Source organism: Trichocoleus sp. DQ-A3, from assembly GCF_039961975.1.
In the GTDB taxonomy this organism is placed as follows: Bacteria; Cyanobacteriota; Cyanobacteriia; order Cyanobacteriales; family FACHB-T130; genus FACHB-T130.
Window position 1 is genome coordinate 57,672 of sequence record NZ_JAMPKC010000008.1, and the last position, 115,343, is coordinate 173,014.

A 115,343-nucleotide genomic window follows, 5' to 3' on the forward strand; every position below is an offset into this window, starting at 1 on the left:
AATACAGCGGGGTTTTTCATAATCATTTGAGAAGCTTCGGCTAACTTAATTGAAGCTTCCTGTTCTGCCGCTGCTTTAATGAGCCTGGCTCGTTTTTCTCGAATAGCTTCCGCTTCTTTTGCCATTGCCCGTTGCATCGCTAGGGGAATTTCCACGTCTTTCATTTCCACCCGTTCAATCACAATCCCCCAAGGTTCTGTGATTTCATCGACTATTTCTTGGACTTTGGTGTTAATCTTATCGCGGCTTTGTAAGACATCATCCAGGATATTTTGACCAACCACATTCCGTAAAGTCGTCAAGGCGATTTGGTAAACCGCCATATTGTAATCTTCAACCCGATTGATAGCCTTTGACGGGTCAAGAATTCGGTAATAAAGAACAGCATTTACTTTAATCGTCACGCTGTCCGCCGTAACAGTTTCTTGGGGTTCAATATTTACCGTTTTGGTACGGACATCGATCTGCATTTTTTGATCGATCCAGGGAATAATCCAATACATCCCTGGCCCCATAACGCCCTTTGTTCTACCCAGTCGAAAGATGACGCCGCGTTCGTATTCTCGATCTAGTTTAAGTCCAGAAGCTGCTAGAACGAAAAAGAAAACTAAAAGTGTGCCTAGAGTGGTGCCCATATTTGGCAAAAGGAAATCGTTACTAAGCCCATTCTAGACTCGCTGACAGAGTTATAGCAGGATACTGATTACCAGCCGGATCTGGCAAACCAAAGCAGCAGTATGGATGCCACGCACAAAGTAATAAATTGCAAAACAATTATTTGAACTAACCACCGAATTGTTAAGATAATTTTCATAGCCTTCCCCTCACTTATAACTGGCTGAAAAATCGCGGATGTCTTCAATATTAGCGATTGATTAATGGAGATTTGTGATGAAAGGGTTGCCCAAATGTGACAACTTTTGTCCAGGTTTGTGATAAGTGTCACTTCCGCCTCGTCTTAGACGCTGAATTTGGCTGTGTCGAAAACTGGAATAACCAAAAACATAATCATTGTGGCATACCGTTTCATGCGAACAGCCCTTCCGTACACTATCGCTGAATCATAACAATACTCTTTTTTAACACGATGCTGGAGGTTTCCCCTAACCCCCCAATCATCCCGGATTTATGAGGAATTTTAAGTATAATAAAGCCCGATGAACCGGATTCATCTTGCCTGATGGCAGCCAAAGTATTACCAATTCGTCAACTTTCTTAGTATAGATTGCGAGTTTTCCGAGAGAATTCCATACTTTTTTAAGGAATAGACTCACTGTACAGACTTATGCAATCAACACTCGCGATTAGAAAGCCTCCAGTCCGCCGCCACCGCTGGTTTGAGAGATTGATGGCAATCATTGCCACGATCAACTTTGTTTTAGTGTTGTTTGACCTAAGTTACATCCCCTGGCGTGATTTCTACCTTCGGGAAATTCCCAGTCTGATTCAGGTGTACGATCCAATTAAAGGAATTGAACCGCATCGAGAAACACAGGCTTATCTCAATCGGGTGAACGAACTGGAACAGCAAGTGATGCAGACTGGGCTAGAGTCAGCAGAGGTAGAAAGCTTGCTACAGGACTTGCGTAGCCGCAGTAATGAAATGATTGAGGATAATCCATTTGCGCTGGCGAAGAAAAGCGGTGCTTTAGAAAAAATTAAGAATCAAGTGCGCGATCGCGTGGGGAAAGAATCTGCCCATCAAGCCTTTAATCAATTTTGGAGTCAAGCTTATCTTTCCCAAGCCGGTTGGCAGCAAGAACTCAACTTCTTTAATACAGAAACTCGCCCTCTGATTCAGACTAACTACTATCGCAGTTTGGGAATCAATGGAAAATTTTTTGATGAATTTTGGTTGCTTGACTTACCGTTTACAATTTTATTCGCTCTAGAATTTTTGGTTCGCACTTTCTATATCAGACGCCAATATCCTAACTTTAGCTGGCTACAGGGAATGCTGCGGCGATGGTATGACCTGTTTTTGCTGCTACCCTTGTGGCGGTGGCTGCGAGTTATTCCGGTAACGGTTCGCCTCTATCAATCTGAATTACTAAATTTTGAACCTGTCCGGCAGCAAATTAACCATGATTTTGTAGCTAACTTCGCTGAAGAATTGACTGAAATTATGGGGATACAGGTAATTAACCAAATGCAAGGAGCGATTCAACGCGGCGATCTCGCACGCAGGCTGTTTCATCCGGGGAATAGCCGCCCCTATATTAATATCAATAACACTAATGAGGTGCAAGCGATCGCAACCCGCCTGATTAACCTCAGTGTCCATAATGTTCTCCCCAAAATTCAGCCTGATTTAGAAGCTTTAGTACATCACAGTCTAGAAAGTAGTCTCAATCAATTTCCGGTTTTTCAGCAATTCCAAAATATTCCGGGTTTGAGCCGTTTACCTAGCCAGATTAGTGAAAATCTCGCTAAAAATTTATCTCAAACTGCTTACAGCAACGCCCTGAAAGCAGTTGAAGATCCAGTCGGGACAGAATTAACGACTCGGTTAATTGATAACTTTGGAAAAGCTTTAGAGGTGGAATTACAGAAAAAAGACAACTTTAAGGAAATCGAATCTTTACTGGTAGATATGTTAGAAGAAATCAAAATTAACTACGTTAAAGGCATTGCCGAAGCCGGAATGGATAAAATCTTAGATGAAGTGGAACAATTGCACCAAATTGTTCGGCGATAGATTAAGAATTTACCAGTTTTTTTCAAACTTAGCCTGGAATGAGCTAGGGATACGGTATTGCCGTGTCCCGGAGAGTGGCATCTACGCAACTCAGATGTTGCTATATTTCTTATCTTCTCTCCGGAAAACGAGGGAATAGAGAGATAAGGGAAGGGAGAAATCCTATTTGCGATGCTTAAAGAGAGGATAGAACCCCTTCTATGTAAATTTTTACAATTGAAATGCTCCCAAATAGTAGAACTTTGGCTGTCTTTGCTGTTACTCGAAAAAATATGCGCTAACACTATCTATATCCACTCGTGAAGTGCATCGCTTAAGCTTAATCTTCCAGTCATCTCAAAATTAGCGAGGCCGCTATGAAATCAATCGTGAGTAGTGTTAGCTTGTTGCTAGCAGTACTACACCTGGTGGGAATCAGCACAGAACGGGTACAGGCACAAGCAATCATTCCAGCACCCAATACTACTGCCACCGTATCTGGTGCGGAAGGGAAGATTCTTCTGGCACAAGCTGCTACCCCCACCAAATTAGACAATGCTTTCGACCAAGAAAATTTAACGGATATAGTGCCGCAAATTGAGCAAACTTGGGAAAAACAATATGAAGATTACTTTCGGCTCAATTTCTCCGACGAGTCAATTACAGCAAAGGATGTCGCCGATACTCTAGGCAAAATCGCGGTTCAAACGGGTCAAAAGCCTGCTCTAATTTATGTAGTGCCTAGAGCAAAACAACTAGAACTGGTGTTGATTACTCCGGGGAATCAACCGATTCACAAGCGCATCCCACAAGCGAAGAGTGAAATCCTGCTCAAAGAAGCGGCAAAGTTTAGAGAAAATATCGTAGATCCCAGACATCGGAATAGTACCCGCTATCTGCCAGCAGCGCAGCAGTTATATCAGTGGATTATTGCGCCACTGGAGGCAGATTTAAAAACAAATAAGATAGACACGCTAATCTTTTGTGTGGGTGCTGGTCTGCGGACGATACCGCTGGCAGCTTTCCATGATGGGCAAAAGTTTCTGGTGGAAAAGTATAATATTGGGCGCATTCCTGCCTTCAAATTGACAGATACCCTCTATGTCTCTCTAAAGAATTCGCAAGTTCTGGCGATGGGTGCGTCAAAATTCAAGGAGCAAACTCCCTTGCCTGCGGTGCCAGTGGAGTTATCTGCGATCGCGCAAAAGCTATGGCAGGGTAAATTCTTCTTAAACCAACAATTCACCCTGGCGAATCTGCAATCGCAACGCGCCTCAGAACCTTATAAAATTATTCACTTGGCGACTCATGCTTTCTTCGAGCCGGGAGACCCGAGCAACTCCTACGTTCAGTTATGGGACGCGAAACTAACACTGGATAAGATGCGGCAATTACGGTGGAACTCTCCACCCGTGGAACTGTTAGTCCTGAGTGCTTGTAGAACTGCTCTCGGCGATAAACAAGCAGAATTAGGCTTTGCGGGGTTAGCCGTTAACTCTGGAGCGAAGTCTGCTGTCGCCAGTTTGTGGTCTGTTAGCGATGAAGGAACCTTAGCGCTGATGACAGAGTTTTATCGGCAACTGAAAGCTGCGCCGATTAAAGCAGAGGCGCTCAGGCAAGCTCAGATAGGGATGTTGCAAGGGAAAGTACGCTGGCAAGATGGTCAGTTGCACAGTTCTAGAGGGGAGATATCCCTGCCGCCAGAACTGGCAGGAATTCAGAACGTGAATCTATCGCACCCCTACTATTGGGCTGCCTTTACCTTAGTCGGCAGCCCCTGGTAATTTTTGATGAATTAGAGAGGTCGATAGACGCGATAGTTGATTTCGGGGAAGATGTTGTCTATTTCCTCGACTTTTTCTAGCCAACCGCTGTCGATTTTGCCATCTTTGATTTCGTCGTAGAGCTTGTGGAAGCGCATCAAGTGCGATCGCGTTCTTCTCACCGCATAAGGCACCATCGTTCCGGTTCGCATAATAAACGCCCAGTCAGAAGATTGTGCTAGCAGCACTTCCCGCGCCGCTTGATTAAGCGCTTTCCACTCCAGCTCATCCGCTGGTTCCCGCCGCGCCAGCTCGATCATCCGCTCTGCTGCCTTATGCAAGTGCGGGTAAATCCATGCGTTCGTTTCATTCAGCCAATACTCGTGGAAGCCTTTATAACCCCAACTCGACTGAGAAGGACGGCAGACTTGCTGCGTAGGATTCTCTTGTAAATAATCAGCCAAATGCGTCATCCGATACGTGCCTTGGTCATACCAAGACTTGCGGAACAGATAATCGATAAACCAAGGACCTTCGTACCACCAGTGACCAAACAATTCCGCATCGTAAGGCGAAACAATGATTGGCGGACGCTGCATAATGTGGTGCAAATGCTCAACTTGCCGCTCTCGGTTATAGGTAAAGTTAGCAGCGTGTTCAGCAGCCTTTTCCCGCGCCCAATAAGGGTCATAAAGTTGCTTATCGCCCAACCCTAAACCGCGCCCAGTAATCTTGTGATATTTGATGCCCGTATTCTTCCGCTGACCGTTGGGCATGATGTAGGGCTTAATGTATTCGTATTCCGCTTCCCAGCCCAAATCTTTGTAAAATTCCCGATATTCCGCCGCACCGGGATAGCCGACTTCCGAAGACCACACCTGTTGCGAAGACTCGTGATCTCGACCAAAGGCAGCAACTCCGGTTTCTGTAAAGATAGGCGCATAAGAGCCAAAGCGGGGACGGGGACGGGCGTAGAGAATACCATGTCCATCCGTCAGGAAGTAGCGCAATCCCGCATCAGCGAGCATCCGCTCTAACCCTTCATAATAGGCGCATTCCGGCAACCAAATCCCTTTAGGAGGACGCCCAAAGTTTTGCTCGTAGTGTTCTACTGCGACCTGAATTTGTGCCCAGACTGCCTGAGGATACATCTTCATCAGAGGCAGGTAGCCGTGCGTTGCGCCGCAGGTGATGATCTCCAGGTTATTACTATCTAAAAATTGCTTAAACGCCGTTACCAAGTCGCCGTCATAGCGTTCCCAGGTTTGACGAATCTCGCTAAATTCATGAACGTAATGTTCGGCAAGATAGCGAATATGACCGTTATTCGCATTATGCTCAACTTCTAGTTCAACGAGTTCTTCCAGTTTCGCTAAGTGGTCATCGTAGCGCTCTTGCAGTAGCGGATCGCGCAGCATCGACACCAAAGGCGGTGTCATGCTCATGGTGATCTTGAAGTCAATGCCGTCCCGCTTTAAGCCTTCAAATACGTGCAGCAGAGGAATGTAGGTTTCGGTGATGGCTTCAAACAGCCACTCTTCTTCCAGAACGTAGTCACTTTCAGGATGCCGCACGAAGGGCAGGTGGGCATGGAGAACAAGAGCAAGATAGCCGATGGGCATAGTAATTCTGGGGTCTTAGATGGACATGAAATTGAAGCAGGCTGGGCAAAATTGAATTTATTTTAAGATTTTACGGCGAAAGCGAGTCAGCATTCGGCGGGTATCCCCAATAAGTTCCGGTGGTGGTTCGCCTATCCTGGTAATTGACGATCGATTTGCCTGCTCTGTTTTGAAATCAGCGTAAAGTTCAACCTGTGCTAAAAAAAGTAACTTTGACACTTAGCCTGTTAACCGGCGCTCTTTGCGTTGGTGGCTCTTTTCAATCTACGTTCGCCACTCCCCTTATTGTTGCCCAAGAAGCACCTGTCCAAACACCCGCCCCAGAACCAAAAGTCGCTCCATCCGCACCAGCTTCAGAAGCCTCCCCGGCAGCCTCCCCAGCACCGACCACTCAACCAGCGTCGTCTGAGGTAAAGCTGACTTTAGAAGATTTGCCTGCTGGGTTTCAGGAACTCCCACCGGATGTAGCCGTTGAGATTGCCTCCAAATTGGATGTTCTCAGACAACAACTAACGCAAGCGAACATGAAGCCGGAGAACTTCTTTGCTTTCGTTAATCCGGAGAACTACCAAATCGTTTTGGGCTTCACTGGAAATATGCCAAATCAGCCCGAACAAGCTAATTTTGATGCGGGTCTGCAAGAAATGCAGAACCCTCAGAAGCAACAACAGATGTTGAGCCTACTGCGGGAGAGACTCAAAGCATACCAGGGACTAGAAGTTGTAGAATACAAACCCCTGCCGGAACTGAATAACTTGGGGAATGCTTCTAGTGGGATGACGCTGGCTCTGAAGATACAACAGCAACCTGTGCGGATGGATATCGCTGCTTTTCGCCGAAATTCGACAGGAGCGTTAACAGCGGTGATGTACGTCAATGGGAAAAAGCCTGCGGTGCAGGTAGGAGATGTGGTTCGCAAGCTAGATAGCCGGATTTTGCAGGTGTCTCCTGCTGCCAATCTGCCTCGCGCCCGCTAAAGATCGATAGAAGGTGATCGCGCTGAGCTTTCTCTCTTCTGCCATAGAGGGGGATTGAAGGCGATCGCGTTGCCCAACCAGATTTAAATCCCTTTCGGGGACTTAAATCTGGTTGAAAGTTCGCGGTTTTTCTTTCCCCCGATACAGGCGGAATCGAATATGAGAGAGATATGCTCGCAGATAAACCCACCGGGCAATAGGAATTAAACGATGGATGACAAGCCGGGAATCGTGTCTGAAGAGACAGAAGCAAACTCCTCAACTTCTGTCTCAAAAACAGACCATGCGGAATCTTTAACGCAATCCACGGATGTCAAGAAGCCATCGTTCTTCGATTCAGTTGCGACTGCTGGGCAAGCAGTGGCGAAAACAGTAGCCGGAGTCGGCATGGCAGTTGGTAACACTGCCTTCCAGACAGGGAAAGCTGTGGCGACAACGACGACTGGGGTAGCCCAAGCGGCGGGAAAACAAGCGCAAAAATTGCTCGAACAAACCACACAAGGCGCAGGGCGTGCAGTGACTTTTGTGGGCGACAACTCATTTTTGCGGCACGTCACGAAGGCGTTACCCACGAATTGGTTGCTGGGAATTATCAATCAAGTTGATGTCGTAAAAGCTGAAGCGGATGTTCAAAAGCTACAGCAAAAGTATCCCGACGAAAAACCGAATCAGATTGCCCATCGTCTGATGATGGAGAAAGCGGTTTATGGAGGCGGGATGGGACTGGCGACTAGCTTGTTGCCGGGAGCAGCATTGGCGTTGCTGACGGTTGATTTGGCAGCAACGACGCTATTGCAGTCGGAGATGGTTTATCAGATTGCGGCGGCTTATGGATTAGATTTGAAAGATCCCGCGCGTAAGGGTGAAGTGCTGGGAATCTTTGGTTTGTCTTTGGGCGGTTCTCGTGCAATTAAGGCGGGTTTGGGTTTGTTAAAAGCGACGCCAGTAGCAGGTGCGGCAATCGGTGCTAGCGCGAATGCGACGATGATCTATGCGCTGGGGTATGCGGCTTGTCGCTTTTATGAGGTACAGTTGCATTCTGAGGCATCGACGGAAAAGCTGGTAGAGTCTCAGGCAGCAAGCGAGAAGTATTTAGAAACTGCGATCGCGCAACAAGCGATTATGGATCGGATTCTGGTTCATATCATCGTGGCGAGTCATCCAGGCAAATCTTGGGAAGATATCTTACCGTCGTTACAAGCTGCCAAACTTAGCCCTGCTTCTCTAGAAGCGATCGCCAATAACATCAATCAACAACAGCCTTTAGATACGCTTCTAGATCAACTCAATCGGGACTATGCGTTGCCGCTGTTAGCTCAGTGCCATACAATCTCCCAACTAGATAGCGCAGTGACACCAGCAGAATCCCAAGTCATTGAAAAAATTACCCAAAAATTTGATGTTGACGTAGAAGCAATTAAAAAAATTGCCAGTTCGATACAAGGCTGACAGACTCTACTAACGCTTGTGCGCGATCGCTCTCATCGCCCCAGTCTGCTTCAAAAAGCGAAGATTGGGGAACGAATCTCGTGCGTTTTTGTCTGTTGAGTGTTAGTCAGGCTTTTGATCTGGGAATCCTAGGAAGGAGACGATACTAAATTTCTCTCCTGCGATCGCTGCTAGCCATGACGAAACAGTGGAATTTTCGAGAACAAACCAGCGCCGGGGAAGAAGCACGCACTAGCGTTGCAGCTTTGATGAACAACAAGGCGTGCAACCAGGGGTACGACTTCTCTGCTCGGACTGGATTCTGTAGCGCTACGTCAGCATCAATAAGTTTAAGTTTGATTGCCTCATCTCTTGCATCTGAAAAACTCACCCCTCAGCTTCTTTCCCTTGTAATCAAAGCAGAGAATTACTTCTCTTTCCTGGCAGGATAAACATTGCAGGAAACGCTTCCTGGTACAAGAGATGAGATTTAGGAACTCCAAGTAACTAAATAGGCAGGTAAAAATAAATTTAAAAAATTAATTCTCAACTCAACTTAAGAAGTGTTCGGTTGTTTGAATTTCTTGATGATTAGGTTTGTATACTTACTGATATTTTTTTTGGTTATGACTGAACAAATCTCTCAAATAGCGGCGATGTTTGAACTTGGAGAATCAGAAAGTATTCTTGATAAACTCCCTCCAGAAGCAAAAAAATGGGCGGAAAGCTTGCCTTGGAGCCAGCGCCGTTATGTGCTGTCATTGTGTCATCTAATGTGTGCGGCTACTCCAGAAATGCAAGCCGAATTTCTGGATGATTATACGGCTACTGGCTTAGTTGCCAAAAGACTTCAAGACAAAAATACTCAGCAACGAGTCCAAGACTATTTAACACAATTTCACCTTAAGTTAGACTTAAATGAATCAGTTTTAAGAATTTATATTAGACAGTTTTATATTCATTCAGCTCAAGATGTAAGTAGGCAGCCCGAATTGTACTTAGAATCAGCTCTGCGGCTGGTTCTAAGTTCAGAAGAACGCAACAACGTATTTAACTACATCTTGGGGTTTGAACTAATTAAAATGATGTTTAAAATGAGCTGGTTGCAGCATGAAAGACTCTACCAGCTACAAATTAATCAAGAAGAGTTTTTAAATACTTATATAAAACCAATTCAACATGCTCATCGAATTAATGCAATCGTCGTTCCTAGTCCTAATAATCGGTTTTTTGACAAACGTAATTATTTTGTACAAAAACCTGTAATTACGGAGAGGAAGTTAATACAGCTAGTTATCGCTACTTTTAATACGGATTTAGTTACTCATTTTGGTTTTACAATTATTCGACATCTCAACTCTTTAGTTTTTGACTATGAATATATCTTTGAGGATGAACAAGAAGGTGTATTTAAATAATCCTAATTTGCTTTGGGCTTAAAACTTTATTAGGTTGATCGCGTTAGCCAAGCACAGGGTATGCAATGCTATAGCCTGGGATGACTGAAACCTCCCTACTCCATAAAGTTGCAAAGGTAGAGGAGGCTTGCAAGTACGTTATTTTTGAGCGCAAAAAAAGACAGGCAAAATGCCTGTCTCATAATGATTCAGTACAACGCCAAACTTAGAAATTCATCTCAGCAGCTTGCACTCTTTCAACTTGCTTCTTCTTCAAGACTAGCAAGACTTGACACAACATGATTGCAGCAATAAATGCCATCAACCACTTGATCCGGGTGGGGCTTTGCAAAACGATTTCGGCGTCCATTTGACCAAATCCACCGACGTTCGGATTGGAGGTCAGCGCTTCGCCAGCTTTGACTTCCTGCCCTTCGGAGACAACTAGCTCTGGACCGGCGGGAATTGTATCAACAACTGCATTGCCTTCTGCTGGTTGAATGGTGACTTCAGAGCCACCTTCTTCAGCTTGGGTAATGGAAGTGATGCGACCCGCTACGGAAGCGCTATAGACGGAATTGTTGCTCTTTTCACCTGTGGGGTAAACCTGACCGCGACCCCGGTTGCCACCCACGTGAATCGCGTATTTACCGAAGAAAACTTTCTTATCGGTCTGTGGATTGGGAGACAGAACGGGGAAGATAATTTCCTGATATTGATCGCCTGGAATGGGACCAACAATGACAATATTTTCTTTGTCTTCGCTGTAGGGTTGGTAGTAGAGTTCCCCAATTTTTTCCTTCATTTCTTCAGGAATTCTATCTTCGGGGGCAATTTTGAAGCCTTCTGGCAACATTAACACAGCACCCACGTTCAAGGGACCTTTGCTACCATCCGCTTGCACTTGCTGCGTGTTGGTGTCGTAAGGAACTTTTACGACGGCTTCAAAGACGGTGTCTGGGAGAACCGATTGAGGAACTTCGATTTGTGTGGGTTTGGCACCGAGGTGACAGTTAGCACACACAATCCGCCCCGTTGCTTCGCGAGGGGTTTCAGGATAGGTTTGCTGTGCCCAGAAGGGATAGGCACTGGCTGATTGGGGAAGGACTAGATCGCTGGCGAGGAATATTGACACGGTGGCGATCGCAACCAGGACGGTTTTGCAAATCGCCTGTTTGCCTATTTTGGATATCGCCGATAAAGAAACTTTTCTCATCTCTCAAGAAGGGATTCTGGGTCGAATTTCAAACAATATCTATCAGTTCTTTGTCCTTAGGTTTCGTTCTTAGTTTTTTGTCCTTTTCATCCTTCGTTTTTGGTCGGTTACAAATAACCGATGACCCATGACGACTAACTGATGACTGATAACTAAGCACCGATGACTAATGACCTTATGTCCACCAAGGATTTTCGCCGGTACGGAAGTCGGTTTCCGTCCAAGGCGTTAATGTAACCTTGTCCTCCGCCACGGTAGCGTGAACCAGTGCCAGAGACAGCGGTGCTGGTCCCCGTACCACCTTGCCGGTGCTGTCATACTGGGAACCGTGGCAGGGACACATAAACTTGTTCTCACCAGAATTCCAAGGAACAACGCAACCCAAGTGGGTGCAGACGGCGTTTAAGCCGTAATTGTCAATGGTTTTCTCCTCGGTCACGACAATGTAGGTGGGGTCGCCTCTGAAGCCTTGAACCAAGGTGCGATCGCCTGGATTATGATTAGCTAAAAAATCACTCACAATGACATCGTTGCCGATGGCATCTTTGGCAGTTAGACCACCACCCGTTCCACCACTCGAAGGGGGGACAAAATACTTAATAACGGGATACAGTGCCCCCAGAGCTGTTCCTGTAATGGTCCCAAAAGTGAGCAAATTCATAAATTGACGACGCCCCATATCGGGAACGTCTGACGAGCTAGAAAGTTGAGCCATGAGTAACGTCTGAGTGTATAGCTATGTGAACAACCCTGGGCTAAGTCCCAGATTTTGTTAAAACTTGCCCAATAAATATATACCAAGCAAGTCGCAAGCCTGTTCGCCACAAACCCTTTTGTAGAAAGGTTTACAGCCTTGCTAAGGGTATTATTACATTCTTTTGCACCGTATCATTAATTTAAGAAGCGCTCCATTTATGACGAAATGTAAAGAAAAGTAATTGCGATAAAACTATGACAGGACAAGACCTTCGCCAACTCCTGATCGACAAGTGGGGACGCTCATACGATATCCAGATCAGGCGGACTCAGGGCAAAATTTTCCTCCAGGTAATGTGGAAATACTTAGAACAGGCGTCTTTCCCGCTGTCGGAGGCAGACTACATAGCGCACTTGGAGACTGTCGCCGAGTATCTTCATGCTTGGGGTGGAGCTGACCAAGTACAACATTATATTGAACAAACGCGCGATCGCCCTCGACTCGGTAAAGCAGTCAGCATCCCCCTAGACCTAGGCGAGCGAGCCTCGGAGTGGATGCTCGAACAGTTTTAGGAGCCGTGCGTGCGATTCTCACTCAATAGAACGACAGCTTCCTGTTGGCACTATTGTCGCATTCACTGCATACCTAAACTATCTTTTGATTCGCAATAACGACACCTGTTGTCAAGTGCTTTGTCAATTATTTTTTAAAAGATTTTGATGTATGAGGGTTTTTGGGTTGGGAAGCTCCTACTTCTCAAATCAACGTTGACGAACTCATTGCAGAATGGGTAAATTTCTGAATGGAAATTTACCGCAGCACCACAATTATCCAAGGGCAAGGTGTAAGACGAACCCTCTTGCAAGCTCGCTTCAGCCAAGACAAGGCAAAGCCAAGGGTTTCAATTCGCCCTCGGCTTTGTAAGGTATTTTCATCTGAAAAGGTTTCTGAAGACAAGATTGAAAATGTTCAGCTCAGCCATTTCACCCTTGAGGTTCGTCGAGTGCAGCTATTCAGGGCGATTCCCAATACAGCAGCACTCCAGAGAGCCGAAGATGAGGCAGTTCAAAAATTAACTCGTCCAGGTTGCATCGTATTTTGCCGATCTCAGCGCCCTACCAGCTTAACTAAGCCAATCCCGCTGTAGTAGAGTCCCAAGACGGCACCCGCGAGGAGGCTTTGGGTGAGGGGGTCGGTGGAAGGCGTCAGGATGGCACCCAAAATTGCTGCTCCCAGGATCACAAACCGCCAGCCAGATAGCATTTGCCCAGAAGAGACAATTCCCAAAAAGCCGAGTAGCAGCTGAACGATCGGAATTTGAAATGCCAATCCGGTGCTAAACATCAGCAGCAACACGAATTCAAAATATCGGTCAATTGACCACAGCTGCTCGACGACATCTGCCCCGTAACTGATGAAGAAATTCAGAGCGGCTGGAATTAATGCTACATAGGCAAATGCCAGTCCCCCCACAAACAAGACACCCGACCCTAAAACAACGGGTCCCACTAAGCGGCGTTCGCGGCGAGTGAGTCCTGGGAGAACAAACAGGATGAGCTGGTACAGGATAAAGGGGCTGGCTACGAGCAAGCCACTGTAACCGGCAACTTTAATGGAGACAAAGAAGTATTCTCCTGGTGCCAGCTGGAGGAACTTGACGCCCTGCGCCGGTACTTCCAGCAGTTGGACAATTGGCTTGACAAACAGGAAGCAGCCAATAACACCTAAGGCAACTGCAATCAGCGCATAGAAAATCCGCCGCCGCAACTCCTCCAGATGGTCGAATAGAGACATCTCGATCTCAGCGGGCAGCTCATCAAGGTATTCATCTTCTAGATTGCGGTTCGCTGATTCCGGCTCCAGGCCTGGATTTAGCTGGGATGCGGTATCGACTTCTGAAGGAAGCGTCATCGGTCAAGTTTGATTTGAAGATTTCTTGACTATTGTATCCGGGTCATCCGTACCGTGCGATCGCGCATGGCTCACCGACCCTTAAAAATTGAACAAAGCACAGAAATGGAAATCAACGCCACTCTTAAAAGCTGGTAATGGGGAATCGGTCATCGAAAATGGGTTTTTACCAATTTCCAATTCCCGATTCCCTAAAGAGCGATCTTTAATCGCGCCTAAGTGCAAATTCCAATTTTTAATTTTTGAATGCGGTTGGCTGACCTTCGGAGTATTTTGCTACCTGCTGGGAGATTTTCGGATTGTACAGGCGTAAGTAATTCCAGTAGTTGCCAAACACATTTTTGACATAACCCTGCGTTTCATCAAAGGGAATGGCTTCGACGAATTCATCTGGATCGCTGACTTTTTTGCCTTGGAGCCACTTTGACAGATTACCAGAACCGGCATTGTAACTTGCGATCGCTAACATGGAGTTATTTTTGTAGCGATCGTGAATTTCATCCAGATACCAGGTGCCTAATTTAACGTTGTCGTTAGGATTTTCCAGGCTATATTTCTTGAGGCCAATGTTTTCGGCAACCCATTTACTGGTTTCCGGCATCACCTGCATTAAGCCAACCGCACCGGCAGTGGAACGGATTTTTGGCTCAAAGCGGGATTCCTGTCGGATGACAGAGATCACGAGCAAGGGATTGAGTTGACGTTGTTGAGACCAGTTTTCAATCGCTTCGACATAAAGCGTCGGATACAAAGCCTGCCAGTAAGCAATTTGTTGTGTTAGAGCTTTGTACTGTGCTTGCTCCTCCGGGTTCTCACGGTCTTCTAAGCTGGAGATTTTAGCAATTCCTTGCAAGTGGTCTCCCATATTGAGCCGAAGCAAACCATCGGTAAATTGTTCTGCCACCGTTGGGTTGACCCGGTTTTCAAACTCCGCTTGCCAGAGCCTCCAGGCATCTTTGCCTTGACCCATTTGGTAAAGTTCTTGTAAAGCAGCAGAACCCACGGGCAATGACGGTCGCTTGGCAGGCCATTCTACTTTCGGATCTCGCTGACGCAGGCTGTTAAAGTCTCCCACATCCCAGCCCAGCATGACGGCAGACCGCCAAGCATAGTAAGACTGGGGATACTTCGCCACGACGTTCTCAAAAGCTGCTTTCGCCTCCTGCTTGCGTCCCAGCTTGTTTGACCATTTACCCACCCAAAAAGCCGCCCGACGAGCTAATTCGCTATCAGGATTCTGAGTGGCGATCGGCTTGGCGATTTGCAGCGCCTCTTGGTAATTTCCACCACGCGCTTTCGATTGAGCCAATTTCCACCGATATTCTGCCGCGGCATCGGTATTGCCATATTTGGTGAGTAATGATTGACGCGCAGCAGCTGCGGATTCGGAACTTTTGAGACTATCGAGAATTTTCGCTTCTAATAGGATGGCTTCGCCAGCTCGGTCGGGGAATTGACTGATAACTTGGTCGAGATAAGGAACCGCCTCGATAGCGGGACCGATTTTGGCGATCTGGATAAGCGCGGTTGCACTTTCGTCAGCATTTGGGAAGTCTTGCACCACCTCTTTATAAGCGCGGAGGGCTTTTACTTTCTTTTCAGCGAGATCGAGTCCCCTAGCGACCCGGTAGGCGTTGTGGGGGGTGCGGGGGGCTTTGGCATAAGCAGTACTGGCTTGACCGTATTTCCGGTTTCCCCAGTAGCCTAAAGCGATCGCTTCCCATACTTCTGGCTTGAGTTGCTCTGCTGGCAAACCTATCAACTTATCTAGCACTGAAGTAATTCCTGGAGTGTCAAAGGCATACTTTGCCAGCGACACCATCAATTTTGCTTGGTTGGGATTGTCTTTGAGTAAGGCGTGGGCGATTTCCAGACTACGGGGATGACTGGGAAATTTCTCAACGGCTTCTTCCCAATATTTCGGTTCCGTCTTCCCCAACACATATAAAGCTTCGACTGACACGGGATCTTGAGAATGGTGTTTTAACAAACCTTCCCAAGCTGCCTTGGCTTTTCGGGTGTTGCCGGTGAGTTCGTAAGCTTGCGCTCTCCGAAGAGCAATGTGTCCGTCTAGGACGCGATATTCAAACTCTAATCCTTTTAACCATTCCAGTGCTTTTTCTCCCTGTTTGGAGGCAATCAGATCGCTTGCTAGGAGATAACGGGCGCGGCTGCGGTCGAGGGATCTTGGCCCTGTCGCGATCGCTTCTAGTTGTGATGCCCGCTTTTGTGGGGGTAGCGAGATTAAAGACACAATCGCAGAGTTGTCGATCTGATTTCCCGACATCAAGAAACTGCCGTACCCATGCATCGGCACCCAGCCAACTACTTTTTCCAGCCAGACGCCATACTTAGTTGGCAAAAAGGTTGCTCCCAAAAGGATTGCGCTTAGTCCCACACCCGCAGCGATCGCGACTTTGTTTCTCCGTCTAGATTGATAGGGGCGAGAAAAACTAAACTGTGACTTTCTCCGAGCAAAAATCGAGCGTGACTTCCTCATGTAACCTCCTGGCGGCGGACATTGCTCCCTCCATCTGGCATTTCAGTAACGTCGATTTCGTTATTTGCTTTTTCCAGATGGAAGACCAAACTGGTCGTATTATTGACAAGCCATCCTTCTAGTAACTGGCGGCTCGTTGACTCTTTATCGCTAATAGGTAAAAATCCTTTAGAGAAAAAAGAATGGAAGGAAAGCGTGACTGACACGCCGCGTTTGCACTTGAGGGAGATCCCCTGACATTTGGATGATTTAAGGAAGCGATGGAATTGACCAGCATTCTAAATTTGAGCGATGAGAAGCTCGCGAGTATTTTGCAGCCCCTGATTTGAGAGCCTAATTTTAAAGTTGGTAGCCGTGCCATCATGCGCGTGGGTTCCGGTAGCCTGATTCGCGGTCATCATGCTTATGGAACTAAACAATAAACGTTGAAGTTAGACAGCTCTTACAAAGCAGTCGCTGCTGGTGCCCGATTAATGAATGAAGCACAAGCGCAAAACTCTTTGAATTCGCTGGTTATTGGGTGATACAAGCTCCCTCGCTGACTGCTTCACTCAGCAGCCATTGACATGGAACTCTATCTAAACCAGGATAATCGATTTAAGCGAACAGCCGAAGATTAGTGATCCCCGTCAGTGGGCGTGAGGAAATTTTAGGCAGCAAGCGATCGCTTCTATGAGAACAACAGTGTTCAAAATTGATTAACACAAATTCATGAAAAATTTATATTATCCCCTCACATCTGGGAGAAAATCCCCCAACAGAGAGTAGACACGCAGATGTTTCAGCAATCACTGGATAGCCGCAGATATTACCTGCTAGAAGCTGCCCAGAAATGCTTAAAAATTCTTCAAGTTTTCAGGATATATGAAACTTCTTGCAAAAATGACAAAGCCAGACGAGAGCAGGCTAAATAAAATTGTGCTTTTACACGATTTAAAAGATTTTTGCAAGAAGTCTTTGATTAATTTTTGAGTGCAGTTGGCTGACCATCCGAATATTTGGCGACCAACTGGGCAACCTGTGGATTGTACAATCTAAGGTAATTCCAGTAGTTCCCAAACACCTGTCTAACGTAGCCTTTAGTTTCCTCAAAGGGAATTTCTTCGACAAATTCATCAGGATCGATAGATGGCCCTTTCTCTTTTAGCCATTTCGATACATTACCGGGACCCGCATTGTAACTGGCAACCGCTAACAAGGAATTATTGTTGTATTCCTTGTGGGTAAAATCTAAAAACCAGGTACCCAGCTTCACGTTATCGTTGGGATTTTCGGTGTTAAATTGCTTGACGCCAATTTTATCCGCCACCCATTTGCCGGTTCCGGGCATGACCTGCATTAAGCCAACTGCACCCGCAACCGAACGAATTTTTGGCTCAAATCGGGACTCTTGCCGAATCAGGGCGGTGACAAGCAGGGGATTGAGCTGGCGCTGTTGCGACCAGTTTTCGATAATTTCCAAGAACGGGAACGGATACAAGGTGTGCCAGTAAACTGGTTGTTTGCGGATTGCTTTGTATTCAGCTTGCTCTTCGGGTGTTTCTCGGTCTTCTAGAGTCGAGACCAGGTTCATTCCTTTCAGGTGGTTGCCCAATCCCACCTGTATGATGCCGTTAGTAAATTGTTCAGCAACGGTTGGCTGCATCCGGTTCTGAAATTCTGCCTGCCAGAGCGTCCAAGCATCCCATTTTTGACCGAGCTGGTACAATTCCTTCAACGTTTCAGATCCGGCGGGGAGGATGGGATGCTCGGTGGGTCGCACTACTTGCGGGGACAATTGACGCACGGTGGTAAAGTCACCAACGTCCCAGCCCAACAAGACGGCAGATCGCCATGCATAGTAAGACTGGGGGTATTTCGCTAGGACGTGTTCGTAAGCGGCTTTTGCATCCTGCTGACGCCCTAGTTTGGCGGCCCATTTACCCACCCAAAAGCCAGCTCTGGGAGCCAAAATATGATCGGGGTTTTGGTTGGCGATTGGCTGCGCCCATTGCCAAGCCCCTAAGAAATCCCCTAGCGTCGCCTTGGCTTGGGCGACTTTCCAGCGGTATTCTGCGGCGACATCGGAACTGCCATATTTAGTCAGGAGCAATTGACGAGCTTCCGCAGCTGATTTGTCGCTGTTGAGACGATCGAGGATTTCGGCTTTGGCGAGGAGTGCCTCACCGGCTTCGTCGGGAAATTTGCGGATAACGATGTCGAGATAGGCGATCGCTTCCGGTGGCTGGGATGATAAAGAAGCCAGCCGCCTCAAAGCGAGTCCGGTTTCTTTGGCATCGGGAAATTGCTGAATCATCTGTTGATAAGCAATTTTCGCTTCGGTTCGTTTCTCGCCGAGATGGAGTCCGCGCCCAATGCGGTAGGCGTGGAGGGAGGTGCGGGGGGCTTTGGCGTAGGCTTGTCCGGCTTTGCGGTACTGACCGTTTTCCCAATAGCTATAAGCGATCGCTTGCCAATCTTCTGGCTTGAGTAGCCCTGTACCTTGCTGTTTGAGCGCCACTTCCTGCAAAGTCACCAGCCGATCCAGAATCGGGAGAATGCCAGGGTCGCTTGGAGCATTTTTGGCTAAATGTAAGAGTAATCTGGGTTGATTGGGATTCTTACTCAGGGAAGAACGCACAATTTCCAGGGTGCGCGGATGGCTTTTGAACTGAGCGATCGCTTGTTCTCGATACTTCGGATTCGTTTGCCCCAGCACAAACAACGCTTCTGCGGCGACGGGATTATCGGGATAACTTTCGAGTAAATTCTGCCAAGCTGCGGTAGCTTTTGCTTTGTCCCCGGCAAGTTGGTAAGCTTGGGCGCGTTTCAGGGCGATGTAAGGGGCAAGAACCGGATAGTCTGCCTCCAATCCTTCCAAAGACGCGATCGCTTTTTTAGGCTGCTGTTGTTGGAGCGAATCGTTCGCCAACAGATAGCGGGCGCGATTGCGTTCTGGGGATGGGGTGCCATTGGCGATCGCTTCTAATTGTGCGACCCGCTGTGCTGCCGGTAGCGACGCCAATGGCAAAACAGAATTCTTGGATTGGCTCCCCGGATTCAAAAGGGTTTTATCGGGGGACTGACCGTTCGGGGTTAATTTCTCCAGCCAACTGGTTAATTGCGGGACTGACAGCGTTGCTCCAGCGACTAGCGCTAGTAGTCCGGCTCCAACACTTAGCAAAATTTTATTTTTCTGTGCAAGCTTTAGCATCGATCCTTATCCTTACCAACCCAAAAAGGGCAACAACCTTGTATTCCGTTAGTACCGTCTACAGAGAATCCAACGCAGCTCCATCGGAGGGGTTTCTTGGATGGGAAACACGTCACGTCCGCTCGTCCAGGATACAAACCAATTAGTTGGGGGCCATGCCTCTTGCGGAAGGTGAGCGCGCTCATAATCAAGCACAGACTCATCTGACAGCATTTCCAGAGGTAAGTCCTCCATCGCTCGCTTCAGCTCCGATCGCGTCATGATATACGATGCCGCTACCTGTGACATTTCCCGCACCCGATCGTTTGGCTCATATCCATCCACAGCTAAGAAGAGGTTGAACAGCAACAGACCGCTACCTTGGATAACATCGCACATTTTCGCCAAGAGTAAGCGGACTTGATCGTTATCCCGGAAGTGAGACACCACTTCCGCCACAATTGCGAATTTGTAATAAGCGGGTCGCATTCTCACCAAGGGGTCGAGGATATCACCCTGGATGACTCGAATCGGTAAATTTTCCGCCACTGCCGCATTTAACACTTGTTCCGCCAAACCAGGAGTCAATTCTAAAGCATCAACCGGATGGCCTTTTCGCGCCAAGGGAAGGCTATTGCGACCTGTTCCTGCTCCCACATCAAGAATTGGGTTCCGACCCGGATCTCTAAATTGGGCAGCCGTTGCCATGACTTTCGCGTCTGGGTGACTACCAAATAGGGGCGGCTCTCGGTTCTGAATCCACTGCTGGTACTCCTGGGCAACCGATAAAATCCTGGTTGAGACGTTACAGGTGAGGCTATTTAAGGAAGTAGGATCGGGTTGGTACTGAATGACTAATCGAGCATGAGGAGAAGCCAGAAAACCTTCTTGAATATTAGATGCAATCAAATCGCGCAATTTTTGCAGTTCTTCAGGAGAGAGTTGGCGACCAATCGCCTCAAACAGCCGCACTAGCCGATTGAGTGCATAATCTAGCATTGATGGCACGCAGGGCATCGTCAGTTCACCGCGGGCAGAGGAATGATGATTAAACTGTCTCTGGAGATCTTGCTGTAGCACGCTCGGATCGGGGCGGGCTACCGACTGGTTGCTAGGAACTGGCGCATTGGATGGCGACGAAAGAGGTTGGGGTTCTCCCCTAGCTTTTGAAACCATCAATCCGCTCCTAAGTCCAATCGGAAAAAGTGTATTCCTATAAAGTGTATCTACAGGGGACAAGTTACGCGGGTGGGCAGACGAGTCTTGTTGATGATTTTTGAGCAATACTGTTACAGGTAGTGCTTTAAGGTAAGAGCCGGGGATGGATATTCGAGCGATTGATACGCCGCGTTTGGACTGGGCTGGGGACGCTCTCGCCCTTGGTTTTTTTGAGGATGCGGTAGAGGTGACAGACGATTTAGCGGTGCTGGATGAGAAGTTTGCCGGTACGCTGAACGAACTGATTGCAGAAACAGAATTTAAGGGAAAAGAAGGGAGTAGTGCCGTCACCCGCGTGGGTGCGGGTAGCCCGGTTCGGAAAATTATTCTGGTAGGACTGGGGAAAGCAGAGGCTTTTCAACCGGATACTCTGCGGCGAATTGGTGCGGCGATCGCGCGGTTAGCGAAGAAGGAAAAGAGTAAAATCCTGGGGATTAGCCTGCCGGTGTGGAATCAGGCACCCGATGCAACGGCTGGCGCGATCGCTGAAGGGATACTGCTAGCTCTTCATAAGGATAATCGCTTTAAATCAGAACCGGAGGATAAGGAGCCGCAGCTAGAGCGGGTGGATTTACTCGGATTGGCAGGTCAGGAAGAAGCCATTAATCGCGCTCAATTCCTATCTTCGGGGGTGATTCTGGCGCGGGAACTGGTTGCTGCACCGCCGAATGAATGCACTCCCATAACGATGGCTCAAACCGCACAAGCGATCGCTTCTCATCACAACCTCCAGTTGGAAATTCTGGAACAAGAAGAGTGCGAAAAATTGGGCATGGGGGCGTTCCTCGGTGTTGCCAAAGCTTCCGATATGCCCCCTAAATTCATCCATCTCACTTACAAGCCAGAAGGAACACCCCGCCGGAAAGTGGCTATCATCGGCAAGGGTCTCACCTTCGATTCGGGTGGTCTAAACATTAAGGGCGCGGGTAGCGGCATCGAAACCATGAAAATGGACATGGGAGGTGCTGCGGCTACCCTCGGCGCGGCGAAGGCGATTGGTCAACTCAAACCAGATGTTGAAGTTCACTTTATCTCAGCCGTCACTGAGAATATGATCAGCGGTCACGCCATGCACCCAGGCGACATCCTCAAGGCATCCAATGGCAAAACGATTGAAGTGAACAACACGGATGCGGAAGGTCGATTGACTTTAGCCGATGCGCTGGTATTTGCGGAAAAGCTCGGCGTTGATGCCATTGTCGATTTAGCCACCCTGACGGGTGCTTGCGTCATTGCACTAGGCGATGATATTGCTGGGTTGTTTACCCCCGATGACACTGTTGCTCAAGAGTTGCTGCAAGCATCAGAAAAGGCAGGTGAAAAGCTGTGGCGGATGCCGATGGAAGAGAAATACTTTGAAGGCATCAAGTCGCCGATTGCCGATCTGAAAAATACTGGCCCTCGTCCGGGTGGTTCGATTACGGCTGCCTTATTCCTAAAGCAGTTCGTCCAAGAGACACCTTGGGCGCACCTCGACATTGCCGGTCCCGTCTGGGCGGATAAAGAGAACGGTGTCAACAATTCCGGTGCTACGGGTTACGGTGTCCGCACTCTCGTTAACTGGGTCCTGAGCCACTGATATCTCAGAGACATCCCGATTATCCAAGGCTTGGTAATCGGGAATGGTGAGTTGTCGTAGGGACACAGGCAATGCCTGTGTCCCTACTTTTCCTCAATCACTCATTCGTTCCCGTCTTTTGTTTTTTGCTTTTCACCCTCAACAGCTTGTTGAACAGCAGGGCTATCGAGAATCTCTTTTGCCATATTCATGAATTTCAGACTGTCTGGATGAACGGTGCGCTTGAGCTGCGGCACTGGTTCTGGCTGCGACGGAGATTGTTCCGGTGTAAATTTGCGGTTTTCTGAATTCATCAAATACTTGCGCGACCTACACCCCAGTTTGTTCGGGATTGAGAACTGAGCCAAGCAAGAGAATGCTCAATACTCAGCACATTTTGAGGGGAGAAGCCGCACCCTCCAACTCAAAGACATTAAAGATTTACTTTTCTAAATATTTTAACGGAACGAGCCTAATTAGGTCGTGTCTCCCGCCAGGGTGAAGTAGACGGCTTGCCGTGTCCCACGTCCAGGGATTCGCTAATTTCTGCTGTACCCTTGGAGTCGATCACTGCTGAACCCAGACTCACTGCCAGAGGATGCCTGCGGGCTACCCCCAACACCACGAGAATTTAGGCAATTTATCTGCTCGCTCGCCACTGTGAAGTATACGGGTATACCCAAAGGCTCGATTGCCGAATCCCATTTATGTCTTATTACAGATGATATTACGTGCGCATCTCTTTAAGATATGGACTGACGATAAAAGTCGTTTTTGGCGATCCTTTTAATCTAACTTTATCTAAACTTCACAAGAACCCCTACAAAACCCGGAAATTTAAAGCTTGAGTAAAGATACTTAACCCATGTATAGATGAGTTCGTAAGTATTGGGTAAAATCTTATGAAGCTTTAATAAATTTTTCCGTAAAAATCCCGATCCAATGGTGTAGATTTAACCAAGATAACTGAGGTTGACTGCAACGAGAGAGCGATCGCTTAACCCAGCAACCGCTCCGCTGTCAGTCTACTTAAGTATTATCGCGGGGAAGATTTAGTAGGCCTCCTACAAAGCTTGACGTACCCCACGCCATTCAGGGGACAGTGCAAGAGCAGTAGGTACTACTAATCTGCATCGTTTTGAAGTTGGTGTTCTCACCCAAGCTCTACTAACACAACATCGGCATCTATCTACTCAAAAAACCGGTCAAAACTTATGGTTGACGTTACAGTAGCCATTCCCACCTTTAATAGTGAAAAGCGTTTACCCGAAGTTCTCGATCGACTCAGAGAGCAGATCAACACCGAACACTTTTCGTGGGAAATTATTGTTGTTGATAACAACAGCACCGACAAAACCGCAAAAATTGTTCAAGAATATCAAGCCAACTGGTCAGAAGTTGCTCCGCTACACTACACGTTGGAAGTTGAGCAAGGAGCTGCATTTGCTCGCCAACGGGCTGTTGAAGAAGCCAGAGGCACTTTAATTGGCTTTTTAGATGATGACAATCTGCCTGACTCTAACTGGGTTGCTGCTGCTTATGCCTTCGGTCAAGCGCATCCAGAAGCGGGTGCCTACGGTAGCCAAATCCAAGGAAATTTTGAAATCGAGCCACCTGAAAATTTTAAAAAAATCGCTTGTTTCTTGGCATTAGTGGATCGAGGTGCGGAAGCCAGCCTTTACGAACCACGCAAGAAGATCTTGCCTCCAGGGGCAGGATTAGTGGTTCGCAAGCAAGCTTGGCTTGCGAACGTGCCTAAGCGCCTCGTCCTCAATCACAAGGGGAGAGAAGCTAAGTTAGCCAGCGAAGATTTGGAAGCCACATTGCATATTCAGCGCGCGGGTTGGGAAATCTGGTACAATCCCGAAATGCGTGTTTACCATCAAATTCCCCGCTGGCGATTGGAAAAAGATTACCTAATTTCTCTCATCCGTTGCGTGGGTTTAAGTCGGTATCACATACGGATGCTCGGTCTGAAGAACTGGCAAAGACCTGTAGCTTTTCCAGCTTACCTGCTCAACGATCTCCGCAGACTAATGCTCCATCTGATTAAATATCGAGGAGATCAAAGAGATTTGATTGCGGCTTGCGAGCGGGAACTACTGTTATCTAGCTTGATTAGTCCCTTTTTCCTTTTCAAAAATAAATACTTAGAACTTGGACAAGCTAAAATATTTGGCTTGAGAGAAGACATTAATTCTTTACCGGGACTGGTAGATCGCAAAGTATCTACTGCCCCATAAGAAAGGTTGGTTAAATTTAAAATTGGACTGGAGACAACAATTAGCCGTGGGGGTTGACGCTAGCTCAATCCACGGCTACTCTGAAGGCAACTTCTGAACCCCAATCAGGGCTGGGCTTGTAGATATGTCTAAGGTAGACTTTACTGTAGCAATTCGCACTTACAACGGGGAAAAGCTTCTACCAGCCGTTTTGGAGCGATTGCGATCGCAGGTAGGCACCGAGCAGATTTCTTGGGAAGTGGTTGTCGTCGATAACAATAGCACTGACAACACCGCCAAAATCATTCAAGAATATCAATCTAACTGGCCTCAAGCATATCCGCTCATGTATTACTTTGAGCCACAGCAAGGCGCAGTGTTTGCAAGACTACGCGCCATTAAGGAAGCAAGAGGTACTTTTATTGGTTTTTTGGATGATGATAATTTTCCGAACCCAAATTGGGTAGCAGCAGCCTACTCCTTCGGGAAATCTCATCCAAAAGCAGGTGCTTTTGGAGGTCAGATAAAAGGCGAATTTGAAGTTTATCCGCCAGAAAACTTTGAAAGAATTCAATCTTTTTTGGCACTGAAAGAAAGAGGTTCAAAACCTAATCTATACGACCCGGAGAATTTAAGCCTTCCTCCAGGAGCCGGATTAGTTGTCCAAAAGCAAGTGTGGCTAGACAACGTTCCCGCTCAACTTGTTCTTCAGGGACCAGTTGGGTCATCCTTGGCAGCCAAAGGAGAAGATTTTGAAGCGCTACTCTACATCGGACGCGCTGGTTGGGAAATTTGGTACAACCCCGAAATGTGTATTTATCATCAAATTCCCAAGTGGCGGTTAGAGAAAGATTACTTAATAACCCTGATTCGAGGGGTAGGCTTAAGTATTTGTCAGCTACGCATGATTAATGCTAATAATTGGCAAAAGCCAATTATTATTACCAGAATCCTTTTAGGAAACCTGCGTAGAGCCATTCTTCAACTAATTAAATATAGAGGTAAGTTGAAAACTGACCTGGTTGCTGCTTGCGAAATGGAATTTTTCTTGAGCAGTTTAGTGAGTCCATTTTATTTTTTGAAAAAAAGTATGCAAATAAAATTTCTAACGGGGAAAAATTAGTAGAAATACAAGAATTACAACTAAGTAGTTCGAGGAATTTTGTTAATTGATTTTATTAAGCTCATAACCGTTGACTTTTAATAAGGTTCAATTAATCAAACGAACGTCTATTGAACTAAACTTGACATAGACGTGCTAAGTTTCGCCTGGTTGAACTGGTTTTTCAAAGGGTAGCTGCATCAACCATGTCAATTTTCAAGAAAAAAATCAAGGTTTTGCTCTATGGAAATGTACATGGAGCTTATCGTTGCGAAAATTTGCTCAAGTTTTTGTTGGATTCTGGATACTATGTTTCCTTCGTCTATCCAGATTTTTACCTCCGAGGAAGAGGAAGACAAACCTTTTTTACTCAATTTATTCGCAAAGTTTTCTCTAAATTTTATCTTATAGAGCTTTTTGTAAAAGCTGCTTTGGCAGACGTAATCTACGTATTGCCAATGAGCGCTAATTTTATTCAAAGTGCTTTGTGGGTGTCAAAAATCTTTAAAAATAAAGTGGTCATAGAACCATACATATCGATGTATGACACTTATGTAAGAAATAAAGATGACATTCAAGAAGGAAGTAAAGCAGCCAAAGAAATATTGAAGAAAGATATCCTAGCGTTTACAAAAACAGATTATATCATTCACCTGTCCGCTTATGAACTTGCTTACTGGGCAAAAGTTTTAGACGTTGAACTCGATCAAAATAAAGTTTTTATTGCTCCTTTATTTACCGAATCTAGACTAAGCCTTAAAAGACAATTTATGGGGGATGATATCCTAAATATCTGCTGGTGGGGAACAATTCTTCCTCTACACGGAGTAGATAATATATTACAAGCCATGAAAATTTTAAAGGAAAAAGAGATACCGTTTACTTGCAATTTATTTGGTGCTTATGGATCTGGATATGCAGAACGGTTTCATGCCTACGAAAAGAAAATCAAGCAAGAGGAACTAAGCGATCGCGTTTTTCTTAGAAAAGATTTAAAGTTTTCTGATGGCTCTCTACCTAAATATTTAGTAGAAAATTGCGACCTAGCCTTAGGTGTATTTGGTAATAACGAAAGGGCGCGTAATAGTGCAACCCCCAATAAATTAGTCGAATCCCTTGCAATGGGAATACCAACCTTGAATATGAACTTTCCTGGTTTAAAAGAATTCTTCGACCCAGAAGTAGACTTTTGGACTTGCGAACCGACAGGTGAATCAATCGCTCAAACAATTCTTACGATCGTCAATGGTACAGCCCCTCCTGTGGACTGGGAACAGACTCGCCTGAAAGCGTTGAATACTTTTAGCCTAACTCGATATCAGGAGGTTGTGACTAAAGTCTTAGATAAAGTTGAAGATGACTTGCAAAGAGAATAGGTGTCAAATATATTAAGTAGCCAGTACATAAAATTACTTAATATAGATACGGGTGCGAAGCGGAAGATTGATTTATGAAGTTAAGTATTATTATTCCCTGTTTTAATGCAGCAGATACCCTTGCAATTCAACTTGAAGCATTGGCAAACCAAGACTACTTTGACTCATGGGAATTAATTATCTCCGATAACGGCTCCACTGACGATTCACTAGCAATTGTGGAACAATATAAAGAACGGTTACCCAATCTCCGCATCGTTGATTCATCTAAACAGCAAGGGCGTTCCTTTGCACGTAATACGGCTGCAAAAGCGGCGACTGGCGACGCACTGGTGTTCTGCGATGCTGACGACGAAGTGGCTCCTGGATGGGTTGCTGCTATGGGCGAAGCGCTCTCGAAGTATGAATTTGTAGCAGGTCGCCTTGAATATCAAAAGCTTAACGAACCTTGGGTACAAAAAGTTTATACACTTAAGCAGCGGAATGGGCTTCTGGAATACAAATATCCTCCTTATCTGCCTTTTGCAGGTAGCTGCAATCTTGGTGTTAAACGCTCTCTGCATGAATCTATCGGCGGTTTTGATGAAAACATGATCCGACTGCAAGATGTAGACTATTGTTGGCGGCTCCAACTTGCCGGGATAAAACTTCACTTTGTAAAAGACGCAGTTGTTCATTACCGGCTCCGCAGCACTCTGAACGGTATGTACAAGCAGGCACGCCTGTGGGGAGAGTATGATGTTTTTCTATATAAAAAGTATCAACCCTTGGGTATGCCCCAGCTTTCATGGAAGACCAGTGGAAAAGCTTGGTTGCACTTGTTAAAGCGCCTTCCAAAAGAAGTATTCATTAAGGAAACCCGTAGTAAATGGGTAAAAGATTTGGCTTGGCGCATAGGACGTTTACAAGGTTGCGTCAAGTACCGGATTTTAGCCTTCTAAGAATTGCAATTATTGTCTGAGATACAGGACAGAATCTTAAATGTTTTCAAGAATTAGAGTTGGAACATTTCTAACCTTTTGGATACTTTACCTTTTCTCCAGTTTGTCTCTTTTTTTTACCGGAGTACTTGGAGTCAAGCGTTCCGACTTACTATTTCATTCAGATTATCATCGAGTTATTACTCAACTAACCACGTATAAAATTAATTTTTGGCGCACTCATACTCATCCTTTATTTATTCTTGTCTTTAATCCTCTAGGATTTTTACTCAAAAAAATAATTGGTTCTGGGGAAATTGTTGGCATACTATTTAGTACCTTTTTTGGAGCTGTGTGCGTTGTTTTAACCTTAGTTTTTTTCCAGAAACTGGGGTTTAAGCCTTTTCACGCCATTCTCTACTCAGCTATCTTAGGATTATCTACCTCTCATATATTTTTCAGCTCGGTTCCCGATACGTTTATTTTTGCTGCCTGTAGTCTGATTATTATTTATTTGCTGGCAGTTGCTTACCCAGGCAGCTTAATCTACATGGTTCCAGCAACTATTTTTGCGCTCGGCATGGTAATAAGTAACGTAGTGCAGGGGATTATTGCCTATTTTTTCAGCATCTATCAGGGTAGGTTTAATAAAAAAGTTTTTACAAAACTGATTATTTTCATCGGGTTAGTTTTGTCTGGTGCTATTGCTTTGAACCTCTTGCAGAAGTTGATATATCCAAGTGTCGATCTATTTTTTATTCCAGGAAGTTATTACTCTAAAGAGGGAGATTATGTAAATTTGCCCGATCAATCTAGCAGTATTTTTTCGAGAATCCTAAAATTGCTAGGATATATTTTTATATTCAATTTTATTGCCATTAAGCCGCATATATGGAGAACTATTGAAGATAACCCACCTTCTTGGGTAAAACTTAATTCTGCACCTGCACCTTGGGTGAACTTCGATCCTCCATCTATTACAGCACTTTATATACCAGGCATTATCGCTTTTTTGCTGTGGACAGTTTTACTCCTTTGGAGTCTTTATGCCTTTATTAAGTTTCGCGCCGATAAAATGCCGATAATGAGGAGTTTAATTTTTTGTATTTCATTTAATTTTTTACTACATAATATTTATGGAAAAGACTATGAGCTGTTCTTGTTTACTCCGAATTGGACTTTTTTAGTATTGAGTTGGATGGCTCTTTCTCTAAAATTCTATAGTCATGCAGAAGGGATTAGCTCAAAAGTATCAAATGCCTTGTTATTACTGTTTGTAATCACCCAACTTTTAAACAATGCACAATTCGTTGACACGTTAGTTTCCTTGTATCAACAATCAAATTTAAGCTTGAACAAAGTATAACGAGTTTCGTAGTCAAGATAGGGCATATTTAAGTATTGCGAATTTGCTGTAAGCTAGCTTGAACTGATTAAAGGAGTTAATAGGGCTAAAAAAGCGAACTAACAAAAATCTCAAATTCAAATCTAATCAAGGAGTATAGAAGAAGCATATGTATTTTTCGCTTATTTTAGTCAATTTACTGAACTATTGGCGAAGATTAAATCCTTTAACTCGAAACCTCTTGCTCTTTACGTTTGCTAATGTTGTCGTCGTTAATTTTATATTAATAACCCTGTTTTCTACAGAGTGGAAAGACCTAGGATTATCTAGAACTGAAATCTTCTTGCGGTACGGGCGAACCATCAATGATTCATGGGAACCCATGCTAGAAGCGTTCAACTATATTCAATCCGAGCATCAGCAATTATTATACTCTAAGGTTTTTTTTGAAGAACAAACAAAATTTCAGTATCCCCCTAGCTCTCTGCTAGTCTTCTATTTTCTAAAAACAAATGTAGTTGAGGAATTTCTAGGAAATATTGGATTATCCATATTTAATAATTTAAAATTTATTTCATGGAATTTTATTATTTTAACGATTTTTTTTGTTATTCAAATATTTAATTTAAGTTTAAAAAAATACAAATGGAAAGAAAACGTAGCCATATCCAGATTCGAGCGAATTGCTATCAATTTTTTCCTAGTTTGTTTAAGTTTGAGTTTTTACCCAGTAGTGAAAGCCTATACATTAGGGCAAATTCAGTGTTGGCTTAATGCTTTGTTTGCTGTGCTTTTTTGGTGTTGGATGACAGATAGGAAAAAAATCGCAGGCATTTTAGGAGGAATAATGTGCCTGATTAAGCCCCAGTATGCTCTGATTTTGATATGGGGAATTTTGCGTAAGCAATGGAGCTTTACTCTGGGATTTATCGCCACAAGCTTGCTTGGATTGATAGTTTCAATATCCTTAATCGGCTTTGCAGATCATGTTAACTACTTAAGCGTATTATCATTTATTTCCAAGCACGGCGAAACTTTTTTTACAAACCAATCAATTAATGGTGTTTTAAATAGATTGCTATTTAACGCTCCCATTCTTAACTTTAATCATAATTCTTTCCCGCCCTATAACCCTTGGGTTTACTTGGGAACAGTACTAAGTTCAATCGCTTTAATTTCAGCGGCTCTATTCTTGCCAATGCTAACGAGTGAGAAAGGAAGTATCACGGATTTCTCTATTATTGCATTAACCTCTACAATTGCTTCTCCAATTGCTTGGGAACATCATTATGGGATTCTTTTGCCAATTTATGCTTTTTTACTTCCTTATTTATTAACCAAAAAAGTATTAGGAAAGTTTACGATTTATTTCCTGGCTATAAGTTATTTCTTAACCAGTAATTATTTTGCGATCGCTAAGGATTTAGCGTACAAAAAAATAGCTTTTCTCCCCTTAAACATTTTTCTGTCTTATCTACTGGCTGGCGGTTTGATGGTTTTAGTATGTCTATACATTTTAAGGGGTACGAAATATGAGATAAATGAGAGTAACGATAACCCTCAAAATAACGTAGTTATGGAGTAGTAATAATTAGTAGTGAACTGCTGCAAATAACCTTTAAAATTATCAGAGCCTACTTAACATAACTAGTTATCAACGATTGTGCAACTTACCTGCGTATTTTTCTCGGATGCTCTTACCAAATTAGGAAGTTAGGTGAGAAATTGCCTTCTTTGCCAAATCTTTATATAAAAGAATGCATATTTATGGAGTCTTGATAGTTTATTAACGATTTTTCGACTAAAATCATTACGGAATAAGCGATTAAATTTTTTCTTATTTAATCTCGGCTTAAACTGGTACATCTAGATAAAAAAGCTACTCTCTGTGAGAATTACGAGGTTATTGCATGAAAGCAGCGCTGCTTACTGGAGGACTTGGTACTTAGGAGAGTAAAGTGGGTATTAAGTCCTAAAGGCGGAAATCATTGACTACATACAGATGCATCCACAGCTTGGGAATAAAAGTCATTTAAACCGTGGTGTTGTTGACTGTAGTATTTACTACAAGCTGGGTTACTGCAAAACTTCGTTTTGCAGTGAATCTTCCTAAAAAATTATTTCTATCAGAAAAAAGGTTTAAAAGCAAATGAAAATTCCCGGATTTCCTAGTGATAAACAAAATTCAACTAAGCTAGCTGATAATTCTATAAAATTTCCTTATATTAAAGCTTTAAGACCACGCCAGTGGACAAAAAATCTGATTGTTTTTGCAGCGCCCTTGTTTGCTTTCAGTATTAATCTGGAATCTTTGCTAGGCTCTTTACTGGCGTTTGCTTTGTTCTGTTTGACTTCGAGTAGCTTCTATCTACTCAATGACATTGCAGATGTAGAAGCTGACCGTCTACATCCAGTCAAGAGTAAGCGACCCATTGCCGCAGGCTTAGTCAGCGTACCAGTGGCGATGGTAATGGCAGTCTGTTTGCTGGGTACTGGTTTAATTGTCGGCTGGTTGCGATCGCCCTACTTGGGAGCAACCATCACCGCATACGCACTGCTGCAAATTGCCTACAACCTGCGGCTGAAGCGGACTGTGATTTTGGATATTATTGCGATCGCAATGGGTTTTGTCTTGCGAGCCTATGCAGGTGCTGCTGCAACAAACATTGTTTTATCCCCCTGGTTTCTCCTGTGTACTGCTATGCTGGCTTTGTTTCTGGGTGTGGAAAAGCGCAAAGCAGAACTGCGGCTATTGTCAATTAGAGGTGGCAAGACCCGGTCTGTACTGAAGCGCTACTCGTTGCCTCTACTCAGCCGCATGGAAAATACGGTGACAACCGGCGCAGTCATGACCTACGCGATCTGGAGTTCCGGACCTCAAGTTCGTGGAGCATCAACACCTTGGATGTTACTTACATTACCCTTTGTTTTATACGGGGTTTTTCGCTATCAGCTACTGAGCGATCCGCAAGAAATCGCTCGGAGAAGTGATATCGATGACGAAGGAGGACAAACTGAGCGTCCGGAGGAAATTTTATTAAAAGACGTGCCGATTCTCCTGACGGTACTCTCTTGGATCGTTACCAGCTTTGTCATTCTATTCCTGAAACGTCAAGGGCTAATCGAGTAATTTTTGAGTTGTTAGTCTCTGAACTTGTTGTGGCTGAACTTGTTGTGGCTGTGAGTGAAATGACCAAATGTTAAACCGAGTGTCTCTGTTCTTTTCCCGCTCTGTTAAACAAAAATCTAAAAAACCGGCTGTCAACCAGGGGCCTTACAGTTTTCCGAGAGAGGCGTACAGCTTGGCAGCCATAGAGCTTGACTGGCTAAAGCTTTGCGGAATTCAAGGGATTATTATCGATTTAGACAACACCATTGTTTCTGAAGACGATCGCTACGTGTCTCCTGGTGCCGAAGCTTGGATCGAACAGGCAAAATTACAAGGATTTCAATTTTTCATTCTCTCGAATGGCAAGCGCCGGTATCGGGTAAAAGCTTGGTCCCATCGTTTAGAGATTCCAGCAATCAACCCAGCCAAGAAACCCTTTCCTTTTGCCTTCCGTAAAGCCATCAAATATATGCGGCTTAAACCAAAACAAGTTGTCGTTATTGGTGATAGCCGTCATACAGATGTGTTAGGGGCATGGCTAAGCGGCTGTGCGAGCATCCAAGTTGCCACGCTTCCTCATCCCTTTCGATGGTGGGAAAAACTCCTGGGAAAACGAGTCCAAACACCGTGGCCTAACGACCGCGAGCTTTGGGATTTTGATTCTTTTTATTAAGCGATGGCTTAAGCAAGCTGAATATCCAAGAAAGTGTCGTTGTTTATGTTAGCTAATCTTCTATTTCCTTTTTTAATCTTGCTGACCGTTGGCTTAAATACTCTCGCACAAACATTGTTAAAATTGGGAGCCGGTCAAAATCCCTTAAATCTTTACTTGCTGGGTGGGATTTTAGTTTATGGTCTCAGTACAGTTTTCTATATTTTAGTTTTGGGGAAGTTTAATTTATCAGTTGCTTATCCAGTGGTGATTGGCTTAACGGTGGTAGCAACGACGATTGCCGGAGCAGTTATTCTCAGGGAGAAAGTTTCTCCGGTTGATTGGGTGGGAGTGGGATTGATGATCAGTGGAATTTGCGCGATCGCTTTTGGCAGATTGTCTTCAATAACATAGTTAGTATTCTATCGGCAACCTTCTAGGCTACTGCTCTAGCCTACAAGCTCGAATCGCAAAATTAGTCGATTTTGCGATTTTTTTGCTGTTTTTATGAGTTAAAAATTTAAAACTACTAGAGGATCAACTTTTTAAAGTTTTAATAAAGACCCTCTATTTGTTTACTGTATCTTTACAGATATCTCAGTATTTTCCGCTTAGAATATTTAATTAGAGAAAATTGATTTTTTCGACTAAGAATACATTTCTATTATACATGAATCTATCTAAAGGTATAGATTCATTTTCATGAAATAAAGAGGCGATCGCATGAAAGCAGTGATACTAGCTGGAGGGCTTGGAACTCGACTCACGGAAGAAACCACAATCAAACCAAAGCCGATGGTGGAAATTGGTGGACGACCTGTACTGTGGCATATTATGAAAATTTACGCAGCTTATGGAATCAACGATTTCATTATCTGCTGTGGTTATAAAGGCTACGTAATTAAGGAGTATTTTGCCAACTACTTCTTACATATGTCCGATGTCACGTTTGATATGCGGTTTAACCAAATGAATGTGCATTGTGGCTATGCCGAACCCTGGCGAGTCACGTTGGTAGATACCGGAGATCAAACGATGACCGGAGGACGCTTAAAGCGAGTTAGAGAGCATATTGGGAATCAAACCTTTTGCTTTACTTATGGAGATGGCGTAGCGAATGTCAATATTCAAGAGCTAATAGACTTTCATCGAGAGCAAAAGTGTTTAGCAACCTTGACTGCAACTCAGCCACCGGGACGTTTTGGAGCGATTTCTTTAGAACCCGATCAACATAAAATTACCACTTTTCGGGAGAAGCCTGAAGGGGATGGTGCTTGGATTAATGGGGGTTACTTTGTTCTAGAGCCGGAAGTCATTGATTATATTGAAGATGACTCGACAATTTGGGAGCAAGAACCCCTGAAAAAATTATCTCAAGATGGACATCTGGCTGCTTACAGACATCCTGGTTTTTGGCAACCAATGGATACTTTACGAGATAAGAACTACCTAGAAGAACTTTGGAAGAGTGGGAATGCTCCTTGGAAAGTTTGGTAACAAATTTTTAGGATAAACACTCATCCATTTCAGTTGCAGGGGCAAAAATTCTTATGTATGATTTTGCAATTATTGGCGGCGGGATTGTTGGACTTTCTACAGCAATGGCTTTGGGCAAACGCTATCCCTCTGCCCGTATAGTGGTGCTGGAAAAAGAGAGCCAGTGGGCGTATCATCAAACCGGCAATAATAGTGGCGTGATTCACGCTGGCATTTATTACAAACCAGGAAGTTTCAAAGCTAAATTTTGCCGAGAAGGAAGCCGCTCAATGGTAGAATTCTGCCGAGAGCATGGCATTGCACACGAAGTCTGCGGCAAAGTAATTGTGGCAACGGAGGAAAAAGAGCTGCCACGGTTAGAAAGCCTCTATCAACGCGGCTTGGAAAATGGGTTAAAAATTAGCAAGATTAGTGCAGAGGAAGTCAAAGAAATTGAACCTCATGTCGCCTGTATCGCGGGTATTCGGGTGTACGCAACCGGGATTGCCGATTACAAGCAGGTGGCTCGGAAATATGCTGAGCTAGTTGAAGCCCAAGGTGGAGAACTTCGCCTCAATACCAAAGTTGAGAAAATTGTTGGAACGGGCGAGAATCAGGTACTTGAGACAAATAACGGCACGTTTGAAACGCACTTTGTCATCAATTGTGCCGGACTGCATAGCGATCGCGTTGCCAAATTAGGAAACGTCGATCCACAAGCGAAAATCGTCCCTTTCCGGGGAGAATACTACGAACTCACGCCACAAAAACGCTATCTCGTCAAAACCCTGATTTATCCGGTTCCTAACCCAGATTTTCCCTTCCTAGGCGTTCATTTCACCCGGATGATTGATGGAAGCGTCCACGCAGGACCCAATGCTGTTCTCAGCCTCAAGCGTGAAGGCTACAAAAAGACAGACTTTAATCTGCGGGATTTTGCGGAAGTGATGACTTATCCCGGTTTCTGGAAATTGGCAGCAAAACACGCCGACGAAGGCATTCAGGAAATTATTCGTTCCTTCAGTAAAGCCGCCTTTGTGCGTAGCTTGCAAAGGCTGATTCCGGAAGTGCAGTCGGATGACCTAATTCCCACCCACGCTGGGGTTCGCGCTCAAGCTTTGATGAACGATGGCAAGTTAGTAGACGACTTTTTAATTGTTAAAGGCGATCGCTCCGTCCACGTTTGCAATGCGCCTTCCCCCGCGGCTACCTCTTCCCTGGAAATTGGCAAAGCAATCGTAGAGCAAATTCCGGAACCCCAACCCCTACAAACAACTGTTAGCGTTTAGGAATTGAACGAATGAAAGTATTAGTAACAGGAACAGAAGGCTATCTCGGCTCGTTACTCGCGCCCCTTTTGATGAAACGCGGACACGAAGTGATTGGGGTAGACACCGGCTTCTACAAAGTAGGTTGGCTGTATAACGCCACCGATTTAACTGCCAAAACTCTCAACAAAGATTTGCGGCACATCACACCAGAAGACTTAGAGGGTGTCGAGGCAATCGTTCACATGGCAGAACTTTCCAACGACCCCGCCGGACAACTCTCACCCAATATCACCTACGACATTAACCATAAAGGTTCAGTTCGCCTTGCCAATCTAGCGAAGGCAGCGGGGGTGCGGCGCTTCGTTTATATGTCTTCTTGCAGCGTCTACGGCGTCGCCACAAAAGATGATGTGACTGAAGAATCTCCCGTCAATCCCCAAACTGCTTATGCAGAATGTAAAACCTTCGTAGAAAGAGATGTCAAACCACTCGCCGATGACAATTTTTCTCCGACCTTTCTGCGAAATGCCACCGCTTTTGGGGCATCCCCCAGAATGCGTTTTGATATTGTTTTAAACAACTTGGCGGGCTTAGCTTGGACAACGAAAGAAATCAAAATGACCAGCGACGGAACTCCCTGGCGTCCGTTGGTTCACGCCCTTGATATCTGTAAGGCAATTATCTGCACCCTAGAAGCGCCCCGTGACATTGTTCACAACCAAATTTTTAACGTCGGGGACACCGCTCATAACTATCGAGTTAAAGAAATTGCGGAAATTATTGCCTCAGTCTTCCAAGGATGCCAGTTAACCTTTGGAGAAAATGGCTCGGACAACCGCAGCTATCGAGTTTCTTTCGAGAAGATTAACAAAACCCTACCGGGATTTAAGTGTGAATGGGATGCCCGACGGGGTGCCCAGCAGTTATTCGATTTGTTCAAGCAGATTGATCTGACTGAAGACATCTTCTTGTTCAGAGGGTTCACTCGCTTGAAGCAGCTAGAGTACCTGATTCGCACTCAACAAATTGATCGAGATTTTTTCTGGAGTAAGGAGTTATTAAATCATGGCGATCGCTAAGTGTCGTTTTTGCAGCAAATCCCTTGAGCATACCTTTGCCGATCTAGGGATGTCACCCATTGCCAATGACTACCTAACACCAGAACAGCTGCGTCGGGCAGAAAAAAGCTACCCACTTCATGCCTATGTTTGCGAAAGTTGCCTTTTGGTGCAGCTAGAAGAGTTTGAATCTCCCGATCATATCTTTGGGGATGGAGACTACGCTTACTTTTCTTCTTACTCAGACAGTTGGTTGCGTCATGCCAAAGCTTACACGGACTTGATGGTAGAAAGGTTTGGGTTTGACAAAAATCATCAAGTCATTGAAATTGCTAGTAATGACGGCTACCTGTTGCAGTATTTCCATGAAAAGGGAATCCCGGTTTTAGGAATCGAACCAGCGGCAAATGTAGCAAAAGTCGCAGAGGAAAAAGGAATTCCCAGCTTAGTCAAGTTCTTTGGGGTGGAAACAGCTAAGGAACTGGCAGCAGAGGGGAAGCAAGCCAATCTGTTGTTGGGCAACAACGTCCTCGCCCACGTTCCGGATGTGAATGATTTTGTAGCGGGAATGAAGATAGCCTTGAAGCCAGATGGCATCTTGACAATGGAATTTCCCCATTTGTTACAGCTGATGCAGCAAAATCAGTTTGACACAATTTATCATGAGCATTTTTCCTACTTCTCCTTCTTAACCGTCGAAAAAATCTTTGCCGCTCACGGTTTGACCTTATTTGATGTCGAAGAAATCCCGACTCACGGCGGTTCGCTGCGAATTTACGGCAAGCATGACAATGCGGCTGAGCCAGCCATGAGCGCTCGCGTCAATCAATTAAAATCCAAGGAAACTCAGGCAGGCTTAGATAAGATAGACACCTATCTGACCTTTGGAGAAAAAGTCAAAGAAACCAAGCGCAAGCTACTGACTTTTTTGATTGAAGCGAAACAACAGGGGAAAGCGATCGCAGGGTATGGTGCCCCAGCCAAAGGCAATACCCTCCTAAATTATTGTGGAGTTCGCACAGACTTTGTTGATTTTACGGTAGATCGCAGCCCTCACAAGCAAGGAACCTTTCTACCCGGCACTCATATCCCCGTCCTCAACCCCGACGAAATCCGCGAAAAACAGCCTGACTACCTGCTAATTTTGCCTTGGAACCTCAAAGAGGAAATTATGCAGCAGATGGCATTTATTCGAGAGTGGGGAGGCAAATTTGTAGTCCCAATTCCAGAAGTGCAAGTTTACCTATGATATTCACCGAAACCAAACTCAAGGGTGCCTTTATTATTGACATAGAGCAACGAGAAGATAATCGAGGATTATTTGCTCGGACTTTTTGTGCCAATGAATTTGCAGATCGTGGATTAAAGCCAAACGTTGCCCAATGCAACCTATCCGTGAACTACAAAAAAGGGACGTTGCGGGGTATGCATTATCAAGCAGCCCCCGCCAGCGAAACAAAATTAGTTCGCTGTACCCGTGGTGCCATATACGATGCAATCGTCGATATGCGTCCAGAATCGCCCACGTATTTGTGTCATGTTGGCATCGAACTAACCGCTGAAAACCGACGTGCCCTGTATATTCCTGAAATGTTTGCCCACGGTTTCCAAACCCTAACCGATGACGCCGAAGTGGTATATCAGATGAGCGAGTTTTATACACCAGGGTATGAGCGCGGGCTGCACTATGACGACCCCATCCTGGGGATTGAATGGCCCTTACCCGTCAGTGAAATTTCCGAAAAAGATTTATCCTGGCCTTTGTTCAGCTCTTATGTTCTTGTCGGGGCATAATTTTTTTCTAACTATTGAGCGAGTTGTTCGATACAGAACTACCCGCTCAATGTTTGGATAATGTAGAGTGAATGGAGCGCTACAACCCTTAAGGAAATAGCAAAGTGAACACAATCTTTTTCGATTCTGATGTTAACGATGAGGTGAGGCGAAAACATCTTTTCAACGGACAGATTTTCGTCTTCTCACCCCGTCCAAGTGCGATCGCGCTGTGCGAATTAGCTCGCGAACTTACCCAAGAAGCGTTTGGTTCTCTAGATCCACGAGAAGCACAATTTAGCCTCCCCGTCGAAAAGTTTGTGGAGATTGTCGCTCCGCTCAAGCCCAGATTTATCCATCACCCCAAGTCAAAGCAGCTGATTCGGGAACTGCTAGAGGATCTTGGCTGCGAAATGAACAAAACCTATTTCGACGTTCCGCGCATGAGGGTTGTGTGTGATGGCACCTACCTCAACGCAGGGGTTGCTTATCCGCTGCACCCGCATCGTGACACCTGGTACGCTGCTCCCCTCTGCCAGATGAACTGGTGGCTTCCCATCTACGACTATGAATCCGAGAGTTCGATGGCATTTCAGCCCCGCTACTGGAGCCAGCCAGTAAAAAATGGCTCTAGCGAGTACAACCACTATGAGTGGAACCGGGAAGGGCGGAAAAACGCCGCCCAGCACATCAAGAAAGATACCCGGAAGCAGCCCCGCCCATTAGAACACGTCGATCTCGATCCGCAGATCCGAGTCGTTACCAAACCAGGCGGAATCATCCTCTTCTCTGGCGCACAGCTGCATTGGACAGTGCCCAACACCTCCGGACGTACGCGCTTTAGCATCGACTTCAGAACCGTACACCTCGACGATGTTATCGCTAAGGACGGCGCACCGAATCTCGACTCCGCGCCTCAGGGCACTACGCTCAGAGAACTCATGCGGGGTAGCGATCTCGCTCGCATTCCTGATGACATCATTGCGCTCTACGAGAACGAGCCACCACCCAGTGAGGAGGGGCTTGTGTTCCAACCTCCGGCGGAAGTCCTAAACTCTGTTCGTTAGAAGTTAACGAGCATTCAGCGAACACTTCCAGATCCAGATGATGCCCTCTTCGGTTTAGGATCTCCCCCAATCCCTTGTTAAAAGGCAATTGGGGGGATCTCCGAGAGCTGAAATGACCGACTCAGATGTATTGCCATCTGATGCAGCAACTAACAATCCTGTAAAGGTCGCTAAAATCAGTGCTAACTTTACGGATGCTGAAGCTAGTATTAAGGACGTTCGAGTTGCCCTTGATTTTTTGCAAAAGAGGCTTAAAGCTGTGAACCTCACCGATCTAAAGAGAGTTCTTAACCCTGATGATATTGGCAACGAGATGTACCAGGTGATCTCAAAGCTATATCCGATTTGCCGCAGTATTACAGGAAATGGCTTTCGAGAAACTCTCAAGATTATTCAAGAACTCATTCCTTTAGAAATTCACGAGGTTCCGACGGGAACGGAAGTGTTCGACTGGACGGTTCCGAAGGAGTGGAATATTAAAGATGCCTACATCAAAAATTCCCAAGGTGAGCGAGTTGTAGACTTCCAAAAATCCAACTTGCACGTTGTCAATTACAGCGTGCCGGTTCGGAAAAAAATGCCCTTCCAGGAACTGAAAGAACACCTGTTTACCCTACCAGACACTCCTGAGTGGATTCCTTATCGGACTTCTTATTATAAAGAAACTTGGGGTTTTTGTTTGAGCCACAAGCAATTTTTAGAACTAAAAGATGAAGAGTATGAAGTCTGCATTGATTCATCTTTAGAACCAGGAAGCCTGACTTATGGCGAGTATTACATCAAGGGAGAAAGCCCAGACGAAGTTTTAATCTCCTGCCATGCTTGTCATCCATCTCTGTGTGACGATAATCTATCGGGCATCGCTCTAAGTGCCTATTTAGCAAAACATCTCAGCTCGATTTCTCTGAGATACTCTTACCGATTTCTATTTATTCCGGGAACGATTGGTTCCATTACTTGGCTGTGTTTAAATGAAGCCCAAGCCCAAAAAATTAAACACGGATTGGTACTAACATGTGTGGGAGATCCAGGCAAAGTTACTTATAAGAGAAGCCGCCAAGGTGATGCCCAAATCGATAGAGCCAGCCTTCACGTTTTAAAGCATTCGGGGCAAGAGCATGAGATTATAGATTTCTTCCCCTATGGCTACGATGAGCGGCAGTATTGTTCGCCGGGGTTCAATCTGGCTGTGGGTTGTTTTATGCGATCGCAGCACGGTGAGTTTCCCGAATACCACACATCGGCAGATAATCTAGATTTTGTGCAACCGCAATATCTGGCTGACTCCTTCTCTAAATGTTTGTCAATTTTCCACGTTTTGGAAGGCAATGGGACTTACTTAAATCAAAATCCTAAATGCGAGCCGAGACTGGGAAAAAGGGGTCTATATAAAGGAATTGGCGGGCAGAAAGAGGGGGCACTGAATGAAATGGCAATTTTGTGGGTTTTGAATTTAGCCGATGGCAATCATACCTTGCTAGACATAGCAGACAGGTCGGGTTTAGCATTTGATGAGATTAAAAGAGCAGCAGATGCTTTACTAGAACATGATTTATTGAAAGAGTGTTTGAAATCAGCAGCCGTCGGCTGAGATTAATCTAAATCCTTGCATCCAAAATTGAATGTCAGCCTTAAAAGACCAAATTGCAGTTGTAACGGGAGCGAGTAGCGGAATTGGCAAAGCGATCGCTCTCGGTTTGGCAGAGCAACGAGTCACGCTTTGCCTGGTGGGACGTAATTTAGAAGCGCTAGAGGCAGTTGCCGAAACTGCTAAAGCAACTGCATCCAAAGTTCTGCTGTATCAAGTTGATCTGACACTAGACGAAGACATTCAGCAGCTAAAAACTCGTCTTGAGCAAGATGTAGGAGAGATTGATCTGCTCGTTCATAGTGCTGGTGTCATCACTTTAGGACACATGAAAACCGCCTCTCTGGAAGACTTTGACTGGCAGTACCGCGTCAATGTTCGCGCTCCTTATGCGCTGACACAAGCTTTGCTCAGTGCGATCGCACTTCGTCAGGGTCAGATCGCGTTCATCAACTCGACCGTGGGTTTGAATGCTAGAGGCGGTGTGGGACAATATGCTGCAACCAAGCACGCACTGAAAGCGATCGCTGACAGCCTGCGAGAAGAAGTCAACGCAGATGGCGTGCGCGTTCTCAGCATCTACCCCGGACGCACTGCTAGTCCCATGCAAGCATCGGTTCAAGAGATAGAAGGTAGAGAATATCATCCAGAACGACTTCTGCAACCAGAAGATGTAGCCGCCGTGGTACTCAATGCCCTCAGTTTGCCCCGCACCGCCGAAGTAACTGACATCAACATTCGACCTTTGAGAAAAGCTTAAATTTCCTTCAGGTTCATAGAATCAAAGACACATTTGGGTAATAACCAAAGGCTTAATAGGCGTCATAATCCTCAACTTTATGTTTTCACGAGCTGAGATATCATTTGTCTGACCTTATCTTCAGAACTTTTTATAGCATTTATAGGAGTTAAATCAGGTTTTCTATGAAAAATTACTTGATTTTCATTCTTTTAATCTTAGGGGCAGTTGGGCTAAATAGCCTTGCTGATAAATACTTAAAAAAGCGATGGAATTTATGGTTAGGCTATGGATTCCCTGTCTTACTTATGATGCTATTTTTATGGAATATTTCTAATCCACCTGCACAAAATTTATTTGCTGACTTTGACAAAGCTTATTACCCAGCGGGTCGTCTTGTACTAGAAAATCCCCCAGATTTATACCTACCAGATAAAAATTGCTTAGGACAACCTGATTGTCCGGCTGGGACTTTTGTAAATATTCCAATAATTGCCTATTTATTTACTCCTTTTTCATTGTTAAGTAAGCAAAATGCCCACATTTTGCTGATGTTTTTAAGTGGCATTGCGATTCTCTTCACTTACTATTTACTAATCAAGCTAGGCGAACTAACAACCGAAAAACAAAAAATCGCCCTACTCGGACTATTTGCGATCAATGGTCCTCTTTATTACAATTTGCGAGAAGGAAATTCGACTCATTTTGTCTTGTTGTTGCTAATCGCAGCTTTTTTTTGCATCCAGGCTAAACGCGAAATTTGGACGGGTGCGCTCTTAGCGATCGCTGCTTTGATTAAAATTCCCTTGTTCCTTTTTGGTGTTTACTTTGTAATGAGAAGTCGATGGCGAGTAGTGGCGGGGTTTAGTGCAGCGCTACTGGCAATTGTCGGAGCATCAATCCTTTTGTTCGGAGTCGATTTACATCAGACTTGGTTTGAGATGTGCATTCAGCCTTACGCTGGAAAGCCAATCGCCGCCTACAACAGTCAGTCACTCGATAGCTTCTTAGCTCGTTTGCTAACTGATGGGGGTCTTACCAAGTGGCTGCCTCTAGAGGTAGGATTGGGGTTCAAACTGGTGCGGTACGCATTGCTCTCACTGCTGTTTGGTGCGACTATTTGGATTTGCTGGCGCTCAAAAAAACCTGTCACATTAGAAGAAGAAAATTTAGAGCTTTCTGTTGTCCTTTGTTTAGCACTGCTTACAAGTCCTATCTCTTGGACTCACTACTATCTATTGTTACTACTACCTTTATCTCTCTATCTAGGTAAAAAACTAGCAGTCCCTAATAAACGGCTTTGGTCTAGCCTAATAATATTAGGCATTTTATTGATATCGTTGCCTGTTACCTATACTCTGGCTTACTTCAAACCAGCAAATGCTCAATTTCTTAGTTTTTTAGTATCCAGGGTATTTATCTCTCATTACTTCTTCGGCGGCATCTTACTACTGGGAGTCTTATTGGCTGCTCGACGGCAGAATTCAAAACGCTTTCAGCAATCTCAAAGTAGTCTTGGTTCTCTGTAACCCTGCTTTGTGACCATGCTTTATGGCATTAATTCTTAAGGTTTCAGTATGATTCTTTTTGTTATACCGCTCAAAAGTCAGCAATCTTCAAATTCTTGGGAGCGCGTTCTTAAGTTATTTGAAAGATGTATCAAGTCAATCTGCAATCAAACTTCACCAGATTTTAGGGTGATTGTTGTTTGTCATAAAAATCCACATATTGACTTTAATCATCCTCAGATCACATACATTGAAGTAGATTTACCACCGCCAAATCCAACTTTAAAAGCTGCGGCTTTGGAGAAATGTAAAGATCCAGATTTGACATTTAAGCGTCTGGACAAGTTGCGAAAGGTTCTGACGGGATTTATCTATGCTCAACAGCTAAAGCCATCTTATATAATGACCGTTGATGCCGATGACTGTGTAAGTAAGCATTTGGCAGAATTTGTCAATCAGCATCCACAATCTAATGGATGGTTTGTAGATAAGGGCTATGTATGTTAGGAGGATAGCCAACTCATATATTACAAAAAATATGCCTTCAATAGATCGTGTGGAAGCGGCCGGATTGTCCGCTATGATTTGTATGATTTGCCTGAAAAGGTGGAAGATGCCAATCTAGCTTTCCTTATCCATATTGATTCTCATAAATCAATTGAACTCAAGAAAGGAGTAAGACTCAAGCAATTGCCTTTTGAAGGTGCTGTTTATATTATTGGAAATGGAGAAAATCTCTATCCAACAGGTTTCGACACTTTATTTGGTGCTAAGGCGGGAATCACGTTAAGCCTCCGATCTCGGATAAGAGAAGCCTTCAATTATCGATTTATAACGAAATCAATTCGTAGCGAATTTGGCTTGTATAAACTGAATTAGAAATTACGTCTAATGTGAATTAGACAAAGGAACGGGAGAGATTGAGAATCAAAGTACCACCGATGAAACTCATCTCTCCGATGACTAGCATAGACTTTCCTAACTTGATGATTGTCGTTTTCGTATTAGTTGACGATTGGTATCAACGGCAGATTGCACCACTTCAGATGGCTCATCCGGGTGTGCGTCCTCGGTTTAGTGACAGCGAGATGCTGACCCTAGCCTTGTTGATGGACTATTTGCCATTTCCGGGAGAAACGCAATTCCTCGGTTTCATCCGTGCCAATTACGCCAGTTGGTTTCCCCATCTGTTAGACCAGAGCCAGTTTAACCGCCGCTTAAGACAACTTGATGGGATGCTAGAACAGTTGCGACGCAGTTGGGTGGTGGAGTTGGGCGGAGTGGGTGAAACTCACCTGTTGATAGACACCAAGCCACTGCCTGTCTTGGGACTCAAGCGTGACAAAACCAGAAGTGACTTTTCCGGCAATGCGGCTCCTGGCTATTGTGCAGCACGGCAAATGTACTACTTTGGGTACAAATTGACCTTGCTCACTACCTGGAATGGCATCCCAATTGCCTACGATTTGGTTCCTGCCAACACCGATGAACGGGTTGCTGTTGAGTCTTTATTTGACTCGATTCGCGGTTGCACCATCTACGGCGATAAAGGCTTTATCGATGCCGATTGGCAGCATCAACTGTACCAGCACACGGGCAATCAAGTATGGACTCTACAACGCCAGAATCAGAAACAGCAGCATCCCACTTGCCTGAATCGTTTCATCTGCCGAGTCCGCCAACGCATTGAAGGGGTATTTCATGAAATTCAAAATACCGGGCGCAATCCGGAACGCCTCTTGAACAAAACCATTGCTGGCTTTTGTGTTCACATTGCCGCTAAATTGGCAAGTCATACCTTACGATTGTTACTCAAACGGCGCTTTGCCATTGATGTGTTAACTTTTCGTCAAGCTGGTGCTTGTTCCTCATAATTCACATTAAGCGTAAATTATAAATAAGCCTTGCAAGGAAAAATAGTTATAAAGCAATTTATTCATTTGATAGGTTGCGCGATCGCATCACTTCTTTTTCGCAGACGTCCCAAAAATAGAGAATAATATTCACTAATCCTAATATTTTGCTTCCATCTTCTAAAATAACTGGAGTTCCTTCACCCTTAATAGGCAATAAGTCTGCCATACCTGAGATTATAAATAAACTAAAACCGACTAGCAACAGAATATAGGGTGTTGATAATATTCTGCGCCAAAATGCAACGATATAGCTCACTAAACCAAGACCGTATAGGGAATACATAATCACCTTTGGGATACCCACTAATAAATCCAGCGTCAAAGTGAGCCGAAATATATCATCCAATAGAAAAATAGTCAGCGCGATCGCAGAGAAGAGGATAAAGGGATCGCCTTTGTGACTATGACGAATTCTTTTTAGTAAGGTAAAGCTAAATATACAGATCGTTAAAGAGATGCACCAGAGGATTTCTGAAAAGTGAGTGAAAAGAGCCAGGTAAGGGATGTCTTTACGAAAAGGTTCAGCAAATAGAAGTTTTATGAAATTAACTCTGGCATAGTAGTCTGAACCGTAGTAGGTGCCTGCCATTTTGACATAGACTGTCATTCCCAGAAACAGTAACAGCACTAGACCATTAAGAACAAGAACGGAGCGGTCTTCTAGGATTTGCTTTTTGATGTCTTGCCAGATTTTTTTTATTTTTAAATTACGCATTTTTATTCAAGCTTGTTCTATTAATTTTATACTGGAAAAATGCAATAAACTTAAATTCTTAATTTATTGTACATTTTTATGTATTTGAGTACAAATAATTTTGAGCGAACAAGTCTAGAGAACCGCCTAATCTCTTTAATTTATCTCCGGACTGAAGCTTTCTGTACTTCAAGGAATACAGCAGACGAATAGATAGCTTGAGCAGCTAAAAAGAGTTGGAGCCACAAAGGGTTGGGGAGACAATCAAGCGAAATTCTGTAATCTAGTCATTGGGTCAGCTTAAGTTATGTTCGTTTTATCGTTACTGTTTATTTTTACATTAGGCTTAGTATGCTTCAACCTAAAATATTTAAAGGATCGTTAGGTTATTGTCTTTAGCTCCGGCTTGGGAACCACGTTAAGAAAGTCGGTGTAGTAATTGACAGCTTCTCCTATGACTGCTGTTATATGTCTGAGCTTTTAGGGAACGCTAAAATATAACCTCAATGAGGTAAGTCTTTCAGTTTGGTTTCGGTACAGTTTTTGTCTTGGATTAAGGTAATAAAGAGAAGGAGTAACTATCTATGGCAACGAGCATCATGCAGCGTAATAATGTCCAGATGCTGGGTGATGGCAGCCAGACAATCATCTTTGCCCACGGTTTTGGCTCGGATCAGACGGCTTGGCGACATCAGGTAGCAGCCTTCGCGCCTAATTTTCGCATTGTGCTGTTCGACCATGTAGGGGGAGGTAAGTCAGATTTTTCTGCCTATAGTCCGCGCCGCTACAGCAGCTTATACAGCTATGCTGAGGATTTGCTGGATTTATGTGCCGAGTTAAAGTTAACCAAGAGCATCTTGGTGGGGCACTCGGTCAGTGGGATGGTTAGTTTACTGGCAGCATTAGTCGAGCCTGATTGCTTCAGCCAACTGATCTTTCTGGATGCGTCCCCCCGTTATCTCAACGATGACGGATATGTTGGTGGCTTCGAGCAGTCTGACTTAGATACACTCTATGCAGCCATGTCAACCAACTACTATGCTTGGGCTAGCGGTTTTGCGCCGATCGCAATGGCTACTCAGGATAAACCTGAATTGGCAGCGGAGTTTGCTAATACGCTAGCCGCTATCCGTCCAGATATCGCGCAAGCGGTCGCTAAAGTGATTTTCCAGTCTGACCACCGAGATGATTTACCACGATTGAATGTACCGACTGTGATTTTACAGGCAAGCGATGATATTGCGGTACCGCCTGAAGTTGGTCAGTACATGGCAGATAAAATTCCTCAAGGTAAGCTGATGAATATCGCTGCTAGAGGACACTTACCGCATATCAGCGCTCCCGACGTGGTAACGAGTGCAATTGCCCAATGTATCGCCGCTTAAACTTAAATCTACTTCGATCGCGGTTGCTGCTTTGTCCTCCTGACCGACTACCGACCTTTAGAGCCGTCCTAATCTGGCTAACCCTCTTTTTCGTAGGACTGGGCGTGCTGGATGGATGGAAGCCTATGCAGATGGTCGCCCCAGTCATCTTGACAATATGCACGCTACTGCCCCTACCAGCGGTGCAAGTCGCACCCGCCGCAGGGCTTTGTATTCTGTTGTTGGGACTGCTACATGGCGATTGGCGGCTAACCCGCCAGTCACTTGAGCTGGGCAGTGTGGCTGTGTTCGGAACATTTGTAGGCTCTTTTCTGCGGGGAATCGAGTGGCGGTTGGCGTCCCAATCGGTGCTGAGTACTCTTACTAATACCGATACCAGAAATTCTCCCGATATACCGATCCGGCAAGCCCTGATCTTACTGCGGGAGTTTGTTTGTGCCGACGCAGCGATCGCGCTACGCCAACTTGATGATGTCACCGCTGAAGCCTTGGTGTGTATTCCCCAGCAGGCGCTGCCAGATCAACTGACAACGCCCACCTTGTTTGAGAAAGCGATCGCTCAAAATCGCTGTCTCTACTATCCAAACTACCCTGCTACTCCCGGTGCTTCTCATGTCTTGGTCGCTAAAGGGACTCAATCCCTCGCCATCCTTCCATTTCAGTATCCCGGTAGGGGCACGACTTTATCAGCGCCCCATAGCGGTGCAATTTTGCTGATCTGGCATCGCCAGACCAACATCTCCCCACGTCTGCGCCAATTTATTGAGTCGCTACTTGGCGAGTTACGCACCCTTCTACAGTTCAGCGATACCACCTTGCGGCTGGAGAATCTACAAGCCCGCTTCGGTGCCATGTTAGAGACAATCCATCAGGGAGTGGTATTTGTAGATGAAAGTGGGGAGCAAGGGTGGATCAATCAAGCCGCTGCCGAGCAACTGGGACTCACCCCAGGAGCTGTAGAACCCCCCGTGCTAGCTCAGGCGATGGCATTGCTACGCACGAGCGCTGATAATCAACAGGAAATCGTGGCGCAGGCAGCAAAGTTTTTTTCCCAACCTCAAGCAGTCATTCGCAATTGGATCTGGGTGTTCAAAGGCGACACGCCAAAAACCCTGAGTATCTCTAGCACGGCGACGCGGGTACACGACGTGCCCGGTCGCCTCTGGATATTCGATGATATTACCGAGCGATATTTCGCGCAACTGGCACTCGTCGAGCGTACTCAGGAGTTATCCCAGGCGAATTTGGAACTGGAAAAGGCAAAAGCAGCGGCTGAAGCAGCGACTCGCATTAAGAGCCAATTCCTCGCCAATATGAGCCACGAAATCCGCACCCCGATGAATGCAATTATCGGCATGACGGGACTGCTACTCAACACTGAGTTAACTCCTCAGCAGCGAGATTTTGTGGAAACCACCCAAAGCAGTGGCGATGCATTGCTAACGCTAATCAACGACATTCTTGACCTTTCTAAAATTGAGTCAGGCAAGCTGGAATTAGAAAAGCATTCTTTTAATTTGCGAGTTTGTGTTGAAGAAGCCCTCGATTTATTAGCTTTCAAAGCAGCCGAAAAAAATCTGGAATTAGCATATTTAATTCATCCAGGAACCCCACTCTCGATTGTGGGAGATGCCAGCCGGTTGCGCCAAATTTTAGTAAATTTGCTTAGTAATGCGGTCAAGTTTACTCAAACTGGAGAGGTAATTGTATCGGTCAGTGCAAACGAGGCGATCGCTCAGGAAGAATCGGAAATCAGTCACGAGCCAACCCACGCATTGCCCGATTACCAAATCCAATTTGCGGTTAAAGACACCGGCATTGGGATTCCCGCCAACCGGATAGACCGCCTGTTCAAATCTTTCAGTCAAGTCGATGCTTCCACAACTCGCCAGTATGGGGGAACCGGGTTGGGACTCGCGATTAGCAATCATCTGAGCGAAATGATGGGCGGTCAGATGTGGGTCGAGAGTATGGGAGCGATCGCGGGAAATCCTCCTTCTAACTGGCAACCTACAATAAAAAAAGCTCCGGGTGCAAAGAGCAACCCTGAATTTCATTCTCCCCTTCAAGAAGGCGAAAGCGTTGCGGCAAAACCGCTAGGGCCTACATCCCCTGCTACGCTCTCGGTCGCTAACAGCCCTCATCCAGACGTAGGCTCTACTTTTTATTTCACCATTGTTGCGGCATCAGCTCCCAATGTCTCTGCGATCGCTTCTCAAAATCCTCAACCTCAGTTAGATGAAAAGCGGCTCCTAATCGTGGATGATAACGCTACAAATCGCCAAATATTGACGCTACAAGCCCAATCTTGGGGAATGCTGACTTGGGCGGCTGAATCTGGTTTTGAAGCCCTCGACTGGTTGAACTTAGGGGAACCGTTTGATATCGCCATTCTGGATATGCAAATGCCACACATGGATGGTCTGACTTTAGCGGCTAAAATCCGTCAGCTGCCTAACTATGAAAAATTACCCTTAATTGTGTTGACCTCCATCGACAGGCCAGAAAGGAGTCATGATGTCCAAGCCGTCGATTTCGCGGCATTCCTCACCAAACCCGTTAAACAATCCCATCTCTATAATGTCTTGAGCCATATCTTGGGCGAACAGCCGATCCCGGTGAAACCCTCGCGCCCAAATCTACCGGCAATCAATCCCCAACGAGGGGTACAATTTCCCCTGCGGATTCTGTTAGCAGAAGACAATATTGTGAATCAAAAGGTAGCCTTGTATTTACTATCACAGATGGGCTATCGAGCAGATATTGCCAGTAATGGATTAGAAGTGCTAGAAGCTCTACATCGCCAATCCTATGACGTGGTACTGATGGATGTGCAGATGCCAGAAATGGATGGATTGACAGCGACTCGCCGCATCATTGGGGAATGGTTGCCTGCTTCTCGTCCCCGCATCATTGCCATGACAGCGAATGCGATGCAAGGAGATCGAGAAGAATGTCTCAAGGCAGGCATGGATGACTACCTAAGCAAACCGATCCGAACCGAGGAACTCATCCAAGCTTTGAGCAAGTGTCAGCCTTTAAGCGAGGCTGAGAAACCAGGATTGTTAGCGAAGCAGCACGTTAGCGAAGCCAAGAGCGATCGCGCCTTAGTCCAGACTGAGGCAGAAATAGACAGTTTAGTGCAGACTGAGGCAGAAATAGACAGTAGAAGAATTCCCCCCGTCATCCCGTCACCCCCTCACCCCTCTCTTCCGACTCCCCAACTCAGTCCTCAGTCCTCTGTCCTCAGTCCTTCTATCGACAGTGGGAGAATTCCCCCCGTCATCCCGTCACCCCCTCACCCCTCCCTTCCGACTCCCCAACTCAGTCCTCAGCCCTCTGTCCTCAGCACTTCTATTGATGCCAAAGTGTTGCAATCATTTCGCAAAATGGTCGGTGAAGATGCCGAGGCGATTTTAGGAGAGATGATCGATTGCTACCTCGACGATGCGCCAAAACTCTTAGAAGCGATCGCGATCGCAGTTGCCCAAGCAAATGCACCCCAGTTGCAACGCACCGCTCACACCCTCAAGTCAAGCAGTGCCACCCTAGGTGCCACAACCCTCGCCCAACTCTGTAAAGAGTTAGAAATCATGGCTCGGACTGGAAATATTCAAAATGCATTAGACAAATTGCCGCAGCTTGAAGCTGAGTATGAACAAGTTAAGGCGGATTTGCACTCTCAACGCCAGCCAAATTAGCTATGAACACCACCGACGCTAATCAACATACTCCCCTCATCCTCGTCGTAGATGACGACAAATTCATGCGGCTTCAACTTCGCCGAGCGATGGAACAAGCCGGATACGAGGTAGCAGAAGCAAGCGACGGAGAGGAAGGTTTAGCCGCCTACACGCGCCTACACCCAGATATTGTGCTGCTGGATGCCATGATGCCAGTGATGGATGGTTTTACCTGCTGTCATCTATTGCGTACCCTTCCAGAGGGTGATTCTCGTGGAGAGAAGTTTGGCGATTCTCCTACAGCGACGGGAACTGCTGAAAAAAGTCGCCCCCCTAGAGGATCGCGGAACACACCCGTATTGATGATTACGGCTCTTGAAGATCAAGAATCGGTCGATCAAGCATTTGAGGCGGGTGCCATTGATTACATTACCAAGCCGATTCACTGGGCAGTTCTGCGCCAGCGCGTGCGTCGTGTCCTCCAAGCTAGCCAAGCAACAGAGGAATTGCGACAGCAAACTGAGCGGGCACAACTGAGCGAGGAGCGACTAAGGTTAGCCCTAGAAGCTGCCCACATGGGCACCTGGGACTGGAATATCCATAGCGGCAAAGTTGTTTTCTCCGCAACCGCAGAAGCGAATTTTGGTCTGACCCCAGGTTCCTTTGACGGCACCTATCAAAGCTTCCTCACCAAAATCCATCCTCTAGACCTAGAATTAGTCACTCAAGCTTTAGTACGCCCCGTGGAAGAAGGGGCGGACTATGACATCGAATACCGGATTATTTGGTCGGATGGTAGCGTTCATTGGATAGCCAGCAAAGGTCAAGTTTATTACGACCAAACCGGCAAACCCATCCGTGTGAACGGCATCAACATGGACATCACCGAGCGCAAGCACTCGGAACAAAAAATTTGCGAACAAGCGGCTCTACTGGATATCGCCACAGATGCAATTCTGGTTCAAAATCTAGACAACCAAATCTTATTTTGGAACCAAGGTGCGGAACGTCTCTATGGCTGGAAGCAAGAAGAAGCCCTCGGCAATAACACTGCTGAGCTGTTGCATAAGCAAATTTCACTAAAACTTCGAGCCGCCCAAAAAACTCTCATCGAGGAAGGAGAGTGGTATGGTGAGTTGTATCAAATGACCAAATCTGGTCGAGAAATCATTGTTGAAAGTCGCTGGACGCTCGTGCGCGATGAGGCGGAAAACCCAAAAGCAATTCTGATTGTCAACACCAATATAACTGAAAAAAAACAACTAGAAAGGCAGTTTCTCCGCGCTCAGCGCATGGAGAGCTTAGGAACGCTGGCTAGCGGCATTGCCCACGATTTAAACAATGTGCTAGCGCCTATCTTGATGTCAGTTCAACTTCTGCAAATCAAGATTCAGGATCGCCAGAGTCAACAGCTGCTTTCCATCCTCGAAACGAATGCCAAACGTGGAGCTGATTTAGTTAAACAGGTGCTTTCTTTTGCGCGAGGCATGGAAGGCGAACGGACAAATCTCCAAGTCGGGCACCTAATTTACGAGATTGCGAAGATCGCAAATGAAACTTTCCCTAAATCAATCGAGATTCATACGCATATCCAGACAAGAGAGCTGTGGCCTGTTTCTGGCGATGCTACTCAACTACATCAGGTACTGATCAATCTTTGCGTCAATGCTCGTGATGCCATGCCAGATGGCGGGACGTTGAAGATTTCCGCCGACAATACAGTAATTGATGAAAACTATGCCAGGATGAACTCAGGTGCAAAAGTGGGTGCCCATATTGTGATTAGTGTCTCTGATAGTGGAGTGGGAATGCCTACTGAGATGCTTGATAGAATCTTTGAGCCATTTTTCACAACTAAAGAAATTGGCAAAGGTACGGGTCTGGGTCTTTCAACTGTTCTTGGCATCATCAAAAGCCACGGTGGTTTTTTGAATGTATATAGCGAAGTGGGAAAAGGCACAGAATTTAAGATCTACTTGCCAGCAATCGAGGGAGAATTAACATCGCAAGCTCTAAAAAAACCATCTAATCTGTTAACTGGAAACGGCGAGTGTATTCTGGTTGTTGATGACGAAGCTTCAATTTCTCAAGTGACTCAAGCATCTCTAGAAACTTATGGCTATAAAGTTTTAACTGCGAGCGATGGGATTGAGGCAGTCGTACTGTATGCCCAGCATAAAACGGAAATTAGTGTTGTACTCCTCGATATGATGATGCCGTCTATGGACGGGCCAACAACGATTCGCACGCTACAAAAAATTAACCCGCAAGTTAAAATTATTGCGGTTAGCGGACTCTTATCTAACGATAGGGTGAGTGAGCTGGCTCGCGCTGGGGTCACAACCGTTTTGTCAAAACCCTACACTACAGAAGAGTTGTTGAAAGCCTTACATGAGATAATTATCTAATGCAAGACTTAACAGCAACTGCTCAACTGATGCCATACTTCCTCTGCATGACTTCCTGACGACAAACGTGCCAAAAGTAAAATGCGATATTGAGGATTCCCAGTAACTTCGTGCCATCTTCTAGCATTGCCGGAGTACCATTTCCTTTGATGTGCAAGATGTCCACTAAGCCAGAAATGCCAAATAAGATACCCGCAATTATCAGCAATACATAAGGCGTTGATAAAAGTTTGCGCCAGAAGCATAAACCATAAGCGATCGCGCCAGTACCGTATACTAAGTACATCACCCCTTTGGGCACCTTAGCTACATCTCTCAAAATTAAGGTAATCCGAAATAAATCGTCGGCTAATAAAACAAAAATCCCAATCGCAGAACATAAGATAAATAGATTTGCTTTGCGATTGGGAGAAATTATGTTTAGCAAGCTAAAGCTAAACAAACAAACTGTACCTGAAAGGCACCATAACACTTCAGAGACACTCGTTAATAAGCCGTAGTAGGGTCGTCGGATTGAGAAGGGATCTGCAAAAAGAAATTCAATCCCTTGACCTTTTCCCAGAAATTTTGCGTAAACTGACAGCGCCAAAAATACTAATACAGTTCCGCCATTCAAGAAGAGGATCAGGCGATCGGCTTCTATTTGCTTCTTACTTTCTTGCAAGATTTTATTAAATACGTGAAGCTGCATTCTTATTCAAATCAGTTATCACCTATTTAACATAGCTGATAACTGATTGTACCGGCTACAGTTTAAATAGAAGCCGTTCTGTAGGTTACAACTTCTTGAGGCACGGTAGGAGCCTGAGTATTGATTTTTCTGGAATAAGTAACTCTCGCTAAAGAAATCCAAGCGGCAAGCGAAAACATGGCTGGATATGCCATCTTGAGTGCCATTAAGATTTTTCCTTGCTTGAGTCCTACCAAACTCCAATGCAGTTTGAGAAACGCCTTAATTTCCTCAAGTTTCGGAATAGACGAGCGATATTTTTCATGCACTAACGGGTAGATTCTTTCCTTGATTAAGATATTGGTTTCTAACCGTTTTTGCAGTGAAAACTTCTGATTGCATCCACCCGGCCATAATGTCCGGAAGGTAAGATACTGATTAACAAATGCGGCATCCCCATATTGGGCAATTTTAACCCAAGAGTCGATGTCATCGCAGTTACCATCTAAAGCCGAATCCCAACCGCCTGACTTGATAAAGGCATCTTTTTTGAAAGCAACTTGAACGGGTGTCCCAAAAGGAACCACTTCCATCAACATCCCGTAGTGGATATCCTCTTGTTTCACGTAAAATAGTTTGCCAGGACCGCTCGGCTTGGTGCGGGTAACTTCTTCACCGTTGACATCAACTTGAACGGCTTGACACGAGCAAATCGCTGCTTGAGGACGTTGAGCGATCGCTTTTACCATTTCCCAGACACAGTTGGGTGCCAGATAGTCATCATCATCCAGCGGTTTGATCCAGTCTCCGGTTGCCACGGCAACCCCAGCATTTACGGTAGCGGAGTGACCGCTATTGACTGGGTTGCGGTAGTAAACTACGCGATCGCCCAAGCTGCGGACATATTCTTCGGTACCGTCCGTGGAACAGTCATCTGCTACTACCACTTCGCAGGGCAAAGTTTGCGCGAGCGCTGATTCAATCGCCCGCCGCAGCAGCGGTAAACGATTATAGGTTGTAATTACGATGCTAAATTTCAGCATATAGAGCAGCTCCTGAGCCGTTATAAAGTTATTTGTTATCAGCGCAGCTTTCTACTTAAGCCACAAAAGTCAGGTACTTTTTCAATCCATTAGTTTACTTTTTCAGCCTTTAGGGGGATGAATTAGCCGATTTTACTTACGTAAGTACACTAACATCTACCCGTAGATAGAGAATAGACTTGCAAAATTTATCCGTATAAACACTTATCTTAAGCAATTTTTTTGAAGAAAGCATCAAGATAAGGTGAAGAAAATGTATATCCCGGATAATCTTCTTAAAGTTTTCGTAAAGATATCGGCAACCCGCTATCAATTCATCGGTTTGTATCATTAAATACAAACAAATTTCACAAAAGACGCGATCGCTCGAAAACCCGATTTTACAGTATCAACTATAAACTCACCGTGCTTTTAAGGATGATAACTTCGGCAGGTTTTGGGGAACTCAGTTAAGGAAAGAAGTTTCTATTGCTGTTAGAGACGCTGCCGCCAGTGAGTCGGAGCGATGTCCCATCATCTGCTTTTACAGGCAGCTATAGTGGGAAAAGTGCCAAAGCCTACAGCACGCTGCGCTTACCGCGTAGCGATACTTGTAGGGGTTATCGTCGCCTAACCATCATGAGCGAATTCCCAGATTTTTCCGATTTAGGCTATCAAATCGAAAGAGAGCTAGGGCACAACCCTTGCGGGGGTCGAGTTACTTACCTGGCAAGCCGTACCAATACACAGCAGCGCGTCGTTATCAAGCAATTTCAGTTTGCCCATTCGGGTGCCCGCTGGTCAGACTATCAAGCTTATGAGCAAGAAATTAAGGTGCTACAGCAGCTGAACTCACCCAGCATTCCCCAGTACCTCGATTCCTTTGAAACTCCCACTGGCTTTTGCCTGGTTCAAGAATATAAACCGGCTCCCTGTGTCTCTACATCGCGTCACTTTACCCCAGAGGAAGTCAAGCAAATTGCCATTGCCCTGTTAGAAGTTTTAGTCTACTTACAACAGCAAAATCCCCCGATTATCCATCGAGATATTAAGCCGGAAAATATCTTAGTGGATGAACAACTGAAGGTTTACCTGGTAGATTTTGGCTTGGCTCGCATCGGAGGTGGGGAAGTCGCCGCCAGCAGTACCGTCAAAGGCACGTTGGGATTTATGCCGCCAGAACAGGTGTTCAATCGTCAGCTAACCCAAGCATCTGACTTATATAGTCTCGGCGCGACGCTGATTTGCTTGCTCACCCAAACCAAATCTACGGAAATTGGCAATTTAGTTGATGAAGCTTATCGGATCGATTTTAAGCAGATGGTGCCGCATCTGAGTCGGCAATTTGTAGACTGGCTCTCAAAAATGACGGCACCCAGCCTTAAAAATCGCTTCGAGCGTGCAGTGGATGCCCTAGAAGCTCTGAGGTCGATTGATGTTCGCCGCCGCGTACTCAAGCCAAGTGATATTGTCCGCTATGCCAAGGCATTCGGAACTCTAGACCGTCCCATAAAAACCAAGATTCTTGCCGCTGGATTAGTGCTAACATCCCTGGGGTTTGCCACGGTCAAAGACAGGCCCAGTTTAGTTAAAGCGGATCTCGTCAGGCAGTTGTTGGAAACTAACCACTGTGACAGATGCGACTTAAGCTATGTTCATCTGAGTCGAGCCGATTTGAGTAACGCCTATCTAACGGGTGCCAACCTTCGGGATGCCTATCTCAGGGGTGCCAACCTCATCGGTGCCGACTTGACGGGTGCCGACCTCAGGAATGCTTACTTGGCAGTTGCCGATTTAACCATTGTTAAGTTCAGGGGTGCCAACCTCGAAGGTGCCGATTTCCAGGATGCTTACTTGGGGAGTGCCGACCTGAGAGGAGTCAAACTCAGGGATGCCAATCTGGAAGCGGCTGACCTTGAAGGTGCCGACTTGACGGGTGCTGACCTCAGGGGAGCGAACCTCAAAGATGCCAACTTAGAGGGTGTCACGATAACCGGAGCCAAGCTGACAGATACCATCATGCCCGATGGCTCGATTCATCGATAGCTCAATGCAAGTGGTTCCAACGAGCGATATGGATGATAGCAAAAACAGAGCGATCGCATCCGTTACTTTTGCAGCCATCTGTTATAAAAGACTCACCACCTACATCTATCGATAGGTAGGCTCATGGGTAATTTAGCAGACTTTTCTAGCCAAGGCTATCAAGTAGAACGAGAGCTAGGACAAAATCGCGCTGGGGGTCGAGTCACTTATCTGGCAACGAGTCTGGCAACGAGTACAAAAACCCAGCAGCACGTTGTGATTAAGCAGTTCCAGTTTGCCCAATCCGGTGCTAGTTGGTCGGATTATGATGCTTACGAGCAAGAAATTCAACTATTGCGCTGTCTGAATCATCCCAGGATTCCCCAGTACCTCGATTCCTTTGAAACCCCAAGCGGCTTTTGCCTGGTTCAAGAATATAAACCCGCTTCCTCCCTGTCTACGTCACGTCACTTTACTCCAGAGGAAGTCAAGCGAATTGCCGTTTCCCTATTAGAAGTTTTAGTCTACTTACAACAGCAAAATCCCCCGATTATTCATCGAGATATTAAGCCGGAAAATATCTTAGTGGATGAACAATTGAAGGTTTACCTGGTAGATTTTGGCTTGGCTCGCATTGGAGGTGGAGAAGTCGCCGCCAGCAGCACCGTCAAAGGCACGTTGGGATTTATGCCGCCAGAACAGGTGTTCAATCGTCAACTCACCCAAGCATCTGACTTATATAGTCTCGGTGCAACGCTGGTTTGCTTGCTCACCCAAACCAAATCCACTGAAATTGGCAATTTAGTTGATGAAGCTTTTCGGATCGATTTTAAGCCGAGGGTGCCAAAACTGAATCCACAGTTTATCCGCTGGCTGGAAAAAATGACGGCACCCAACTGTAAAAATCGCTATCCCAATGCGGTCACTGCTCTGGAAGCACTCAAGCCGATTGATGTATTACGCCGTACCACAATTCCCAAGACTCTCCTGCGTCCTACAAAACAAGGGGTACTGGCAGCTGTAGCATTGCTAACCCTAAGTTTTGTCACTCTCAACACCGTGACTCGTCTATTCCAAGAACACCAAATCACGCAGTTGAGAAAACAGCACCTTCGGCAGTTGCTCAAAACAAAACAGTGTCGAGGATGCGATTTAAGCGGTGCCAACTTAGCTGGAGCAAGTCTGAATGGTGCCGACTTAAGCGAAGCCAAGTTGATAAAAGCGAACCTGAAGGGTGCTGAACTCAGAAATGCGACGTTGAATCAGGCAAACCTCGCGGGTGTATCCCTAAGCAGTGCTGACCTGAGGGGAGCCAGTTTAGTTGAAGTGCAGTCAAGTTCGGGTCAATCAAGCCGAAGTGATTGTGCCGATTTTAAAGATGCCAACTTGAGCCAAGCTAACTTAAGTGAAGCTAATCTGGGATGTGCCTCCCTATACAATGCCAACCTGAGCAGTGCCGAACTCAGCGGTGCTGACTTAACAGGAGTTGACCTGAGGTATGGCAATTTGAGAGGAGCAACTCTAAAACTGGTGCGCCTCAACACTGCCAATCTAGGCAGCGCCAGCCTCACAGATGCTAACTTAAGCGGTGCTGACTTAGGGGGTGCTAACTTAAGGAACGCTAACTTAAGTAGTGCCAATCTCAATGATGCAGCTTTAGTGGGTGCAAGCTTATACGGTGCCGACCTCAGTGATGCCAATCTTAGTCATGCCAACCTCAGCACAGCGAATTTGAAGGAGGTCAACCTTAGTGGGGCCAACCTCAGCGGTGCCAATCTCAAAGATGCAAACTTCAGCTTGAGTCAGCTATTGGGTGCCAATTTAATCGGTGTAAACCTAGAGTCGGCTGATTTGAGTTTTGCTAAGCTGAGTGACACCAACCTCAGCCGCGCCAACCTAAAGTTCGCTAATTTGAGTTATGCCACTTTAACGCAGGCCAATCTGAGGGGTGCCAATCTCAACCAAGTGAATCTGAGTCAGGCGAACCTGAGCCAAGCGAACCTGGAGTATGCTGACCTGAGTTACGCTAACTTAAAACAGACTAACTTGAGCCGTGCCAACTTGAACCAGACCAAGCTGCACCAGACTGACCTGACAAACACAAGAATGCCCGATGGTAGCATTCACAAGTAATCAACATTTAAGATTGACTGAACCCATTACTTAAGCTCTGGATGCGCTGCTACAGAGGGTGGCGGAGTTACCATCTGGTTAATCGTAGAAATCATCTGGTACAAGCGCCCCAAATCCCGTTGGTTGAAGTATAAAACCAGACGAGGCAAATCCAATGTTTCATCCACTGCTTCTTGGGGTAATGCCTGAGTTTTTTCAATTCTTCCCTTCACCAAGATGTCGCTGAAATCAGCATTCAGCTGTTCAACCGCTGCATCCGATATTTCCGACTTAAGACGAAGGACAAATTTATCCTCAACATAGCGGCTGGAGTGATAAACCCGGTAAAAGCGATTGATCGCTTCACAAGCGACATCTAAGTTATCTGTAATGGTATACAGGTTTGGATCGTCATGACTCACTAAACCGGGTTCGACTAAATGCTTGCGAACATAAGCATCCCAGGACGACCAGTAATCGCCGCCAGGACGGTCAATTAAGACCATCGGCACAGGACCATATCTTCCCGTCTGGCAAAGCGTCAAACACTCCAAGGCTTCATCCTGCGTGCCAAAGCCACCGGGAAAGAGAGCGATCGCATCGCTTTCTCGCAGGAAAAACAGCTTCCGGGTGAAAAAATACTTAAAAGGAATCAGCTTGGGGTCGCCTTCAATAAACGGGTTTGCTCCCTGCTCAAAAGGCAGCTGAATATTCAAACCAAACGATTTTTCAGCTCCAGCGCCTTCGTTTCCCGCCTGCATAATCCCCCCACCGGCACCCGTCATCACCATATAACCGAGCTGGGTGACACGGCGAGCAAACTCAACCGCCATGAGGTATTCGGGACTATCAGACGCAAGGCGAGCCGAACCAAAAATCGTTACTTTGCGGACGTGTCGATAAGGATAAAAAACTTGAAATGCCCGCTCCATATCTTGCATAGAAGCGCTCAAGATTTTCCAGTCCAGCCGGTCGATTTCCTCCCCAGCCAGTCGCACCAGCACTGACAGCGCCCGTTGTATCCATTTTCCGTGTTTCAGGTTCGGTAGCTGGTGAATTAGATCGGCTACGTCTGATTGCAGTGACTCAAGGGCATTAGAAGGAGGAGTGATGGTCATAATTTATGCAAGCACCAGCGGCACTCTATTCTAACGGGATTCGCCCCAGCATCGCCGCTACTGGTATCATCCTATACGATTTTCTCCCTAATCGGCTTTCAGCGCCTGTCTAACAGAAAGGTTGAAGCTTCCATTAAGGGGGCGGAACTCCTCAAAAAAACCCGTTTTCTACAAGAAAACGGGTTTTTTCAGATCGTGCATATCTTTCGTTATTTAAAACAACCTACTGAATGGTTCAAGAAGGCGAGTAAAAAAGACAAATGACAAGCAGAACTGTCAACTCAACTTAGAGAGTCTGGGTTGATAAGCAGCGATTTCCCGCAAAAATAGGTAACTATGCTGACGGTTTATCCATTCTTGCTGAGAAAAAGTTGGTTAGAGATACTTTTCCAAAGTATTTGCCAAAGTGGTTTTGGGAACCGCTCCCACCACCATATCCACCCGTTGACCGCCTTTAAAAATCATGAGCGTGGGAATGCTGCGAATCCCATACTGGCTGGCAACGTTAGGGTTTTCATCGGTATTGAGTTTGACTACTTTTACTTGACCGTCGTACTGCTGGGCAATTTCATCCACCACAGGCGCAACCATCCGGCAAGGTCCGCACCAGGGTGCCCAGAAATCTACTAGAACGGGAACTTCACTGTCAAGTACTTCTTGTTTAAACGAAGCGTCTGTAACTTGTGCGGCTGATGACATGCCTAGAAATCCTTAAGCGTAACAGTTTCTAATTTTTAGCAAATTCTACCATAGGCAAAACAGACATTTTCTGACTCAAAAGGTATACATTTAGACATAATTGACGAGTCAGTGGGTTTGACTGCTGGCTGGCTGGCGGTGATTTTAACCCCAGAAAAGGAACCGCCCGAACAGTAGTCCGGGCGGAGTGTGGTGTGAGGAGTGAACGGAAACATTCGTCTCCGCTTTCTCTATTCTAAGCGACAGCTTTAGATTTTCCAGCCCTCTAAGCAGGAGTCCGGAATTTCTTAAGGAACGCAAATGAGTCAGTGAGTTTATTTACCCATTCCCAACTGCTGTGCCTTCTGGTAGACCTTCCCTTCGGTCAGCAAAGAGGGTGCGATAACGACTTCAACTTGCTGCATCTCCTTGATATCTTTGGCTCCCAGTGTGCCCATACTGGTTCTCAAGGCTCCCAGCAGGTTATGGGTGCCATCATCCAGACCAGCGGGGCCGCGCAGGATTTGTTCGCACGTTCCCGTCGTGCCGACGCGAATGCGTGTACCACGAGGGAGAACGGGGCTAGGTGTTGCCATCCCCCAATGATACCCCCGTCCGGGTGCTTCTTTGGCTCTGGCAAACGGAGAACCAATCATCACGCCGTCAGCACCGCAGGCAAGCGACTTGCAGATATCGCCGCCAGTGATTAAACCGCCATCGGCAATCACGGGGACATAGTTGCCGGTTTCGTGGAAATAGTCATCGCGAGCGGCTGCACAGTCGGCAACCGCGGTTGCTTGGGGAATCCCTACTCCCAAAACGCCGCGAGAGGTACAAGCGGCACCGGGACCAATCCCCACCAGCACGCCAGCGGCACCCGCCTTCATTAAGTTCAGCGTCACGTCGTAGGTGACGCAGTTCCCTAAAATGACTGGGATTGGCATTTCTTGACAGAAGTGAGCCAAATCCAGGGGGGTCACTGACTCAGGCGAGAGGTGAGCGGTGGAAACCACCGTCGCTTGCACAAAGAACAAGTCAGCACCCGCTTTTGCCACCGCTGCGCCGTACTTTGTCGCTCCCGCTGGTGTGGCGCTGACGGCTGCGATGCCGCCTTGTTGCTTAATTTCTTGAATCCGTCGTTCGATTAATTCTTCCTTAACGGGTTCTGCATAGAGTTCTTGCATCAGCGCGACAAACTCTTCTTTGCCCACAGAGGCGATGCGATCTAAAATCGGCTCTGGGTTTTCATAGCGAGTTTGAATTCCTTCTAAGTTGAGGACGCCTAATGCCCCCAGTTGAGAGAGTAAAACTGCCATGCGGACATCTACTACCCCATCCATCGCACTGGCAATAATCGGTATTTCTCGCTCGATGCCGCCGATGCGCCAGCGGGTATCTGCCAAACTGGGGTCTAGTGTCCGATTTCCAGGCACTAGCGCGATTTCATCGATGCCATAAGCTCGGCGAGCTGTCTTACCCCGCCCAATTTGAATATCCACTCTTAACTTCCCGTTCCCAAGACTATTTAAGTTAGAGTATCAAATTCAATGAGGAATTTGTTCCGAGCGGGTGGTTAAGTTAGCTTGGGCGATTGAAAACGCGGCTACACAAACTTTCGTCTGCGCAAGGCGAGACTGTATACGAGGCGATCGCATTTTCAAAAAAGCGCTCAGCACCGATTATTTTGTACAAAGTTCACATCATTAATGCGCCGCAGTATTTTGTCATTTTTACCTAGTACCCGCATTTGGCAGCTATGATTAGCTCCTGGTGATATTAGGACAAAAACACCGTTAGTGGCTTCGTCGCGCAGAATCTTCCCGTTATCAAAGGTTATTTCGACAGCCGCGACTTCTGGCGAGAGTAGCTTACCGTAAGTGAGGGCGTAAGTCTCACCTTTATCATTCGAGTAGTTGCTGCCTCCATACCATACCAGCTCCTCTGGCGGTAACTGTGGGCGATCCAGAAAGAATTCAGCGCTGTCATTACCAATCTGTTCCCAGCCACTTCCTTTACTGACAAGCACGCTGTGACCCAATATCTGTGGCGACGCTTGCTGGCGATCGCTGCTGGGGCAGATGGCGCTATAGAGTACCACTACACCCTGCGACCATTGGCGGGTACCCAGCACGCGAAAGTCCTGAGCTTGGGTTGTGGGAGAGGGACAGAGGTTGTTTTGGCGTACAACTTGTTCTGGGGTGGCTGCCACACGCTCAGAACTACAGCTAGAGGCGAAAAGCGCCAGCAACCCAATTAGGGGGAGCATTAACCGTCTCATTGTCGTGTGGCTGGATTCGCCAGGGTAAGAATTCCATTCAAACTTGGCTCAGCCGTGAGTGAGTGGCATCTTCCCAAAGTAGGGTGGCTATGCCAATACTTCTCAGACAAGAAGACCTAAACGCCTTCCCAATTACGGAAAAGAGACGCGATATATCGGTCTCTACAGGAGAGGGGTTGGAAAGACGGGTTAACTAATTTGCATACCGTCTTGGTTGTTATTTTGGCTTGGCTTTTCTACTGAGGAAATCATAGCGGTGAGGGCTTCTGGCGGGATACTGCCGTTGTTGCTACGAACCAGATTACTAACTTGACCAATTAATGAGCCTAATTTGCCATCTTCAAGCAAGGTGTTAATTAAGGCTAAACCGCTGGTGGATAGTAACATTTTGTTGATGTCACCTGCACCGTTGCCGTTGCTGCCATTTGCACCGGGGAAGGAGTAAATTCTGGCATCGCCGATCACGCCTGGTTGAGGTGCCAATGCCTTGACAATTTCTGGCAGTTTATCTGCTAAATCGGGCCAAATTGTGGTGATAATCTTGGCAGTGAGGTTAGCGTCGCTAATCGTATTTTGGGCAGAAATTTGGGCTTGAATCCCTTCGGCTTCGGCTAAAGCTTTGTCGCGGTTGGCATCTGCTAGGGTGCGAATTGCTTCGGCTTCTAGTTCTGCTGCTTGTTGGGCGATTTCAGCTTGCCTTCTGCGTCGGAAAGCGTCAATTTCGACAACGTTGCGATCGCTAATACTCTTCTCTTGGGCTTCTCGTTCGGCGGCAATAATTGAAAGCTGTTTGTCCCGTTCGGCTTTCTCAACTGCACTTGCCGTTGTCACAGATGATTCTGCTCTGGCTTGTTGTGCTTCGGCGACAAAGCTTTCGCGTTTTTTGTTGGCGACTGCGATCGCTACCTCTTCTTGGGCAATTCTTGACAGCTTTTCGGACTCTGCTACCTGCACTTGCGCTTGCAATTTCGAGGATTCTACTGTCTGTAGACGAATAATTTCCGCCATTTCTGCTTCTTGTTTTTGCAGTGTTTGCGCCACCTTGAGTTGTTTATTGCGTTCCTCTAGGGAAATATCTGCCTCAATTTGGCTTTGTTGTACTGCCAGTTTTTTGTTGATTTCTTCCTCCTGAATGATGCGCTGACGGGTTATTTCCGCAACTTCCGCTTCTTGTTTTTGCAGTGCTTGTGCCACCTTGAGTTGTTTATTGCGTTCCTCTAGGGAAATATCTGCCTCAATTTGGCTTTGTTGTACCCCCAATTTCTTGCGAATTTCTTCTTCTTCAACGGATTTAAGCTGCAAAATCTTGGTACGCTGCACCGTTGCGGCTTCTCTGTCTTTCGATTCTTGGATTTCCCTCTGTTTTTGAGCTTTGAGTGCTTCTACTTGTAACTGTTGCTCTTGTTTGGCGTTTTCTTTCTCTTGCTCAATTTGGAGCGATCGCTTTTGGGCATCCAGTTCTTTCTGCTCAATGGTAACTTGAGTCGTTAACTCTACTTCTCTTTTTTGTTGAATCGAGCGTTGAATCGTTTCAGTCCGCAGTCGCACGCCTTGAGCATCGAAGAAGTTATTTGTGTCGTAGGTATCGCTTTCTTCTATTTCCGAAATGGCAATGTTGTTAAGTGTCAAACCTACTTTCTTCAAATCTTGCTGAACCAGATTTAAAACGGCATCAGCAAACCCAATTTTGTCCGAATCAATCTCGGCTAAACTCTTATTTTTCGCCGCTGCTCGAATCGCATCATCTGCGCGTTTTTCCAGAGCATCTTTAATATCTTCCGGCGTAATTTTTCCAGCTCTAGATAGCCTAGCTGCTGCTGTTAAAACATCTTGTTCGTCGGCATTGATGCAGACATAGAAAGTCACCCGCATATTTGCCCGGAGGTAATCTTGAGTACGAACAGCCAGCTTCCCGGTGCGCTCAACGTCAATCGAAATTTCCCGCAAAGGGACGCGGGTAAGCTGATGAAAGCCAGGTAAAACAACGCAACCACCATAGAGGATAACGGATTTACTTTTAATAAAAACGCCGCCTGTTCTCACAAAAGCTTCGTTGTTGGGTGTAACAACATAAACTCGCGTATATGCCCAAATGCTTAATAGCAGTAATAAAACCAAAGCCCCAATAATTCCTGGGAAGACAATCCCGCTTCCCAGTTGGGCAATCGTTGGTTGTATCGGGGCAGGCAGGGTTTGAGCGATTAAAGTAGACTCATTTTCGGGTAAACTCGCCTCGGTTTGCCATTGTTGCTCCGAGAGTTCAGATGTGGTAGCAATTGGTAATGATTGGATGAAGGTAAGCCAAAATAGCATAATTTTGAAGAAGTTGGTTGTTAGCTGTTAGTTTCTCTAGCAATTGGAAGTTGCGGCTATACAGATGAAACCTATCTACCTAGGCAAGTCGAAATTCTAAATTCAGGGTTAGCGTAAGCGCATAGATAGACTTTGCTTGAATCGAGGTGAATCCTATTCTTTATAGATTTCTTACTTGATTTTGGATGCATTTTCTAGCCAATGCTCTTGATCGGGACTATCTTTGGCGACGACTAAATAGTGGTGTTCCAAACGTTCAATGACTAAGACTTTTTCATTTCGACGTGGGAGAACAGTTGCCCAATCAGGCAAAGTAGCGCTGATGGTGACAAGATTTCGCGCTGAATCGATGACATCTACCTGACCAATTTTGCCTCTGTGTTTATGGGGAATAAAGGCAGAACTTACCGTACCGAAACAACCAATTAAGCGATCGCTACTGGCATCTTCCCCAAAGGCAGCAAAGATTTTTCCCAGAGGTCGAGAAATCAACCCCCCTAGAAACAAGCTGATTGCCATTGAACTTAATAACACCACTCCCCCTAACCCAAAAAAACGGTAGGGGATGCCACCTGTGAGGCTACCAACCCAAACATTGAGCATCCAGCCGATGACACCCCAAAGGCTAAAGTCAGTTCCTAATAATAGGATTAGCGGCGCTTTGCCAATGCCCAACCATCCCAAAATTTCCAAGGAGTTAAAGCTACCATCCGTGTCGGTGTCTACGTCTATAACATCTACGTCGGTATCTATGTCAGCGTCTATGTCGGCATCTACGTCGGAGTCTCCTCCACCGGAAACAATCACCAATAGGAATAAAAGGACTCCCATCCCTAGAAACATCCAGTAGGGTAGGTTGGCTGAATTAAACAGCATGAATGCCTAGTGTCCTTAATTGAGTTAGAAATTCCATCGTTTCAAGACTTACGCAAGAAAGTCCTTAATAGAGAAGTTCGTCTTTGCGCTTCATCGATTAATTAAACTGACTGCACTTAGATCATCTCAGAGCGTTATTGGCGATTCAGCTCACTCTTTGGCTCACTCTTTGGCTCAGTTGTTGGCTCAGTTTGCCTGAAGTTGAAACTCTTGGTTTCATCAAATGTAGGTAATCCCTCGCCTCGATCAAACGGCTTTCTTAAACCTGCACATCGCGTGAACTGAGATAAAACATCACTAGCCTAGCCGCCATTCCTGAAAAACCGGAAAAAAGATAACTTTTTTTAATTTGTATTCTCTATAAAGAGAATTTTGGAGTTAAGTTTAAGTGAGCTTATAAATAACATCCTCCTAAAGGCAGATTTTAAGAGCAATAAACTTCACTAAAGGGATAGAGGTAAGCAGCTAAAGCCTGTTTTAGGTTGAAGCAATTATCTTCATCAGGAACGCAAATGTCTGCATCTACCAACAAGTCAGCGCTGGCTTGCTATTTCACAGTGATGCAAATGCCGATGAGGCAGCGCGACTTGCAAGCACTCACTGAAATATTTGATGATTTTGACACAGAGGAGCTGATGCACTTGGAAGCGATCGCTCCCTTAGAGTCAGCCGGAGTTCTGGAACCTTGGGAGGAAACTGGGTGGGCTACACTTACCGAAAGCCAGTATGAGATGGAAGGTGCCTTTGCGTAAAGAAAGCGGTGCTGGCGGATGTTTGTTCTCGTGCGGTCAGTTAATCAGAGCTTAAAATTAATATAGATAAGCACTTGAATATTTAGATATAGCTTTTAAGCTTTGATTCAATCTGAGACCTTAGAATTACTCGAATGGCCCCGCCTGTGTCAGCATTTGTCTACCTTTGCTGCCACGAAGTTGGGCGCGATCGCTGCCAATCATCTGCAAATCCCAGCGACTCAGTCAGAGAGCCTGCAACTGATCGCCCAAACTCAGGAAGTTTACCAGTTAGAGAATCGTCTTTCTCCAGGGTTGAGTTTTGAAGGAATCCAGGATATCGGAGATTCTCTGGAACGGGCGGAACTTCAGGGAATTTTAGCAGGGGAAGAGTTGCTCGCGATCGCGACCACCTTAGTTGGAGTTAGGCGTCTGCGGCGCATTATTGACGATCAAGAAGATGTGCCAGTTCTCAAAGATCTGGTTGCCGATATCCGCACCTATCCAGAATTAGAGCAGGAAATTAACCACTGTATCGATGAGCGGGGAGACGTAGCTGATAGGGCAAGTGCCAAATTGGGCGGGATTCGCATCCAACTGCGGCAGCTACGCGGTCGCATTTATCAGATATTGCAGGGGATCTTGCAGCGCCAAGCCAATGCAGTCCAGGAACAGACGATCAAACAGCGGGGCGATCGCTTCGTGATCCCCGTCAAAGCACCGCAAAAAGACGCCATTCCCGGCATCGTCCACGACACTTCCGGTAGCGGCGCGACGCTATTTATCGAACCGAATGCGATCGTGCAATTGGGAAATCAATTGCGGCAGTTGCGGCGTCAAGAACAAGTGGAAGAAGAAGCCATCCGCCAAGCGTTGACGGTACAAGTGGCAGCCGTAAAACCAGATTTAGAGCAGTTGTTGGCAGTGGCGACGACTTTGGATTTGGCAGCTGCTAGGGCACGATACAGCTATTGGTTAGAAGCGAATCCTCCCAGATTTGTCGAACGCACCCCGCCAGAAAAGCCGGGGAACCCGGAAGAGGCGTCGGGAGAATCCCCAGCCGAGAATCAAAAATCGAAAATCGAAAATTCCATCACCCTGCGCCAGTTGCGCCATCCTTTATTGGTTTGGCAGCAGCGACACGAAAACGGGGGTGCCGTCGTGCCCGTAGATTTACTGGTTCAGCCGGAGATTCGGGTCGTAACGATTACCGGGCCGAATACTGGTGGCAAAACCGTCACCCTAAAAACTTTGGGATTAGCCGCACTGATGGCAAAGGTGGGGTTATTTGTCCCGGCGCGGGAGCCGGTAGAATTGCCTTGGTTTGATTTGGTGCTGGCGGATATTGGCGACGAACAATCTTTAGAGCAGAGTTTATCGACTTTTTCTGGGCATATTCGTCGCATCAGCCGAATTACCGAGGGAATGACCCCAAATTCCCTTGTTTTGCTAGATGAAGTGGGAGCGGGAACCGATCCGGCAGAAGGAAGTGCTTTAGCGATCGCGCTTTTACAATATCTGGCAGACCATGCCAATCTCAGTATTGCAACCACTCACTTCGGCGAACTCAAAGCGCTCAAATATGAAGACGAGCGCTTTGAAAATGCCTCGGTAGAATTTGACGATCGAACCCTCAGCCCCACTTATCGCCTGTTGTGGGGAATTCCGGGACGTTCTAATGCCCTGACGATTGCGCGACGCTTGGGATTGAAGGGGGAAATTGTCGAACAAGCGCAAACTTATGTGGGTGGCGCTTCAGAAGACATCAACCAAGTGATTGCTGGACTGGAAGCCCAACGGCGCAATCAAGAAACTAAAGCCCAAGAAGCCAGTCAGTTGTTGCAGCAAGCAGAGCGTTTTTATCAGGAGGTATCGAGAAAAGCCGCCGCTTTGCAGGAACGGGAACAGCAGCTCAAACTGTCCCAGGAACGCGCTGTGCAGGAAGCCCTGATTCAAGCCAAAGGAGAAATCGCCCAAGTGATTCGGCGGTTACAGCAAGGTCCAGCTACCGCTCAAGATGCCCAAAGTGCAACCAACGCCTTGAATGAAATTGCCGAACGTCATCTTTTGCGATCGCCGCCTCCCAAACCCAAGCCGGGATTTAAACCAAAAACAGGCGATCGCGTCCGGATTCCCCGCCTAGGACAAACCGCCGAAGTGCTGAGCAATCCCGACGCAGAGGGTCAGATGAGCGTGCGATTTGGATTAATGAAAATGACCGTCTCCCTCGAAGATATCGAATCTTTGGACGGACAAAAACCCGATCCCATCGCCAAAGCCAAACCGGCGGCGACTCCAAAAGAGCCACCTGCACCTCCCAAACCACAACCCACGATTCGCACCTCCAAAAATACCGTCGATATTCGGGGGAGTCGAGTGCCGGATGCCGAGATGGCATTAGAGAAAGCGATCGCGCAAGCGATGGATGCGGGCTGTTTGTGGATTATCCACGGAAAGGGAACCGGACGGCTGCGAGATGGTGTCCACGAATTCTTGAAACAGCATCCTCTCATCGAGCGTTTTGAATTAGCTGGCACCCCAGAAGGTGGCACGGGGGTCACAATCGCCTATATTAAGTAGCGAATTACTAATGGCGAATTGTTTAAAAACAGTCAGCCATTCGCCATGAGCGACGACAGGAAACTTACTTAAAACCGCGATAGTCTGGTTTCAAGACTCGTAACGGCGAAGTTATTACCAGTTGCGTCACCTAAGCTAAAAATATGCCCTCCATCGTGAAGACACCAACGACGCCAACCCCCCGCTGGGAGGATTTACCCCTTGCTTCCGCGCCAGATCCCGTACAGTTGGACAATATCAAAGCCCAACTGGATTTAATTTTATTGGCGCTCGAAGCATTGGCAGGCATCGGTTCCGACGCGATACTCCAAGCCGCAGCACAATTGAATTTAGAGTCAATGGTGGCAGATCGGGTGGCTTTGTGGCGATTGCGCCAGTCTAACCCCATGCGGAAGAGTTCGGGAGGGCGGAAGAAGTTAGATGTGGAGGAAGCGCGATCGCTTGTTTTAATCGTCTGTCACCTTGCCGGACAGCAGCAAGAGCTAATCCGACGTGCCGTTGCCTTGCTCGAACAGCTAGCCGAGCAAAACCGGGAACCCCACGAAGCTTCTTTACTAGGAGATTATCTTGATGCCTTCAGCAACACTTACCAGGAACGCATGGAGGAAGAAGAAAATGTATCGTCCGACGCTTTGAGCCACTTGGCATTGAAACTTCTGATCGATCTCCTGTTCTACAGTAGCCCCAATGGTCATCGGCGTCTCTGGTTAGCACTTTTGGATCGCGCCCGCTAGCAATTCACACTTAGCAATTAGCAATCCTCTGAATTAGCAAAATGGTTTTGCGACGCTTTACACCCCCCACCTGCACGTTGGAAATCCAGGCGAAAGATTCGCCCCTGTCTCGCTGGGCAGGACAACCCGTGCTGAAGCATCTACGATTTGAGCTAAGCTTTGACGATCCGCGACAGCCAGAAGATCGACGAGTGACGATCCGCGGAAATCGCGCTCAATTAGAAAGCCTTTGCGAAGCTGTTAGCGTTTACGTGCAGGACTTCCTTCAGCAATCCCCGCGATCGCAGCCGGTGGCGCATCAAATGCCCGTAGGCGAGCCGATGATGGCTGCTGCTGCCCCCGCCCAAGCGGCAACCATTCTTTCGCCGCCTGAATCCCCCACTCCTCAAACCTTTGTCCCTTATATACAACCGAGGGGACTTTTGTCCCACGACCTATTTTTGGGGCATTTGGCGACGGAAGAAACGGGACCTGTCGTAACGCTGAGTGCGCTGCAACTGTTCGACTTAGCTACGGCTTTGGATGAATACAATGCTGAATTGGTGGCGTTGCCTCCCCTCAAACGCACCCAGTGGTTGAAAAATCCGCCCATCTGGACCCGGACGGCAGCCATCTTTCTGTTAGGGGTGGGGATAACAGCAGCCACGCTGAAGCTAATGCAGCCTAGTCCCACTATCATCTCCTCTGCACCGGCACCCACACCATTACCCACTACCCCGGCACCAGTGCCCGGTACCGAGGTGTTGCCGGTTCCAATAACGCCGACTCCAACGACGGGAGTGCCGACGCCTCCTCCTTTGTCTTCCCCATCGCCGACGCCGACGGGGTCTCCTTCGTCAATTTTGTTATCTCCGGCTCCTGTGACCACGCCGACACCCTTCAGTGCCAAAAGCCCAGGGGTCGTCGTTGTTCCTCGGAATCCCCCTGGAAATTCCAACCCCGTTTTCAGCAATCTGCCCCCGATTCAACAACGTTCTGCCCCAGAGGGAAGAGCCATTTTCCAGCCCCCTCCTCCCAGTAACTTCCCGCCCATCCCCAAACCCCCGGCTGAACAGCCAAAGCAGGCGATTCGCAATAATCTCCCGTTTGAGCCGCTCCCCAGTAGCGGTGGGGTGAGTGCGCCCCGAATCGGGCAATCAGCTCCTGCTCCTGGTTCCATCGCCTCAAGTTCTGAGGGTGCAAACCAGTCTGCATCCCCCAATGCCCCCGGCATTCCTGCCGCGCCTCCCCCGCTTCCCAATCTGCCGTCGCTTGCCAGCCTTCCTGCGGAAAGCTCGGCTGCAAATAACAGCGATCTGAGTCCCGGTGCGACTCGCGGTAGCGTTGCCCCACCAGCTGCGAAACGCAGCAGCGAATCTGGAAGCGATCGCGCCCAAACCAGTAGCGATCGCGCCCAGAATGACCGGCTATTTGACACGATTCCTCAAGTCGCACAAGTGCGGGACTATTTCCAACAGCAATGGAAACCGCCCGCCGATCTGACACAGCCGCTGCAATACTATCTCCGGCTGAATCCGGATGGCTCCATCGAGCGCATTCGCCCCCTAGGAGAACTGTCAGTCAAGTATATTGACCGTACCGGGATGCCAGTACCGGGGAAACCGTTTGTTTCTCCCATCGAAGGTGAGCGTAACGCCCACATCCGGGTAGTTCTTAGCCCTGATGGCAAAGTGGAAACGTTTCAGGAACCTTAAGCGGGTTGTCGAGCCAGAAAAATAGAATTCTTGAGAAACCGGGTTTTATAAAACCCGGTTTTTTTGTTTTCCAGCAAATTAATCTAGCAATTCTCGATGAGAGGCAGTAGGGTTTAAATCCCACTCCTGCCCCTCCCCGTTCACGGGGAGGGGTTCAATACAATCACTTCTCGGTTAACTCCCTCAACTTCCCTCCTACGTTAGCGTTCGCGTAGCGGCGCTCTCTTCGCGTTATCCGAGAAGTATTGAAATTCAATATTCTCCCCTCGCCGTAAACGCAGAGGGGCTGGGGGTGAAGTTCCTATATTGCAAGTGCGAACCGCTCTATATAAATTTGCTGACATGGCAGGAGATTTCTAAAGCCTGAATTTTCAGGCTTTAGTTCAGATTTTCTGCGGTTTCCGGCGTTAAACCCCAAAAATAACTAATTTTTAGGTGGCAGTGCAGAGGGAAATTAGGCAACAATAAATCCATCTATTGATAGATGAATCGCCCTATGAGAGAAGAACGTCTCGAAGCCTATCTCAATCTGATCCAAGTGCTACTCAGTTCCTCTAGTGGCGAGGAAATGGACATTTTGCAGACGAATCAAGCGCTCATTGATGCCGGGTTGGTGCAGACAATGGAAGCGGTAGCCGCAATGCTGGCAGAACGGGGCGATGGAGACGCGGCGGAGTGGTTGCGGAATGTAGCAGCGCCGATGGTTACAGAAATGGGTAACTCATCATCGACACCCACTGTCGTTAAGAGGATTCCCGAATCGCCTCTGCAATTCTTAACGGAGGTATTGCAAGCAACCGCAGATAGCAATGGCGATCGCAAAGTAGTGTATCCGCTGTTACAAGCAAATCTCGATCAACTGAATGAGAAACTGGCTGAGATACTGCACGATTGGGCAATGATAATTCTTCCGCAAGTTGAACCCCAAGAAGCAAAATTTATTGGGGCGACAATCGGCGGATTCAGCAACCTGATGGCGCAATTTCCCCTAGGAGACAAGGAGAAAAACTTAGAAATTGCCATCACCGGCTACGAGATCGTGGTTACAGTTTTTACCCGCCAAGCTTTTCCCCAAGATTGGGCAATGACGCAAAATAATCTGGGCAATGCTTACCGCAATCGGATACAGGACGATTTGGCTGACAAAGATATGGCGGTACGCGCCGATCGTCTGGAACGAGCGATCGCGTGTTACGAACAGGCATTGCAAATTTATACCCGCCAAGCTTTTCCCCAAGATTGGGCAATGACGCAAAATAATCTCGGCAATGCTTACCGCGACCGGATACGGGGCAATCGCGCTGATAATCTAGAACGAGCGATCGCGTGCTATAGGCAAGCATCGGAAATCTATACCCGCGAAGCGAGTCCCCACGAATGGGCGACCATCCAAAATAATTTGGCTGTTGCTTCGGAAAATTGCGAAGCATCTAATGTGCCAATTTAGACCGCAGGAAAAGGGTACACAAGAAAGTAGGAACGGGGAGTCTCCGCCCCTACTCTCCTCAGAATTTCTTCACCCAACGCCAAACTTTCACGAAGAAATTCTCTAGCCACAGCATCGCCTTATCCAGCCATTCCAGCAAATACTCTAGGGGGTGCTTGACGTATCCGGCTGGAGTTACCTCAGCCTCGATCCAGTCTGGCGAATGGGTGGCAAAGCTTGTCCGGTTGCTTCGAGCGATCGCAGGCGATAGATTTGAAAGCGCCCCTTCGGCTTCCATCCTTGGCGTCTGGAAAGCTGGCGCTTTGGTAATTTTGCCTGAAGTGTCTTTTTTGCGAGATTTTTTGGTTGTAGAAGGGGTTTGTGTGGGACGCGCCGCCATTTGCTCAGGCGCAGCGGGTTTGCGGGGCGTCAAAAGCGTTTGTTTGAAACTCAGGCGAAGCTTAATCGACTTCCAGAGAGAATCCTCAGCAGGCAGATCCGGCTGACTGACTCCGGGGAGGGCAGTCCTGCTCTTCTTTCCCGGCAGATGAGCTGACGGTTGCGCTTTGCCTGCCACTCTTGGTAAAGGTCGATGGGGGGCGGTTGGGGCTGGCTGCTTGCTGGTAGGTGAATCTGGCTTCCCGAATAAATCATTCATGGTCAGCCAGGGATCGGCAATACCAGTTGCGGTTAATTCTGGATTCTTCCTTTGGGCAGATGATAAGGAGGCAGAAGCGCCACCTGATATCTGATGCGTTTGGCTGTAGGAATCAGAATCGATTTCTGGGGTAGATTCCCAAGGTAATTTTCCGTTGCGCCTGCCAAAAAAGTAGTCAATTGCTGCCTGAATTAGTGCTTGGATATTATTGTGTGCTTGGGCATCTGTAACATCGGGAGACGCCGGTTGTCGCATCGGTTGGCTGAATACAGCTTGTATCCGTTGTAAAGGCGATTGTAAAGGCGATCGCTCATTTGCCTCTATTTCCCCAGCATGGGGTGTCAGCTTTGCCAAAAAGTCTTTTTGCCGGACTTCGATTGCAACCATCGTCCGATCGAGGAAGATTAATGGCTGAAGCAGTAAGGAGGAGGAAGGATGAAGGGCTTTGTTTGCGAAGGGTGGAAGACTTCCGATTTCCTCTCTAGAGGCGCTCAATCGCGTTCCCATTTGCTCTTGTGTTGTTTCTTGCCACCGCACCAGCGTTGATTCTTGGAAGAGATTGGCAGCGATCGCAACCGGCCCTTTTTGCACCCAAGCGATGACTCCCCAGAACAGACGCACGGGTGGTAACAGATGGCGCTGATTGACAGGAGGGCGAAGTTGTGCTGCAATTCCTTTCGCCGACGCTTGCACTAACCGCCACTGACGCCAGTAGTTTGCCAATTCCCAACGAATTCGCTGTTGTAATTTTTGCTGTTGTTCAGGGGTAAGAATATCTAAAATTTGATTGTCGGCGGTGACGAGTACCACGGAACGGGTAGCGAGTTGTGTCGCAACTCCCCGAACGACAATTTGATTGCGTAATGCCGCTGCCAAAGATTTTCCGCTACTTGTTCCCGCCGCCGCTTTGGGCTGTAGCGTTTGCACGACAACAGTTTCCGGGAGATTGAGCGGGGGAAGGGTTAAATTTGGGGAGATTGAATGACTCGATCCGCCCGCAGCGCTACGATCGAAAAATTGGAATCCAAAATATGTCGTAGAGACACGATTAATCGCATCTGCAACTTGACTGAAAATTCCTGCTTTGTTACTAGAAGTAGCAACAGAATTTGCCGATGGATTTAAAGCGAATTCTGATTCTTCCTGACCCGCGATCGCTCGTAGCACTTCCTGAATTGGCGCGTCTGTCGGTGGCGGCGTTGGCGGCGAGTTAGGACGTTTTGTTCGGTCTTTTTTACCAGAATGTAATTGTGGGAATTTTTCTTGCGTCGCTTGTTGTAATTGACGCCCCGCTAATTGGGAAGTTTGAGCTAGCAGATACACCGGATAGAGGAGGATTTGCGCTCCCCAAACCGCTGCGACTTTCAGATTTCGCACAGCGCGATCGCTCTCATCCTTCAACTGGCGAGATTTTCGGGAGAGGAAATTAAATAATTTGCTTTTATACCGACCATTGGGAGGGGAGGACATTTTGCTAAATGCTAAATGTTAATTGCTAATTGCTAAAAATAGTAGATGCCCTGATTTTATCGAAAAGATGACCGATTCCAAGACACCTTTTGTAACGCCCTCATCCAGCCTCCTGAGCGAAGCGATTGAAAAACTCTCTGCGATGACTCAGGTTAACGTTCAGACTGGCTGGCGCTACTGTGCCGCAGACCTGACAGCAGATACCGTCCGCCAATCTGATTTCGGGAATGATTGGTTATCTGTGGAGTTGAATGCGAGGGGACATATTGCTTGGCAAGCAGGGCAAAAGGTGTTGTGGCTTAGTCAAAAATTGATGATTCCCCAAGATTTACAAGGTTATGCTTTATCGGGGTTGGCGTTGCGGCTGGTGCTAACTTGGTGGGCAGAAGACGCGCAAATTTTTGTCAATGGCGTCAAAGTGCAAGCAGGAGATTTATTTGATTGCTCAACGAGGGTACTGCTGAGTCCGTCTGTCACGCCGGGTGAGGAGATTACCGTTGCCTTGCGTCTGGTCAGTCCCGGACATGATGATGGGGCTTTAGTGCGATCGCTCTGCGTATACGAATTTACCACCGACGATCGGATTGAACCCGGTTTTGTCGCTGATGAGTTAGCCGTCTTACAACGGTATTTAAAAACCTTTGAACCCGAAAAACTGGATATCTTGGCAGATGCTGTGGCTGAGATTGACTGGACAGCACTGCCTGATGAACAAAAGTTTGAGCGATCGCTTTCCGCCCTCCGTCAAAACCTGCTCGACACGCTAGGGTCAACAGAATCTAAAATCCAAAATCTCAAATCTCAAATCTGTTTGCTCGGTCATGCTCACTTAGACTTGGCTTGGCTATGGCCTGTCAGCGACACCTGGGAAGCGGCTCAACGCACTTTTAAATCGGTTCTGAAACTCCTACAAGAATTTCCCAACCTGACTTTCTGCCATTCTACACCCGCACTTTATGCTTGGATTGAGCAACATTGCCCGGATTTATTTGCCGCCATTCAACAACAAGTTGCTGCTGGACGCTGGGAAGTTGTAGGCGGAATGTGGGTGGAACCGGAACTAAATATTATTAATGGCGAATCGATTGTCCGCCAGTTGCTCTATGGTCAGCGTTACGTCTTAGAAAAATTTGGGCAATTGAGTACAGTCGCTTGGTTGCCAGATAGTTTTGGCTTTTGTGCCACGCTGCCCCAATTTCTGAAATCTGCTGGGATTGAATACTTTGTCACCCAAAAATTGCGCTGGAACGACACCACAAAGTTTCCCTATGAAACATTTTGGTGGCGATCGCTTGATGGTTCCCTAATCTTCAGCCTCATGTCTGCTCCGATTGGTGAAGGCATTGACCCGATTAAAATGGCGTCTTATGCCTGTGTTTGGGAAACCCAAACCAGTTTAAAAGAGAGTCTTTGGCTTCCAGGTGTGGGCGATCATGGCGGTGGCCCTACCCGTGATATGTTGGAAGTCGCCCATCGTTGGGAAAAATCCCCCTTCTTTCCTCGTCTAGAATTCACTACATCTGAGAGCTATTTGCAGCAGATTAGCACTCAGAATCCCAACTCCAACGAAACTCAAAACTCAAGACTGTTCCCGGTTTGGGACGATGAACTCTATCTAGAATTCCATCGGGGTTGCTACACCACCCACGCCGATCAAAAGCGCTTTCAACGTCGCAGTGAAGGCTTACTGTACCAAGCAGAACTTTTCGCTTCCTTGGCTAGTATCAGCATCGGTGCGGCTTATCCCAAGCAAAAGCTAGAATCTGCCTGGAAAAAGGTACTATTTAATCAATTTCACGATATTCTCCCCGGTTCCTCAATTCCCCAAGTCTTTGTAGATGCGAATCAGGCTTGGCAAGAGGTAGAACAGGTGGGTTCGGAAATAGTACAGCAAGCCTTAAGCGCGATCGCAGCTTCTATTGCCCTTCCCCCGCCGCCGCAACCAGACGCCCTCCCAGTGATTGTCTTCAACTCCCTGAACTGGCAGCGCTCGGAAGTCGTTACCGTCCTCTTACCTGCGTCTGGACATCACTGGCAAGTTTACAACTTAGAAGGGAAACTGCTACCATCCCAGCTTTCTGAAGGCACGACGCTGTTATTTCTCGCTGAGAATATCCCATCAGTGGGTTATCGTCTCTTCTGGCTATGTCCTCAAAATCTATATCCTCAAGAGAAATTACCCCCAGAAAGGCAAGAATACGGGCATCCTAGCATTAGCCTTCCGGATTCTAATGCGCCTTATGCAGATAATATCAGATATAGAGAAAAAAATTGCATCTTAGAAAATGACTTACTGCGGGTAATCATTGACTCTCAAACAGGTGATTTAAGCAGTGTTTTTGACAAAATTAATCATCGAGAGATCCTCACTCAAGTCGGAGGAAATCAACTCCAAGCCTTCCAAGATAGCGGTCAATATTGGGATGCTTGGAACATTGACCCTAACTATGCCCAACACCCCTTACCTCCCACCCAGCTAAAATCAATTGAATGGGTAGAACAGGGGGCGGTGCAAACTCGTCTGCGCGTTGTGCGGCAGCTAGGCGAGTCTAAATTTTGCCAAGATTATGTACTACAAGCAGATTCGCCGCTACTGAAAATCGTCACGACTGTAGACTGGCAAGAACGCCACGTACTCGTAAAAGCCGCTTTTCCACTTACCTTGACAGCAGATTCTGCAACCTACGAAATTCCTTGCGGCGCGATTGTGCGAAGCACACAAGACGCTAACGGGCGTCCTACTCAGCCTCAAACACCCGCAGAAACCGCCAAATGGGAAGTTCCTGCCTTGCATTGGGCAGATTTAAGTGAAAATGACTATGGCAATGACTATGGGGTCAGTTTGCTAAATGATTGTAAATACGGTTACGACGCCCAACCCTCACAATTACGCCTCACCTTGTTACGAGGTTCTACTTGGCCCGATCCAGACGCAGACCGAAGTTGGCATCAATTCACCTACGCCCTCTATCCTCATCAAGGTAGCTGGCAGTCAGCGCAGACTGTGCGACGAGGCTATGAGCTAAATTTACCGCTCCAAGTGATGCTGCTGCCATCGGTAGGCGAACAGAATTCGTCCTTACCCCCCGTTGGTCAATTGTTAGACTTGCAAGCTGAGAATCTGATTTTAATCGCGTTGAAGCAGTCAGAAGATAATTCGCAGCAGTGGATTTTGCGCTGTTATGAGTGTCACGGGGAAGAGGCACAGATGCAGTTGAATAGCGACTTGGATTTAGCGATCGCGCACCCGGTGGATCTGTTAGAACGCCCCATCGAGGCACCGGAAATGTTTGCTCCTGGAAAAATTGCTAGCATCCAGCCTTGGAAAATCGCTAGTTTTGTAGTGAAACGAACAGACGGCTGAGAAAATAAGCGTATGAACAACCCAATACCACCAGTTCTCGATAAAATTTTGAGCCATGACAGTACACCCGATGCTGTGTTTTCTGCCTTAGTGCCAGCTTTGGGTGAAGTCTTGCAGTGCGATCGCGTTTTTCTCTACCTGCGCGATCCCCATACCTCCATCGGTAAAGTTCCTTACTGCTGGCGTCGCACTCAAGAATATCCCAACATTCTTGACGCTGACTGGAAGAAAGAACCAGAATCTTTGCCAAAAGAAGATCCGCTTTTTGCTGCGGCACTGCATACACAACCTTCTGTCTTTGTCGAAGATGTAGAGACAGCGAATCCGGAAGTCGTTAACAAAGCTTTTGAACAAAAAGAATTTGGACATCGAGCATTAGTTCACGCTCACCTGTGCAAAGATAATTTGTTGTGGGGAATTCTGCAACCTTGTATCTTTGGTCAGCCTAGAGTATGGACGCCGGAAGACCGCTCTATTATGACCACAGTTACAGAGAAATTAACACCCCTTGCTGTTGCCTATATATTGGCAGCGAAGTCTTCCATACCTGCGAAGGGATAAATTCTCTAGCGACTAACACCGAAATGTAGAGACAAGGTTTATCGCGCCGCTACTAAATATTGCTTGTCTCCATAGCTGAATATAAATGAACCTGAATGTAGGGGTGTAGAATTATACGCCCCTACTCTTTACTTAGGTTCCTTACCTCGGTATATAATTGCCAAAATTGTTACACTTGCACAACTCATAAAACTAATTAAGTTTCCATACATTAAAACCAAATCGTTTCGATAATACCCATAGAGAACCCCATTAAGCTGAATAAAATTAAAACCGAGAAAAGTAATTAAAGACAAATTTTTAGAACTCTTAGTTTGAACAATCCTTAAGGCTTGTGGAATAAATAAGCTGGCGTTAAACACCATACCCAACCCAAAAAACAAGGTGACAATATCTTTCATATAGATACAAACTAAAGGTGATAAAAAAATGCAAATTAAAAGTTTTTAAGATAATCTAGCAATACCAAATTACCAAACCGCTCCGTTACTCATTTTCTACTTGTTGTCTCTGCCATTGCTTCAAAACTTCAAAAGCATTAAAGCCTCTATATTGCAAGTAATTTAATAGCTTGGCTTTGGTTTTTTGGTCGATAATTTGAAAATCATCAATTTTATACTTTCGCATGATCTTTGTTTTTAAACCATCCAGATCGTCTGTTTCCTCACTTCCCTCTGTTTCGATTTGTTCGTTCCAAACTTGCTCGAATACCTCGGAGGAAATCCCTTTTTCCATACATTTGCGCCTTACCATAGATTTCCCATATTTGCCTTGAGAGTAGGCAATCAAGTTGGCGACTAAGCGCGTGTCGGATTGATAGTCTCTCTCTTGCAAATAATTGATAGCCTCGGAGATTTCGTTTGGCTCAAACCCCTTTAATTGTCCTTTCTTTAAAAGTTCGTAAGCACTGTAATCTCGGCGGGAGATCAGGCGAAAAAAATAGTCAGTGCAACTCATTTATCAAACAGTTATTATGTTTATTGATTTTAACACATACAAAAGTTTAATTGTTGTATGGCAGTCTAGAATAATGTATGTTCAAAATATATTTCTAGGCACAAATACCCAAAAAATAATTATTTAAAGAATGAAATAAATTGTTAAGATTTGCCTTGGAATAATCAATGCGAATCGCAAAAAGCCAGCTTTTATACTCAATTCGATTCAACTGGCTTCGAGAAAATTATTCCTTGGATAAATTGCTGCATTTGTTCATAATGCGTGCCTTTCCAATAAACACGATCGCATTCACGACAGCGGCTAAATTCATCAATAGATTGTTGGATATTGGGTGGCACTTGGTCAAGAATCGATTCCTTATCCACAGGTTCTAATAAACCATTGCAACGCAAACATCGTTGCAATGGTTTGACGAATTCAATTAGAGCAAAGCGTCCCATTATCTCGCCCACCTGTCGCTCTGGATTAGTTTCTCTGACATAATATCCATGTGTTACCAAACTACGCATCAATAGACCCTTATCGCGAGTCAAGAGAATTCGTTCTTCAGATGCCGAAATTTGGGCTAACTCTAGATCGTCATAGTCATTTCGATACAGGGTATCAAAGCCCAACATTCGTAAAGATGTTGCTAGTTTCCCTAAATGAATATCGAGAACGAAACGAGGAAATTGTAGCGGTTGAGGACGAACGAGAGAGACGCTAGATGTCTTTTCAGTCGCCGCAGAAATTGGATAAACATGGATGCGATCGCTATCAGTCACAATATAGGAAAAATCAACGGGTTTGCCGTTGACTTCGATATAATCCACTTCCGGGTGAGGGACGCCCAAAGATTCGATTGTGTCCTTAATCGAGGCTCGTTCCTCAAAAACATGAGTAATCGTTACGTGCCTTTTTTTGTGTGGCAAGAAATCATTCAATTCTGCGTAAAAATGAAAATCTGCTTTAGCCATATCGAGAAATTAATACACCGTAGTTCAGAACCCCACCTCAACTCTCGTAAATAAAATTTATTCCTTGTCTTCCTCCACTTGCGAGGGAATAGAGGAGGTACGGGGAAGCCGAAATCCTGAAATTCTACTTCCCCATGAAAAAAAGTTTTTCTTTACCTTTCCCCTGCCTGCGGGGGGATAGTTGTAGGTCTTTGCAAATTTTCACAAGTGAGATGCTTGCAATCGCTGGTTGCCCTCTTGTGGCAACTCAATTAATTGTATTATATTTGTAGTACGTTTAAGCAAGTGGTCGAGTTCTTGAAGCCACTGGGGAATTCATCAAAGTAATCAGAGCGTTCCTAAACATCTGCGGGGATACGCTCCAGCTTTGTAATGCAAGGAGTCAAATTATGGATGCAACTCAACCAGCCATCTTGAATATTATTCTGCATCTGCGCTCTTGTAATGAGCCATTTCTCCTACGTTATAACGGGCAACCCCCACGCTGGAGCGATGAATCTCTGCATCGGGAAGCTTACGAACAAAATCCAGAATTGTATGCGCTTTTAGCTCTCATCACTCATGTTACAACGGGGCAGCGCCTGCGGATTTTGTTTCAGTTGCTGCAACGCTCTCGTGTGGGGATGTCGAAAGAAGCACGTCAAACAAGCGATCGCGTCATTAATTTCTTGTTGGCAATTTTGCACCCCGACCAAGTTTTGACCGTCTTTTTAGCACTGCGACGGGTACGAGCTAATCACAAACATACCGCGAGGGCGATTCTCCAGTACATCCTCAATCATCCCCAATTTGAGGATATGGCTTTGCGCCGTCGTCCTGCGGTTGTGGATGCGATTGAACACGCGCTGGGGAAGAATGTGGCGAGGGGTTCTGTGAAAAAGCTGTCGGATGCAACGGTTGATAAAAGCGATTTGCGCCGCTATCTGTTGCGTTATGCCCATAATCCAGAATCGGTGAAAGCCATTCTACCTTTTCTGTATCATTCTCCTCTGGGAACAGGTTTAATGCCTGCGGCAGGCGAAGTTAAATATACTCTCGTTCATCAACAATATCGTCACTTTGAAGTACAAACAGAGCGTCCCAAGACAGTAACGGCAACCAATCGCGGTGATATTTCCGCAACCTTGGTGCATTTGTATCGGGGTGGAAAATCGCCAGAATTAATGTCAGCTTTGCAGCATTATGTCGAACAAGCTGCGGTAAACCTGCCGAAATTTTCAGGTCAAGTGGCTTTAGTGTTGGATGCGTCTGCTTCGACAAGAAGTTATGGCGATCGCGAATACTGTTCTTTAGCGCAGTCAGTCGCCCTGAAATTGGTACTCGAAAAATGCTGCGCGAACCTCAAAGTCCATACGCTTGGGGGAGTTGGCGAATTACCCATGCCAGAAGGTTACACCGACTTAGCAGGTGCTTTACTGGATGCTTTAGAAGAGTCCCCCGATTTAGTCGCCATTGTTTCTGATGGTTATGAAAATATGTATCCGGGAGACTTGGAAAGAGTTGTCGCCACCTTGCCGCAATTGGGTATTCATACCCCAATTGTCTTCTGTCATAGCAAGTTTACGGCGTCGGATGACTTGGAATTGAGACGACCTGCGCCTAATCTCCTCCAAAGAGAATTCTGGCATCAAGACGATTTTGAAGACTTACTAAATTCGCTATTTGCGATTGCGCTACCGCGCAGCCTTCGGATCGCGGGTGCAAAGCAAACCGAAGCTTCTTTGCAGGAATTCCTCCGCCAAAAACTCACATTCCAAGAAAAGGAGTTAGCCACATGGACTACCAGCCATTAGAGTTATTAATTCCCGACAAAGTCGATCTCTCTCCTTATCATTTTGGAATTCCTCAACAGTCTGGAGCCATGACTGTAGTCCCTATCTTCAGCCCAGATTGTCCGGGTCAATTTACCAGTCCCCTGTCTGGGTTGAAACTCAGTCGAGTTCATGGCTATGGAAATGTAGAACTCCATAACCCATCAACGGGTGTGGCAATCGTTCCCTTGCACATGGGTTATATCCAAGACCAAGCCCAAAATCATGCTTTGTGTCGGTCAGCATTTATTGCTGCGGGACAGAAACTCATGTTTAAAGATGCCTGCTGTGTGCAATCCGGTCAAGGCGGTTATTTGGAAGGTCGAGAACAATGGTTCTTCATTCTCCCCCTGCAACTGCGCTTTCAAGCATTGAAACTCCGGGGTCAGGAAGACTACAGCAAACTCTGGAAAGAAATTGAGCGTCTAAATCAGCGGTTTGATTTACCTCAACGCGGTCACTTAGAGCAAATTCTCAGTAAAAAACGCACCTTTCTGACGCAATATCAAAGCCGATTTGAATTGCTTCCCCAGCAAACCGGGGCGTTGTTCTTGATTCGGAATCAGTTAGTTGGCGTGGAAATTGCTCCCACGGCGGCTTACTTCCGGGAAGTGTGGATGCCTCTGGTTTGCTTCTGCTATGGTGTGGCAGCAATGTATGCCCAAAAGCACGCAAAAGCAAGCGACAAACCCGTGCTTCCTTTTGCAGCCAGCAATCTGCAAGAACTGCGCCAGCAGTTGCACAAAAGCCGTCAGGAAAAACAGTTACAAGTCAGCAATTGGCTAAGTCAAACACCCGCTGAAAGATTTCAGCTCAAAGAAGAAGAACGCTTCTTGAGTCTGCGGCTGCATACTTGTAAAGGGAAAAACTTTGCGGGTCAGTTGGTCGAAGAGTCTGGACAACTCGTGTATGCTTCGTTGTTTGCTTTAGCAATTTAATCAAGTTAACGCTTGACAGGATAGAGAAGCACTGAGTTGTCAATTCGCTCAATTTGTACTACAATACATTACAGTTGGAACTGAGTTAGGCATTGGCGTTTACTTGATGATTCCAAGTCATGGTTAAGAAACGCTACCGCGCTAACCGCTTGTCCAACTGTTATTTTCCGCCCTATCTAAACTTTATACAGAAAATTTAACCCCCTTCCCTGTCCGGGAAGGGGGTATTATTATGTCCTTTGCACCGCTCAAGACTCTTTGGGATTGGGTAGCCTGAGATATCCTTTCCGCCAAAGCCAGATCCCAGCACTGACTACCAAGGCGACAGTCACCACAGGCAACCAAATCGCCAGGATGGATAAAATAATCGCACCACCTGCTTCCAGGGTGGAAACCACCCCATTACCGAATCCTCCGGTGAGTGCGGTTGAAGAAAAGCGAACCATACCCGTCAAGGCTTGCACGATACCCGCCGAACCTCCACCCGCAATCACGGCGATTGTCCACTGAACTAAAGGATCGTCGTGGGGAAAGATGGCAGCAGTCAAGAATGTGCCGACTGCGATCGCAGTTGGTGTAGAAACGAGATCCAGCAAATTATCTATCCACGGAATGTAATAAGCGGCAATTTCAACACAAGTCGCCACCGCAAATGTCACTAATGCCGGATAAGTTCCTATCCACTCAAAATTCGGTGCCAGTGGCAGATGTCCAAAAAGTGCTGCCATGCTCATCACGAGCGGCGGGACAAAAATCCGAAAGCCACAAGCTGCACTCAAACCAATGCCAATCGCAATGCTTAATAATGTATCCATACGACTCAAATTCAATCATTCGATAGGGTTGCTCTCGCCAAATCTGCTTCAATCACCTTGGCATCTTTCAAGTTGACCCCACTCAGGTTCGTTCCACTCAAATCTGCGCCTCTTAAGTCGGCAAGTTCTAAATTTGCTCCCCTTAAATCAGCTTCACTCAGGTTCGCTTCACTCAAGAAAGCTTTACTCAAATTTGCCCCTCGTAAATCTGCCAGATGCAAGTTCGCCTTCGCTAGATTCGTTCTCGTTAGGTTGGCTGCACTCAGATTTGCTTCGCTCAAATTCGCTTCCTTCAAATCCGCCTCACTTAAGTCCGCTTTACTGAGGTTAGCTTTGCTTAAGTTCGCTAAATTCAGTTTTCCCCAACTTAGATTTGCTTCGCTAAGCAAGCACTCACAAAGCCAAGCACCTCTCAAGTTCGCATTGATAAAATACCTTTCTCCGGCTGCATAACGCCGCTTCAGATCGTCAGCAACAAATCTGATTAAAAGGGCACTTTTATCTTCACAATAGCACCATTGCGCTCCAACTAATTTAGCCGCCGTGTTAACAGCTAATTCGTCTTTTTTAGGCAATACCACCCCATTACAACCATCCCATTCACCGCCAAGGATAAAAGCAATTTCTTGGGCAGCATATAAGGAGTCGAATAAGAGCATATCTTGCGTTACCCGGCCTCCAGAACTACTAATCCGGTTGCTGGAGAATGATAATAGATTTCGGATTAAGTCTTTCATCCGGTGTTTTAAGCAATTTTATTCAAGGGGCATTCAAATCGATAAAACTTTTGTATATCCTTTAATTACCCTAGCTAACACAACCGGAGCGGACATCAATCAATAGACATATTCAGATTTAAGAATGTGAGATAGTTTCATTCCAGTTGTTCCCCCCGTTGTTATCCCAATGATTTCCATCGGTGAAAGCAAAATTTAAAGTAGTGCCTACCGGAGGGACAGAGAGTGTTGTCTCCCAGAATCCATCCTCTCGCTGGATCATCAGGCTGTCAGTAACTTGCTGCCAATTATTGTATCCCCAGTGCAGTTTGACTTGTTCATAATTTGTCAATAACCCTTTGTAATAAATCGTTAAAGCTAACCCTTGTTTCGCATTAGCTTCGTTATAATCTACCACTTTGCCTTCATGGGGTTTGGATGAATTGACAACATAGCGCTGATAAACAATCTCCGGCATATCCATTACTTTGCCAGTATAATTTGATGCCAGCAGCGCGATGTATTCTCCCATCGACCAGGAAAGTGGAGTCATTGATTTAGTGGGAGTTCCGGGAGTATAACCAGAGGGTGCATTGAGATCCCAAACTTGCTCGGAAATCATGTAAGAAGGATTGGCAAAGGCACGCATTGTTGCCAGGTAAGAGTCTGCTTTGTTACCACGCGCGATCGCAAAGTGACCCCGTTCTCCGGTGAAAATAGGCCACAAACGCCCGATTCCTGCACCTGTATAATCTGCACCCGTTGATGTTTCTCCATAACCGTCGTGATTGTAGCGAAACCAACCCTCTCCTTTGCCGGGAATTGTTTGTTTAATGGTGGAATCAATCGCCGGAAGGGAGGCGAGAATATAGGGATTATTTGCAGCTTTTACTCCATGACGCACTAATTCTAAAAAGCTACTGTCAACGATAGACCGTTCATCCCGATCGCCGCCACCGTTGCCAATGTGTAAAATGTGTCCGTCGTTGGGATTTCCATTATCATCAATGCGTTCAAAATATTTGCCATTGCCAATCGAACCGCTAGTCGTAAACGTCCAGTTTTCTACCATGCTTTGCCAGTAGTCTGCTGTTGCCAAATAGCGTTTCTCGCTGGTTGTGTCACCGTTAGCTTTAGCGATATCTGCGGCACAAACTAAACCCGCAATTTCCGCAGCAATGGTGCCGGGAGAATAGCCTGCGTTTTCTTCCCAACGTTCTTGCCCCGTAACTGGGCCATTTTTCACAATATAATCAGCAGCTGGCTTGATGTGTTTGATATAGGTGTCTGCATCGGTACGACCGAGTTTCCACGCCAAGATAATTGGGAAGGCCGTCTCGTCCATTTGAATGCCATTCCAGTAAGGGGTACCATCCGCAAAGGCATTCTGAAGAAAATGTCCATCTGGTTGTTGCAAAGTGCTTAGCAACCAATCCAAGGCTTTTTTGGGGGTAGCCGTGTCGCCTGCAACAATTAAGGCGCTGGCAAATTTATACAAGTCACGAGGCCAAATCAGGTGGTAGCCGCCTGACATTTCGATGCCGGATGGAGTGCAAATTGAGTAGTTAGAGTTCCCCCACGGATTGCCCAAACCTGCAACCATCGCACCCGATGCTTTGTCAGTCGCTGCCTTCAGTACCATTGCCGCAACATAATACTGAGTATCTGCGGTGCCACCATAGGTATTTAAATGATTGGTGTAGCTGTTCCATTGCGCGTTGTAACCGGACAGCATCGTAGAGAAATTATCTTTTAGGGTTCCTGCGGCTTCCGATTCAGCGTTTTTGTCACTGTTGCCAAAGCCAAGTACCAGGTTAAAAGTGACCGATTTCTGGTTGGCATAAGGACTGAGATCGAACATTACCATCTGTGCAATGTTGCCATTGGTTGCCTTCTGATAAGTCCAGTTCATCGTATTATCAACTTCGCCGCCTTTGAGGTCTTGCCAGCCGTCGCTGCGTCCGACGAATCCAGAAGACATCATGCCTTTTTTAAAACCTAGAGAACTCGCCAATGCCGATGCTTGATTGCTGGTGGGATTTTTAGCAATCAGCATTTGAATATTCTTGTAAGTAGTGCTGTAACCTGTAGTGGCTTTTCCGTTATTGTCAATAGCTGGATGATACAAAGTATAAAGATTAAAATTATCCAGCGTTCCGCTGAGTGTGGTGAATGTTACCTGCTGAATTAAAGTATTGCGATTGGGGTCGGTGAAAATTGTCTTGTCGATTTGATACTTGCCGTTTTTCGCCGTATTGGTAATCTTCCAAGACAGCGATCGCGTATTATTCAAACTAACCTGGCTGATAGTATCCTGCTTCTCTTCATCAACCCAAGTTTTTGCCGAATCGCCTACTAAAAACTGCCAATCTACCGTCGCTGCTTTGTCAGTCGAAGGATAAAATATCTGGCTAATGATGCCATCGAAACCCGTGAACCACACTTTTGAAGTTGGGTTTTGGGCAGTACCGAGAAAGGTGAGGGTTGAAGGCGACCAAGTTGGACAAGTGCCGGGATGACCAAAGGCTTCCTGTTGGGTCATGGCACCTAGAAAAGAAACTTTACTTTCTAGGATAAAAATTGTTAACAAAATGACAATAATGGCAATTGCAAACCAATAAATCCTTTTCAATTAATTCGCCTTTATAACTGGGTGAAGTTGACTTGATTAGTCGAATATAGCAATCTTATTTGATTGTTTGGCGAACCGCCTTAGCGAAGCCATGCGCGTTAGCGCTTTAGGCGCAGAGGGCGCAGAGAGAAGAGGTATAGAGAGAATTTAGAAGTTAAACAAATATTGATAGGAAATAAATTAAAGGGTGCGGGTTTATTCGCATCGATAGTTTCTGGCGATCGCTCGGAAATCATACCAAGGCGGTAAGCATTCAAAAATGCCCGTCGATAGGATGAAATTGCAAAGAGCAAAAGTAGCAAAAAAACTTTATGTTAGTTCATATCATCGCTGATTACGGCTTTGGCGATCTCGCCTTTGCAGAAGTCGTGCAGCGTATCAGGTTCTATCTACCGGATGCTGAGCCAATCCTTACCCCCGTGCCTGCTTTTGCCACCCTGGCTGCTGGCTTCTGTATCGCCCAGTTAGGCTTGAATGAAGCCCCGGCGGGAACTATTATTTACCACAACGTTGCGCCCCGCGAAGACGATGAACAGGCGCGTGTCGGGAATGCGGGTGAACGTCTGGCTTTCGCACGCCTCCCGACGGGTGTGCGGGTGATCGGAGTCAATGCTGGCTATGCCTTCTCGTTTGTCCGCGATGTAGCGGAATTGAGCTGGGCTGCTGTTGCTGCGGAAGGTTCGCAGTTTCGTTCCCGTGACTTGTTTCCGCAAGCGGCGGCGGCGATCGCGCTGGGACAACCAGATGCGCTAGGGGATAAGATTGAGCCTTCGGATATCCCCGATGTGCCGTCGAATCGAATTGCCTATATTGACGGCTATGGCAACTTAAAAACGACGATTCAATATGATGCCAGCAAGGGGAGCGATCGCGCGAATATCCGTTTGCGGATCGGTGACATCGAGAAAGAAGCGACAATGAGCGATGGCAGTTTTGCCGTTGAACCCGGACAATTAGCCTTTGCACCGGGTAGCAGCGGTTGGACAAATGCCCAAGGCGAAGAAACACGCTGGATCGAACTGTTCTTACGCGGTGGCAATGCCTGGGAGTCCTTCAAGCGTCCGTCAGTTGGCACGCAGATAGAGATTATCTGACAATTTTTCTGGGATTGGGCAAATAGTCCCATTGAAACCTCTCCCTAGCCCCCTCCTAAAAGGAGAAGAAATCGGAATAAATGTTTTTTATTTTTACGGGCAATAGGAGAGTTGATAGCCCCTCTCCGCTTGCGGGGAGGGGTTGGGGTGGGGTTCCAAATGCCGAGGAATTATTGGTAAACCGACATAATCTTACCAAGAAGTCCTCTTCCCTCAGTCCTCAGCCCTCAGTCCTCTTCACTCTACCCAATGTTTCGCTCTTTCAACTGCTTTTTGCCACATTGTAAAATTCGCCTGTGCCTGGGTGACTCCTGCACCGGGTTGAAAAGTTCGGTCGATTTGACGACTCGCGGTTAATGTGGCGTAATCTTGCCAAAAATTAACTGCCAAACCAGCAGCAAAAGCGGCACCTTGTGCAGAAGCATCGAGAACGGCTGGACGTTCTACTGGTATTCCTAAAACATCCGCTTGGAGTTGCATTAAAAAGTCATTTTGACAAGCTCCGCCATCTACTTTTAGCAGGGAAATGTCGGTACCGCTATCTTGGTTGATTGCCTGTACAACTTCTTTGACTTGGAAGGCGATCGCTTCCAGCACCGCCCTGACCATGTGTTCTCGCTGCACTCCGCCCGTAATCCCAAAAAATGCTCCCCTGGCACTCATATCCCAGTGCGGCGCACCTAAACCACTCAACGCCGGAACGAAGTAAACACCCCCGTTATCCTCTACCTGCTGCGCCATTCGTTCTGTATCCGTAGCCGCAGTAATGAGTTTAATGCCATCCCGCAACCATTGGATGCAGGCTCCAGTGGTAAATATACTGCCTTCCATGCCATAACCGACTTGGATTTTTCCGTCATTACCTGTCTGCGTCCACGCGACAGTCGAAAGGAGTTGATTGCGCGATCGCTGTATTTTTTCTCCGGTATGCGTAACTAAGAAGCAGCCAGTACCATAGGTACATTTTAATAAGCCAGGGAGATCGCAACCATGAGCAAATAATGAAGCTTGTTGATCGCCCAAAATCGCCATAATTGGCACTTCACTGCCTAAGAATTCCGGCTGAGTGTAACCAAATAAGCCTAAACTTGGCTGAATTTTTGGCATCAAATGAACCGGAATTTTAAATAAGTTCAGTAGCGTCTGATCCCACTCCCGCGAAGTCAAATTCATCAACATCGTGCGGCTGGCGTTACTATCATCTGTGGCGTGAATCACACCGCCTGTAAGGTTCCAGAGAATCCAGGTATCAATCGTGCCTGCTAAAACATTCTCTAAATCAATGGGGGAATATTCTCGTTGAATGTCCTCCAACAACCAAGTTAATTTAGTTGCAGAAAAGTAGGCATCTAATACTAACCCCGTGCGATCGTAGATATCTGCTGCGTGACCTTGACTTGCAAGTTGATTGCACAGGGGTGCCGTGCGTCGGTCTTGCCAGACAATGGCATTATGTAAAGGTCGCCCCGTGGTTTTGTCCCACAACAGGCAAGTTTCTCGCTGCACGCTTAACCCAATCGCAGCAATATCTTTTGCAGTGATACCCGCCTTTTGCAAGACAGTCTGCATCGCCCAACAAGTATCTTGCCAAATTTCTCTGGGGTCATGCTCTAACCAACCCGGTTGGGGATAATACTGCGTGAGTTCTTTGTAAGCAGAGCTAACAATCATCCCGTCAGCATTAAATAAGATCGCTCGGTTTCCAGTAGTACCAAGGTCTAGGGCGAGAACGTAGGCAGGAGTCGATGCAGTCATTGCAAGCTTTATTAGTAATAGATTGAGAGTTTTTCAACGTGCGAATTAAGTCGAAGTCTCGATCTTAAACGTTGCCAAGAATGCCAAGAAAGCGATCGCTGCTACACGCATCAGACTTTGAGCGTGCAACGCTTACGTTTCTCGGCTTTTTTGTATTCCTCATAACAGACTAACTTCACTTAGAGCCTTTCCTGGGGTAGAAGTTAGCAGAAATCATGGCAGTTAGTTTGGAAGTAGACTCTCCACGTTCTGAGACTTTGCACAAGTATTTTGCACAAGTATAAGAGTCTGCCAAGAACCAGTTCCCATCACCAATGCGATCGCATCAATATTCACCCAGTAGCGATCGCTGTCCCAAGCAAATTTTTGAAAGGAGGGCTAAAGCGATGCCCGACGCGACTCAGACTAACGCGACTCAGACTAAGCTAACCGATACCGTGCGCCAGATTGCCCACCCGCTCACAGGTGCCACCTCGGACTACGACCCCTTAATGGAACTTGTTGGCGATGCCCGCTTTGTCCTGCTGGGTGAGGCATCCCACGGCACCCATGAATTTTATCAAGCGCGAGCCGAAATTACCAAGCGGCTGATTCAAGAAAAAGGCTTTACAGCGATCGCTGTCGAAGCCGATTGGCCCGATGCTTACCGCGTCAACCGCTACGTCACTGGTGTCAGCGACGATACCACCAGTAACGAAGCACTCTCTGGTTTTGGACGCTTCCCAGCGTGGATGTGGCGCAACGCGGATGTGGTCAACTTCATTGATTGGCTGCGCCAGTACAATAGCGCCCTCCCTGAAAATGCCACTAAGACTGGCTTCTACGGTCTTGACCTCTACAGCCTACACCAGTCAATCGCCGCCGTTCTCGACTACCTTGACAAAATTGACCCAGAGGCGGCAGAACAGGCGCGTCACCGCTACTCGTGCTTTGAAGACTTTGGTGAAGACGCTCAATCCTACGGGTATGTCGCCAACTTCGATGTTGAGGAATCCTGTGAGAGCCAAGTTGTCAACCAACTTCTAGAATTGCAACATCGTGCTAGCGAGTACGCCCATCGGGATGGTCGCGTGACAGAGGACGAATTTTTCTTTGCCGAACAGAACGCACGACTGGTCAAGAACGCCGAGGAATACTACCGCTCAATGTTTCGTGGTCGGGTATCGTCGTGGAATTTGCGCGATCGCCACATGGCAGAAACGCTGCAACACCTCGTCGCTCATTTGGACAAACAAAGCGATCGCACTAAGGTCGTTCTGTGGGCGCACAACTCCCATCTCGGTGACGCCCGCGCCACCGACATGAGCGCACACGGCGAACTGAATGTCGGTCAACTGGTACGCGAACAGTACGGTCGCGACGCGGTACTCGTCGGCTTCAGCACCTACACGGGAACCGTCACCGCCGCCTCAAATTGGGACGCACCCGCCGAACGCAAGCGCATCCGTCCGGCAGTCCCAGACAGTTATGAAGGGCTGTTTCACGATACGGGTTTGCCACGCTTCCTGCTCCCCTTACGCGACAGTGGCTCATCAATCAAAGGATTGCGGGAGCCTCGATTGGAACGGGCGATCGGTGTCATCTATCGACCCGAAACCGAGCGGAGCAGCCATTACTTCCACGCACGGCTAGCCGACCAATTTGACGCCATCATCCACTTCGACGAAACCCAAGCAGTGCAGCCACTAGAGCGTGCCGGATGGGAGACAGACGAAGTGCCAGAGACTTTTCCCTCTGGTTTTTAACTCGCCTCGCAGGAAGTCCCATGCTCTACCGGATCGAGGGGGAGCGGGATGAAACCCCGGCTGTTGACAATACTCCTGTGACCCATGCCGTTCGTGTAGAGTCTCCAAGAGAAGGCGAGGAAAGAGGAGATGGAGGAAACAGCCAGTTATTAGGCCCCACCGTAGATTTATGAATCGGCTTCTTCCCGCGAACAGGGACGGCTTCTCCCTGAGACTTTGGTACCGCATTCTAAGCGTGGAATTCTCCTCCAGCACGGCGACTTAGCTAAAACGTAATATATTTAGTTAGGTTTTTTGGAAAAAATTGCGGCATGGGGATTGAGGTACTGTGGAGTGCTGAGTCGATTATTGGAGTTCAGCGCTTTTTTGGGGCTAGCTGGAGTTGGTTCTTTAAGACCCTCACCATACTAGGGACAGTTCCAGCGATCGCCGTGGTCTTTGCTGTGGTGTTGTGGATCTGGGGGCGAGAGCTTGCCTACGGCTTGCTGGGTATTATCCTCTGGGCAACCTTTACAAACGTCCTGATTTGGACACTTTTCCCTGTGGCGCGTCCGCACGACCCGCAGATCGAGATCCGGGAAAAACAAACAGTACCGTCCTTTCCCAGCGGACACACCGTTACTGCAACTACCCTGTGGGGAACGTTGGCTGCGTTCGATCGTATCCCGATCGTGGTTGCGGGGGGTATTGTTGCGGGGGTGATGCTGAGTCGCCTATATCTCGGCGTACACTATCCGGTAGACTTACTCGGTGGTGTGTCGATCGGGCTGATCCTGGTGCTGACTTATCAGCGTTTGTGGTTCGTGCTTTTGCATTGGTTCTCCGGACGCCCCTTTCGATTTTTCTTAATCCTCGGTCTTTCCGCACCCGTTGCAGTGTTTCCTTTCACCGGCTTTTTGCCCCAAGCTTGGGAAATTTTTGGTGCTGCACTGGGTATGGGAATTGGAATGCCCCTGGAATATTGGTACGTTCATTACTCCCCAGATATACTTCCCTTCCAAAAGCAAATGTTGAAGCTGGCGGTCGGTTTGGGAGGACTTGCCATGCTCGTACTGGTGCCTCGCCTCATCGGCATTTACGGGGTGGCGCTTGAGGTGGTGACATTTGCGATCGCGGCACTGTGGATCGTTTTCCTGGCACCGGCATTGTTTGTACGCATGAAACTATCATCGACAGGACTGACGTAGCCATTCTGCAATCAAGCTGAAAACAGGCAATTGGGATTAAAAAAACGCTCCTTTCAAACGAATTTGCTGGAAGCGATGGATGCTACCGCCTCCCGCTGCGCTAACGCATTGCAAACGATTCCCCTGACAAGTCACTTCTGCCCCATCTAGCCAAGCTTGCTGCACTTCCATCCCGTGAAGTTGCACTTGGACACTGGCGTAAGGGAAAGCATAATCCCCGTGTTGTTCTTCCCAGGTCAGTTCTAAACCGTTCTCGTCCCGCACCATCCGGAACCGATCGAGCCGCGATTCTCCATATCCATCTCCGGCGTCGCTGTAAAGATGAGCTTCGCCGGTTCCTTGCACGGGTAGATAGAGGTGGAGAATCAGTTGCCGATCTTCCTCCATTGGGAGAATACTCCCCGCCCTCACCAGCACCGGAATCTGCTCTAGCGGTGCATCCAGATTCACCAGCTGCGAACCTTCCAGTACGGCATCATCCCAGAAACGATACCAACGACCCTTGGGTAACAGGACTTCACGCGATCGCGCTTTATCCTCGACAATCGGACAAATCAGCAGTGCATCGCCCAACAAGAAAGCATCTTCTACATCCCAAAGTGCAGATTCATCGCTGTCAGCCCAGAAAAGCGGACGAACTGGAGAATAACCCTTCTGGCTTGCTTCCCAAGCCAATGTATAGAAGTAGGGCAGCAGTCGGTAGCGTAATTGCAAGAATTGCCGAATGATACTCAGGTAAGGTTCGCCATACGTCCACGGCGTGCGGTGTTCAACGTTATTAGAAGAATGGGTGCGGCAAAAAGTCAGAAAACTTGCCATCTGGAACCAGCGCAGGTAAAGTTCAGCACTCGGATTTCCCTGAAAACCGCCGATATCCGGGCCACTATAAGGAACTCCCGATAGTCCTAACCCCACCACTGTCGCCACCGTCTGCCGCAACGCCGCCCAAGTACACTCAATATCGCCCGTCCAAGTCCAAGCATAGCGCTGGAGTCCTGCCCAACCCGAACGCGAAACAATGAACGGGCGTTGATGGGGTCGATGTTCCCGCAGACTTTCGTATCCCGCCTCCGCTTGCAGCAATCCGTAGATATTATGAGCCTCGCGGTGGTCGCCCCCTCTCCCTTCCAGGAAATGCCGCGTCGGTTTGGGAAGAGAGCGATCGCCCCAAAGAATAAAAGCAGCGGGTTCGTTCATGTCGTGCCAAAATCCCGCCACGCCGACATCGAGCAAGTATGCATACTGCCGACTCCACCACTTGCGTACCGTTGGATTCGTATAATCGGGGAAAACTGACCAACCGGGCCAGACCGGGGCAACAACAAGCTTGCCGTTGGGGTGTTTGCAAAACGCATCGAGAATCTGACCCTCTAAGAATAAGTTGCTCTGGCGGCTGTACTTAATTCCTGGGTTGAGGATGGCGATAAACTGCACCCCCAACTCAGCCAGTTCTTGCGTAAAACTTCCTAAGTTGGGAAAGCGTTCCGGGTCAATTGTGAAGGCTCGGTATCCCACCTGACAGTCAATATCTAGGTGAATTGCACTCAGCGGCAAATTATGAGCCTGAAATGTCTTCGCTTCTTTTCGGACTGCTTCTTCGGTACCATATCCCCACTTCGACTGATGATATCCCAAAGCCCAGCGGGGAGGCAGGGGAGAACGTCCCGTCAGCTCCGTGTAACGCTCTAGTAGTTCCGCAGGGGAGCCGGAGGTGAAGTAGTAACGCAGCGATCCTCCATCGAAGTCGGCTGTGGCAACATCCGCAAACGTAAAATTGGCATTAAAAGAATTTTCATAGAAAACCAAATAACTGCCCGCGGAGTGAAGCCCCCAATAAACCGGAATGCAGATATACATCGGATCTGAACCGGGGGCATACATCCCAGCCGCGTCATAGTTCCACATCCGATAGGTTTTCGGTTGCTGGGTAACTTCTCCTTTCTTTGTCACCTGCCTGGCTGCACGTAGGTTGAGGGAGGAAGCGCGTTCTCCCAAGCCATAAATGCGTTCTTCTTCTCGCAGTTGGGCTTTGTGAATCCATCCCCCGTCTTTTCGCTGCGGCGGGAGTTCTTCCCGTAAGGTTTGTCCAGAGGTGTCGCAGAATTTCAGACTGCCATCGATTCCGACGATAACCGTGAGATTGTGGCTCGAAACCGTCCAACCCTCCGCCGTTTCTTCCAGCGTCGTCTCGACTTCCGACCACTCCTGACGAGCGATCGCATATGGAATCGGCGGTATCCCCGGCTTCCAATCCACGCGGATTAAATCGCCAGTCAGAAAACAAATTTCTAACTCTGCTTGCTCGAAGTAAAAATTAGCACCTCGATTGCTTGGCTCGCCCCGCAGTAATTTTCCGGGGTTGTCAAAAGCTTCCTCGGCTGGCGGATTGAGAAACTCTTGTTCAATGCGATCGCGTTGACGAGAATAGACCCATGCCTGCGGCATATAACTCACATAGAGCAGCGATCCTAGAACAAAACGTATCTTTAGCGATATTTCTTTGAAGAGACTCATCGTATTTATGCCAGAACAGAGCTAATCTTTTTAACCGATTTAACAAATCTTTTAATCGAGTAACTCTTCAAGAGAAAAGCAAATTTATCCTGGGAATCTCATCAATCCTAAGTATGATCTCTTGAATTAAAATCTCAATATGCTAAAAAATATTCTGGTGATTAAAAAGACACGGTTGACAAATTCTGGCAGAGCCGGGTTGAAAGCCGTTGAGAGCGGGTTTCCTCTAGATAGCCAGTATAGACAAGGGTTGTCGCGTCTCCATCTATACTTTTTGAGTATAAATAGACAGAAAATGAATAAGCAGAAACTAATCAGAAATGTTAGTTTTTTTAGTCAAATTTAAGCCCCAAGATAGGGTATTTCTCTAAACCGATGAGTCTAAGCTGAAAAAGATAAATTCATTTAAATTGAGGAAAAAATTATGCCAGGTGGTCATGCCAGTCATAAAAGCACTTCACCAAAACCCAACACGAATGCGAATGGTCGGATTGATACTGCGGCTGACCTCTCAGTAGAGCCAGCCGATCTTCTGGATGAAGGTGTTGATGCCAGAAGAGCCGAAGAAGAAAGTCCGGAGAATGCCGCCGCGACTCAACGACCGAATCAAGGCGGATCGGGGCAAGAACAGCAGTAATCGGCATTTATAGACCATTGCCAATTAAGATGAAGGGTGCCCAATAATAAGGGTGGCTAAGGCGATCGCTAACATTACCGGGTATATCGCGAATCCGTTCGACGACAAAAATGCCCCGTTCTTGACCCAAAGCTGTATAGTCGCCGGTAATCAAGGCGATTTGTGCTTGGCGGAGGGATTCAGCTTTTGGGGTATTGCCATTTTCTAAAGCGGTATAGAAAGCATTCATCAGTGCTTGGGTACCGCCATCATCGACCGTCCACAAAGACGCGATCGCCGCCCTCGCACCCGCCTTTTGCATCAGGTACCCAAAGCCTAAAATCTCTTTCCCATCACCTAATTGACCGCCGACTCCGGTTTCACAGGCAGAAAGTACGACCAGATCGGTGTTTTTCAAAGGCCAAGTTTCGACATCGCGGAAATTTGCGCGATCGCCATTGCCAAATAAAATGAACGAATCTTCAGGTTTCCCCGTGACAAAGGCGGCATGAGTCGCGAAGTGGAGGATAGAATAATCGCTGATCCGGGCTAATATTTCCTTTTCGCTAAAGTCCCGGTTGAGTAAACCTGTCGTGTTAGGAAGCATCGCCGCCAAGTTTTCGACTTCCTTTCCTGCAAAACGCAATCCTCCAAAGTTGAAGTTGCGATCGCCGACTTGAAAGCTGTAATTTCCCTGACTGAACGCACCCGCTAAAATCTTAGGCGCTTGGGGTTTCTTGTCCCACTCGATCAAACTCAAGGCAGTGATATTATTGACGCGGTACTTCTGCACCAACCACTGATTGCCGTCATACAAAGCCGCCAGGGGAATGTAGCGCAGTTGCCCGTCTGGGGCATAGATAATGGTCTGGGCGTTCGCTTCTTTAAGGGCAGCTTCTATCGGTTGAATGAGCCAATTGTAGAGTTTTTGGGCAGGTTCTTTCGCATTCGCGTTCGGATTTTTCAAAGCTGAGCGAAAATCGACAATGGTGCGGTTGAGTTCTTCTCGTTTGACGGGGACAGTTTGATGAATCGGAGGCGCGTAGGGGGTAATAAGTACCAGTTCCAGGCGATCTTCGAGAATCAGCGGATAGAGAAGAACGGCATCTTGTGCCAGTTTCTTGAGGTTGTCCTGTAAACCTACAAGCATTTGCGGGCTGAGGTTTTCGCTGCCTGTAGTTTGGTTCAGTTGCCCGACAAGAGCGACAATTTGGGGAGAACCGATGAAATCGAGAAATTTTCGAGTTGTTGCCCGCTGAGCGGTTTCAATCTGTCGTCGGCGCTGTTCCTGCTGTGGAGTGCGATCGCTTGCGGGAATTTTCTGGAGTTTCTGTAGTTCTTTACCGATTTGGACAACAGAAGCTAGTTCAGTATTGTACTCGCCCAAAAGTCGCTCTTCTAAGGGTAGATATTCCACCCCCGGTTTTGTATTTTCGTTCCCTTGTACGGTGCGGAGGTAATCGTCGAGTTCTTGAACTTTGAGCAAGTCGAGGACTCGTTGCGCTTCGAGTACCCTGTTTTCTTTGAGCAAAAGGTCAGCGAGACGACGATAGGTGGCTGCAACGGTTTCGGTGTAAGACTGCTGTTGCTCTTTTGGCAGGCTTCTTAAATCTTTGCGAATGGCTTCCGTGACATTGACGGATTGTTTGAAGAAAGCGATCGCTAATTCTGGCTGTTTCTGTTCTTCTAAAAGCAAACCAATATTATTGAGGGTTAAACCTTCCCCTGGCTTGTCGCCAATTTCTTTAACAATCGATAAAGCTTGTTGATAAAATTCCAAGGCTTTTGGGTACTGTTTCTGGTCGTAGTAAACTGCCCCAATATTATTGAGGGTTGTCCCTTCCCCTGCCTTGTCGCCAACGTCTCTGCGAATCGCTAAAGCTTGTTGATAAAACTCCAAGGCTTTTTCGTACTGTCCCAGGTTGTAGTAAACTCCCCCAATGTTATTGAGAGTTGTCCCTTCCCCCGTCTTATCGCCAATTTTTGTGCGAATTGCTAAAGCTTGTTGATAAAACTCCAAGGCTTTCGGGTACTGATTTAATTTTCGGTGAACTAACCCGATGTTGCTGAGAGTATTTGCTTCCCCTGCTTTGCTGCCAACTTCGATGAGAACCGCTAAAGCTTGTTGATAGAATTCCAAAGCTTTCGGATACTGTCCCAGATCCGAGTAAACTAACCCAATATTGTTGAAGAGCAACCCTTTCCATGCCTTGCCACCAATTTCTTTACCAATCGCTAAAGCTTGTTGATAAAACTCCAACGCTTTTGGGTACTGTCCCAGATCGGCGTAAACTAACCCAATATTATTGAGAGTCATCCCTTTCCCCGCCTTGTCGCCAACTTCGGTAAGAATCGCTAAAGCTTGTTGATAGAACTCCAACGCTTTTGCGTACTGCCCCAGTTCGCCGTAAACTTCCCCAATATTGTTAAGGGTGCTTCCTTCACCCGCCTTATCGCCAATTTCTTTACCAATGGCTAAAGCTTGTTGATAAAACTCCAAGGCTTTCGGGTACTGCCCCAGATCGCTGTAAACTCCCCCAATATTGTTGAGAGTGCCTCCTTCACCCGCCTTATCGCCAATTTGTTTACGAATGGCTAAAGCTTGTTGATAAAACTCCAAGGCTTTCGGGTACTGCCCCAGGTTGTTGTAAATTAACCCAATATTGTTGAGGATGTTTCCTTCCCACGCCTTAGCACCAATTTTCGTGAAAATGGCTAAAGCTTGTTGATAAAACTCTAAAGCTTTCGGGTACTCTCCAAGGCTGTTGTAAACTGCCCCAATATTGCCGAGGTTTGCCCCTTCTCCCGCTTCATTCCTAACTTCTCTAGCAATGGCTAAAGCTTGCTGATAAAACTCTAAGGCTTTCGGGTACTCTCCAAGGCTGTTGTAAACTGTCCCAATGTTGCCGAGGGTTGTCCCTTCCCCCCTCTTATCGCCAATTTCTCTGCGAATGGCTAAGGCTTGGTTAAAGAACTCTAGCGCTTTGGGATACTCTCCAAGGCTGTTGTAAACTGCTCCAATATTGTTGAGGGTTGTCCCTATCCCTGCCTTGTCATCAATTTCTCTGCGAATGGCTAAGGCTTGCTGATAGAACTCTAGGGCTTTAGGGTACTGACTCAGTTTGCGGTAAACTAACCCGATGTTACTGCGAGTGTTTCCTTCCTCCGCCTTGTCCCGACTTTCTACAAAAATCGCTAAAGCTTGTTGATAAAACTCTAAAGCTTTGGGATATCGATCCAAGTTGTCGTAAGCTAGCCCAATGTTGTTGAGGCTGACTCCCTCGCCTTCGCGATCGCCAATTTCTCGATTAATCGCTAAAGCCTGCTGGAATTTCTCTAAGCCTTCTCGAAATTGACCCCTATCTAATTGCTGAAGTCCCTCTGCGTTCAGCCGCTTCGCCTCCGCTTTTCTATCTTGGGTCGTTTGTGCTTGAACTACCAGCGGCTCAAAGTTTGAGGTAAGCGGTAAAAGGGGAAATGTTACCGAAAGTAGTAGAGTCGCAGTAGTAAAGCTGAGGTATCTAAGACGGTAGTGCATTGGGAAGTCCTCTTGCCGCTTGGTAGATGGCTTGCTCCCTTATCTATATCTTTATCTGAGCCACAGTTATGTAAAAATTTGCTCAATTATCAAGCACTCCGGTTAGTGGCAAAGCTCATAGCTTGCACCATTGCTAAGTCGAAGGGCATTTGTAGAGACGCGAAATTGCATACAACTTAATTCAGCGAAATTCTTCTTAAGTCGGCTCACTTAACAGCAACAAGGCGAAATGATAACAAGTTTTAGGGCAATTAAAATTCTTAAACTGCGATTCGCTCTTAACTGAACTGAATTGAGAAATCAAGACTTACAGTTTGGATGGTAAAAGCTTCCTCCTCCCTGTAAGATTCCTCAAAACGATTAGCGATTAATGGGTGCTACGCAATTTAGATTGACTGCGGACGTGACCATTTTGCGAAAAGCGCTCTGCCAAGATTTGTTGATAAACTGCTTCGTAACCGTCCGTCATCCGTTGTGCGCTGAAGTGGCTTAGCACGTGTTCTCGACAAGCGTAGCGGTTCAATTGGGCAGCTTTATCAATTGCAGCGATCGCTTCTTCAACGTTGTGGGTCAAAAAGCCTGTCTTCCCGTGAGCAATCACTTCTGGCGTAGAACCCATCTTCATTGCAATCACTGGTGTTCCCGATGCCATCGATTCAATCATGACTAACCCAAACGGTTCGCGCCAGGTAATTGGGAATAAAGTTGCAACAGCCCCTCCCATCAATGCATTCTTTTGAACATGGTTTGCTTCACCTAAATATTCAATCTGCTTACCATCAATGTGAGGCTTGATTTGCTGCTCAAAATATTCCACATCAACGACATCCACTTTCCCTGCCATCTTTAAGTGCCAGCCAGAACGCTTAGCAATTTCTATTGCCAAATGCGGCCCTTTTTCCGGTGAGATTCGACCTAGAAAAGCCAAGTAAGGGGGGTTATCCGGCTGGGGGTAAAACTCATAAATCGTTGGATTGATGCCGTTATAAACTGTAGCGACGCAGTTCAGATTTAGTCTGGGTTCCCGCTGATCATTGGAGATACTAATGAAAGGTTGACGACGGGCGTGCATAAACAGCTTTTCATTGTCTGGGGTAAAAATGCCATGCAGGGTGTGAACAGTAGGCGTTTTTACCAGATTCGCATAAGGCAAGACAGCGCAGCCCATGTGAGAGTGAATGATATCAAACTTATCTGCTTGCTCGTAGACTCGACTCAATTGCAGCATTTCGTAAATGCTATATTCCTTCACTGAGGAGTCTAAACGGAGTGCTTGTGGATGAACAGATTCTAATTTAGCGAGACTGATGGAATCACCAGATGCAAACAAAGTGACCTCATGACCGCGCCGGACTAATTCATCGCAAAGTAACCCGACAACCAATTCAATGCCGCCATAGGCTGGAGGTGGAACACGCTCCCATAAAGGAGCCACCTGTGCAATTCTCATCACTAACCTCTTAATTGTAGTAAGGTCTAATTTAGATTAGAAGAGGCTCTGTTCTATAGATGTTTTGTTCCTTGTGAAGGATTTTCTAAACAGAGGAAATTACTTCACAAAATTTTAATAAAGACTATTTTGTTTTGCAAATGCTACTTTAGGCGGAAACCTGGAATTAAGAAGGTAGAGATATCCGAACCCAAAAAATATAAAATTTGAGATATTATTTTAAGAATTAAAATACTTGTATTATGAGAATTTTGCGCGTAATAATCTCTTTTTATCTGGCGCTATAACAACCCTATTGGAATTGTGAATCAGCAGAACAGATGACCGACTTCCTTAAAGAAGTCGGTCATCTCGCTCTCACGCATCATTTAGGACTGCTATACCTTTCCGGGAGCAATCGGGCAAAACATAACTAACATGTGAGGTGCGTTCCAGTTACCTCCCACTCAGCTCAGTATTGAAGTAACCGATTAGCTTCCCACAACAGGTTTCGTTGAGGCAGCACAATAACTATCACTCACGACTGTAGAGGTAGAAGACATCTTTACAACTTGTCTGCCAGATTCTCCGGAGTGCAACTGTTTCTCCGGATGCATCACAATCTTCTTACAAACAACTTGATGGCTGCCTACATCTGCAAAGCTCCAGATGTAATTTTCAAAGTCACTGCTAGTCGCGTTAGCTGGAGATAGCGCTAACGCAGACAATAACACTATCTCCAAAGTTAATAGAGCTACGATCGCAATTCTCAGCATAGTATTTCTACCGAACTAAAAATTTTCCTCATCTGTATTTCTCTAATTATTCCCTGAATTTTCGTCTTCGTAAAGAACCAGGCTTAACCTGGATTCCAGGGAGATGCAACCGTACCACGCTTCAATCTCCAGCTGCAACACTACTGGAGATTGAAGGCTGCTGTGGGTGTGTATTTTAAAATCTCAGTTCAAGCCACTGATGCGGCGATTGAAGCAGCACTTAACAGACAAATTGGAATAATCCTTTAACTTGTGGGAATGCACAAAGCTGTTATGTGAACAAATTAACCGCGATCGCACTTGCAGTGATTGCGATCGCGTTTAGTTGTCGTTTCAGCAACAGACGGAATTGCTCCCGTCTGCTGCCATGTTTCTCAGGAGGAATGGAGGATGCGAAGCGCGTTAATTAGGAAGCGATCGCTGATTCAGCTTGAGCCTGGTCGTTATGACCGTTACCTTGTTCGCTGTTCGCTTCTACCGTCGTGGAAGCATTTGTGGAAGCATTTGTTCCAGCGATTTCCTTTGGCATCGCTATAGCGCTATCGCGCATGGCTACGCTAACGCTGCCCACGCCTTGGCTTTCACCCAAGTTGAGTCTGACCACTCGGCGTTGCGCTTCTTCCACCTTAGGTAGAGTCAGCGTTAAGACGCCATTCTGGAAGTCAGCTTGTACCCGCTCGTTTTGGATATGAACCGGCAAAGGAATCATCCGTTGGAATTTACCGTAACGAAACTCCGAGCGGAAATATCCTTTCTCTTCAACCTTGTTTTCAGAGCGGTGTTCCCCCGAAATTGAAACTGCATCACGAGTCACTTGGACATCGAGATCCTTAGCTTCTAATCCGGGAAGTTGTGCCCTGAGAATGAGGTTGTCATCCATATCTTGAAGTTCAACCAAAGGCGTCCAAGTCATCTCAGACTCGCGGTTGCCTCTTGCAAGTTCCTCAAACAGTTCGTCAAATTGACGGCGTAAGGTTTCTATTTCGCGGAATGGTTGCCAACGTATTAGTGCCATACGTTCAGTTACCTCCGTTATAGACTTAACTCACTCAACGTTATCGTTTGATAGGCTCGCGCACAGCTTCTTTGATTGCGATTACTTAATATGGAGAAGCTGCTTTACCTGAGGCAAGAAAATAGTCTTTTTCAGTAACTGGGTACACTGCTAATTACTTTGAGAAAGCAGCTTTCAGTCACAAGACTTATTTACTTGCCTTAATCTAATATTGTTCTATCCAAAAAATTTTGTCATTAGGGAAAACCCTACTTAGTAAGTAATGCTTTCAGCCCCTATCGTAGGGGCGCACAACCGCGAACCTTTCCTGCTCGTGTACGGCAATAACGAATGCGTAAGGTGGTCAACACCGTCCCGCTCGATTTCTCTAACTTTATACAATAGCGACAGCGTGAAGGACTCAAACCAGGAATCCTTCCCTCAGATGTTTATGATTTATCTTCCAGTTTCACTACTTCTATTTATCCTGTTCCTGCTGCTACTACCTTTTCTGTGATTTGCTTTAGCGGTGGATGTGGTGCAAATTGCGGTAGCCAAGCTAGGATTTTCTCCCGGTATGGCTGTTTTATTACTAACAGCAGTTATTCTGGGCAGCACTATCAATATCCCCCTCTATCGAGTGGAATCCCAAGCTGACTTGATCGATGACTTTACCTCCTTCTGGTTAAGGCAATTCTGGGGGATTCCTCTGAGGAAAGTGCGGCGTTCAACTGTCGTAGCTTTAAATGTGGGAGGCGGATTAATTCCGCTAGTTGTGGCGCTGTACCAATTTACCCGTGCAGATCCGCTCTTCATTGTCCTAGTGACTGCAATTGTCTCGCTTGTTAGCTACTACGGGGCGAAAGTGGTGCCGGGAATTGGTATTCAAATGAGTCCATTATTGGCTCCCCTAACCGCTGCGCTGTCTGCCATTGTGATTGCAGGGGTTCATGCTGCTCCTGTCGCGTTTGCTGGGGGCGTATTGGGAACGTTGATTGGTGCGGATTTGCTGCATCTGAAGGAAATTAAAGCAATGACACCAGGAGTGCTGAGTATCGGCGGAGCCGGAGTCTTTGATGGCATTGCTTTGTGCAGTCTTTTTGCCTTGCTATTGACTTAAATTGACACTCCTAGGACGGAAGCCTCTGGGAGTCTCGATTCAGCACAAACGTAAAGCTTTCGCCAGGAAGCCATAAAGTGACCCAGATCGTACTCGTGCTGCGATTGAGTTCGCCATTTCTTGTGATTTGAATCACAAGAGGCGGCTAAAAGAATCACTTTTTGCTATCCCATCGCATCACCAATGACAACCGGAAATTCACCGATATTATAGATATCGAGTTCAAGTCCAAACGATGCCTTCTATCCAACTTCTCCCCACCGCCCTCTCTGAGTTATTCGCTCAAGTTACTTATTCTGGTTCCCTGACGCTTGCTGACCGCTACGGACTTATGGCAGCGCTACTCGATGATTCGCTGGGTGAAGAAGAGAGAGATGTCATCGACCGTCTGCTTCGCGCCGCGTGTAAAGGACGGCTTTCGTTAGTGGAGCAAATTTCGGCTGTCATGTAGAGAACAAAGCGGACGGGACTCTAGATAAAAAATAATCGGACTCGAAAGAACTCGCTCCTCAGTACACCCCAGATGGGTACTGGGGTTTTTTGTTTTTAATCGCTTTGATTTGGCGAACGTTGGAGTTTAAATCAACCTGAGTTTGGGATAAGAAAAGAAGGAGACGTGTAAGCTGAAATGAGTTAAATCTATAATTCAGCCAGTTCCTCCCATATCTAGTGCCAGAAGAACTTTTATGGCACATCGACGATTTGTGCTGCCACTTTGAACCCTAGTGGCGAAAGTCCCTGCTTCAGCAGCCAAAACCCAGAATTTAAGCTGTACAACGGTCGTGTTCAGCGGCAGCAGATCGCCTTTGCATCTACACCAAGATATCTAAACTTTCCGCTGCAACAGAGTGGTTGTACTACGCCACAGCAGTGGTTGATCTACAGCCTTTCAAGCAGGATGGATGACTTGACCTCGAACTGGGAGGAAGATGGAAAACTCAGTGCCTTGCCCTAACTCCGACTGGACTTCCAGCCGACCATCATGTTTCTCTAGCACAATCTGACGAGCAATCGCTAAGCCTAACCCCGTTCCCTTGCCAACCTCTTTAGTGGTAAACAAATGATCGAAAATCTTAGTTCTAACTTCCTCATTCATGCCTTTACCATTATCATTAATGCGAATTTCAACCGTATTTTGTTCTGGTAATAATGCAGTTTGAATCGCGATCTGTTGGGGATGATGTTCTAATTTTTCAAAGGTTGTTTGCTGTGCCATTTCATCGAACATATCAATCGCATTAGCCAAAATGTTCATAAACACCTGGTTAAGCTGACCGGGGAAGCAATCAATTTCAGGGATTTCACCGTAGTTTCGGATAACTTTAATGGCAGGCCGATTTTCATTCGCGTTGAGTCGATACTTGAGAATTAACAGCGTACTATCTAACCCTTCGTGCAGCTTGGCGCTAACTTTGTGTTCCGTATCGGCACGAGAGAAGGTACGCAGACTGGTGCTGATGCCTTTGATGCGATCGGTCGCTCCTTGCATTGAGTCAATTAACTTGGGTAAATCCTCCAATAGAAACTCTAGGTCAATTTCTTGAGCCAATTCAGCCACCGAACCAGTAGGCGGCTGCTGCTGCTGATAGGTGTCTAAATACTCACGCAGGTCTTTTACATAATCTTTGGCATTATTAATACTGCCGTTGAGGAAGCCGACTGGGTTATTAATTTCGTGAGCAACTCCTGCCACCAAGTTACCCAAAGTCGCCATTTTTTCGTTTTGGACAATCTGAAGCTGAGATTCTTCAAGCTGTTGAGCATAGGCTTGGGCTTGCCGATAGAGGCGAGCATTCTCCAGGGAAATCGCAGCTTGGGCACAGAGCAGATTCAGCAACTTAACGCGATCGCGGGTAAAGGCTCCTGTTGCCAGATTATTTTCCAGATAGACCATACCCAGCAACTTGCCTTGTTGCAGAATGGGGCTGCACAGCAGACTCTTGGGCTGTTGGTTTTGGATATACACATCACCGATCAATAGCGGCTCTTGCACAGCGTTGGTAATCACGGCAGACTGCAAGTTGCGTTTGACTTTTGTTACCAGGCTGATAGGGATTATACCGCTATCGACAAGCGGCTGCGCCGGATGCAGAATCTGCGTTGCGATTTGACCCGATTCCGTAAGCTCTGCCTTAGCCTGAACCGTGAGATTTTGTTCCTCACTCAACATCAAAGCGCACTGCGTCGCCCCTGAGGTTTGTATTACCGTAAGTAGGAGAGTGCCAATTAACTGCTCAAGCTCAATTTCACTAGAAAGAGTTTGGGAAGCTTTGAGGATGGCAAGCAGATCCAGGGAATCAGAAATACTGGTAGAGGAAGTATTCGTAGCGGTGACAGTTCCAGTGGCAAATACGGTTTCGTCAATAGAGAATAGTGTCTGCGTTTGTTGGAGGATGGGAGCCAGTAGCTGAGGATAGCGAGTTTCTAAGTCGGCGAGTTTGGCTTTCGCCCCCCAGCGAGCATAGCCATAATAGGCTTCAATCATATAAGCTTGGGCGATCCGCTCTTTGTTCCAAGCCAGGTAAAATTTTGCCGCTAGTTCATTGGCAAGGGCTGCTTCCTGAGGGTAGCCATTGGCTTTGGCACCGGCGATCGCTAGGTCATACAGTTCTATCGCTTCCGTTTTGCGATCGAGAACGCGATGTTTTTCAGCTTCTACCAGATGATATTTGTGCAAGTAATTCATGGGGCCATAATCTGCCCACTCTTTTAGCTTGGCTTGATTTTCTTGCATTCGCTGCCATCTAGGTTCTGACTCCAACATCGATTCTGGCGGAGTTGCCAGCACGGTCAGAGAATCATAGAAATATAAGATCGGTTCAACGGTACTTCCCATCCCACCGGCTAAATACTGTCGGGTTTGAGTGGCATCGTGTTCCGCTCTGGCAAAGTCTTCCAGCCAGTAATTCAATGTGAATCGATACAGGTAAAAGAAAGATAGTCGATAAAAATCGACTTTTGCCTCATCCAGAACTTGTTCTTCATAGGCATCCTGGCGTAGGAGAATCTCTTCCTCTGACTCACCCAAAAGAATTTGAGCCGCTTGCCAGTAAGCCAAAACACAGTTTGCTGCCGTGACTTGGTGGAGGTCGCACAACTGTTGGTAATAGGCGCGAATTTGAGGTTCGAGTTCAGCGAGCGGTTGACCGCACCAATAAGCATTGAAGCAGTACAACTGGGCATCGTAGCCCATAAATTCTAGATTGCCAGTTTCCAATCCAGCTTGATAGCCTTCCAGCAGAATAGCCAACGTTTCTCGCAGATGGATCGTCCAGTGACCCACATATCCCCCCATTAACAGGGCTGTTGCGGCTCGAATATTTTTGGCATCTGGCTCTGAGGCGAGTTGGTATCCTAATTGCCCAAACTGAGGCACCTTGGTCATGTCTCCCCACAATATCCTCAGTTGAAAGGCGTAACCCGCGTAGCAGTAAGGGGAAACCGGACTATTGCCAAACTGAATTGATAATTTAACCTGGAGGGCTACGACCAGAAAATAAAGCTTTGTGCCGGACATATAGCAGACGGGGGTCAGTCGCGCTGCATTTTGCATAATCGCAAGCTGCTGAGGATCGCTCATGGGGGGCAGATGAAGAAATGACTCAATGGCGCGATCGCCAATTAAGGCATCAATTTCCTGCTTCAGGAGCCGAATATCCTCTAGCGTTGTTTCGTCCGGCAGGTTCACGCCCAACATTCGGAAGACCGATTGACCGATCGCGATCGCCTCGACAAATTGATTGCGAGCGACCAATGCCTGGATTTTGACTTGATAGACTTGCACCTGTTCTAAAGGCGTTTTCGCATGATGAATCACCGATTCAATCCACCGATCCATCTGCTCAAAATCGCCCACCAAGAAAGCGACCTCGGCAGCTAAGTCATGTAGGGATAGGGTCTTGTTGTACTGCCGTTGCCAAGCGTCTGTTCCTAGTAGTTCCAGACCTACTTTGGCATATTCACGGGCGGCTTGATAGGCGGTCGCCAGTCTAGCTTTTCGACAAGCTGTGAGGTTGAGTTGGGCGAGTTCGTCCCTTTCCGATTGTTCCTCAACCAGCGTCGTGCCATAGTTCAACTGATTGACGATTTCAAAAATGCGCTCTTCTCTGGCGGCAGGGGAAACTTGTTGCAGCAACAGTTGCCCGATTTGGTAATGAGTCGTCTGTTTTTGCTCGTTAGGGATGAGAGAATAGGCGGCTTGCTGAACGCGGTCGTGAAGAAAGCGATAGGAACAGTTAAAGGTTGCTGCCTGGTTGACTTCTGCCACCTGAAGTGGTGACGGCTGATAAAACTTATAGACCTCGGCAATCGGTAAAATCACGCCTTCTTGCAAGGCTTTCCAGAGATCGATGGCGGTATCTTCGGGCGATCGCTCATTGACAATCGCCAAGGTTGCCAAATCGAACTGAGCGCCAATGCAAGCTGCCAGTTTCAAAGCAGTCTGGGTTGCAGCAGGTAATTTTTGCAACTGAAGTGCCATAAACTCGACGACATCATCCGTGAGCGCGAGTAACTTCACCGTTGCTAAGTCGCACTGCCAATGTCCTGCCTGGGAATCAAACGAAATATAGCTGTCCTCATGCAGGGCTTTGAGAAATTGGGTGAGGAAGAAGGGATTTCCCTTGGTTTTTTGACAGACCAACTCTGTCAATGGCTGAGCTAATTCAATCGAGCAACTCAGCGTATCTGCCGTTAACTGATTCACATCCCCTTGGCTCAGGGGTTCCAGGGTGAGGGTATGGATCGGGGTTTCAGCTTTTTTGACCTCATCGAGCATCAGCATCAAGGGGTGAGTCGGGAACACTTCGTTATCCCGATAGGCTCCGATGATGAACAGATAACCGCGTTGCTTGCCGCCGTAGGCATCGCGCTCTGTCAGCAGTAGCTTCAGCAAGTTCAAAGAAGCCGAATCAGCCCACTGCAAGTCATCCAGGAAAATCACCAGGGGATGCTCTGGGGTGGTGAACACGGTGATGAACTTCTGGAACAGCAGATTGAAACGGTTCTGAGCCGCACTGCCGCTCAGTTCTGGCACCGGCGGTTGCGAGCCAAGTACCTGTTCGAGTTCAGGAATCACCTCAATCAGCACCTGACCATTGTCACCCACTGCCACCAGGATCTTCGCTTTCCACTCTTGCAACTGCACGTCATCATTGCTCAGCAGTTGACCCATCAGGTCGCGGAAGGCTTGGACAAAGGCGCTAAACGGAAGATTGCGGTTGAACTGGTCGTATTTACCTTTGATGAAATAGCCATGCCAACGCACAATCGGCTTATGCACTTCATTGACGACGGCGGTTTTGCCAATGCCGGAAAACCCGGCTACCAGCATCAGTTCGGAGGCTCCGTTGGCAACTCGTCCAAACGCATCAAGCAAGGTTTGAACTGCTTGTTCTCGTCCGTAGAGTTTTTCGGGAATCAAAAAGCGATCGCTGATATCCCGTTCACCTAAGTTAAACCAGGCGTGTTTGCTCGCAACATCATACTCTTGCTGGCATCTCATTAGATCGTGCTTAAGACCGAGGGCACTTTGATAGCGCTCTTCCGCATTCTTAGCCATCAGTTTGCGAAGGATTTCACCGAGCAGGATGGGCAAATCTGGGTTGAGATCGCAGACAGAGAGGGGTTGCTTCGCTATATGGGCATGAACCATTTCCATTGGCTCGTCAGATGGGAACGGTAACTGTCCTGTGAGCAGTTCAAAAAAGGTAATTCCTAAGGAATAGAAATCGCTGCGATAGTCAATCCCCCGGTTCATCCGCCCGGTTTGTTCTGGTGAGATATAGGCTAGGGTGCCTTCTAGAATGTTGGGATTTTGAATCTCTTGGGTTTCGCGGGGTAACAGGGAAGCAATGCTAAAGTCAATTAGCTTAATCTGCCCAGTTTCGGGTTGAATCAGAATGTTGGCGGGTTTAATGTCTTTGTGAATAATTCGTTGCTGATAGAGCTGCTGGAGGACATCCACAATTTGCAGAGCAATTGGCCAGAATTGTTCAACCGTCAGCGGGGAAGTCTGGATGTAATGACGTAGAGAGATGCCACCAATATCTTCCATCACCAAGGCATAGCCATGAGCATAGGGTTCTAGACTCATCGGTTGGACAATGCCTGGAATGTCGAGATTTTTTGCGATCGCATACTGATTGCGAAACTGCACCAATTCGCTAAAGCTGGGATATTCGTGCCGCAGTGTCTTAATCACCACCGGACATTGCTGTAACCTTTGCACTCCTCGATAGACAGCTGTCCTAGAACCTAGATACAGTTGCTCAACCAAAGTATAGCCAGAAAGTTTTGGGAATTGCTGTACTAGAGGAGTCATTAGGTTTAAAAAGCGAGCTTTAACTTTATTCCTAGTATTCCCTAAAATGTTACGTATGTAACAAATAAGCTAAAAGTACAACTTACTTAATTATTCAGAAACTTTCTATATATCCCTATCGGCAGGAGTGTGAGAACACAGCATCCCTAAGAACAGACTCGATCGCGTGTCGCAGGGAACTGGAGTGAGATAAGCATTGGCGAATGCGAGTGTTGAGCCAAGCCCAACACTTCTCAATTCGATTGAGGTCAGGAGAATAGAGGGGCAAATACAACAGCCTCAAGCCAGCCTAATCAAGCAGTGGTGCAATGCGTCCGCCATGATGGAACGTCGCGTTATCAACAATTACCACCTGTCCCTCATGGTGAACCAGATGTGTGGTTTGATTGCAAGAATGCCATCAGCCTAAGAAACCGTCGGATCTGGACTTTGCTTTGCCCCAAGCTGCTTAACCCAAACTCAGGTTAAATTACCCTTCCCGGTAAAGCTTCGGTTCCGGTCTTTTTGGGAGTAGGATGCAGAAAAAACCTTTGGAAGGAGAAATCTCTGTGTCCTTCAGAAACCCTTTACCTAACTACATTAACGGCGAGTGGTGTGCTTCCCACGCCACCGAATACCTGGATGTGGTGAATCCCGCTACTGCCGAAGTCTTAACTCAGGTTCCCTTGTCACCTGCAAGCGATGTAGAGGCTGCTGCTGTTGCGGCTGCGGCTGCCTATCCGAACTGGCGACGCATCCCACCAACGGAACGAGTGCAATATTTATTTAAATTGAAATTTCTGTTAGAAGAACATTTAGATGAGTTATCTCGCATTGTGACGCTGGAATGCGGTAAGACGTTTGCTGAGTCAAAAGCAGAGTTACAACGGGCAATTGAGAATGTAGAAGTCGCTTGTGGAATTCCTATGTTGATGCAGGGTTACAACCTGGAAGATGTTGCCCGTGGGATTGACGAAATGATGATTCGTCAACCAGTGGGAGTGACCGCAATCATCGCGCCGTTTAATTTCCCTGGGATGATTCCTTTCTGGTTTTTGCCCTATGCGATCGCTTGTGGCAATACAACCATTCTTAAGCCTTCTGAAAAAGTCCCTTTGACGATGCAGAAGGTCTTTGAATTACTAGAAAAAACTGGATTGCCTAAAGGCGTCGTCAATTTGGTGAATGGGGCGAAGGAAGTAGTCGATGCAATCTTAGAACATCCCACAATCCGCGCCATTAGCTTTGTCGGTTCTTCACCCGTCGCCCAGTATGTATACAGTAAAGCCGCCGCCTTTGGGAAACGAGTGCAATGTCAGGGAGGCGCGAAAAATCCCATCATTGTCCTACCAGATGCGGATATGGAAATGACCACTCGCATTACCGCCGATAGTGCTTTTGGCTGTGCCGGACAACGCTGTTTAGCGGCTTCTGTGGCTGTGACGGTGGGAGAAGCACGGCACACTTTTACCGAAGCGATCGCAAATGCGGCACAAACACGAGTCGTTGGCTATGGCTTGGATGAGAATGTCCAAATGGGTCCTGTAATTACCCGTCAAAGCCAAGCTCGAATTGAGCAATTAATTCAACAAGGAGCTGATGAAGGTGCGACGGTATTAGTAGACGGACGCAGCGCTAAGATTCCCGGTTACGAACAGGGAAACTTTGTGCGACCGACAATCTTGCAAAATGTCAACCCAAAAAGCGAATTAGCTCGTACAGAAATCTTTGGTCCGGTGTTAGGAGTGATGCATCTAGAGACGATTGAGGATGCGATCGCACTAGTCAATAGCGGTCAGTGGGGAAATATGGCTTGTTTATTTACTAGCAGTGGTGCGGCGGCGCGGCAGTTTCGGTATGAAGCAGAAGCTGGCAATATTGGCATCAATATAGGAGTCGCTGCACCGATGGCGTTCTTTCCGTTTAGTGGTTGGAAAGACAGCTTCTACGGCGATTTACACGGTCAAGGGAAAGACGCTGTGCAGTTCTTTACCCAAACAAAAGTTGTAGTAGAACGCTGGCCTAAAACGTGGTCGCGTCAGTTTTAGTATCTAATGCAATACATTGTCTTTCACAATAAAAACCTTACCCCCCCAACTCCTCTCCTTCAAAGGAACGGCAAGCCGTAAAACCTTTAGCATTTTCCCCTCTCCGTTAACGGAGAGGGGTAGGGGTGAGGTTCTTTGGGATTTTATCGATTAAACCGCCACATCAGGACGGCGCAGTTGACGCCATAAGATTAATAACCCTAACGCGATCGCGAGTACAACCGCTGTCACAGCAATCAAAGCTTGACTGGCTTGACGCACCGCGATCGCCACAAATGCCCAGATAATCACGGAGGGATAGGCAATATCCGCCCGTTTTAGGGTAATTGTGGCAGCGATCGCTGCGGCGACAACCAGCAGAATTACCGTCCATATTTCAGGACTGATGCCCCCACCATTCCAACCCAAATAGTCAAGCGTACTCGCCACATTCACAATTGTCGCAACACTAATCCAGCCTAGATAGATGCTCAAGGGAATTTGAACTAACCATTTTTTTACCCTTGAAACTCGTTCTAAACTAATTCCCAAACGCAGATAAATCCCAATCAGGGGCACTAAAATGAACAGCATTGCCACAACTGAGAGTGTAAACAGTTGGTACTCGAAAAGAAACACCCAGGCGATTTGTGCAATACTCGCTAATACCAAAAAATACCCTTCCCGACGCAGATAGGGATTTTGTCTTTGAGCGGGTAGAACTTGATAGACTCCAAAACTAATCAAACCTAAATAAATAACTCCCCAAATCGCAAAAGCATAGTTAGCGGGGATAATGGGGACATCACTAAAGAACCGATTAGAAATTTCCCCAATTGTCAATCCATTGGGAGGAGCCACATTTGCATAGACATTAATCGCAAATGCGGCAAGAATAGCGATGAAATTCGCAACTGACCGGAGGAAATCTGAGTCGAAGCGCTGATTGACAGATTTCATATTGTTACCGCCTCTTTTTTAAGGCTTTGTTTGACAATTCAAAATAAAAAATTGTGGCACTGGTTTGCTAAAGAGTGAGAACTGGTCAAACCATTGCCAAATCTAGGTTAGACAAGTTCATCACGCTTTAAGGAACCAGTGCCACGAACGCACCAACCCGCTTAAGAGCATACCGGGTAAAGATAGTGATTTCTGCTAGCGATCGCTAAAAGACAGAATTTCTATTTCAAGCGTTCGTCATTACAGGACAAGTAACGTTCGTCCCGCCTAGTCCACAATACCCATTTGGGTTTTTGGCGAGGTACTGCTGATGATAGGCTTCTGCGTAATAGAACTCAGGAGCATCCAGAATCTCAGTGGAAATCTCCCCATACCCGGAGGCTTTCAGGGCTTGCTGATAAGCATCTCTGGATGCTTCAGCCAGCTTCTTCTGGCTGTCTGAATACGCATAAATTCCGGAACGGTATTGGGTGCCGACATCATTGCCTTGACGCATTCCTTGGGTAGGATTGTGGCTTTCCCAGAAGAGTTTCAGGAGTGTTTCGTAACTAATTTCTTTCGGGTCAAACACAACGAAAACTACTTCATTGTGTCCCGTCATGCCCGTACAAACCTCATGATAAGTAGGGTTTGGCGTGACTCCTGCTGCATAGCCAACTGCGGTGGTGAAAACTCCAGGTTGCTTCCAGAATATGCGCTCTGCTCCCCAGAAACACCCCAA

Annotated in this window: 85 protein-coding genes and 2 pseudogenes (2 of these 87 cut by a window edge); 51 read left to right on the top strand and 36 right to left on the bottom strand. The window is 46.7% G+C overall.

From position 1 onward, the window contains the following. On the bottom strand, nt 1–635 hold the 5' portion of the coding sequence (locus NDI44_RS14495) for a slipin family protein (protein ID WP_190412174.1). 199 nt of this gene lie to the left of the window's left edge; 635 of the gene's 834 nt are visible here — the first part of the coding sequence; it begins with the start codon at nt 633–635; the stop codon falls past the left edge of the window. Between the two features lie 650 nt (nt 636–1,285). Here NDI44_RS14495 and NDI44_RS14500 point away from each other — a divergent pair. Together NDI44_RS14500 and NDI44_RS14505 are read left to right on the top strand one after the other, a co-directional pair. Continuing rightward, on the top strand, nt 1,286–2,698 hold the full coding sequence (locus NDI44_RS14500) for a hypothetical protein (protein WP_190412175.1): 1,413 nt from the start codon (nt 1,286–1,288) through the stop codon (nt 2,696–2,698). A 356-nt stretch (nt 2,699–3,054) separates the two neighbouring features. Continuing rightward, on the top strand, nt 3,055–4,461 hold the full coding sequence (locus NDI44_RS14505) for a CHAT domain-containing protein (RefSeq protein WP_190412176.1): 1,407 nt from the start codon (nt 3,055–3,057) through the stop codon (nt 4,459–4,461). Between the two features lie 11 nt (nt 4,462–4,472). Here the strand turns inward: NDI44_RS14505 and NDI44_RS14510 are convergent, their stop codons facing one another. Beyond that, nucleotides 4,473–6,062 carry a glycoside hydrolase family 57 protein gene (locus NDI44_RS14510; RefSeq protein WP_190412177.1) on the bottom strand — a complete coding sequence of 530 codons (1,590 nt, stop codon included), beginning with the start codon at nt 6,060–6,062 and terminating at the stop codon, nt 4,473–4,475. 212 nt (nt 6,063–6,274) lie between these two features. Here NDI44_RS14510 and NDI44_RS14515 point away from each other — a divergent pair, with 212 nt between their 5' ends. Both NDI44_RS14515 and NDI44_RS14520 read left to right on the top strand, forming a co-directional pair. Then, nucleotides 6,275–7,039 carry a hypothetical protein gene (locus NDI44_RS14515; RefSeq protein ID WP_190412178.1) on the top strand — a complete coding sequence of 255 codons (765 nt, stop codon included), beginning with the start codon at nt 6,275–6,277 and terminating at the stop codon, nt 7,037–7,039. A 210-nt stretch (nt 7,040–7,249) separates the two neighbouring features. Further along, complete coding sequence (locus tag NDI44_RS14520; protein ID WP_199304812.1) at nt 7,250–8,488, top strand: EcsC family protein; 1,239 nt, start codon at nt 7,250–7,252, stop codon at nt 8,486–8,488. Nucleotides 8,489–8,633: 145 nt separating this feature from the next. Here the strand turns inward: NDI44_RS14520 and NDI44_RS14525 are convergent, their stop codons facing one another. Then, nucleotides 8,634–8,858 carry a hypothetical protein gene (locus NDI44_RS14525; protein WP_190412179.1) on the bottom strand — a complete coding sequence of 75 codons (225 nt, stop codon included), beginning with the start codon at nt 8,856–8,858 and terminating at the stop codon, nt 8,634–8,636. Between the two features lie 235 nt (nt 8,859–9,093). Here NDI44_RS14525 and NDI44_RS14530 point away from each other — a divergent pair, with 235 nt between their 5' ends. Then, on the top strand, nt 9,094–9,885 hold the full coding sequence (locus NDI44_RS14530) for a cobyrinic acid a,c-diamide synthase (RefSeq protein ID WP_190412180.1): 792 nt from the start codon (nt 9,094–9,096) through the stop codon (nt 9,883–9,885). 205 nt (nt 9,886–10,090) lie between these two features. Here the strand turns inward: NDI44_RS14530 and petA are convergent, their stop codons facing one another. Both petA and petC read right to left on the bottom strand, forming a co-directional pair. Next, a complete protein-coding gene (gene petA, locus NDI44_RS14535) occupies nt 10,091–11,080 on the bottom strand; it encodes a cytochrome f (protein WP_190412181.1) in 990 nt (329 codons plus the stop codon). 175 nt (nt 11,081–11,255) lie between these two features. Further along, nucleotides 11,256–11,795 (bottom strand): cytochrome b6-f complex iron-sulfur subunit, encoded by a 540-nt coding sequence (petC, locus tag NDI44_RS14540; RefSeq protein ID WP_190412182.1) that lies wholly within the window; start codon nt 11,793–11,795, stop codon nt 11,256–11,258. A gap of 236 nt (nt 11,796–12,031) precedes the next feature. On the opposite strand from petC, the gene NDI44_RS14545 reads away from it, so the two are divergent. Together NDI44_RS14545 and NDI44_RS14550 are read left to right on the top strand one after the other, a co-directional pair. Continuing rightward, complete coding sequence (locus NDI44_RS14545; RefSeq protein WP_190412183.1) at nt 12,032–12,349, top strand: DUF3067 family protein; 318 nt, start codon at nt 12,032–12,034, stop codon at nt 12,347–12,349. 230 nt (nt 12,350–12,579) lie between these two features. Beyond that, nucleotides 12,580–12,924: a hypothetical protein gene (locus tag NDI44_RS14550; protein WP_190412184.1), complete on the top strand. Its 345-nt coding sequence runs from the start codon at nt 12,580–12,582 to the stop codon at nt 12,922–12,924. Here NDI44_RS14550 and tatC read toward each other — a convergent pair. The 5 genes from tatC to NDI44_RS14575 form a co-directional block, all read right to left on the bottom strand. Beyond that, nucleotides 12,885–13,688 carry a twin-arginine translocase subunit TatC gene (gene tatC, locus NDI44_RS14555; protein ID WP_190412185.1) on the bottom strand — a complete coding sequence of 268 codons (804 nt, stop codon included), beginning with the start codon at nt 13,686–13,688 and terminating at the stop codon, nt 12,885–12,887. The genes NDI44_RS14550 and tatC overlap by 40 nt on opposite strands. A 235-nt stretch (nt 13,689–13,923) precedes the next feature. Continuing rightward, the gene (locus tag NDI44_RS14560; RefSeq protein WP_190412186.1) at nt 13,924–16,188 is read right to left on the bottom strand and encodes a transglycosylase SLT domain-containing protein; all 2,265 of its coding nucleotides are present in this window, start codon (nt 16,186–16,188) and stop codon (nt 13,924–13,926) included. Beyond that, nucleotides 16,185–16,394, bottom strand: coding sequence for a hypothetical protein (locus NDI44_RS14565; RefSeq protein ID WP_190412187.1), 210 nt, complete (start codon nt 16,392–16,394; stop codon nt 16,185–16,187). Before NDI44_RS14565 ends, NDI44_RS14560 begins: the two co-directional genes overlap by 4 nt. A gap of 755 nt (nt 16,395–17,149) precedes the next feature. Next, entirely contained in the window at nt 17,150–19,381 is a 2,232-nt protein-coding gene (locus NDI44_RS14570; RefSeq protein ID WP_190412188.1) for a transglycosylase SLT domain-containing protein, read from the bottom strand. A 48-nt stretch (nt 19,382–19,429) separates the two neighbouring features. Next, entirely contained in the window at nt 19,430–20,536 is a 1,107-nt protein-coding gene (locus tag NDI44_RS14575; RefSeq protein WP_190412189.1) for a class I SAM-dependent methyltransferase, read from the bottom strand. Nucleotides 20,537–20,681: 145 nt separating this feature from the next. On the opposite strand from NDI44_RS14575, the gene NDI44_RS14580 reads away from it, so the two are divergent. Further along, a complete protein-coding gene (locus NDI44_RS14580) occupies nt 20,682–22,157 on the top strand; it encodes a leucyl aminopeptidase (protein ID WP_190412190.1) in 1,476 nt (491 codons plus the stop codon). 101 nt (nt 22,158–22,258) lie between these two features. Here NDI44_RS14580 and NDI44_RS14585 read toward each other — a convergent pair whose 3' ends face one another. Then, a complete protein-coding gene (locus NDI44_RS14585) occupies nt 22,259–22,450 on the bottom strand; it encodes a hypothetical protein (RefSeq protein WP_190412191.1) in 192 nt (63 codons plus the stop codon). A 900-nt stretch (nt 22,451–23,350) separates the two neighbouring features. Between NDI44_RS14585 and hpsE (NDI44_RS14590) the strand changes: the two genes are divergently transcribed. The 21 genes from hpsE (NDI44_RS14590) to NDI44_RS14690 all read left to right on the top strand — a co-directional run bounded on the left by hpsE (NDI44_RS14590) (nt 23,351) and on the right by NDI44_RS14690 (nt 45,216). Continuing rightward, complete coding sequence (gene hpsE / locus NDI44_RS14590; RefSeq protein WP_190412193.1) at nt 23,351–24,379, top strand: hormogonium polysaccharide biosynthesis glycosyltransferase HpsE; 1,029 nt, start codon at nt 23,351–23,353, stop codon at nt 24,377–24,379. A gap of 124 nt (nt 24,380–24,503) precedes the next feature. Continuing rightward, nucleotides 24,504–25,481: a hormogonium polysaccharide biosynthesis glycosyltransferase HpsE gene (gene hpsE / locus NDI44_RS14595; RefSeq protein WP_190412194.1), complete on the top strand. Its 978-nt coding sequence runs from the start codon at nt 24,504–24,506 to the stop codon at nt 25,479–25,481. Nucleotides 25,482–25,666: 185 nt separating this feature from the next. Further along, the gene (locus NDI44_RS14600; RefSeq protein WP_190412195.1) at nt 25,667–26,836 is read left to right on the top strand and encodes a glycosyltransferase; all 1,170 of its coding nucleotides are present in this window, start codon (nt 25,667–25,669) and stop codon (nt 26,834–26,836) included. Nucleotides 26,837–26,910: 74 nt separating this feature from the next. After that, on the top strand, nt 26,911–27,777 hold the full coding sequence (locus NDI44_RS14605) for a glycosyltransferase family A protein (protein ID WP_190412196.1): 867 nt from the start codon (nt 26,911–26,913) through the stop codon (nt 27,775–27,777). Nucleotides 27,778–27,817: 40 nt separating this feature from the next. After that, nucleotides 27,818–29,122 carry a hypothetical protein gene (locus tag NDI44_RS14610; RefSeq protein WP_190412197.1) on the top strand — a complete coding sequence of 435 codons (1,305 nt, stop codon included), beginning with the start codon at nt 27,818–27,820 and terminating at the stop codon, nt 29,120–29,122. 148 nt (nt 29,123–29,270) lie between these two features. Beyond that, nucleotides 29,271–30,686 (top strand): glycosyltransferase family 87 protein, encoded by a 1,416-nt coding sequence (locus tag NDI44_RS14615; RefSeq protein ID WP_348235293.1) that lies wholly within the window; start codon nt 29,271–29,273, stop codon nt 30,684–30,686. A 564-nt stretch (nt 30,687–31,250) separates the two neighbouring features. After that, on the top strand, nt 31,251–32,231 hold the full coding sequence (locus tag NDI44_RS14620; RefSeq protein WP_190412199.1) for a decaprenyl-phosphate phosphoribosyltransferase: 981 nt from the start codon (nt 31,251–31,253) through the stop codon (nt 32,229–32,231). Nucleotides 32,232–32,298: 67 nt separating this feature from the next. Continuing rightward, complete coding sequence (locus NDI44_RS14625; RefSeq protein WP_190412200.1) at nt 32,299–32,883, top strand: YqeG family HAD IIIA-type phosphatase; 585 nt, start codon at nt 32,299–32,301, stop codon at nt 32,881–32,883. A 45-nt stretch (nt 32,884–32,928) separates the two neighbouring features. After that, nucleotides 32,929–33,276: an SMR family transporter gene (locus tag NDI44_RS14630; RefSeq protein WP_190412201.1), complete on the top strand. Its 348-nt coding sequence runs from the start codon at nt 32,929–32,931 to the stop codon at nt 33,274–33,276. A gap of 309 nt (nt 33,277–33,585) precedes the next feature. Continuing rightward, nucleotides 33,586–34,359 carry a glucose-1-phosphate cytidylyltransferase gene (rfbF, locus tag NDI44_RS14635; protein WP_190412202.1) on the top strand — a complete coding sequence of 258 codons (774 nt, stop codon included), beginning with the start codon at nt 33,586–33,588 and terminating at the stop codon, nt 34,357–34,359. Nucleotides 34,360–34,412: 53 nt separating this feature from the next. Further along, complete coding sequence (lhgO, locus tag NDI44_RS14640; protein WP_190412203.1) at nt 34,413–35,627, top strand: L-2-hydroxyglutarate oxidase; 1,215 nt, start codon at nt 34,413–34,415, stop codon at nt 35,625–35,627. An 11-nt stretch (nt 35,628–35,638) separates the two neighbouring features. Further along, nucleotides 35,639–36,688 carry an SDR family oxidoreductase gene (locus tag NDI44_RS14645; RefSeq protein ID WP_190412204.1) on the top strand — a complete coding sequence of 350 codons (1,050 nt, stop codon included), beginning with the start codon at nt 35,639–35,641 and terminating at the stop codon, nt 36,686–36,688. Then, the gene (locus tag NDI44_RS14650) at nt 36,675–37,916 is read left to right on the top strand and encodes a class I SAM-dependent methyltransferase (RefSeq protein WP_190412205.1); all 1,242 of its coding nucleotides are present in this window, start codon (nt 36,675–36,677) and stop codon (nt 37,914–37,916) included. Before NDI44_RS14645 ends, NDI44_RS14650 begins: the two co-directional genes overlap by 14 nt. Beyond that, nucleotides 37,913–38,461, top strand: a complete 549-nt coding sequence (rfbC, locus tag NDI44_RS14655; protein ID WP_190412206.1) for a dTDP-4-dehydrorhamnose 3,5-epimerase — start codon at nt 37,913–37,915, stop codon at nt 38,459–38,461. The genes NDI44_RS14650 and rfbC overlap by 4 nt, the downstream gene beginning before the upstream one ends. A 104-nt stretch (nt 38,462–38,565) precedes the next feature. Further along, nucleotides 38,566–39,507, top strand: coding sequence for a hypothetical protein (locus tag NDI44_RS14660; protein WP_190412207.1), 942 nt, complete (start codon nt 38,566–38,568; stop codon nt 39,505–39,507). A gap of 313 nt (nt 39,508–39,820) precedes the next feature. After that, nucleotides 39,821–41,098, top strand: coding sequence for a DUF4910 domain-containing protein (locus tag NDI44_RS14665; RefSeq protein WP_190412288.1), 1,278 nt, complete (start codon nt 39,821–39,823; stop codon nt 41,096–41,098). A 31-nt stretch (nt 41,099–41,129) separates the two neighbouring features. Beyond that, the gene (locus tag NDI44_RS14670) at nt 41,130–41,855 is read left to right on the top strand and encodes an SDR family oxidoreductase (RefSeq protein ID WP_190412208.1); all 726 of its coding nucleotides are present in this window, start codon (nt 41,130–41,132) and stop codon (nt 41,853–41,855) included. Between the two features lie 164 nt (nt 41,856–42,019). After that, nucleotides 42,020–43,363, top strand: a complete 1,344-nt coding sequence (locus tag NDI44_RS14675) for a glycosyltransferase family 87 protein (RefSeq protein WP_339380635.1) — start codon at nt 42,020–42,022, stop codon at nt 43,361–43,363. 48 nt (nt 43,364–43,411) lie between these two features. Continuing rightward, complete coding sequence (locus NDI44_RS14680; protein WP_199304813.1) at nt 43,412–43,849, top strand: glycosyltransferase family A protein; 438 nt, start codon at nt 43,412–43,414, stop codon at nt 43,847–43,849. A gap of 99 nt (nt 43,850–43,948) precedes the next feature. After that, entirely contained in the window at nt 43,949–44,221 is a 273-nt protein-coding gene (locus NDI44_RS14685) for a hypothetical protein (RefSeq protein WP_199302994.1), read from the top strand. A 62-nt stretch (nt 44,222–44,283) separates the two neighbouring features. Then, nucleotides 44,284–45,216: an IS982 family transposase gene (locus NDI44_RS14690; RefSeq protein WP_199304815.1), complete on the top strand. Its 933-nt coding sequence runs from the start codon at nt 44,284–44,286 to the stop codon at nt 45,214–45,216. A 58-nt stretch (nt 45,217–45,274) separates the two neighbouring features. Here the strand turns inward: NDI44_RS14690 and NDI44_RS14695 are convergent, their stop codons facing one another. Beyond that, nucleotides 45,275–45,973: a hypothetical protein gene (locus tag NDI44_RS14695; protein WP_190412210.1), complete on the bottom strand. Its 699-nt coding sequence runs from the start codon at nt 45,971–45,973 to the stop codon at nt 45,275–45,277. Between the two features lie 563 nt (nt 45,974–46,536). Here NDI44_RS14695 and NDI44_RS14700 point away from each other — a divergent pair. Genes NDI44_RS14700 through NDI44_RS14710 form a run of 3 tightly spaced genes read left to right on the top strand, consistent with a single transcriptional unit; the run spans nt 46,537 to nt 53,428 of the window. Next, entirely contained in the window at nt 46,537–47,337 is an 801-nt protein-coding gene (locus NDI44_RS14700; RefSeq protein ID WP_190412211.1) for an alpha/beta hydrolase, read from the top strand. After that, nucleotides 47,322–51,038, top strand: coding sequence for a response regulator (locus NDI44_RS14705; protein WP_242033248.1), 3,717 nt, complete (start codon nt 47,322–47,324; stop codon nt 51,036–51,038). The genes NDI44_RS14700 and NDI44_RS14705 overlap by 16 nt, the downstream gene beginning before the upstream one ends. A 2-nt stretch (nt 51,039–51,040) precedes the next feature. Further along, complete coding sequence (locus tag NDI44_RS14710) at nt 51,041–53,428, top strand: response regulator (protein WP_190412212.1); 2,388 nt, start codon at nt 51,041–51,043, stop codon at nt 53,426–53,428. 22 nt (nt 53,429–53,450) lie between these two features. Here the strand turns inward: NDI44_RS14710 and NDI44_RS14715 are convergent, their stop codons facing one another. Beyond that, nucleotides 53,451–54,119 (bottom strand): hypothetical protein, encoded by a 669-nt coding sequence (locus NDI44_RS14715; protein WP_190412213.1) that lies wholly within the window; start codon nt 54,117–54,119, stop codon nt 53,451–53,453. Between the two features lie 62 nt (nt 54,120–54,181). Beyond that, nucleotides 54,182–55,138 carry a glycosyltransferase gene (locus NDI44_RS14720; RefSeq protein ID WP_190412290.1) on the bottom strand — a complete coding sequence of 319 codons (957 nt, stop codon included), beginning with the start codon at nt 55,136–55,138 and terminating at the stop codon, nt 54,182–54,184. A 471-nt stretch (nt 55,139–55,609) separates the two neighbouring features. Here NDI44_RS14720 and NDI44_RS14725 point away from each other — a divergent pair, with 471 nt between their 5' ends. Beyond that, a complete protein-coding gene (locus NDI44_RS14725) occupies nt 55,610–57,166 on the top strand; it encodes a serine/threonine-protein kinase (RefSeq protein ID WP_242037036.1) in 1,557 nt (518 codons plus the stop codon). 123 nt (nt 57,167–57,289) lie between these two features. Further along, complete coding sequence (locus NDI44_RS14730) at nt 57,290–59,278, top strand: pentapeptide repeat-containing protein (RefSeq protein WP_190412214.1); 1,989 nt, start codon at nt 57,290–57,292, stop codon at nt 59,276–59,278. Nucleotides 59,279–59,304: 26 nt separating this feature from the next. Here NDI44_RS14730 and NDI44_RS14735 read toward each other — a convergent pair whose 3' ends face one another. The 6 genes from NDI44_RS14735 to NDI44_RS14760 all read right to left on the bottom strand — a co-directional run bounded on the left by NDI44_RS14735 (nt 59,305) and on the right by NDI44_RS14760 (nt 66,520). Next, nucleotides 59,305–60,375 (bottom strand): LOG family protein, encoded by a 1,071-nt coding sequence (locus NDI44_RS14735; protein ID WP_190412215.1) that lies wholly within the window; start codon nt 60,373–60,375, stop codon nt 59,305–59,307. 375 nt (nt 60,376–60,750) lie between these two features. Then, the gene (gene trxA / locus NDI44_RS14740; RefSeq protein WP_190412216.1) at nt 60,751–61,074 is read right to left on the bottom strand and encodes a thioredoxin; all 324 of its coding nucleotides are present in this window, start codon (nt 61,072–61,074) and stop codon (nt 60,751–60,753) included. Between the two features lie 314 nt (nt 61,075–61,388). After that, a complete protein-coding gene (locus tag NDI44_RS14745; protein WP_190412217.1) occupies nt 61,389–62,552 on the bottom strand; it encodes a GuaB3 family IMP dehydrogenase-related protein in 1,164 nt (387 codons plus the stop codon). Nucleotides 62,553–62,722: 170 nt separating this feature from the next. Beyond that, the gene (locus NDI44_RS14750) at nt 62,723–63,319 is read right to left on the bottom strand and encodes a hypothetical protein (RefSeq protein ID WP_348235294.1); all 597 of its coding nucleotides are present in this window, start codon (nt 63,317–63,319) and stop codon (nt 62,723–62,725) included. A 201-nt stretch (nt 63,320–63,520) separates the two neighbouring features. Then, entirely contained in the window at nt 63,521–65,644 is a 2,124-nt protein-coding gene (locus NDI44_RS14755) for a flotillin domain-containing protein (protein WP_190412219.1), read from the bottom strand. Nucleotides 65,645–65,815: 171 nt separating this feature from the next. Further along, nucleotides 65,816–66,520, bottom strand: coding sequence for an OB-fold-containig protein (locus NDI44_RS14760; protein ID WP_190412220.1), 705 nt, complete (start codon nt 66,518–66,520; stop codon nt 65,816–65,818). Nucleotides 66,521–67,032: 512 nt separating this feature from the next. On the opposite strand from NDI44_RS14760, the gene NDI44_RS14765 reads away from it, so the two are divergent. The 5 genes from NDI44_RS14765 (at nt 67,033) to NDI44_RS14785 (ending at nt 73,706) form a co-directional block, all read left to right on the top strand. Further along, nucleotides 67,033–67,272 (top strand): hypothetical protein, encoded by a 240-nt coding sequence (locus tag NDI44_RS14765; protein WP_190412221.1) that lies wholly within the window; start codon nt 67,033–67,035, stop codon nt 67,270–67,272. Between the two features lie 102 nt (nt 67,273–67,374). After that, complete coding sequence (locus tag NDI44_RS14770; RefSeq protein WP_190412222.1) at nt 67,375–69,831, top strand: endonuclease MutS2; 2,457 nt, start codon at nt 67,375–67,377, stop codon at nt 69,829–69,831. Nucleotides 69,832–69,974: 143 nt separating this feature from the next. Further along, entirely contained in the window at nt 69,975–70,565 is a 591-nt protein-coding gene (locus NDI44_RS14775) for a DUF3038 domain-containing protein (RefSeq protein ID WP_190412223.1), read from the top strand. A 41-nt stretch (nt 70,566–70,606) separates the two neighbouring features. Continuing rightward, nucleotides 70,607–72,259 carry a DUF4335 domain-containing protein gene (locus NDI44_RS14780; protein WP_190412224.1) on the top strand — a complete coding sequence of 551 codons (1,653 nt, stop codon included), beginning with the start codon at nt 70,607–70,609 and terminating at the stop codon, nt 72,257–72,259. A gap of 496 nt (nt 72,260–72,755) precedes the next feature. Then, a complete protein-coding gene (locus NDI44_RS14785; RefSeq protein WP_348235295.1) occupies nt 72,756–73,706 on the top strand; it encodes a tetratricopeptide repeat protein in 951 nt (316 codons plus the stop codon). 58 nt (nt 73,707–73,764) lie between these two features. Here the strand turns inward: NDI44_RS14785 and NDI44_RS14790 are convergent, their stop codons facing one another. Next, the gene (locus tag NDI44_RS14790; protein ID WP_190412226.1) at nt 73,765–75,813 is read right to left on the bottom strand and encodes a hypothetical protein; all 2,049 of its coding nucleotides are present in this window, start codon (nt 75,811–75,813) and stop codon (nt 73,765–73,767) included. A gap of 67 nt (nt 75,814–75,880) precedes the next feature. Here NDI44_RS14790 and NDI44_RS14795 point away from each other — a divergent pair, with 67 nt between their 5' ends. Together NDI44_RS14795 and NDI44_RS14800 are read left to right on the top strand one after the other, a co-directional pair. Continuing rightward, complete coding sequence (locus NDI44_RS14795; RefSeq protein ID WP_190412227.1) at nt 75,881–79,177, top strand: alpha-mannosidase; 3,297 nt, start codon at nt 75,881–75,883, stop codon at nt 79,175–79,177. Between the two features lie 12 nt (nt 79,178–79,189). After that, on the top strand, nt 79,190–79,738 hold the full coding sequence (locus NDI44_RS14800) for a GAF domain-containing protein (protein ID WP_190412228.1): 549 nt from the start codon (nt 79,190–79,192) through the stop codon (nt 79,736–79,738). Nucleotides 79,739–80,224: 486 nt separating this feature from the next. Here NDI44_RS14800 and NDI44_RS14805 read toward each other — a convergent pair whose 3' ends face one another. Both NDI44_RS14805 and NDI44_RS14810 read right to left on the bottom strand, forming a co-directional pair. Further along, a complete protein-coding gene (locus NDI44_RS14805; protein WP_190412230.1) occupies nt 80,225–80,695 on the bottom strand; it encodes a regulatory protein RecX in 471 nt (156 codons plus the stop codon). A 197-nt stretch (nt 80,696–80,892) separates the two neighbouring features. After that, nucleotides 80,893–81,654, bottom strand: a complete 762-nt coding sequence (locus NDI44_RS14810; RefSeq protein ID WP_190412231.1) for a Mut7-C RNAse domain-containing protein — start codon at nt 81,652–81,654, stop codon at nt 80,893–80,895. A gap of 389 nt (nt 81,655–82,043) precedes the next feature. On the opposite strand from NDI44_RS14810, the gene NDI44_RS14815 reads away from it, so the two are divergent. Both NDI44_RS14815 and NDI44_RS14820 read left to right on the top strand, forming a co-directional pair. Further along, nucleotides 82,044–83,447 carry a VWA domain-containing protein gene (locus NDI44_RS14815; RefSeq protein ID WP_190412232.1) on the top strand — a complete coding sequence of 468 codons (1,404 nt, stop codon included), beginning with the start codon at nt 82,044–82,046 and terminating at the stop codon, nt 83,445–83,447. Then, nucleotides 83,429–84,403, top strand: coding sequence for a DUF6569 family protein (locus tag NDI44_RS14820; RefSeq protein WP_190412233.1), 975 nt, complete (start codon nt 83,429–83,431; stop codon nt 84,401–84,403). The genes NDI44_RS14815 and NDI44_RS14820 overlap by 19 nt, the downstream gene beginning before the upstream one ends. Before the next feature lie 248 nt (nt 84,404–84,651). Here the strand turns inward: NDI44_RS14820 and NDI44_RS14825 are convergent, their stop codons facing one another. The 3 genes from NDI44_RS14825 to NDI44_RS14835 form a co-directional block, all read right to left on the bottom strand. Further along, nucleotides 84,652–85,218 (bottom strand): DUF4126 domain-containing protein, encoded by a 567-nt coding sequence (locus NDI44_RS14825; protein ID WP_190412234.1) that lies wholly within the window; start codon nt 85,216–85,218, stop codon nt 84,652–84,654. An 11-nt stretch (nt 85,219–85,229) separates the two neighbouring features. Further along, complete coding sequence (locus NDI44_RS14830) at nt 85,230–85,955, bottom strand: pentapeptide repeat-containing protein (RefSeq protein ID WP_190412235.1); 726 nt, start codon at nt 85,953–85,955, stop codon at nt 85,230–85,232. Between the two features lie 118 nt (nt 85,956–86,073). After that, nucleotides 86,074–88,566 (bottom strand): glycoside hydrolase family 15 protein, encoded by a 2,493-nt coding sequence (locus NDI44_RS14835; RefSeq protein ID WP_190412236.1) that lies wholly within the window; start codon nt 88,564–88,566, stop codon nt 86,074–86,076. A 311-nt stretch (nt 88,567–88,877) separates the two neighbouring features. Between NDI44_RS14835 and NDI44_RS14840 the strand changes: the two genes are divergently transcribed. Beyond that, entirely contained in the window at nt 88,878–89,660 is a 783-nt protein-coding gene (locus NDI44_RS14840) for an SAM-dependent chlorinase/fluorinase (RefSeq protein ID WP_190412237.1), read from the top strand. 237 nt (nt 89,661–89,897) lie between these two features. Here the strand turns inward: NDI44_RS14840 and glpK are convergent, their stop codons facing one another. Beyond that, nucleotides 89,898–91,415: a glycerol kinase GlpK gene (gene glpK, locus NDI44_RS14845; protein WP_190412238.1), complete on the bottom strand. Its 1,518-nt coding sequence runs from the start codon at nt 91,413–91,415 to the stop codon at nt 89,898–89,900. A 386-nt stretch (nt 91,416–91,801) separates the two neighbouring features. On the opposite strand from glpK, the gene NDI44_RS14850 reads away from it, so the two are divergent. The 3 genes from NDI44_RS14850 (at nt 91,802) to NDI44_RS14860 (ending at nt 94,347) form a co-directional block, all read left to right on the top strand. Beyond that, nucleotides 91,802–93,160 (top strand): erythromycin esterase family protein, encoded by a 1,359-nt coding sequence (locus NDI44_RS14850; RefSeq protein WP_190412292.1) that lies wholly within the window; start codon nt 91,802–91,804, stop codon nt 93,158–93,160. Between the two features lie 20 nt (nt 93,161–93,180). Then, nucleotides 93,181–93,333: a hypothetical protein gene (locus NDI44_RS14855; RefSeq protein WP_190412239.1), complete on the top strand. Its 153-nt coding sequence runs from the start codon at nt 93,181–93,183 to the stop codon at nt 93,331–93,333. A 138-nt stretch (nt 93,334–93,471) separates the two neighbouring features. After that, the gene (locus tag NDI44_RS14860; protein ID WP_190412240.1) at nt 93,472–94,347 is read left to right on the top strand and encodes a phosphatase PAP2 family protein; all 876 of its coding nucleotides are present in this window, start codon (nt 93,472–93,474) and stop codon (nt 94,345–94,347) included. A 36-nt stretch (nt 94,348–94,383) separates the two neighbouring features. Here NDI44_RS14860 and NDI44_RS14865 read toward each other — a convergent pair whose 3' ends face one another. Next, nucleotides 94,384–96,861: a glycoside hydrolase family 31 protein gene (locus NDI44_RS14865; protein ID WP_190412241.1), complete on the bottom strand. Its 2,478-nt coding sequence runs from the start codon at nt 96,859–96,861 to the stop codon at nt 94,384–94,386. A 424-nt stretch (nt 96,862–97,285) separates the two neighbouring features. Here NDI44_RS14865 and NDI44_RS14870 point away from each other — a divergent pair, with 424 nt between their 5' ends. Beyond that, nucleotides 97,286–97,498 (top strand): hypothetical protein, encoded by a 213-nt coding sequence (locus tag NDI44_RS14870; RefSeq protein WP_190412242.1) that lies wholly within the window; start codon nt 97,286–97,288, stop codon nt 97,496–97,498. 7 nt (nt 97,499–97,505) lie between these two features. Here the strand turns inward: NDI44_RS14870 and NDI44_RS14875 are convergent, their stop codons facing one another. The 4 genes from NDI44_RS14875 to NDI44_RS14890 all read right to left on the bottom strand — a co-directional run bounded on the left by NDI44_RS14875 (nt 97,506) and on the right by NDI44_RS14890 (nt 104,235). Beyond that, entirely contained in the window at nt 97,506–101,015 is a 3,510-nt protein-coding gene (locus NDI44_RS14875) for a tetratricopeptide repeat protein (protein ID WP_190412243.1), read from the bottom strand. 367 nt (nt 101,016–101,382) lie between these two features. Then, nucleotides 101,383–102,465, bottom strand: coding sequence for a glycosyltransferase family 4 protein (locus tag NDI44_RS14880; RefSeq protein ID WP_190412244.1), 1,083 nt, complete (start codon nt 102,463–102,465; stop codon nt 101,383–101,385). A gap of 470 nt (nt 102,466–102,935) precedes the next feature. After that, a complete protein-coding gene (locus NDI44_RS14885) occupies nt 102,936–103,220 on the bottom strand; it encodes a hypothetical protein (protein ID WP_190412245.1) in 285 nt (94 codons plus the stop codon). 406 nt (nt 103,221–103,626) lie between these two features. Then, nucleotides 103,627–104,235, bottom strand: coding sequence for an Hsp20/alpha crystallin family protein (locus NDI44_RS14890; protein ID WP_190412246.1), 609 nt, complete (start codon nt 104,233–104,235; stop codon nt 103,627–103,629). 430 nt (nt 104,236–104,665) lie between these two features. Between NDI44_RS14890 and NDI44_RS14895 the strand changes: the two are divergent. Both NDI44_RS14895 and NDI44_RS14900 read left to right on the top strand, forming a co-directional pair. Further along, a pseudogene (locus tag NDI44_RS14895) lies at nt 104,666–105,334 on the top strand (DUF1614 domain-containing protein). 235 nt (nt 105,335–105,569) lie between these two features. After that, the gene (locus NDI44_RS14900) at nt 105,570–105,785 is read left to right on the top strand and encodes a hypothetical protein (RefSeq protein WP_190412247.1); all 216 of its coding nucleotides are present in this window, start codon (nt 105,570–105,572) and stop codon (nt 105,783–105,785) included. A gap of 438 nt (nt 105,786–106,223) precedes the next feature. Here the strand turns inward: NDI44_RS14900 and NDI44_RS14905 are convergent, their stop codons facing one another. After that, on the bottom strand, nt 106,224–111,656 hold the full coding sequence (locus NDI44_RS14905; RefSeq protein ID WP_190412248.1) for an ATP-binding sensor histidine kinase: 5,433 nt from the start codon (nt 111,654–111,656) through the stop codon (nt 106,224–106,226). Between the two features lie 115 nt (nt 111,657–111,771). Further along, a pseudogene (locus NDI44_RS14910) lies at nt 111,772–112,014 on the bottom strand (transposase); the annotation flags it as partial. 157 nt (nt 112,015–112,171) lie between these two features. On the opposite strand from NDI44_RS14910, the gene NDI44_RS14915 reads away from it, so the two are divergent. Beyond that, complete coding sequence (locus NDI44_RS14915; RefSeq protein WP_190412250.1) at nt 112,172–113,683, top strand: CoA-acylating methylmalonate-semialdehyde dehydrogenase; 1,512 nt, start codon at nt 112,172–112,174, stop codon at nt 113,681–113,683. A gap of 150 nt (nt 113,684–113,833) precedes the next feature. On the opposite strand, the gene NDI44_RS14920 is transcribed toward NDI44_RS14915, so the two are convergent. Both NDI44_RS14920 and msrA read right to left on the bottom strand, forming a co-directional pair. Next, nucleotides 113,834–114,622 carry a tryptophan-rich sensory protein gene (locus tag NDI44_RS14920; RefSeq protein ID WP_190412251.1) on the bottom strand — a complete coding sequence of 263 codons (789 nt, stop codon included), beginning with the start codon at nt 114,620–114,622 and terminating at the stop codon, nt 113,834–113,836. 226 nt (nt 114,623–114,848) lie between these two features. Beyond that, nucleotides 114,849–115,343: the 3' portion of a peptide-methionine (S)-S-oxide reductase MsrA gene (gene msrA / locus NDI44_RS14925; protein ID WP_190412252.1), read on the bottom strand. 159 nt of this gene lie beyond the right edge of the window; the window shows 495 of its 654 coding nt (coding positions 160–654); its start codon lies beyond the right edge, outside the window; it ends in the stop codon at nt 114,849–114,851.

Coding starts and splice junctions, on each gene's coding strand:
- NDI44_RS14615 (WP_348235293.1), top strand. CDS start 29,271: ATGTATTTTTCGCTTATTTTAGTCAATTTACTGAACTATTGGCGAAGA.
- NDI44_RS14840 (WP_190412237.1), top strand. CDS start 88,878: ATGTTAGTTCATATCATCGCTGATTACGGCTTTGGCGATCTCGCCTTT.
- tatC (WP_190412185.1), bottom strand. CDS start 13,688: ATGACGCTTCCTTCAGAAGTCGATACCGCATCCCAGCTAAATCCAGGC.
- trxA (WP_190412216.1), bottom strand. CDS start 61,074: ATGTCATCAGCCGCACAAGTTACAGACGCTTCGTTTAAACAAGAAGTA.
- NDI44_RS14715 (WP_190412213.1), bottom strand. CDS start 54,119: ATGCAGCTTCACGTATTTAATAAAATCTTGCAAGAAAGTAAGAAGCAA.
- NDI44_RS14815 (WP_190412232.1), top strand. CDS start 82,044: ATGGATGCAACTCAACCAGCCATCTTGAATATTATTCTGCATCTGCGC.
- NDI44_RS14870 (WP_190412242.1), top strand. CDS start 97,286: ATGCCAGGTGGTCATGCCAGTCATAAAAGCACTTCACCAAAACCCAAC.
- NDI44_RS14530 (WP_190412180.1), top strand. CDS start 9,094: ATGACTGAACAAATCTCTCAAATAGCGGCGATGTTTGAACTTGGAGAA.
- NDI44_RS14875 (WP_190412243.1), bottom strand. CDS start 101,015: ATGCACTACCGTCTTAGATACCTCAGCTTTACTACTGCGACTCTACTA.
- NDI44_RS14785 (WP_348235295.1), top strand. CDS start 72,756: ATGAGAGAAGAACGTCTCGAAGCCTATCTCAATCTGATCCAAGTGCTA.
- NDI44_RS14570 (WP_190412188.1), bottom strand. CDS start 19,381: ATGCTAAAGCTTGCACAGAAAAATAAAATTTTGCTAAGTGTTGGAGCC.
- NDI44_RS14825 (WP_190412234.1), bottom strand. CDS start 85,218: ATGGATACATTATTAAGCATTGCGATTGGCATTGGTTTGAGTGCAGCT.
- NDI44_RS14710 (WP_190412212.1), top strand. CDS start 51,041: ATGAACACCACCGACGCTAATCAACATACTCCCCTCATCCTCGTCGTA.
- petC (WP_190412182.1), bottom strand. CDS start 11,795: ATGGCTCAACTTTCTAGCTCGTCAGACGTTCCCGATATGGGGCGTCGT.
- NDI44_RS14900 (WP_190412247.1), top strand. CDS start 105,570: ATGCCTTCTATCCAACTTCTCCCCACCGCCCTCTCTGAGTTATTCGCT.
- NDI44_RS14560 (WP_190412186.1), bottom strand. CDS start 16,188: ATGAGGAAGTCACGCTCGATTTTTGCTCGGAGAAAGTCACAGTTTAGT.
- NDI44_RS14800 (WP_190412228.1), top strand. CDS start 79,190: ATGAACAACCCAATACCACCAGTTCTCGATAAAATTTTGAGCCATGAC.
- NDI44_RS14675 (WP_339380635.1), top strand. CDS start 42,020: ATGAAAAATTACTTGATTTTCATTCTTTTAATCTTAGGGGCAGTTGGG.
- NDI44_RS14760 (WP_190412220.1), bottom strand. CDS start 66,520: ATGCTGTTTAATTCAGCCAACCTACCCTACTGGATGTTTCTAGGGATG.
- NDI44_RS14735 (WP_190412215.1), bottom strand. CDS start 60,375: ATGACCATCACTCCTCCTTCTAATGCCCTTGAGTCACTGCAATCAGAC.
- NDI44_RS14855 (WP_190412239.1), top strand. CDS start 93,181: ATGCTCTACCGGATCGAGGGGGAGCGGGATGAAACCCCGGCTGTTGAC.
- hpsE (WP_190412193.1), top strand. CDS start 23,351: ATGGTTGACGTTACAGTAGCCATTCCCACCTTTAATAGTGAAAAGCGT.
- hpsE (WP_190412194.1), top strand. CDS start 24,504: ATGTCTAAGGTAGACTTTACTGTAGCAATTCGCACTTACAACGGGGAA.
- NDI44_RS14695 (WP_190412210.1), bottom strand. CDS start 45,973: ATGCGTAATTTAAAAATAAAAAAAATCTGGCAAGACATCAAAAAGCAA.
- NDI44_RS14510 (WP_190412177.1), bottom strand. CDS start 6,062: ATGCCCATCGGCTATCTTGCTCTTGTTCTCCATGCCCACCTGCCCTTC.
- NDI44_RS14750 (WP_348235294.1), bottom strand. CDS start 63,319: ATGCTCCCCCTAATTGGGTTGCTGGCGCTTTTCGCCTCTAGCTGTAGT.
- NDI44_RS14810 (WP_190412231.1), bottom strand. CDS start 81,654: ATGGCTAAAGCAGATTTTCATTTTTACGCAGAATTGAATGATTTCTTG.
- NDI44_RS14865 (WP_190412241.1), bottom strand. CDS start 96,861: ATGAGTCTCTTCAAAGAAATATCGCTAAAGATACGTTTTGTTCTAGGA.
- glpK (WP_190412238.1), bottom strand. CDS start 91,415: ATGACTGCATCGACTCCTGCCTACGTTCTCGCCCTAGACCTTGGTACT.
- NDI44_RS14620 (WP_190412199.1), top strand. CDS start 31,251: ATGAAAATTCCCGGATTTCCTAGTGATAAACAAAATTCAACTAAGCTA.
- NDI44_RS14885 (WP_190412245.1), bottom strand. CDS start 103,220: ATGCTGAGAATTGCGATCGTAGCTCTATTAACTTTGGAGATAGTGTTA.
- NDI44_RS14670 (WP_190412208.1), top strand. CDS start 41,130: ATGTCAGCCTTAAAAGACCAAATTGCAGTTGTAACGGGAGCGAGTAGC.
- NDI44_RS14550 (WP_190412184.1), top strand. CDS start 12,580: ATGGAAATTTACCGCAGCACCACAATTATCCAAGGGCAAGGTGTAAGA.
- NDI44_RS14755 (WP_190412219.1), bottom strand. CDS start 65,644: ATGCTATTTTGGCTTACCTTCATCCAATCATTACCAATTGCTACCACA.
- NDI44_RS14625 (WP_190412200.1), top strand. CDS start 32,299: ATGTTAAACCGAGTGTCTCTGTTCTTTTCCCGCTCTGTTAAACAAAAA.
- NDI44_RS14650 (WP_190412205.1), top strand. CDS start 36,675: ATGGCGATCGCTAAGTGTCGTTTTTGCAGCAAATCCCTTGAGCATACC.
- NDI44_RS14600 (WP_190412195.1), top strand. CDS start 25,667: ATGTCAATTTTCAAGAAAAAAATCAAGGTTTTGCTCTATGGAAATGTA.
- NDI44_RS14585 (WP_190412191.1), bottom strand. CDS start 22,450: ATGAATTCAGAAAACCGCAAATTTACACCGGAACAATCTCCGTCGCAG.
- NDI44_RS14765 (WP_190412221.1), top strand. CDS start 67,033: ATGTCTGCATCTACCAACAAGTCAGCGCTGGCTTGCTATTTCACAGTG.
- NDI44_RS14610 (WP_190412197.1), top strand. CDS start 27,818: ATGTTTTCAAGAATTAGAGTTGGAACATTTCTAACCTTTTGGATACTT.
- NDI44_RS14690 (WP_199304815.1), top strand. CDS start 44,284: ATGAAACTCATCTCTCCGATGACTAGCATAGACTTTCCTAACTTGATG.
- NDI44_RS14665 (WP_190412288.1), top strand. CDS start 39,821: ATGTACCAGGTGATCTCAAAGCTATATCCGATTTGCCGCAGTATTACA.
- NDI44_RS14700 (WP_190412211.1), top strand. CDS start 46,537: ATGGCAACGAGCATCATGCAGCGTAATAATGTCCAGATGCTGGGTGAT.
- lhgO (WP_190412203.1), top strand. CDS start 34,413: ATGTATGATTTTGCAATTATTGGCGGCGGGATTGTTGGACTTTCTACA.
- NDI44_RS14605 (WP_190412196.1), top strand. CDS start 26,911: ATGAAGTTAAGTATTATTATTCCCTGTTTTAATGCAGCAGATACCCTT.
- NDI44_RS14580 (WP_190412190.1), top strand. CDS start 20,682: ATGGATATTCGAGCGATTGATACGCCGCGTTTGGACTGGGCTGGGGAC.
- NDI44_RS14775 (WP_190412223.1), top strand. CDS start 69,975: ATGCCCTCCATCGTGAAGACACCAACGACGCCAACCCCCCGCTGGGAG.
- NDI44_RS14545 (WP_190412183.1), top strand. CDS start 12,032: ATGACAGGACAAGACCTTCGCCAACTCCTGATCGACAAGTGGGGACGC.
- NDI44_RS14780 (WP_190412224.1), top strand. CDS start 70,607: ATGGTTTTGCGACGCTTTACACCCCCCACCTGCACGTTGGAAATCCAG.
- NDI44_RS14920 (WP_190412251.1), bottom strand. CDS start 114,622: ATGAAATCTGTCAATCAGCGCTTCGACTCAGATTTCCTCCGGTCAGTT.
- NDI44_RS14505 (WP_190412176.1), top strand. CDS start 3,055: ATGAAATCAATCGTGAGTAGTGTTAGCTTGTTGCTAGCAGTACTACAC.
- NDI44_RS14915 (WP_190412250.1), top strand. CDS start 112,172: ATGCAGAAAAAACCTTTGGAAGGAGAAATCTCTGTGTCCTTCAGAAAC.
- NDI44_RS14805 (WP_190412230.1), bottom strand. CDS start 80,695: ATGAGTTGCACTGACTATTTTTTTCGCCTGATCTCCCGCCGAGATTAC.
- NDI44_RS14795 (WP_190412227.1), top strand. CDS start 75,881: ATGACCGATTCCAAGACACCTTTTGTAACGCCCTCATCCAGCCTCCTG.
- NDI44_RS14575 (WP_190412189.1), bottom strand. CDS start 20,536: ATGGTTTCAAAAGCTAGGGGAGAACCCCAACCTCTTTCGTCGCCATCC.
- NDI44_RS14630 (WP_190412201.1), top strand. CDS start 32,929: ATGTTAGCTAATCTTCTATTTCCTTTTTTAATCTTGCTGACCGTTGGC.
- NDI44_RS14680 (WP_199304813.1), top strand. CDS start 43,412: ATGATTCTTTTTGTTATACCGCTCAAAAGTCAGCAATCTTCAAATTCT.
- NDI44_RS14905 (WP_190412248.1), bottom strand. CDS start 111,656: ATGACTCCTCTAGTACAGCAATTCCCAAAACTTTCTGGCTATACTTTG.
- NDI44_RS14520 (WP_199304812.1), top strand. CDS start 7,250: ATGGATGACAAGCCGGGAATCGTGTCTGAAGAGACAGAAGCAAACTCC.
- NDI44_RS14860 (WP_190412240.1), top strand. CDS start 93,472: ATGGGGATTGAGGTACTGTGGAGTGCTGAGTCGATTATTGGAGTTCAG.
- petA (WP_190412181.1), bottom strand. CDS start 11,080: ATGAGAAAAGTTTCTTTATCGGCGATATCCAAAATAGGCAAACAGGCG.
- NDI44_RS14705 (WP_242033248.1), top strand. CDS start 47,322: ATGTATCGCCGCTTAAACTTAAATCTACTTCGATCGCGGTTGCTGCTT.
- NDI44_RS14500 (WP_190412175.1), top strand. CDS start 1,286: ATGCAATCAACACTCGCGATTAGAAAGCCTCCAGTCCGCCGCCACCGC.
- rfbC (WP_190412206.1), top strand. CDS start 37,913: ATGATATTCACCGAAACCAAACTCAAGGGTGCCTTTATTATTGACATA.
- NDI44_RS14850 (WP_190412292.1), top strand. CDS start 91,802: ATGCCCGACGCGACTCAGACTAACGCGACTCAGACTAAGCTAACCGAT.
- NDI44_RS14830 (WP_190412235.1), bottom strand. CDS start 85,955: ATGAAAGACTTAATCCGAAATCTATTATCATTCTCCAGCAACCGGATT.
- NDI44_RS14730 (WP_190412214.1), top strand. CDS start 57,290: ATGGGTAATTTAGCAGACTTTTCTAGCCAAGGCTATCAAGTAGAACGA.
- NDI44_RS14890 (WP_190412246.1), bottom strand. CDS start 104,235: ATGGCACTAATACGTTGGCAACCATTCCGCGAAATAGAAACCTTACGC.
- NDI44_RS14880 (WP_190412244.1), bottom strand. CDS start 102,465: ATGAGAATTGCACAGGTGGCTCCTTTATGGGAGCGTGTTCCACCTCCA.
- NDI44_RS14790 (WP_190412226.1), bottom strand. CDS start 75,813: ATGTCCTCCCCTCCCAATGGTCGGTATAAAAGCAAATTATTTAATTTC.
- NDI44_RS14645 (WP_190412204.1), top strand. CDS start 35,639: ATGAAAGTATTAGTAACAGGAACAGAAGGCTATCTCGGCTCGTTACTC.
- rfbF (WP_190412202.1), top strand. CDS start 33,586: ATGAAAGCAGTGATACTAGCTGGAGGGCTTGGAACTCGACTCACGGAA.
- NDI44_RS14820 (WP_190412233.1), top strand. CDS start 83,429: ATGGACTACCAGCCATTAGAGTTATTAATTCCCGACAAAGTCGATCTC.